At 61.7% G+C, this 113,994-nt stretch carries 105 protein-coding genes and 3 pseudogenes (2 of these 108 only partly in view); 45 read left to right on the top strand and 63 right to left on the bottom strand.

The features are described 5' to 3' along the window. From AC1RJY_RS12665 to AC1RJY_RS12615, 11 genes are all read right to left on the bottom strand, one after another. On the bottom strand, window positions 1-463 hold the 5' portion of the coding sequence (locus tag AC1RJY_RS12665) for a 3-oxoacid CoA-transferase subunit B (RefSeq protein ID WP_011776630.1). The gene continues 206 nt to the left of window position 1, outside the view; the window shows 463 of its 669 coding nt (coding positions 1-463); the start codon lies at window positions 461-463; its stop codon lies off the left edge, out of view. Between the two features lie 2 nt (window positions 464-465). Continuing rightward, window positions 466-1,152, bottom strand: coding sequence for a 3-oxoacid CoA-transferase subunit A (locus AC1RJY_RS12660; RefSeq protein WP_498602416.1), 687 nt, complete (start codon window positions 1,150-1,152; stop codon window positions 466-468). A 14-nt stretch (window positions 1,153-1,166) separates the two neighbouring features. Continuing rightward, window positions 1,167-2,381: a thiolase family protein gene (locus AC1RJY_RS12655; RefSeq protein ID WP_011776632.1), complete on the bottom strand. Its 1,215-nt coding sequence runs from the start codon at window positions 2,379-2,381 to the stop codon at window positions 1,167-1,169. A gap of 36 nt (window positions 2,382-2,417) precedes the next feature. Continuing rightward, the gene (pcaC, locus tag AC1RJY_RS12650) at window positions 2,418-2,861 is read right to left on the bottom strand and encodes a 4-carboxymuconolactone decarboxylase (protein WP_011776633.1); all 444 of its coding nucleotides are present in this window, start codon (window positions 2,859-2,861) and stop codon (window positions 2,418-2,420) included. Beyond that, window positions 2,858-3,661 carry an alpha/beta fold hydrolase gene (locus AC1RJY_RS12645; RefSeq protein ID WP_498602415.1) on the bottom strand — a complete coding sequence of 268 codons (804 nt, stop codon included), beginning with the start codon at window positions 3,659-3,661 and terminating at the stop codon, window positions 2,858-2,860. The genes pcaC and AC1RJY_RS12645 overlap by 4 nt, the downstream gene beginning before the upstream one ends. Further along, window positions 3,654-5,075: a lyase family protein gene (locus tag AC1RJY_RS12640; protein WP_498602414.1), complete on the bottom strand. Its 1,422-nt coding sequence runs from the start codon at window positions 5,073-5,075 to the stop codon at window positions 3,654-3,656. The genes AC1RJY_RS12645 and AC1RJY_RS12640 overlap by 8 nt, the downstream gene beginning before the upstream one ends. After that, window positions 5,072-5,671, bottom strand: coding sequence for a protocatechuate 3,4-dioxygenase subunit alpha (gene pcaG / locus AC1RJY_RS12635; protein WP_011776635.1), 600 nt, complete (start codon window positions 5,669-5,671; stop codon window positions 5,072-5,074). The genes AC1RJY_RS12640 and pcaG overlap by 4 nt, the downstream gene beginning before the upstream one ends. Before the next feature lie 4 nt (window positions 5,672-5,675). Then, the gene (gene pcaH / locus AC1RJY_RS12630) at window positions 5,676-6,548 is read right to left on the bottom strand and encodes a protocatechuate 3,4-dioxygenase subunit beta (protein ID WP_043470866.1); all 873 of its coding nucleotides are present in this window, start codon (window positions 6,546-6,548) and stop codon (window positions 5,676-5,678) included. A 41-nt stretch (window positions 6,549-6,589) separates the two neighbouring features. After that, window positions 6,590-8,476: a bifunctional sugar phosphate isomerase/epimerase/4-hydroxyphenylpyruvate dioxygenase family protein gene (locus AC1RJY_RS12625; RefSeq protein WP_498602413.1), complete on the bottom strand. Its 1,887-nt coding sequence runs from the start codon at window positions 8,474-8,476 to the stop codon at window positions 6,590-6,592. Then, window positions 8,476-9,390 (bottom strand): shikimate dehydrogenase, encoded by a 915-nt coding sequence (locus tag AC1RJY_RS12620; protein ID WP_014923232.1) that lies wholly within the window; start codon window positions 9,388-9,390, stop codon window positions 8,476-8,478. The genes AC1RJY_RS12625 and AC1RJY_RS12620 overlap by 1 nt, the downstream gene beginning before the upstream one ends. 204 nt (window positions 9,391-9,594) lie before the next feature. Further along, window positions 9,595-10,365, bottom strand: coding sequence for an IclR family transcriptional regulator (locus AC1RJY_RS12615; RefSeq protein WP_043470868.1), 771 nt, complete (start codon window positions 10,363-10,365; stop codon window positions 9,595-9,597). A 203-nt stretch (window positions 10,366-10,568) separates the two neighbouring features. Here AC1RJY_RS12615 and AC1RJY_RS12610 point away from each other — a divergent pair, with 203 nt between their 5' ends. Further along, on the top strand, window positions 10,569-11,891 hold the full coding sequence (locus AC1RJY_RS12610) for an MFS transporter (RefSeq protein ID WP_043470869.1): 1,323 nt from the start codon (window positions 10,569-10,571) through the stop codon (window positions 11,889-11,891). A 133-nt stretch (window positions 11,892-12,024) separates the two neighbouring features. Here AC1RJY_RS12610 and AC1RJY_RS12605 read toward each other — a convergent pair whose 3' ends face one another. After that, window positions 12,025-14,745, bottom strand: a complete 2,721-nt coding sequence (locus AC1RJY_RS12605) for an FG-GAP-like repeat-containing protein (RefSeq protein ID WP_498602412.1) — start codon at window positions 14,743-14,745, stop codon at window positions 12,025-12,027. 227 nt (window positions 14,746-14,972) lie between these two features. Between AC1RJY_RS12605 and AC1RJY_RS12600 the strand changes: the two genes are divergently transcribed. Next, the gene (locus AC1RJY_RS12600) at window positions 14,973-15,209 is read left to right on the top strand and encodes a hypothetical protein (protein ID WP_011776642.1); all 237 of its coding nucleotides are present in this window, start codon (window positions 14,973-14,975) and stop codon (window positions 15,207-15,209) included. Between the two features lie 23 nt (window positions 15,210-15,232). On the opposite strand, the gene AC1RJY_RS12595 is transcribed toward AC1RJY_RS12600, so the two are convergent. Further along, entirely contained in the window at window positions 15,233-15,520 is a 288-nt protein-coding gene (locus tag AC1RJY_RS12595) for a MoaD/ThiS family protein (RefSeq protein ID WP_011776643.1), read from the bottom strand. 7 nt (window positions 15,521-15,527) lie between these two features. Further along, complete coding sequence (locus AC1RJY_RS12590) at window positions 15,528-16,676, bottom strand: WD40/YVTN/BNR-like repeat-containing protein (RefSeq protein ID WP_014923236.1); 1,149 nt, start codon at window positions 16,674-16,676, stop codon at window positions 15,528-15,530. A 351-nt stretch (window positions 16,677-17,027) separates the two neighbouring features. Here AC1RJY_RS12590 and AC1RJY_RS12585 point away from each other — a divergent pair, with 351 nt between their 5' ends. Next, window positions 17,028-18,230 (top strand): GGDEF domain-containing protein, encoded by a 1,203-nt coding sequence (locus tag AC1RJY_RS12585; protein WP_011776645.1) that lies wholly within the window; start codon window positions 17,028-17,030, stop codon window positions 18,228-18,230. 136 nt (window positions 18,231-18,366) lie between these two features. Further along, window positions 18,367-19,146 (top strand): isocitrate lyase/PEP mutase family protein, encoded by a 780-nt coding sequence (locus AC1RJY_RS12580; protein ID WP_498602411.1) that lies wholly within the window; start codon window positions 18,367-18,369, stop codon window positions 19,144-19,146. Window positions 19,147-19,224: 78 nt separating this feature from the next. Here the strand turns inward: AC1RJY_RS12580 and AC1RJY_RS12575 are convergent, their stop codons facing one another. After that, window positions 19,225-20,148, bottom strand: a complete 924-nt coding sequence (locus AC1RJY_RS12575; RefSeq protein ID WP_014923239.1) for a LysR family transcriptional regulator — start codon at window positions 20,146-20,148, stop codon at window positions 19,225-19,227. A 182-nt stretch (window positions 20,149-20,330) separates the two neighbouring features. On the opposite strand from AC1RJY_RS12575, the gene AC1RJY_RS12570 reads away from it, so the two are divergent. Further along, window positions 20,331-20,675 (top strand): CBU_0592 family membrane protein, encoded by a 345-nt coding sequence (locus tag AC1RJY_RS12570; protein ID WP_238324422.1) that lies wholly within the window; start codon window positions 20,331-20,333, stop codon window positions 20,673-20,675. 59 nt (window positions 20,676-20,734) lie between these two features. Here the strand turns inward: AC1RJY_RS12570 and AC1RJY_RS12565 are convergent, their stop codons facing one another. Beyond that, on the bottom strand, window positions 20,735-20,935 hold the full coding sequence (locus tag AC1RJY_RS12565; RefSeq protein WP_011776649.1) for a hypothetical protein: 201 nt from the start codon (window positions 20,933-20,935) through the stop codon (window positions 20,735-20,737). Window positions 20,936-21,069: 134 nt separating this feature from the next. Between AC1RJY_RS12565 and AC1RJY_RS12560 the strand changes: the two genes are divergently transcribed. After that, a complete protein-coding gene (locus AC1RJY_RS12560) occupies window positions 21,070-21,576 on the top strand; it encodes a universal stress protein (RefSeq protein WP_498602410.1) in 507 nt (168 codons plus the stop codon). A 304-nt stretch (window positions 21,577-21,880) separates the two neighbouring features. Here AC1RJY_RS12560 and AC1RJY_RS12555 read toward each other — a convergent pair whose 3' ends face one another. The 4 genes from AC1RJY_RS12555 to AC1RJY_RS12540 are packed head-to-tail and all read right to left on the bottom strand — an operon-like array spanning window position 21,881 to window position 26,912. Beyond that, complete coding sequence (locus tag AC1RJY_RS12555; protein WP_014923241.1) at window positions 21,881-23,272, bottom strand: GntP family permease; 1,392 nt, start codon at window positions 23,270-23,272, stop codon at window positions 21,881-21,883. A 22-nt stretch (window positions 23,273-23,294) separates the two neighbouring features. Next, entirely contained in the window at window positions 23,295-23,930 is a 636-nt protein-coding gene (locus tag AC1RJY_RS12550) for a bifunctional 4-hydroxy-2-oxoglutarate aldolase/2-dehydro-3-deoxy-phosphogluconate aldolase (protein WP_011776652.1), read from the bottom strand. Further along, window positions 23,927-25,585: an N-acyl-D-amino-acid deacylase family protein gene (locus AC1RJY_RS12545; RefSeq protein ID WP_498602409.1), complete on the bottom strand. Its 1,659-nt coding sequence runs from the start codon at window positions 25,583-25,585 to the stop codon at window positions 23,927-23,929. Before AC1RJY_RS12545 ends, AC1RJY_RS12550 begins: the two co-directional genes overlap by 4 nt. Window positions 25,586-25,595: 10 nt before the next feature. After that, entirely contained in the window at window positions 25,596-26,912 is a 1,317-nt protein-coding gene (locus tag AC1RJY_RS12540; RefSeq protein ID WP_043471586.1) for an alanine racemase, read from the bottom strand. A gap of 178 nt (window positions 26,913-27,090) precedes the next feature. Between AC1RJY_RS12540 and AC1RJY_RS12535 the strand changes: the two genes are divergently transcribed. Genes AC1RJY_RS12535 through AC1RJY_RS12525 form a run of 3 tightly spaced genes read left to right on the top strand, consistent with a single transcriptional unit; the run spans window position 27,091 to window position 29,265 of the window. After that, window positions 27,091-28,098, top strand: a complete 1,008-nt coding sequence (locus AC1RJY_RS12535) for a sugar kinase (RefSeq protein WP_498602408.1) — start codon at window positions 27,091-27,093, stop codon at window positions 28,096-28,098. Beyond that, on the top strand, window positions 28,058-28,864 hold the full coding sequence (locus AC1RJY_RS12530) for an IclR family transcriptional regulator (RefSeq protein ID WP_498602407.1): 807 nt from the start codon (window positions 28,058-28,060) through the stop codon (window positions 28,862-28,864). The genes AC1RJY_RS12535 and AC1RJY_RS12530 overlap by 41 nt, the downstream gene beginning before the upstream one ends. Beyond that, the gene (locus tag AC1RJY_RS12525) at window positions 28,861-29,265 is read left to right on the top strand and encodes a RidA family protein (protein WP_011776657.1); all 405 of its coding nucleotides are present in this window, start codon (window positions 28,861-28,863) and stop codon (window positions 29,263-29,265) included. Before AC1RJY_RS12530 ends, AC1RJY_RS12525 begins: the two co-directional genes overlap by 4 nt. A gap of 281 nt (window positions 29,266-29,546) precedes the next feature. Here the strand turns inward: AC1RJY_RS12525 and AC1RJY_RS12520 are convergent, their stop codons facing one another. From AC1RJY_RS12520 to AC1RJY_RS12505, 4 genes are all read right to left on the bottom strand, one after another. Then, complete coding sequence (locus AC1RJY_RS12520; RefSeq protein WP_498602435.1) at window positions 29,547-30,317, bottom strand: polyprenol monophosphomannose synthase; 771 nt, start codon at window positions 30,315-30,317, stop codon at window positions 29,547-29,549. A 76-nt stretch (window positions 30,318-30,393) separates the two neighbouring features. Then, a complete protein-coding gene (locus AC1RJY_RS12515) occupies window positions 30,394-31,290 on the bottom strand; it encodes an AEC family transporter (RefSeq protein ID WP_238324424.1) in 897 nt (298 codons plus the stop codon). A 158-nt stretch (window positions 31,291-31,448) separates the two neighbouring features. Next, the gene (locus AC1RJY_RS12510) at window positions 31,449-32,762 is read right to left on the bottom strand and encodes an LssY C-terminal domain-containing protein (protein WP_011776659.1); all 1,314 of its coding nucleotides are present in this window, start codon (window positions 32,760-32,762) and stop codon (window positions 31,449-31,451) included. 62 nt (window positions 32,763-32,824) lie between these two features. Next, entirely contained in the window at window positions 32,825-33,799 is a 975-nt protein-coding gene (locus AC1RJY_RS12505; protein ID WP_498602434.1) for an NAD-dependent epimerase/dehydratase family protein, read from the bottom strand. A 251-nt stretch (window positions 33,800-34,050) separates the two neighbouring features. Between AC1RJY_RS12505 and treS the strand changes: the two genes are divergently transcribed. Beyond that, window positions 34,051-36,342: a maltose alpha-D-glucosyltransferase gene (gene treS / locus AC1RJY_RS12500; protein WP_043806441.1), complete on the top strand. Its 2,292-nt coding sequence runs from the start codon at window positions 34,051-34,053 to the stop codon at window positions 36,340-36,342. Between the two features lie 81 nt (window positions 36,343-36,423). Here the strand turns inward: treS and AC1RJY_RS12495 are convergent, their stop codons facing one another. Beyond that, the gene (locus tag AC1RJY_RS12495) at window positions 36,424-37,230 is read right to left on the bottom strand and encodes a C40 family peptidase (RefSeq protein ID WP_498602406.1); all 807 of its coding nucleotides are present in this window, start codon (window positions 37,228-37,230) and stop codon (window positions 36,424-36,426) included. Window positions 37,231-37,665: 435 nt separating this feature from the next. Here AC1RJY_RS12495 and AC1RJY_RS12490 point away from each other — a divergent pair. Next, a pseudogene (locus tag AC1RJY_RS12490) lies at window positions 37,666-37,875 on the top strand (DNA-directed RNA polymerase subunit alpha C-terminal domain-containing protein); the annotation flags it as partial. A gap of 78 nt (window positions 37,876-37,953) precedes the next feature. Beyond that, window positions 37,954-38,085 (top strand): annotated as a pseudogene (locus AC1RJY_RS12485) (recombinase family protein); the annotation flags it as partial. Window positions 38,086-38,203: 118 nt separating this feature from the next. Here the strand turns inward: AC1RJY_RS12485 and ppk2 are convergent. From ppk2 to AC1RJY_RS12470, 3 genes are all read right to left on the bottom strand, one after another. Further along, a complete protein-coding gene (gene ppk2 / locus AC1RJY_RS12480; protein WP_014923250.1) occupies window positions 38,204-39,148 on the bottom strand; it encodes a polyphosphate kinase 2 in 945 nt (314 codons plus the stop codon). An 86-nt stretch (window positions 39,149-39,234) separates the two neighbouring features. Further along, window positions 39,235-39,783 (bottom strand): GNAT family N-acetyltransferase, encoded by a 549-nt coding sequence (locus tag AC1RJY_RS12475; protein WP_498602405.1) that lies wholly within the window; start codon window positions 39,781-39,783, stop codon window positions 39,235-39,237. 56 nt (window positions 39,784-39,839) lie between these two features. After that, entirely contained in the window at window positions 39,840-40,745 is a 906-nt protein-coding gene (locus tag AC1RJY_RS12470; protein WP_498602404.1) for a MurR/RpiR family transcriptional regulator, read from the bottom strand. Window positions 40,746-40,939: 194 nt separating this feature from the next. On the opposite strand from AC1RJY_RS12470, the gene AC1RJY_RS12465 reads away from it, so the two are divergent. Further along, a complete protein-coding gene (locus AC1RJY_RS12465; RefSeq protein ID WP_498602403.1) occupies window positions 40,940-42,241 on the top strand; it encodes an exo-beta-N-acetylmuramidase NamZ family protein in 1,302 nt (433 codons plus the stop codon). A 46-nt stretch (window positions 42,242-42,287) separates the two neighbouring features. Then, window positions 42,288-44,333 carry a glycoside hydrolase family 3 protein gene (locus tag AC1RJY_RS12460; RefSeq protein WP_498602402.1) on the top strand — a complete coding sequence of 682 codons (2,046 nt, stop codon included), beginning with the start codon at window positions 42,288-42,290 and terminating at the stop codon, window positions 44,331-44,333. Window positions 44,334-44,339: 6 nt separating this feature from the next. Here AC1RJY_RS12460 and AC1RJY_RS12455 read toward each other — a convergent pair whose 3' ends face one another. The 6 genes from AC1RJY_RS12455 to AC1RJY_RS12430 all read right to left on the bottom strand — a co-directional run bounded on the left by AC1RJY_RS12455 (window position 44,340) and on the right by AC1RJY_RS12430 (window position 50,241). After that, window positions 44,340-45,350, bottom strand: coding sequence for a YdcF family protein (locus AC1RJY_RS12455; RefSeq protein ID WP_498602401.1), 1,011 nt, complete (start codon window positions 45,348-45,350; stop codon window positions 44,340-44,342). A gap of 22 nt (window positions 45,351-45,372) precedes the next feature. Next, entirely contained in the window at window positions 45,373-45,837 is a 465-nt protein-coding gene (locus AC1RJY_RS12450) for an SgcJ/EcaC family oxidoreductase (RefSeq protein WP_498602400.1), read from the bottom strand. Continuing rightward, complete coding sequence (locus tag AC1RJY_RS12445; protein WP_011776670.1) at window positions 45,837-46,853, bottom strand: LacI family DNA-binding transcriptional regulator; 1,017 nt, start codon at window positions 46,851-46,853, stop codon at window positions 45,837-45,839. Before AC1RJY_RS12445 ends, AC1RJY_RS12450 begins: the two co-directional genes overlap by 1 nt. 20 nt (window positions 46,854-46,873) lie before the next feature. Next, the gene (locus AC1RJY_RS12440) at window positions 46,874-47,773 is read right to left on the bottom strand and encodes a carbohydrate ABC transporter permease (RefSeq protein ID WP_210065354.1); all 900 of its coding nucleotides are present in this window, start codon (window positions 47,771-47,773) and stop codon (window positions 46,874-46,876) included. A gap of 2 nt (window positions 47,774-47,775) precedes the next feature. Continuing rightward, complete coding sequence (locus tag AC1RJY_RS12435) at window positions 47,776-48,741, bottom strand: carbohydrate ABC transporter permease (protein WP_498602433.1); 966 nt, start codon at window positions 48,739-48,741, stop codon at window positions 47,776-47,778. 174 nt (window positions 48,742-48,915) lie between these two features. Further along, window positions 48,916-50,241, bottom strand: a complete 1,326-nt coding sequence (locus AC1RJY_RS12430) for an ABC transporter substrate-binding protein (RefSeq protein ID WP_498602399.1) — start codon at window positions 50,239-50,241, stop codon at window positions 48,916-48,918. 193 nt (window positions 50,242-50,434) lie between these two features. Between AC1RJY_RS12430 and AC1RJY_RS12425 the strand changes: the two genes are divergently transcribed. After that, window positions 50,435-52,477, top strand: a complete 2,043-nt coding sequence (locus tag AC1RJY_RS12425; RefSeq protein ID WP_498602398.1) for a beta-galactosidase — start codon at window positions 50,435-50,437, stop codon at window positions 52,475-52,477. A 169-nt stretch (window positions 52,478-52,646) separates the two neighbouring features. After that, window positions 52,647-53,324 (top strand): hypothetical protein, encoded by a 678-nt coding sequence (locus AC1RJY_RS12420; RefSeq protein ID WP_011776675.1) that lies wholly within the window; start codon window positions 52,647-52,649, stop codon window positions 53,322-53,324. Window positions 53,325-53,343: 19 nt separating this feature from the next. Here AC1RJY_RS12420 and AC1RJY_RS12415 read toward each other — a convergent pair whose 3' ends face one another. The 10 genes from AC1RJY_RS12415 to AC1RJY_RS12370 all read right to left on the bottom strand — a co-directional run bounded on the left by AC1RJY_RS12415 (window position 53,344) and on the right by AC1RJY_RS12370 (window position 63,157). Further along, window positions 53,344-53,634, bottom strand: coding sequence for an SOS response-associated peptidase family protein (locus tag AC1RJY_RS12415; RefSeq protein ID WP_498602397.1), 291 nt, complete (start codon window positions 53,632-53,634; stop codon window positions 53,344-53,346). After that, window positions 53,627-54,949, bottom strand: coding sequence for an AraC family transcriptional regulator (locus tag AC1RJY_RS12410; protein WP_498602396.1), 1,323 nt, complete (start codon window positions 54,947-54,949; stop codon window positions 53,627-53,629). The genes AC1RJY_RS12415 and AC1RJY_RS12410 overlap by 8 nt, the downstream gene beginning before the upstream one ends. Window positions 54,950-55,217: 268 nt before the next feature. Continuing rightward, window positions 55,218-55,937, bottom strand: a complete 720-nt coding sequence (locus AC1RJY_RS12405) for a hypothetical protein (protein WP_498602395.1) — start codon at window positions 55,935-55,937, stop codon at window positions 55,218-55,220. A 476-nt stretch (window positions 55,938-56,413) separates the two neighbouring features. Next, window positions 56,414-57,067: an alpha/beta fold hydrolase gene (locus tag AC1RJY_RS12400; RefSeq protein WP_498602394.1), complete on the bottom strand. Its 654-nt coding sequence runs from the start codon at window positions 57,065-57,067 to the stop codon at window positions 56,414-56,416. A 17-nt stretch (window positions 57,068-57,084) separates the two neighbouring features. Then, complete coding sequence (locus tag AC1RJY_RS12395; protein WP_210065341.1) at window positions 57,085-57,489, bottom strand: rhodanese-like domain-containing protein; 405 nt, start codon at window positions 57,487-57,489, stop codon at window positions 57,085-57,087. Next, window positions 57,486-58,301 carry an IclR family transcriptional regulator gene (locus tag AC1RJY_RS12390; RefSeq protein WP_011776680.1) on the bottom strand — a complete coding sequence of 272 codons (816 nt, stop codon included), beginning with the start codon at window positions 58,299-58,301 and terminating at the stop codon, window positions 57,486-57,488. Before AC1RJY_RS12390 ends, AC1RJY_RS12395 begins: the two co-directional genes overlap by 4 nt. After that, complete coding sequence (locus AC1RJY_RS12385; protein WP_011776681.1) at window positions 58,302-59,924, bottom strand: beta-N-acetylhexosaminidase; 1,623 nt, start codon at window positions 59,922-59,924, stop codon at window positions 58,302-58,304. Beyond that, on the bottom strand, window positions 59,921-60,832 hold the full coding sequence (locus tag AC1RJY_RS12380; RefSeq protein ID WP_011776682.1) for a carbohydrate ABC transporter permease: 912 nt from the start codon (window positions 60,830-60,832) through the stop codon (window positions 59,921-59,923). Before AC1RJY_RS12380 ends, AC1RJY_RS12385 begins: the two co-directional genes overlap by 4 nt. Beyond that, complete coding sequence (locus AC1RJY_RS12375) at window positions 60,829-61,821, bottom strand: carbohydrate ABC transporter permease (protein WP_498602393.1); 993 nt, start codon at window positions 61,819-61,821, stop codon at window positions 60,829-60,831. Before AC1RJY_RS12375 ends, AC1RJY_RS12380 begins: the two co-directional genes overlap by 4 nt. A 43-nt stretch (window positions 61,822-61,864) precedes the next feature. Beyond that, entirely contained in the window at window positions 61,865-63,157 is a 1,293-nt protein-coding gene (locus tag AC1RJY_RS12370) for an extracellular solute-binding protein (protein WP_011776684.1), read from the bottom strand. Between the two features lie 280 nt (window positions 63,158-63,437). Here AC1RJY_RS12370 and AC1RJY_RS12365 point away from each other — a divergent pair, with 280 nt between their 5' ends. From AC1RJY_RS12365 to AC1RJY_RS12355, 3 genes are read left to right on the top strand one after another with little or no spacing between them, the layout of a single operon-like run. Continuing rightward, window positions 63,438-63,803 carry a metal-sensitive transcriptional regulator gene (locus tag AC1RJY_RS12365; protein WP_014923270.1) on the top strand — a complete coding sequence of 122 codons (366 nt, stop codon included), beginning with the start codon at window positions 63,438-63,440 and terminating at the stop codon, window positions 63,801-63,803. Between the two features lie 49 nt (window positions 63,804-63,852). Further along, window positions 63,853-64,086 (top strand): heavy-metal-associated domain-containing protein, encoded by a 234-nt coding sequence (locus AC1RJY_RS12360; protein WP_043471595.1) that lies wholly within the window; start codon window positions 63,853-63,855, stop codon window positions 64,084-64,086. An 8-nt stretch (window positions 64,087-64,094) separates the two neighbouring features. Further along, window positions 64,095-66,524, top strand: a complete 2,430-nt coding sequence (locus AC1RJY_RS12355; RefSeq protein WP_498602392.1) for a heavy metal translocating P-type ATPase — start codon at window positions 64,095-64,097, stop codon at window positions 66,522-66,524. 78 nt (window positions 66,525-66,602) lie between these two features. Here the strand turns inward: AC1RJY_RS12355 and AC1RJY_RS12350 are convergent, their stop codons facing one another. After that, a complete protein-coding gene (locus tag AC1RJY_RS12350) occupies window positions 66,603-66,875 on the bottom strand; it encodes a DUF2277 domain-containing protein (protein ID WP_011776687.1) in 273 nt (90 codons plus the stop codon). A gap of 158 nt (window positions 66,876-67,033) precedes the next feature. Here AC1RJY_RS12350 and AC1RJY_RS12345 point away from each other — a divergent pair, with 158 nt between their 5' ends. Beyond that, window positions 67,034-67,297 carry a WXG100 family type VII secretion target gene (locus AC1RJY_RS12345; RefSeq protein ID WP_011776688.1) on the top strand — a complete coding sequence of 88 codons (264 nt, stop codon included), beginning with the start codon at window positions 67,034-67,036 and terminating at the stop codon, window positions 67,295-67,297. Between the two features lie 160 nt (window positions 67,298-67,457). Here the strand turns inward: AC1RJY_RS12345 and AC1RJY_RS12340 are convergent, their stop codons facing one another. Next, on the bottom strand, window positions 67,458-68,498 hold the full coding sequence (locus AC1RJY_RS12340; protein WP_014923274.1) for an EamA family transporter: 1,041 nt from the start codon (window positions 68,496-68,498) through the stop codon (window positions 67,458-67,460). Between the two features lie 71 nt (window positions 68,499-68,569). Between AC1RJY_RS12340 and AC1RJY_RS12335 the strand changes: the two genes are divergently transcribed. Further along, window positions 68,570-69,118: a CGNR zinc finger domain-containing protein gene (locus AC1RJY_RS12335; RefSeq protein WP_498602391.1), complete on the top strand. Its 549-nt coding sequence runs from the start codon at window positions 68,570-68,572 to the stop codon at window positions 69,116-69,118. Window positions 69,119-69,214: 96 nt separating this feature from the next. On the opposite strand, the gene AC1RJY_RS12330 is transcribed toward AC1RJY_RS12335, so the two are convergent. From AC1RJY_RS12330 to AC1RJY_RS12320, 3 genes are all read right to left on the bottom strand, one after another. Next, the gene (locus tag AC1RJY_RS12330; protein WP_014923275.1) at window positions 69,215-69,559 is read right to left on the bottom strand and encodes a hypothetical protein; all 345 of its coding nucleotides are present in this window, start codon (window positions 69,557-69,559) and stop codon (window positions 69,215-69,217) included. Window positions 69,560-69,627: 68 nt separating this feature from the next. Beyond that, on the bottom strand, window positions 69,628-70,212 hold the full coding sequence (locus tag AC1RJY_RS12325) for a hypothetical protein (RefSeq protein ID WP_011776692.1): 585 nt from the start codon (window positions 70,210-70,212) through the stop codon (window positions 69,628-69,630). Window positions 70,213-70,221: 9 nt separating this feature from the next. Next, complete coding sequence (locus AC1RJY_RS12320) at window positions 70,222-71,562, bottom strand: MATE family efflux transporter (RefSeq protein WP_210065331.1); 1,341 nt, start codon at window positions 71,560-71,562, stop codon at window positions 70,222-70,224. A gap of 41 nt (window positions 71,563-71,603) precedes the next feature. Here AC1RJY_RS12320 and AC1RJY_RS12315 point away from each other — a divergent pair, with 41 nt between their 5' ends. The 7 genes from AC1RJY_RS12315 to AC1RJY_RS12285 all read left to right on the top strand — a co-directional run bounded on the left by AC1RJY_RS12315 (window position 71,604) and on the right by AC1RJY_RS12285 (window position 78,463). Next, the gene (locus AC1RJY_RS12315; protein ID WP_014923278.1) at window positions 71,604-72,179 is read left to right on the top strand and encodes a putative antibiotic biosynthesis monooxygenase; all 576 of its coding nucleotides are present in this window, start codon (window positions 71,604-71,606) and stop codon (window positions 72,177-72,179) included. A gap of 68 nt (window positions 72,180-72,247) precedes the next feature. Next, entirely contained in the window at window positions 72,248-72,682 is a 435-nt protein-coding gene (locus tag AC1RJY_RS12310) for a DoxX family protein (protein WP_014923279.1), read from the top strand. Window positions 72,683-72,890: 208 nt separating this feature from the next. Then, entirely contained in the window at window positions 72,891-73,223 is a 333-nt protein-coding gene (locus AC1RJY_RS12305; protein ID WP_051025041.1) for a PEP-utilizing enzyme, read from the top strand. Beyond that, complete coding sequence (locus AC1RJY_RS12300; protein WP_498602389.1) at window positions 73,220-73,783, top strand: hypothetical protein; 564 nt, start codon at window positions 73,220-73,222, stop codon at window positions 73,781-73,783. Before AC1RJY_RS12305 ends, AC1RJY_RS12300 begins: the two co-directional genes overlap by 4 nt. 47 nt (window positions 73,784-73,830) lie before the next feature. Beyond that, a complete protein-coding gene (locus AC1RJY_RS12295) occupies window positions 73,831-74,805 on the top strand; it encodes an acyl-CoA thioesterase (RefSeq protein ID WP_011776698.1) in 975 nt (324 codons plus the stop codon). A gap of 418 nt (window positions 74,806-75,223) precedes the next feature. Continuing rightward, a complete protein-coding gene (locus tag AC1RJY_RS12290) occupies window positions 75,224-77,800 on the top strand; it encodes a LuxR C-terminal-related transcriptional regulator (RefSeq protein ID WP_498602388.1) in 2,577 nt (858 codons plus the stop codon). 168 nt (window positions 77,801-77,968) lie between these two features. Beyond that, window positions 77,969-78,463, top strand: coding sequence for a response regulator transcription factor (locus tag AC1RJY_RS12285; RefSeq protein ID WP_210065327.1), 495 nt, complete (start codon window positions 77,969-77,971; stop codon window positions 78,461-78,463). A 5-nt stretch (window positions 78,464-78,468) separates the two neighbouring features. On the opposite strand, the gene AC1RJY_RS12280 is transcribed toward AC1RJY_RS12285, so the two are convergent. The 5 genes from AC1RJY_RS12280 to AC1RJY_RS12260 form a co-directional block, all read right to left on the bottom strand. Continuing rightward, window positions 78,469-79,848 carry a UDP-glucose dehydrogenase family protein gene (locus tag AC1RJY_RS12280; protein ID WP_498602387.1) on the bottom strand — a complete coding sequence of 460 codons (1,380 nt, stop codon included), beginning with the start codon at window positions 79,846-79,848 and terminating at the stop codon, window positions 78,469-78,471. Window positions 79,849-79,918: 70 nt separating this feature from the next. Continuing rightward, window positions 79,919-80,839, bottom strand: coding sequence for a nucleotidyltransferase family protein (locus AC1RJY_RS12275; RefSeq protein WP_210065324.1), 921 nt, complete (start codon window positions 80,837-80,839; stop codon window positions 79,919-79,921). A gap of 33 nt (window positions 80,840-80,872) precedes the next feature. Continuing rightward, a complete protein-coding gene (locus AC1RJY_RS12270) occupies window positions 80,873-81,838 on the bottom strand; it encodes a GDP-L-fucose synthase family protein (RefSeq protein WP_498602386.1) in 966 nt (321 codons plus the stop codon). Then, on the bottom strand, window positions 81,835-82,872 hold the full coding sequence (gene gmd, locus AC1RJY_RS12265; RefSeq protein WP_210065321.1) for a GDP-mannose 4,6-dehydratase: 1,038 nt from the start codon (window positions 82,870-82,872) through the stop codon (window positions 81,835-81,837). The genes AC1RJY_RS12270 and gmd overlap by 4 nt, the downstream gene beginning before the upstream one ends. Window positions 82,873-82,917: 45 nt before the next feature. Further along, entirely contained in the window at window positions 82,918-84,144 is a 1,227-nt protein-coding gene (locus tag AC1RJY_RS12260) for a glycosyltransferase family 4 protein (protein ID WP_011776705.1), read from the bottom strand. A 1,390-nt stretch (window positions 84,145-85,534) separates the two neighbouring features. Between AC1RJY_RS12260 and AC1RJY_RS12255 the strand changes: the two genes are divergently transcribed. The 9 genes from AC1RJY_RS12255 (at window position 85,535) to AC1RJY_RS12215 (ending at window position 95,428) form a co-directional block, all read left to right on the top strand. After that, the gene (locus AC1RJY_RS12255; RefSeq protein ID WP_498602385.1) at window positions 85,535-85,969 is read left to right on the top strand and encodes a DapH/DapD/GlmU-related protein; all 435 of its coding nucleotides are present in this window, start codon (window positions 85,535-85,537) and stop codon (window positions 85,967-85,969) included. After that, window positions 85,966-87,300: an O-antigen ligase family protein gene (locus AC1RJY_RS12250; RefSeq protein ID WP_498602384.1), complete on the top strand. Its 1,335-nt coding sequence runs from the start codon at window positions 85,966-85,968 to the stop codon at window positions 87,298-87,300. The genes AC1RJY_RS12255 and AC1RJY_RS12250 overlap by 4 nt, the downstream gene beginning before the upstream one ends. Before the next feature lie 8 nt (window positions 87,301-87,308). Further along, window positions 87,309-88,661, top strand: a complete 1,353-nt coding sequence (locus tag AC1RJY_RS12245; RefSeq protein ID WP_498602383.1) for a lipopolysaccharide biosynthesis protein — start codon at window positions 87,309-87,311, stop codon at window positions 88,659-88,661. Between the two features lie 136 nt (window positions 88,662-88,797). Next, window positions 88,798-89,544: a hypothetical protein gene (locus tag AC1RJY_RS12240; protein ID WP_143711680.1), complete on the top strand. Its 747-nt coding sequence runs from the start codon at window positions 88,798-88,800 to the stop codon at window positions 89,542-89,544. Window positions 89,545-89,576: 32 nt separating this feature from the next. Further along, window positions 89,577-90,824, top strand: a complete 1,248-nt coding sequence (locus AC1RJY_RS12235; RefSeq protein ID WP_498602382.1) for a glycosyltransferase family 4 protein — start codon at window positions 89,577-89,579, stop codon at window positions 90,822-90,824. Beyond that, window positions 90,793-91,902, top strand: coding sequence for a glycosyltransferase family 4 protein (locus tag AC1RJY_RS12230; RefSeq protein ID WP_498602380.1), 1,110 nt, complete (start codon window positions 90,793-90,795; stop codon window positions 91,900-91,902). Before AC1RJY_RS12235 ends, AC1RJY_RS12230 begins: the two co-directional genes overlap by 32 nt. A 7-nt stretch (window positions 91,903-91,909) precedes the next feature. Continuing rightward, window positions 91,910-93,094: a glycosyltransferase gene (locus tag AC1RJY_RS12225; protein ID WP_498602379.1), complete on the top strand. Its 1,185-nt coding sequence runs from the start codon at window positions 91,910-91,912 to the stop codon at window positions 93,092-93,094. A 229-nt stretch (window positions 93,095-93,323) separates the two neighbouring features. Further along, window positions 93,324-93,605, top strand: coding sequence for a PqqD family protein (locus tag AC1RJY_RS12220; protein WP_498602378.1), 282 nt, complete (start codon window positions 93,324-93,326; stop codon window positions 93,603-93,605). Window positions 93,606-93,745: 140 nt separating this feature from the next. Further along, complete coding sequence (locus AC1RJY_RS12215; protein WP_011776715.1) at window positions 93,746-95,428, top strand: tyrosine-protein kinase domain-containing protein; 1,683 nt, start codon at window positions 93,746-93,748, stop codon at window positions 95,426-95,428. A 680-nt stretch (window positions 95,429-96,108) separates the two neighbouring features. On the opposite strand, the gene AC1RJY_RS12210 is transcribed toward AC1RJY_RS12215, so the two are convergent. Then, window positions 96,109-97,587, bottom strand: a complete 1,479-nt coding sequence (locus AC1RJY_RS12210; RefSeq protein ID WP_498602377.1) for a sugar transferase — start codon at window positions 97,585-97,587, stop codon at window positions 96,109-96,111. A gap of 458 nt (window positions 97,588-98,045) precedes the next feature. Here AC1RJY_RS12210 and AC1RJY_RS12205 point away from each other — a divergent pair, with 458 nt between their 5' ends. After that, window positions 98,046-98,705, top strand: coding sequence for a hypothetical protein (locus AC1RJY_RS12205; RefSeq protein ID WP_238324428.1), 660 nt, complete (start codon window positions 98,046-98,048; stop codon window positions 98,703-98,705). Between the two features lie 1,075 nt (window positions 98,706-99,780). On the opposite strand, the gene AC1RJY_RS12200 is transcribed toward AC1RJY_RS12205, so the two are convergent. The 6 genes from AC1RJY_RS12200 to AC1RJY_RS12175 all read right to left on the bottom strand — a co-directional run bounded on the left by AC1RJY_RS12200 (window position 99,781) and on the right by AC1RJY_RS12175 (window position 106,238). Continuing rightward, complete coding sequence (locus AC1RJY_RS12200; RefSeq protein WP_498602376.1) at window positions 99,781-100,332, bottom strand: transcriptional initiation protein Tat; 552 nt, start codon at window positions 100,330-100,332, stop codon at window positions 99,781-99,783. A gap of 234 nt (window positions 100,333-100,566) precedes the next feature. Beyond that, window positions 100,567-101,820 (bottom strand): ATP-binding protein, encoded by a 1,254-nt coding sequence (locus AC1RJY_RS12195; RefSeq protein ID WP_498602375.1) that lies wholly within the window; start codon window positions 101,818-101,820, stop codon window positions 100,567-100,569. Between the two features lie 358 nt (window positions 101,821-102,178). Continuing rightward, on the bottom strand, window positions 102,179-102,832 hold the full coding sequence (locus AC1RJY_RS12190; RefSeq protein WP_014923285.1) for a GntR family transcriptional regulator: 654 nt from the start codon (window positions 102,830-102,832) through the stop codon (window positions 102,179-102,181). A gap of 120 nt (window positions 102,833-102,952) precedes the next feature. Then, window positions 102,953-103,948 carry a transketolase family protein gene (locus AC1RJY_RS12185; RefSeq protein ID WP_498602374.1) on the bottom strand — a complete coding sequence of 332 codons (996 nt, stop codon included), beginning with the start codon at window positions 103,946-103,948 and terminating at the stop codon, window positions 102,953-102,955. Further along, window positions 103,945-104,838 carry a transketolase gene (locus AC1RJY_RS12180; RefSeq protein WP_210065294.1) on the bottom strand — a complete coding sequence of 298 codons (894 nt, stop codon included), beginning with the start codon at window positions 104,836-104,838 and terminating at the stop codon, window positions 103,945-103,947. Before AC1RJY_RS12180 ends, AC1RJY_RS12185 begins: the two co-directional genes overlap by 4 nt. A gap of 62 nt (window positions 104,839-104,900) precedes the next feature. Continuing rightward, entirely contained in the window at window positions 104,901-106,238 is a 1,338-nt protein-coding gene (locus AC1RJY_RS12175) for an MFS transporter (RefSeq protein ID WP_043806452.1), read from the bottom strand. 203 nt (window positions 106,239-106,441) lie between these two features. Between AC1RJY_RS12175 and AC1RJY_RS12170 the strand changes: the two genes are divergently transcribed. The 6 genes and pseudogenes from AC1RJY_RS12170 (at window position 106,442) to AC1RJY_RS12145 (ending at window position 111,041) form a co-directional block, all read left to right on the top strand. Then, window positions 106,442-107,284 (top strand): sugar phosphate isomerase/epimerase family protein, encoded by an 843-nt coding sequence (locus AC1RJY_RS12170; protein WP_210065293.1) that lies wholly within the window; start codon window positions 106,442-106,444, stop codon window positions 107,282-107,284. Between the two features lie 29 nt (window positions 107,285-107,313). Next, window positions 107,314-108,087: an SDR family NAD(P)-dependent oxidoreductase gene (locus AC1RJY_RS12165; RefSeq protein WP_011776725.1), complete on the top strand. Its 774-nt coding sequence runs from the start codon at window positions 107,314-107,316 to the stop codon at window positions 108,085-108,087. Between the two features lie 34 nt (window positions 108,088-108,121). Then, window positions 108,122-109,859: pseudogene (locus tag AC1RJY_RS12160) on the top strand (dihydroxyacetone kinase family protein). A 10-nt stretch (window positions 109,860-109,869) separates the two neighbouring features. Beyond that, on the top strand, window positions 109,870-110,328 hold the full coding sequence (locus AC1RJY_RS12155; RefSeq protein WP_011776727.1) for a ribose-5-phosphate isomerase: 459 nt from the start codon (window positions 109,870-109,872) through the stop codon (window positions 110,326-110,328). Between the two features lie 85 nt (window positions 110,329-110,413). Further along, window positions 110,414-110,797: a DUF1304 family protein gene (locus tag AC1RJY_RS12150; RefSeq protein ID WP_011776728.1), complete on the top strand. Its 384-nt coding sequence runs from the start codon at window positions 110,414-110,416 to the stop codon at window positions 110,795-110,797. Window positions 110,798-110,870: 73 nt separating this feature from the next. Then, on the top strand, window positions 110,871-111,041 hold the full coding sequence (locus AC1RJY_RS12145; protein WP_014923294.1) for a hypothetical protein: 171 nt from the start codon (window positions 110,871-110,873) through the stop codon (window positions 111,039-111,041). Window positions 111,042-111,057: 16 nt separating this feature from the next. Here AC1RJY_RS12145 and AC1RJY_RS12140 read toward each other — a convergent pair whose 3' ends face one another. Continuing rightward, on the bottom strand, window positions 111,058-111,780 hold the full coding sequence (locus AC1RJY_RS12140) for a hypothetical protein (protein ID WP_011776729.1): 723 nt from the start codon (window positions 111,778-111,780) through the stop codon (window positions 111,058-111,060). A gap of 99 nt (window positions 111,781-111,879) precedes the next feature. Next, window positions 111,880-113,268, bottom strand: coding sequence for a replicative DNA helicase (gene dnaB, locus AC1RJY_RS12135; RefSeq protein ID WP_011776730.1), 1,389 nt, complete (start codon window positions 113,266-113,268; stop codon window positions 111,880-111,882). A gap of 592 nt (window positions 113,269-113,860) precedes the next feature. Here dnaB and AC1RJY_RS12130 point away from each other — a divergent pair. Further along, window positions 113,861-113,994, top strand: the 5' portion of a protein-coding gene (locus AC1RJY_RS12130; protein ID WP_210066246.1) for a hypothetical protein. It continues 340 nt past the right edge of the window; only the first 134 of its 474 coding nucleotides appear in the window; its start codon is at window positions 113,861-113,863; its stop codon lies beyond the right edge, outside the window.

The following is a 113,994-nucleotide window of genomic DNA, read 5'->3' as shown; positions in this document are numbered from 1 at the left end:
TCATCACGAAGACGTCCTTGGCGCCGGTGGCCAGGTCCATCGCACCACCGACGGCGGGAATCGCATCCGGGGCGCCGGTATGCCAGTTGGCGAGGTCACCGGTGGCGGAGACCTGGAAGGCGCCGAGCACGCAGATGTCCAGGTGCCCGCCGCGCATGATCGCGAATGAGTCTGCGTGGTGGAAGTACGAGGCGCCGGGCAGTTCGGTGACGGGGATCTTGCCGGCGTTGATGAGGTCGCCGTCGATCTCGTCTCCCTCCGCGGCCGGGCCCATGCCGAGCATCCCGTTCTCCGTGTGGAGGGTGATGTTCTGTTCCTCGGTGAGGTAGTTGGACACGAGCGTCGGCTGGCCGATGCCCAGGTTCACGAATGAGCCGGGAACGATGTCGCGGGCCACCAACTGGGCGAGCTCGTCGCGGCCCAGCGGCTTCTCGGACGTCTGGATGCTTGTCTGGGTGCTCATGCTCAGGCCACCTTTTCTTTTGTTCCGGCAGAATCGACGCGGACCACACTGTTGACGTAAATCCCCGGGGTCACCACGTTCTCCGGGTCCAGGGAACCGGTGGGCACGATCTCCGAGACCTGCACGATAGTGTGCTTGGCCGCCGTAGCCATGATGGGCCCGAAGTTCCGGGCGGTCTTGCGGTACACGAGGTTGCCCTTGCCGTCGGCCTTGAGTGCCTTGATGAGCGCGACGTCGGCGTGGATCGGCGTTTCGAACACCTGCCACTTTCCATCCAGCAAACGGGTTTCCTTGCCCTCCGCCAGCGTGGTGCCGTAGCCGGTGGGCGTGAAGAACCCGCCAATTCCGGCGCCGGCTGCGCGGATGCGCTCGGCCAGGTTGCCCTGCGGGACCAGTTCCAGCTCGATCTTGCCGGCGTGGAACTTGGCATCGAAGTGCCAGGAGTCGGACTGCCGCGGGAAGGAACAGATCATCTTCCGGACCCGGCCTTCCTTGATCAGCAGCGCGAGGCCCTGATCGCCCTGGCCGGCGTTGTTGTTGACCACGGTCAGGTCCTTGGCGCCGCAATCCATCAGGGCATCGATGAGTTCGAACGGCTGCCCGGCGTTGCCGAAGCCGCCGATCATCACCGTGGACCCGTCCTTGATGCTGGCGACTGCCTCGCCCACAGTGTCAATAAAATTCAGCATGATCCTTAATCCTCCTATGCCGATGCGCCGGCAGTAACGTTTTCGAGCACCACGGCCAGGCCTTGGCCCACGCCGATGCAGATCGCTGCGACGCCCCAGCGCTGCCCGGAAACCTGCAAGGAACGGGCCAGCGTGCCAAGGATGCGAGTACCGGAGGCACCGAGCGGGTGGCCCATGGCGATCGCACCACCGTGGCGGTTCACGATTGCGGGATCAATCCCCCACGCGTCAACGCACGCCAGCGACTGCGCGGCGAACGCCTCGTTAAGTTCGACGGCGCCAACCTGGTCCCAGCCGATGCCCGCCTTCGCAAGGGCCTTGTTAGCCGCTTCCACCGGCGCGAATCCGAAGAACTGGGGATCGTTGCCATGCGCACCACGGCCGGCGATGCGGGCCAGGGGCTCCATGCCCAGCATCCCTGCAGCCGCTTCCGAACCGATCCACGCAGCCGAAGCACCATCAGACAAAGGCGAGGCATTCCCGGCGGTGACCGTACCGCCGTCGGGCCCTGAGGACTCAGGCCGGAAAACGGTCTTCAGACCGGCCAGCTTCTCCGCCGATGATCCGGCACGGATGCCCTCATCACGGACCAGATCGGTGCCCGGAACCTGTGACACCAAAGAATCGTAGAAGCCTTCGTTCCACGCAGCGTCGGCCAGATTGTGGGAATCTGCCGCAAAAGCATCCTGCCGCTCACGGGTGATCCCGTACTTCTCGCGGAGGCGTTCGGTGGCTTCGCCCAGGGAAATGGTCCAGTCCTTGTTCATGGCCGGGTTCACCAAACGCCAACCCAGCGTGGTGGACGCCAGGGTCATATCCCCGGCCGGGTAGGGCTTGGAGGTCTTCGGCAGCACCCACGGCGCACGGCTCATGGATTCCGCGCCACCCACCAGCATCAACTCAGCGTCGCCGGCGTTGATCTGCCGCGAAGCGATGATGGCAGCATCCAGGGAAGAGCCGCAGAGCCGGTTGACCGTGGTGCCCGGAATGGAGACGGGCAGGCCGGCCAGGAGGGTGGCCATACGGGCGACGTTGCGGTTTTCCTCGCCGGCGCCGTTGGCGTTGCCGAACACCACCTCGTCGATCCGCTCCACGTCCAACCCCGGCGCCCGGCGAACGGACTCGCGGACCACGTGTGCGGCAAGGTCATCGGGACGGACAGCGGCAAGGCCGGAGCCGAACTTGCCAAAGGGCGTGCGTACGGCGTCGTACACGAAAGCCTGGTTCATGGGTTTCTCTTTCGTTCTTCCCACCTGAAGTGCGACTCAGTTGGGTTCGGATGCGTCGATCTCAGCGAATACTGTCTGTGCCGTCTTGAAGGCCGAGTTGGCCGACGGCACACTGCAATAAATGGCGGTCTGCAGCAGGATTTCCTTGATTTCGTCCCTGCTCAGGCCGTTGTTGAGGGCCGCCCGGACGTGCATGGCAAGCTCCTCCCAGTGACCGTGCGCCACCAGCGCCGTGAGGGTGACAGCGGATCGCATGTGCCGGCTCAGGCCGGGCCGCGTCCAGATGCCACCCCAGGCGATCCTGGTGATCATGTCCTGGTAGTCCTCGGTAAAGGAATCCTTGTTCGCGTTGGCACGGTCCACGTGCGCGTCGCCCAGCACTTCGCGGCGAACCACCATGCCGGCGTCGTAAATGTCTTGCGCGGTGGCGTCCGCCTGCACGGCACCGTTGCGTTCGGCATCGCCGGAAACAGTACTCATTGTCCGTTCTCCTTCATGAAGTTGCTCATCAGTTCAGCCACCACTGCCGGTGCCTCTGCCGGGGCAAGGTGACCGACGCCGTCGAGCGCTACAGCCTCAGCGGTACCGCCGCCGGCCGTGATACCCGAAACAACAGATTCAGCCACAGACGGCGGCGCTACGGAATCCTCGACGCCGGCGATCACCTGGGTGGGGACGGTGATGCTGCCGAGCTGCTCGCGGACATCGAACGCGGCGAGGGCTTCGCAGCAGAACGAGTAGCCGAAGCGGTCGGCGTCGCGCAGGGCGTGCAGGAGGCGGCTGCTGATGTCCGGCTGGCGCTCCATGAAACCGGGACCGAACCACCGCTCAGCGGAGCCCTGGATCATCACCGGGGTGCCCAGCTTGCGTACGGTTTCGGCACGCTCGAGCCAGCCTTCGGGTGTGCCGAGCTTGGCGCCGCTGCACTGGACGGACAGGCTGCGGAGCCGGTCGCCGTGCTTGATGCCGAGCTGCAGGCCCGTGGCTCCGCCCAGCGAAACACCGGCGTAGTGGAAGTTGGCGCCCGGGGTTACCGAATCGACAAGATCGACGACGGCGTCCGCAAGTTCCGCGACATCGAACCCTTCAGTGACTGTCGGCGAGATGCCGTGGCCGGGGAGGTCCCAGCCGATGACGTCGTACTCGTCGCCCAGGAGCGCGGCGGTCTCCGTCCAGAGGATCGTGGAGGTGCCCAGTGACGGACCTACCACCAGGAGCGGTTTGGCTCCGAGTTCGCGCTGCGGGGAGAGCAGCACGGCCTTGACAGTTGGCTTAGCCACGAGTGGCTCCTTTCGGGGAGAATCCTGCATAGTCCGGGTACGCGGCAAAGATCCTACGGCTGATCTGTGCGGCTTCGCCGAGGTAGCTTGCGGGATTCAGGAGTGCTTCGAGTTCGGCATCGGACAGCTTGTCCGCGGGGACGGTTTCGCGCAGCAGCTTGGTGTAAATGCGGGACTGCTCGGCGGCGGGTGCTTTCAGGGTTTCGTCGACGACGGCCTGCAGCTTCTGCTTTCCGTCCTCGCCCAGCAGAGGAGCGACGGCGGCAGCCACACCTTCGCTGAGCAGCAGCGGCCCTGTTAGTTCGAGGTTCCGGCGCATGGCATCCGGGAAGACGCGAAGACCTTCCGTGAGTTCGCGGAGGTGTCCGGCTGCGCCCAGGGCCAACGCGAGCAGCTGACGCAAAGCAGGCCATTCGCTGTGCCAGGCGCCGTCGGGTCGCTCATCGTTGAAGGTGGCCGCAGCCAGGTGCAGTTGCGACGCGAGGCCGGGAGCCTGCAACGCCGCACTGCGGATGAGCACGGACAGGACTGGGTTCTGCTTCTGCGGCATGGCGGAAGAAACACCGCGCCCGGCCGCCAAAGGTTCGCCGAGTTCCGCAACTTCAGGTCGGCTCAGGAAGAGCAGGTCCGCCGCGATCTTGCCGAAGGAATCGATGAGTGCAGCGAGGCCGTCCCCCAACGCCGTAATGGCCAGGCGGTTGGTGTGCCAGGGAGCGGCAGCCGGGGCGAGGCCAAGTGCGGCAGCCAACGAGTCGGCCAGCGTGAAAGGCGTGGAAGCTGAACCGGCAGTCAGCTTGGTCCCGGAGGCCGACGTGCCGCCGGCTCCGCCGAACTGGACCGGCAGCTCCAAGGACTCCAAGCGTGAAGCCGCAGCCGCAGCACCCTGGAACCACTGAGCAGACCTGAGTCCGAACGTGTACGGAAGTGCGTGCTGCGTCAGGCTCCTGCCCACGCACAGCGTTTCCGCATGCTGTTCCGCCAAGGCGGCGAGCGCCGTCGTCGTGCCTTTGACGTCCAGCAGCAGCGCCGAAACGGTGCGGCTGGCGAGCAGCATGAGCGCGGAGTCGAGGATGTCCTGGCTGGTCAGCGAGGTGTGGACGGCTTTGCCGGCGCCGATCCCGGCCGAGTCCACGGACTTGACCCGGGCACGGAGGTCACCGAGCAGCGGGATCACCGGGTTTCCGCCACCTTGGGCCCGTTCCGCCACCGAAGCGGCGTCGTAGGAGTCCATATGGGCGGCTTCGGCCACCACAGCGGCAGACCCGGCAGGGACGAGCCCCGCGTCCTCGAGGACGGCAGCCCAGGAGGCTTCGACGTCGAGAATTGCCGCGATCACGGCACGGTCGCCCGTCAGCGCAGCCACAGCGGGCGACGCCGAGACGGGGCTAAGGAGGCCGAAGTCGCCGTCGGTCATGCCGGTGTGTCCGCGTTGACGCTGGTTTCCAGCGAGCCGTCCTGCTGGAAGTCCAGGAACACGGTCTCGTCGCCACCCTGCAGGCGGATATCCCAAGTGAGGCCGCCGTCGGGATCGCGGCGTGCGATCAGCGTCTTGCGGCGCTCCGGATCCAAGGAGCTCAGCAGGGGATCGTTAGCCAATGCTTCTTCGTTTTCCGGCAGGTACACGCGGGTGAAGAGGCGGTTCATGAGGCCTCGGGCGAAGACCGCAACGGAGATGAACGCCGCAGCGCCGGGCTTGGTGGGGCCGGGGTTGACCGTGGTAAAGGTGTATACGCCGGAGTTGCCAACAGAGCCGCGACCCCAGCCGGTAAACGTGTAGCCGTCGCGAACCAGCGAACCGGTGCGCTGCACGATGTTGCCCTCGGAATCCGGCTGCCAGATCTCCAGGATGGCGTCCGGGATGGTGCTGCCGGATCCGTCGTAGACCGTGCCTTGCAGGCGGATGCTGCCGGGGCTGCCCGGAGCCAGGAGCTCGTTGTCCTTGTTGAAAGGGAGTGCGTAGCCGTAGAACGGGCCTACGGTCTGGCCCGGTGTGGGTGTCAGCTTGCTCATGTGCCTACTCCTCGTCCCCGGCGTCGCCGTATGCTTCGTTTTCCGTCCAGGTCCGCTTGGAACCGGTCAGGATGATGTCCCATTTGTAGCCAAGCGCCCACTCGGGGCTGGTGAGCTCATGGTCGTACTCCGCCACGAGACGGTCGCGGGCATCTTGGTCCACGATCGACTGGTAGATGGGGTCCAGCGGGAACAGCTGGTCGCCCGGAAAGTACATCTGGGTGACGATGCGCTGCGTAAACTCCGAGCCGAACATGGAGAAGTGGATGTGCGCCGGACGCCAGGCGTTCAGGTGGTTCTTCCACGGATACGCACCGGGCTTGATGGTGGTGAAGCTGTACGAGCCGTCATCACCGGTGATGCAGCGGCCGACGCCGGTGAAGTTGGGATCCAGAGGCGCGGGGTGCTGATCGCGCTTGTGGATGTAGCGACCGGCGGCGTTGGCCTGCCAGATCTCCACAAGCTGACCGGCCACCGGGCGGCCGTCACCGTCAAGGACACGGCCGGCGACGATGATGCGCTCCCCTTGGGGCTCGCCGTTGTGCTGGATGGTCAGGTCCGACTCCAGCGCGTGAACGTCCTGGTGACCGAAAGCGGGCGAGTAGAGTTCGATGGTCTCCGGGTCCGCGTGGTGCAGGTTCTTGGTGGGGTGACGCAGGATGCTGCTGCGGTACGGTGCGTAGTCCAGGCGCGGCATGGTCTCCGGGCCCCGGCCGTTCTTCAGTGCCTCGGCGTAGCGGTCACTGATGCCCTTCATCTCAGCACTGAGATCGGCTTGGGTTTCCACCTTCTTGGGGGAAACGTGCGCGGCATGCGCCTCTGCGGGCGGCACGAGTTCCTCGGATTCGAGCGCTTGTGCTGACTGTTCTTGCGGCACGGCCGGCTCCTTTCGGTTGATGGTTCTCTTTGGTTTCGGGTCTAAACCCGGTGAAGCGAGTCGTATTGGACAGCGTGGCGCACAGGAGCGTTGGGCGCCCCGTAGCCGTCGTAGTTGCCGCGGCGCTCCACCATTTCGAAGAACACACTGCCCACGGTGGCGGTGTAGAAGTGGAGGAATTCGCCGTTGGCGTCCCGGTCATACAGGAGGTTGAGCTCCATGAGAGTGGCCAGGAAGTCGGGTTCAAGATCGAACCGTGCGTCCAGGTCCTCGTAGTAGTTGGCGGGAATCTGCAGGAACTCGAGGCCACGATCGCGGGCGGACCGGGCCGTAGCCACGAGGTCGTCCACCGCGAAGGCGATGTGTTCCTGGTACGTTTTGCGTGCCGTTTCCTGGGATTGCTGGGCGGGTGCCAGGTTCAGGACCAGCCTGACCGCGCCGTTGCTGGTCTCCATGACCTGCGAGCGGACAAGCCCGCTGGGACTCGGGACCTCGGCGAACGGCTGCGGTTCCAGGGCCAGCGCGCTGGTGTAGAAGAGCACAGCTTCGTCGAAGTGCTGCCAGGGCTGGGCCAGGTTCACGTGGTCGATCACGGCGTTTCGCTGCGCTGCGGAGTGCTCCAGCCCTTCGCCGAATTCATGCGTCCACGCAGCGGTGCCATCGGGGCTGCCCTGGCACAGGAAAATCTCGGTGGAGTCCGGGGCGGAGATGCCTTGGAAGACTTCCTCGTCGGCTTGGACCTTGCGAGCAACCACTGGCGCCTTGAGTTGCTGGGCCCGAGCGGAGGCAATCACCGGAGAGTCGACGTCGAACCCCAAAGCGGCGATAGCCGGTTCCGAGTGCGAGGCTGCTTGCTCGTTGATGATCACGCGGGCCTGGCCCATGGTCCAGAGCTGGACGTCCTTGGTGCGGTGGCGGCCTTCGAACTCGAAGCCGAGCTGGCCCAGGAGCTTCTCCAGCTGCGCGGTGTCGTCCGCTTTGACCTCGGCGAAGTTGAAGCCGGCGGGCTCGTTCACCTTGGGCAGCGTGGCCAGTTCCATGGGATAACGACGGCGGGACGCACTGCCGTTGCCCCCGGCGGTCTCAGTTCCTGTTTCCGCAGCGGTGCTGGCGAGCCACTTGGCGCTCTGCTCCTCCAACCAGATCAGGGAGCGCATGGCATCCACGGCGGTCCGTTCGGTGTCCGACTGGCGGAAGACGTCGTTGAAGACCTCAAGGGAGACCGGGCCCGTGTATCCGGCACGGACAACGTGTCCCATGAACTTGGCGAGCTCGAACTGTCCCTCACCCGGGAAAACCCGGTAGTGGCGGCTCCAGGACAGCACGTCCATGGAGAGCTTCGGGGCGTCGGCAACCTGGACGAAGAAGATTTTCTCAGCGTTGATTTGCTCGATCGGCGCGGTGTCCCAGTCGCGGGAAAGGATGTGGAACGAGTCCAGGCAGGTGCCGAGGTTGGGGTGGTCCACCATCTCCACCAGGCGGTACGCATGCTCGTAGTCGTTGACGTACTTGCCCCAAGCCAAGGCCTCGTAGGCAACCTTGACGCCGTGATCCCCGGCCAGTTCTGCAAGTTCTGCCAGCTGGGAGGCGCGGAGTTCGTCGTCGTCGATGGTTGCGGTGGCCACGTTGGAGCAGACCAGGATGGTGTCCATGCCCAGACGTTCCATGAGGTTGAACTTGGCCTCGGCCCGGCGGAGGTTAGCCTTGAGCAGCTCCGGGGTCACGCCGTCGAAATCGCGGAACGGCTGGTAGAGATCAAGGCCCAGGCCAAGGTCGGCAGCCATTTTCCGGACTTCTTCCGGGCTGTGCGGTGAAGTGACGAGGTCCTGTTCAAAGATCTCGATGCCATCGAAACCCGCGATGGCGCAGGCCTGCATCTTCTCCTTCAGCGTGCCGGACAGGCAGACTGTGGCGATTCCGGTGCGCATCAGTGGCCTGCCTTCGTCAGCTCGGGGGTCAGCGAAGCCGCGGCGTCCTCCACTGCGATGAGTTCCAGGAAGTGTGCCCGCATCCGCTCGCGGTCGGCCTCGCGGCCTGTGATGAGGTGGAAAGCGTCAGCCGCCTGACCGACTGCCATCCGGCCGCCGTCGAGGACGTCGCAGCCCTTTGCCCGCGCTTCGCGGACGAGTTGCGTCTCAATCGGGCGGTAGACAATGTCAGCCACCCACTGGCGTGGCTCCAGAAGTTCGATGTCGAGGGGCAGTCCCGGGTGGGCGGCCATGCCGATCGGGGTGCAGTGCACCAGACCGTCGGCAAGGGGCATGATGTCGCCGAGTTCTGCGGGGGCGTGCGCGGTGACTGTGGCCTGCGGGAAGAGGCCGCCAAGTTCAGCGGCCCGTTCCGCAGCCCGTGCCGGGTCCATGTCCACGAGGTTCAACGTGCTGACGCCGGCTTTGAGGAGGGCATAGGCGACGGCGGAACCTGCACCGCCCGCACCGAGCTGGACAACGCGGTCCAGCTTGGCATTCGGGAGACCGTCGGCGAGCGCGGAGCCGAAGCCCGAGAAATCCGTGTTGTGGCCGGTAAACCGACCGTCCTGAATCAGGACCGTATTGACGGCACCCAGGCGACGGGCGTCGTCGGAAATTTCGTCAAGGTGTTCAAGCACCAGCTGCTTGCAAGGATGCGTGATGTTCAGGCCGTTGAAGCCCATGCGGTGGGCCGCTGTGAGGAGGTCTCCGACGGCGGTGGCCGGCAATGCGAGTTCCAGCAGGTCGAGGGGGCGGTACAGCAAGCGAAGGCCCTGCACATCGGCTTCGCGTTCGTGCATGGGCGGCGTGAGCGAGGGCATGACCCCTTCGCCTATGAGGCCCACCAGAACGGACTCGGCTCGGTTGCTCATCCTAAAGCTCCTTTGACTTCAGCACCCGGGGCGTTTGGCGCTTTTCTGGGGCGCCGCCTGACCGGGTGTTATTTAGATTACTACAAGTGTTCATATTCCGCACGCTTGTTCTTATCGCGAACATCAAGGCGATCCACACCCAACTAGCTGGCATTTATGGTTGTTCTGAGCGCTGAAAACAACCACTCATGCCAGTCAGTTGAGTTAGCGCTGGGGCAGGCGGGCCGCGAGCTCAGCCGCGGCTTCCTGCAGGGTGGGGACGTGCGCGATGAGTTCCTCCATGGTGAGGCGGAAGACCGGCACTGCGACGGCGAGTGAGGCGAAGGCGTGACCCTGGGAGTTGAGGACCGGGACGGCAACAGCGCGCATGCCGATCTCGTTTTCTTCATCCATCACGGCGTATCCCTGGCGGCGCACCTGTTCGATTTCGGCCCGGAACTTGTCCCGGTCGGTGATCGAGTGCTCGGTCAACGGATCCAGAGGAAGCTCTTCCAGGAGTCGCTTCCGCTCGACCTCTTCTTCGAACGCGACGAGTGCCTTGCCCACGGAAGTGGTGTGCAAGGCGCCCAAGTGCCCGGGGTCGCTGGTGACGCGGAAGGTCTTGGGGCCATCCACCTTGTTCACGGTGAGGTGGTGGTTGCCGTCGCGGACGGACAGGATGGTGGCCTCATGGGTGCGCTCGGTGACTCGCTGGAGGACCGGCAGCGCTGTCGCGGCAAAACCGTGGTGGTTGGAAACGCGCTGACCCAGCTGGAAGACACGCAATCCCAGATGATAACGGCGCCCATCGGGCTCGTAGTCCACGAACCCGTCACGGGTGAGCGAACCCAGCAGGCGATAGGTGGTGCTGAACGGAAGGCTGGCACTCCTGGCCAGATCGGCCGCACTTGCGCCACGCGGCTCATTGCCCAGAAGTACCAGCAGGCTCAGGGCCTTGCCGACCATGTCGGTCTTTGTGTCCTCTTTCACACTCATACCTCGATGCTCTCACATAGTGAGAGCTATTTCTAGATGGTGGGGACTTCTCTTGACAAGTGACCCCACTCACAGCCACTATTGCTGTATTGCACAAGTAGCTCTCACCATGTGGTTACTTTCGGGATGATCCGGCCGCACCTCGCTCTGGTCTTCCCACCGAAGCAAGATCCGCGACATCGTCGTCACAGAAGGAACCCCTCATGAGTCAAACAATGCCGTCAGCGACGCCAGGCACTGAAACCACCGCAGGAACTCCCAAGAAAGCCGCGCTTGCCAGCTTCCTTGGCAGCGCCGTTGAGTACTACGACTTCTTCATCTTCGGCTCGGCCGCAGCCCTGATCTTCCCGCATGTGTTCTTCCCGTCTGCCGATGCCAACGCAGCCATCATGTCGTTCGCGACCTTCGGCTTCGCTTACGTTGCCCGCCCCGTGGGCGCTGTGATCCTGGGCCACTTCGGTGACCGCATTGGCCGACAAAAAGTCCTCATGTTCACGCTGGTCCTCATGGGTGCCGCCACGTTCGTGATCGGCTGCCTCCCGGACTTCAAGACCATCGGCTGGTGGGCACCCGTCCTGCTGGTATTCGCCCGTCTCTGCCAGGGACTTTCTGCCGCTGGTGAGCAGGCCGGCGCCTCCTCAATGACGTTGGAGCACGCCCCGGACAACCGCCGCTCCTTCTTCACTTCCTGGACCCTTACCGGCACCCAGGGCGGCCAGATCCTGGCTGCGTTGGTGTTCATCCCGGTGGTGGCACTGCCCGACGACATCAAGTACGGCATCGGTTGGCGCATCCCGTTCTGGCTCAGCGCAGTGGTGGTATTGGTTGCCTTCTTCATACGCCGCACCCTCCACGAGCCGCCTGCCTTCGCGGAGGCCAAGAAGAACAATGAAATCTCCAAGCTCCCCGTTGCCGATCTCCTGAGGCTGCACTGGCGCGATGTTCTCCGCGTAGTCTGCTGTGCCTTCATCGCCGCCGTGAGCACGGTCTTTGGAACGTTGGCCATCAAGTACGCCCAAGATGTTGCAGGCGTCAACAGCACCATCACGCTGTGGCTGGTGGTGGCGGCCAACGTCGTAGCCCTGGGAACCCAGCCGCTGTTCGGCATGCTCTCGGACAAGATCGGCCGCAAGCCCGTCTTCATCTACGGAGCTTTGTCCAGCGCCATCATGACGCCGGTGTTCCTGCTGACCCTCGAAGGCGGCAACGTGCCGCTGATGTTCCTGGTCTCCGTGGTGTTCTTCTCGTTCGGATACGCCGCAGCAAACGCAGTGTGGCCCTCCTTCTACGGCGAAATGTTCAGCACCAAGGTCCGCTTCTCCGGCCTGGCCATCGGCACGCAGTTGGGCTTCCTCATGGCAGGTTTCGCCCCGGCAATCGTCACTGCCCTGGGTGGCACCAAGCCCGGCGGATGGGTCCAGATCTCCATCTTCACCGCGGTGATCTGCGTGATCGCAGCTGTCTCGGCCATGACCGCCCGCGAATCGGCCAAGACCCCCACCACCCAACTCGGCCTGCACAAGTAGCCGCAGCGTTCCTGCCCACTTAGTGGGCGCCAGCAACAGGAAAGCCCGGAATGTCCCCTGACATTCCGGGCTTTCCGATGTCCGAACCATGGCGCGGAGGGAGGTAAGCGGGAAGGAGCGCAATCCCCGGAAGCTACCGCGGGTCCAGCACCACCGTTTGGAACGCCCCCTGACCAGTGCCGGTGTAAAGGAACAGGGTCCCGTCGCCGGCCACGCCAACTACGGAAGGATTGCCCGTCCCAGTAAAACCATTGCCCAGGGCGGCGAAGGTAGTGAACATGTTCCATCCAGCCCCCAAAGCCACCCGCGCCAGGAAGCCGCCGCTGCCGTTGCCCGGGTAGAGCCAGAGTGAGCCATCGCTTCCGCGGGCCAGGATGTCCTCCCGGCCATCACCGTTGAAGTCACCGCCCTGCATCACTGAATTGAAGATGTTCCAACCGGTGCCGATCTGCCGCCACGGCTGGAATCCACCCGCGCCGTTGCCCGGGTAAAGCCACAAGCTTCCATCGGCAGCACGCGCCACAAGATCGGCTTTGCCGTCACCGGAGAAATCACCCGGCGCGAGCAGCTGCGTGAACCCTTGCCACCCCGTGCCGATCTGCTTGCGGGCCAAGAACTGGCCGCGGCCATCCGTTGGATACAGCCACAACACTCCATCGGAACTGCGCGCCACAAGGTCCGGGTGACTATCGCCGTCGAAATCTCCCGCACTGAGTACCGAAGTGAACGTGCCCCAACCCGATCCCAGCTGGACTCGCGGCAGGAAACCACCTGAACCATTGCCGGGGTAAAGCCACAACACGCCGTCGGTGCCGCGCGCCAGAATGTCCGCGACAGCATCGCCGTCGAAATCCCCTGCCTCCCACACCTGGCTGAACTGGTTCCACCCGGCGCCAATAGCCAGGCGTTCGGCAAACCCAGAACCGTCGCCCGGGTAGAGGCGCATGGTTCCCGACGACGTCGCCGTCACGACATCCGACTTCGCGTCACCTGTGAAGTCTTGCCCGCTCACGATGTCGCCCACGGCGTTCCAACCAGTTCCGACGGCGACACGCGGCACGAAGCCACCCCAGCCATTGCCGGGGTACAGGTAGAGAGTGCCGTCGCTTGCCCGTGCGAGCAGTCCGGCTCCGGCGCCGGCGAAAGAGCCGTCGGAAGTGATGCTGGTGAAACCATTCCAGCCCGAGCCGATCTGCGACCATGTACGGAAACCGCCTTGGCCGTCACTCGGGTAGAGCCACAGGCTGCCGTCCGGTTTGGTGGCCATGAGGTCGGGCCGTGCATCGCCGTCAAAATCCCCCACCCCAATGAGGTTGGAGAAGCCTTGCCAGCCGGATCCGATCTGCCGCTTGGCGAGGAAACCCCCGTTTCCGTCGCCCGGATACAGCCACAGGACGCCATCGCTGGTGCGTGCCAGGATGTCGCTGCGGCCGTCACCATTGAAGTCCGCCATGCCGGTAATGGCGTCAAAAATGTTCCACCCCGAGCCGATCTTGCGGGGGTTATCAAGTCTGTGGCCGGGCAGGCCCGCGTAGAGCATCAGTGAGCCGTCAGCCTCGCGGGAGAAGACATCGGCGAGCCTGTCGCCATCGAAGTCGCCCACCGAAAAGCGGATCTTCATTGTGAGCTTGGGATCGGCAAAAATAGTGACCGACGCTTGCGTTGCGGACACCGAATTGATGGTCACCTGCGTGCCGGTATAAGTAGTGAAAGTGCTGCCGGCCTGCCATGCGTGGTTGGTGGCGTACCAAGGTTCCGGGAATGGCTTGGTGGACGGCATGAGGATCAGGGACGAAGCGATGGTGGCTCCGCCGCGCTGGACGATCTTGACGCCCCTGTTTCCTGCTGGCTTGCCGGAGTCGTCGAGGTAGCTGTCGTAACCGGCAGCCTGCCGCAGCTCCAGGTAGTAGACCTCTTTGCTGATGGGATCCGTGAACTTAATGGCACGCTGGGCTTCGGTTCCGCCCCAAGGTTTCAGTGTGTAGGTCTTGGCGCCCGTGGCAACGCCAACATCACGGATCTCATCTCCCCGGCCGAGCCCGGCATAGTCCCAGAGCGAGCTGCTCACCACGGGCGATTCGAATTGGGCAGCACCCATGATGTCCGTGGTGTCGCCGTACTCCCGGATGTAGCACGAGGGATCCGTGAACCGGCCGTTGCCGTCAACCCCGACGTCGGACGCTCCGCTGCCGCACTGCAACGCGTCCGCGTGCATCAGGCCAATGACGTGGCCGAACTCGTGACTCATCACGTTGTTAGTGAACCCGCTGATCTGCGGCAGGAGGACGCGGCCACTGTAGCTTCCGCTGCTGTAGCCGGCTCCCAGGGCGTTACCGGACAGCGTGGACGTGGGAATGAAAATCACCAGTGCTGTGTACGGGCTGGCCGTCCAATTCAGCTCGCTGGTGATAGTGGACATGATGGTGCTGTAGCTATCCGTGGACTTGGCCTTGGACTGGTGGCCGGCAACCTTGGTATTCACCGTCATGGACAGTTTGTTGGCCGTCATCGCTTTCCAGTAGTTGCTGGACGCAGCCACAGCCTGCTCGGCACCGGCCATGGACACCGTGTTGCTGTTGTCCGCCAACTTGGCCGTGACCAGCCGTACCCGGATGTCGCCGCTGGGCCCGGCCGCTGCCGCGCCGGCGTCGGGAGCGGTATTGAACGGCGTGGCACGCTCGGGCGGATTCTCGAACGTATGCTCCGAGTGCGGCGTCCCCTCCACGAACTGGACGTTCGGGTTGTCCGGTCCGGGCAACGGCACAGCCGTTGCGGGGGTCTGTACGAAAAACAGGCCGGTAGCAAACACCACCAAGCCTGTAGACAACGCAATTGTTCGCCGTAGCGCACCCATTCGATCTCCCCGGGGACGGAGCCTGCGGTTGCTGTGAGACTCAACAACCGGGATCAGGCTACAGCCGGGTAGGTGCCAAGCCCGGCAGGCGTGGCGGGCCATGTGGAAACCCAACCATCCCGGAATGCTAACGGGACCCTAACCGGGCCGAAATACCGTGGCAACATTGCCGCGCCACACTGGAATAGCCGGCAAGTGCAGGCACCAGCTCCAGCCAGGAGGACACCATGCTGAAGGAAGCCACCACTCACACAACACGAATACGCGCTATCAGCCAGCTCCACCGCGGGGACGAAATCGAAGCCCGGCTGTCCGTAGGGCCCGCTTACGATGACGTAGTGATCCGCCGCGGGCGCGTCCAGGAAACGGCGCCGGGAATTGGCGTGGTGTGGATCATGGACCACGCCACCGGAATGCGGAAAGCCATCAATACCGATGAATGCAGTGTTTGGCGCGTCGCCTGATCCGGCTCGACCCCAAACTCCACTCAGCCGCCGGCCACGGATTGGATGATCAAGACCTCCTGGCCTGCCGCAACTTCCGTTTCAAGACCTTTCACACGCCGGATCTCGTCACCGTTCACGTAAATATTCACGTAGCGGCGGAGCGCCCCGGTTTCATCACGCAAGCGCCTGGCCAGCACCGGATAATCTCCGGTCACCGAGTCCAGCAGCTGTCCAACGGTCACAGCCCCGTCGGCGGACGCAGTCAGATAGGACTGTCCGCCGACGAGCGGCTGCAGGACGCCGGGCAACAGGACCGTAAAGTCAGCCACGACCCACCTACCCGGGCACCGGGGCGCTGGCTTTTGTTTCGTTGTCGGCCGGGACACCAACCACGACGGCGGCACGCACGCAGAGCACGTCCGGCAAGTGCGATGCCACTTCAGTAAAAGTCTCGCCCTCGTCAGCGCTGGCATACACAGCGCCTCCGCGGGTTCCGAAGTACACGCCGGTGGGTTCGGCGGTGTCCACGGCAGCGGCGTCCCTGAGCACGGCGTTGTATTCGTGGTCCGGGAGGCCCGTGTGCAGTTCCTTCCACGTTCCGCCGGCATCGTCTGTGCGGTGGACGCTGAGCTTGCTGTCCGGCGGGATGCGTTCACCGTCCGCCTTCAACGGGATCACCCATGCTGTGCCTTCCCGGCGCGGATGAGTCAGCATGACGAACCCAAAGTCTGCCGGCAACCCCTCCGCGATTGAGTCCCAGTTCTCGCCGCCGTCGTCCGTGCGGTACACGCCGTGGTGGTTCTGCGCGTACAAACGGTTCTCGACGGCGGCATCCGCTGCGATCTTGTGAACGCACTGGCCGAACTCGGGATTCGGATCGGGCATGAAGTAGGCCGAAATTCCCTTGTTGCGGGGCTCCCAGGAGGTGCCGCCGTCGAGCGATCTGTAAACACCGCCCGTGCTCATGGCGATGTGGACCTTCTCGCCTGACGGATCAACCACGATGGAGTGTGCCGCCGCTCCGCCGTAGCCGGCGCCCCACTCGCCGCGGTGGGGGTGGTCCCAGAGCCCGCGGTTCAGTTCAAAGTGCTCGCCGCCGTCGGTTGATTTCCATACTGAGATGGGCTCGCAACCGGCCCAGACAACGCCGGGGCGTGAGTCGGAGTCCGGGTATATCTGCCAGATGCGCTCCAGGGCAGCATCAGTGCCGTCCGGGAATTTGATGGCGCCCTGCTCGGGTTCGGTCCATGTTGCGCCGAGGTCGTCGGAGTGGGCAACGGTGGGACCCCAATGCTCGGATCGCACGCCCACCATGATCCGTGTTTTGCCGTCTCGTGTGTCTATTCCGATGCTGGGAATCTCACTCATCAGGAAGTGCGGGCCGGAGAGGGACCATTCTTTCCGGTCCGGGCTGCTTGCGAGCCAGAGGCCTTTCTTTGTCCCGATCGCGATGAGGTAACTCTCTGCGGTAGCCATGATCCCCATCGAACCATCAGGGCGTGTAGGTGGCAACGGTTTTTTGAGCTATGTGGATAGACCGGTGCCCGGGTTTCGGCGACCGAGCCGGCCCCGCTTCCACACGAATGGACTCCGGGCAAGAATCACCCTTACGGGTACAGTGCACTGAAATCCCCAATCGTGACGCGAAAATCAAAAAAACTTTTCGCGGGTTGGTGTGACAGTTGGCTACTGACTGAAGAAAACGTGCTTGACTGTGGTTTTGCGGTCATACGGCCGCAGCAACTTATTGGGGGATAAAATGTTTTGCGAGGTCAAAGAGGCATGAGAGCACCAAAAACGAGTTCCACGGTGGCCGGCCGGTAGCAGGACCGAGCCATGATTGCAGTCTCTTTGCAAGAAGTAGCCATAGTCCTGGACCCGTTCTCCGTGAGGATGGTCCTCGGGGTAGTCACCCTGACCCTGATAGTCCTCTCCTGGGTCTCCTCCCGGCGTCTCCGGTCTCCGAGCACCGATTGGTGGCGGGCAGCCTTGTGTCTCTTCTTTGCCGGAAATTCCGCCTTCCTGCTGAACGGAAGCTCCTTCCTGGCGTGGGCCAATCCGCCGGGCAAGGCATTGGTTGTGGCCGGAGCTTTCAGCGTCTGGGCAGGAGCGCGAACTCTTCGCGGCCGTAAAGTCAGAGCCTGGCAGTTGGCACCGGCACCACTGATCACCTGCCTTGTGTCGGTGATGGACGATGCTGAATCCAGCCTGTGGTCCGGAGGCTTGGTCTACCTGGGTATGACGGCGGCGGCCCTTGGTATGGCTGCGGCTGAACTGTGGTTCGCGAAGTCCGCCCAGTTCCGGGTGACGAAGTTCCTGGCCCTGGCCGCCGCACTGACCTCCCTCTACTATCTGGGCAGGGCGATCACGTTTGTGCTGGAAGGCCCGGACGGGAGTTCATTCCGGACATACTTTGGGTACGCGCCAGCGGCGCTCATGCACATAGTCCTCCTGGTGTCGCTGACCTACACCCTGAACGCGCTCAGCAATTGCCAGCTGATCACAAAACTCAAGGAGCGCGCCGAGCGGGACCATCTGACAGGGCTGCTGAACCGGGGCGCCTTCCTGGGTCTGGCTGCAAAGGAACTGGCTGGCCCGGCTTCCCGGCAAGGCGGAGCCTTGATCCTGGCCGACCTCGACTATTTCAAAGCCATCAATGATGAACACGGGCATGCGGCCGGGGACGCTGCCTTGTGTGCTTTCGCCGAGGCCTGCACCGCTTCGGTGAGATCAACCGACCTTGTTGGACGGTACGGCGGTGAAGAATTCATCCTGTTCCTGCCGGGGGCGACTCAGCAGCGGGCCGAAGCCATCGCCTCAGAGATCAGCCGCCGCCTGTCCTCCATGGCAGGTCCGGATGGCTTGCCCTTTCCGACGGTCAGTTACGGTGTCACGTCCACTGGTACCGGGACTCCGGACCTGGCCTTCATGATCAACGTGGCAGACGCCGCGCTGTACACCGCAAAGGGGCAGGGAAGAAACAGGGTTGTGGGCGCAGATTCAGTGGACCCGCTGCCCACGTTCCTTGGACGTCCGTAGTCACGAGTCGAGGGGTAGGGCGTTCAGTGTCTGCGGGCCCCTGGTATCGCGTTGTGTGACGTTATGCCTAGGCTGTGGGTGGCAAATGAGCCCGGTTCCACCCGTGAATGACGGACAACGATGACGGAGAACAACAATGACTGAAGCAAACACCATCGCCCGTGCACAACAGCTGAAAGCCCTGCACGAGGCACCGGAAATCCTGAGTGTTGTGAATGTGTGGGACGCCATCAGCGCCCGCACGGTTGCAGCGCTTCCTGAAACGAAGGCCATTGCCACTGCAGGGCATTCCATTGCTGCAGCCTTTGGTTACGCCGACGGGACCATGCCTTTGGACGTCGCTCTTGATGGGGTAAAGCGAATTGTCGACGCCGTCGATCAGCCGGTCACTGCGGACCTGGACGATGGCTACGACAACCCGGGTGAGACCATCCGCCGGGCGATCGGGATCGGGGTAGTCGGTGCAAATGTTGAAGACCGTTTGCGGCCCTTCGACGAGGCCGTTGCCCGCGTTCAGTCGATCATTGCGGCCGCCGCGGACGAAGGCATCGCGTTCCAGCTGAACGCGCGCACGGACGCTATCGCCCGGGGCGGGGACCGGCCGATCAAAGACAGCATCGAAGACGCCATCGCGAGGGGACGCGCCTTCCTTGATGCCGGCGCTTCGCTGGTCTTCGTGCCAGGTGCCATGGCCCGTGAGGTCATCGAACCGCTGGTTGAAGGCCTCGGACATGGGAAGCTCTCCGTCATCGGTGCTCCCGGAGCCCTCCCGGCAGCCGAGCTTCAGGAACTTGGTGTTGCCCGCGTGTCCTATGGTCCGTTCACCCAGAGGGTGGCTCTTCGCGCACTTCGGGAACTGGCCACCGACCTCTATGGCTCGGGCGTAGTGCCGGTGGACACTCCCGCGCTGAACTAGCTGAACCTGTCCCCGCCTGACCAGTCCCCAACTGACCAGCCCCGGCCTGACCAGTCCTGTCTGGGAAGGCGGGACTGCTCAGGACCCTGAGCGGGTGTCGAACGCGGCCGCAGATTCCCGGAGCAGGCGGGCCACTGTGTCCACGGGCAGGCTCGCTGCCCTTCTCCGGTCGAACCTTCGTAACGCGATGTGCCGGGTCCCCAACCCGGGAACATCAAGGATGTCCACTTGGTCATGGACCACACCCGTCAGGGCCAGGGTGGGCACGATCGCGACCCCCTCACCGGCAGCCACCAGTGCCAGCGCGGTGAGCGTGTCGTGGTACTGGTGAACAGTCTCAATCCGGGCGCCCGTCGAGTGGCGGAGGCGCCCAAGCACGGCAGTGTTGGCTGCTGACGGCTCGACTCCCAGCCACGGCAACGGCAAGCGGCTCAGGTCGATGTTGTCCGTGCCGAGCAAGGTTCCTGCGGGGACCACGAGCTTCCACGGTTCATCCAGCAAGGGTTCCTGGATCATTCCGGTCGCCATCGGGTGCTGCTCTGCCGCCGTCGAATCCTGTTCGATCACCACAGCGTCGAGCTGGCGTTGCCGGAGCAGCCGCATCAGCGCAGGAAAGCTGTCCTCAACAATCTGAATCTGCAGCTGTGGGTATTGGCTCCGCCAATCGGGGAGGCGCGGGATCACCACTGTGCGCATGAAACTGGTGAAGCCGCCCACCCGCACCACTCCCGCGATATTGACTTCGCTTTGCATCCGGGCCCGGGCTACGTTGAGTGCCCGTTCTATCTCTTCCCCTGCCTCTGCCATGGCCAGGCCTGCGGGTGTGAGCACTGAACCTTTTGGGGTACGCAGGAGTAACGCCTGCCCTGCTTCGCTCTCGAGTTTGCTGAGTTGCTGCGACACTGCGGAGGGCGTAATCCGCAATTCATCTGCTGCCGCGAGAACGCCTCCGGTCCGTGCAACCGCGAGAAGCACCAGCAGCCGGCGCGGGTCCATATCCATGTTAAGCGCTCCTAAACATGGGCTTCAGAATAATGCAATTGAACTAAATGACTTCCTCGCTCAATATTGACTCAAAAGCACGATTCTGTCTCGCAACACCGACTATCGAATCAAGCCCCCAACCCGGTCCTGACGCCACCCGTCGGCTTTATCCGGGTGCCAAAAAACGTGAAAGGACTCCCATGGAACTGCTGTTCGAAATTGCCGGTTGGGCCGGTGCAGTGGCGATGCTCGGCGGCTACATGGCAGTGTCCATGGGCTGGTTGCAGGCGGGCAGTACCTTCCAGACAGTCAATCTGTTTGGTTCGTGCGCCTTCATCATTAATGGCACGCTCCACGGAGCCTGGCCATCCGTAGTAACGAACGTAGCGTGGTTCCTGATCTCAGCCGTGGCACTTCTGCGGATGAGGGCAAAGCAGAGGCCTGTGCAGGTGGTGGCTCAGGCTCACGAGAGCCCCTCACTTGGTCCGGACACTGCCGCCCAGGTCATCGTCACGGCCACTCGACCAGCCACCAGCTGCGCATAGCGGCGAACCCGGGAACAGCCACGCCGCTGGCGCCGGCCCCGGCTGGCTGACGGGCCCCGTCAGTCCACGAACTCCGACTGTGTCTCGATGAAGTCCCAGTCCGCAACGGTCAGGACGCCACTGACCTTGTCCGGATGGGGCCCGCCGGCTTCGGCAATATGCTGCAGTACCTGCAGCGGCAGCTCTTCGGCGCGCAGGTTTTCCCGCAGCCATTCCTTGCTGTCCAAGTGCAGATCGAGCCACCACATGTAGATTTCCATCGCGGACCGCCTTCCTTCGGATGAGCCGTGGACCCGGATTAACCGTAGGCCCGGTCAGGAACGTCTACAAGGGTCCGCCCATGGCTGGGCCTAAGTAGCTGTTCAAGCGCACGCCGCAGCGCAACAATAAGGGTATGGCAGCGGAAGGTTTCAGCGGACGTATTCCCCTTGTTGTCGGAGTGCTGCCGGACCAGCATGTGGAGGTCCTGCAAACTGCCAGGACCCTCGCCGAACAACTCGGCGTTCCGCTGGTTTGCGCGTACGTGGATGAGGCCAGCTACCTTGTGGAGTGGGACCCCTCGCGCGAGACGCACCGGATGTCGCTGCATCCCAAAAAGGATGACGAGGACGTCGCTGCCGTCCGCGGTGATCTGGGTAAGGCAATCGCGGAGGCCATGGACGGCGGGACAGCCGATTGGACTCTGCGCTTGCTAGCGGGTGATCCCGCCAGGGCCTTGGGCCGCTTGGCGGCGGATATCGATGCCTCAATGATTATCGTCGGGACCCCGGAGCCCGGGCTGGGGCACCGAATTTCCGAAGCCTTGAACGGCTCGGTGGCGGCCTGGCTAAGTCATCACCAGCGGCGTCCGGTGCTGATTGTGCCCCAAAAGAAGAGGCAGAACGCCGCCCATAAAAACTAAAGCGAAAGTACTTATTCGAGGTGGTGGCAAAGGCGTCTCTCGGCACGTAGAGTAATTACTGCAGGAAGGCGAAAGCCCCTGCTCAAAGGCTGCTCCGGAGTGCGTATCCCCCAATAACGCACTCCGGAGCTCTTTGTTTTAAGCGGGCTCACCCGCGTGCCGCCACCACCTTCTTTGACGCGAAAACGGCCCCGACACGCCTGGTTGCAGGCGTGTCGGGGCCGTTGTGATTTCAATGTGGGTGGTGACGGTACAGGCTCACGCTACAAGCACGACGTCGCCACCCGGATTGGGTGCCAAGAGGTCACCTGACGAACGTGTACAGCAGCGCCGCCATACCGAAGCCCACAATGGAAAGCACTGTTTCCAGCACGGTCCAGGTCTTCAGGGTGTCCTTGACTGACATGTTGAAGTACTTGGAGATGATCCAGAATCCGCCGTCGTTCACGTGGCTGGCGATGATGGAGCCCGAGGAGATAGCCACCACGATCAGCGCGAGCTGCGGTTGCGAGTAGCCGGAGGCGAGGCTGGGGGCCAGGATGCCGCCGGTGGTCACGATTGCAACGGTGGCCGAGCCCTGGGCGATGCGCATGCCGGCGCTGATCACGAAGGCGGACAGGATGATGGGAAGCCCGGCTTGGGACAGTGAATCGGCCACGGCCTTGCCGACACCGGTGGCTGAGAGGACTGCGCCGAAGAAGGCGCCGGCACCCACAACCAGCAGGATCATGCCCACGGGACGCAACGAGGATCCAGTGATTTCGCTGAGTTCGGCGGAGGTCATGCCGCGGCGGATTCCCAGGAGCCACATGGCCAGGAGCACGGCGACGGTCAGCGCGATGGCCGGGTTGCCGAAGAACTGGAGCACATCACGGAAGGTGCCTGCGGGAGCAAAGATGTTTCCGAAGGTACCGCCGAGGATGAGGATCATGGGCAAACCGATGGCCAGAAGCACCAGTCCGATGGACGGTTCGTGGCCCTTGGCTTCCTCGGCTTCGGGAACAATGCGATCCTCCGGAACGGAAACCATGACTCGCTTGCCGATCCAGGTGCCCCACAAAATACCGGATGCGAACCATGCAGGAATACCGCAGATGAGGCCCATGAGGATGATCCAGCCGAGATCCACGCCGAACAGTCCGGCCGCAGCAACGGGGCCGGGGTGCGGAGGAAGGAAGGCGTGCGTCACGGAGAGTCCAGCGAGCAACGGCAGGGCGTAAAGGGCCAGCGACTTGCCGCCACGGATTGCGGCGACGTACACCAGCGGGGCAAGGACAAAGATGCCGATGTCGAAGAACACGGGGATACCCAGCACGAAGCCGGTGATACCCATGGCGAGCGGGGTGCCCTTTTCGCCGAAGATCTTCACGAGGCGGCCCAAAAGCACTTCCGCACCACCGGACCGTTCCAAGATGGCGCCGAGGACGGTACCGAGGCCAATGATTACCGTGATGTGGCCGAGGATGCCGGCGAAGCCCTTCTCAATGAGGGCGTCGCTGCTCTTGGTGGCCGAGCCGACAAGGGCCTCCACGGAGATCCCACCCACCAGGGCCACGATCACACCGGTTCCCACCAGGGCGATGAACGGTTCGAGCTTGACCTTGATGATCAGGAACAGCAGAAGGGCAATGCCGGCGCCTGCCAGGAGGAGCAGGCCGGCGGTGTCGTGCCGCAGCCATTCGAGGAATTCAGTCATGACGAGTCTTTCTGGGTAAGTCCTACTTGAGGGTGCCGGTGAAGGCTGCGGCACGTGCCGCGATGTCTGCCCAGTCACCTGCAGCAACTGCCGCGGGCGGGACTACGCTGGTGCCGCAGCAGACTGCGGCAGCACCGGCGTCGAGGTAGCTCTTGGCGTTGGAGGCGTCGATGCCTCCTGAAGGCAGCAATCGGATGCCCGGGTACGGGCCCTGCAGGTCCTTCAGATACGCCGGGCCGAGCTGGCGGGCGGGGAAAATCTTGACGGCGGCCGAGCCCAGGTCCAGGGCCTGTGCCACCTCGGTGGGGGTCATGGCGCCGAGGCTGAACGGGATCCCCGCAGCCACGGCGACGGCGGCGACCTCCGGCCTGAGGCCGGGCGTCACCAGGAACTGCGCACCGGCGTCGATCGCTGCGCGGGCTTGATCAGCGGTCATCACGGTGCCGATTCCGACGGCGGCGCCGTGCTCCGCTGCGGTCTCCGCCGCGCGCTTGACGTGCGTGAGCACATCCGGTGTGGTGAAGGTCAGTTCGACGCTGCGGATGCCGCCGTCGGCCAGCGCCCGGCAGAGATCGGCGGCGTCGGTGATGGACGGTGCGCGGACCACGGCCAGGGTGCGGTCGGCTTCAAGCTGCTGGAGGAATTGTTCAGGGGTCATTGTTGTCCTTCTCTGGTGAGGCCGTCGCTGCTGCGACGAAGGGCACGGCCCGCGCGGGCGCCGGTGGGCTTGCCGCCGTCGATCGCTGCCGTGCCGTTGACGAAGACGTACTGGAGGCCGCTGGCGGCTTGGCGGGGGTTCTCAAAAGTGGCTTCGTCGCGGACGGTTTCCGGATCGAAGAGCACGACGTCGGCCGCGTAGCCTTCGCGGACCAGTCCCCTGTTGTGGAGCTTGAGTCGTGCGGCGGGCCGGCCGGTGAGGTGGTGGACCATTTCCTCGAGGCTCAAGAGTCCGAGGTCCCGGGAGTAGTGGCCGAGGTAGCGCGGGAAGGTTCCCCAAGCGCGGGGGTGTGGCTTGGCGCCGACCAAGAGTCCGTCGCTGCCGCCGGTGTGGGTGCGGTGTTTCATGATGGCCTGCACGTTTTCCTCGTGACCCACGTGCTGCAGGATTCCGGTGCCGAGGCGGTCTTCCGTGAGGATCTGCGCGAAAACGTCGAAAGGCTCTTGCTTGGTCTCGGAAGCGATGTCCCGAACGGTCTTGCCCACGTAGCCTGAGAGCGCGGGATTCTGGACGCCGCTGATCTCCAGGGTGTCCCATTCGGCCACCACTCCGTGGCAGCCGTCGGAGCCGTAGATCTCCACGGCTTCTTGGATGCGTGCGCGGGTTTCCGGATCTGCCAAGCGGGCCAGCGTGGCCTCGGTTCCGCCCGACGACGCCCAGCTGGGGAGGATCGCGGACAGTGTGGTGGCGCCCGGGAGGTACGGGTACGTGTCCAGGGTGATGTCCACACCCTGGTCAAGGGCTTGGTCGATCAGCTCCAGGAGCTCCCCCGCCCGGCCCTTGTTTTCCGCGAAATTCATGGTGGCGTGGGACAAGTGCAGGGCACATCCAGTCTCGCGGCTCAGCCCGATCATCTCGGCGTAGGCACCCAGCGCACCCTTGCCGTAGGAGCGGTGGTGCGGCGCATAGAAGCCACCCAGTTCACCCACCGTCCGGCAGAGCCCGGCGAGTTCCTCGGTCTGCGCGTACATGCCCGGCGTGTAGGTGAGGCCCGAGGACATTCCCACGGCCCCTTCCTCCATCGCCGTGCGGATGATGTCCTGCATCTGCTGCTGTTGCTCCGGCGTGGGGTCACCTTCGGCGAAGCCCATCACCATGGCGCGGACGGTTCCTTGGGGAACAAGGTAGGCGGCGTTGGTGGCGATTCGGCCACCGTCCTGTTCCGTGTCCAGTCGGTCGAGGTACTCGCCAACTGTCCGCCAGTTCCAGTCGAACTCGGCAGGATTGTCGTTCCAGCCGGCGATTTTCTCGCGGACACCCGCCAGCGTGGCATCATCAACCGGCGCATAGGACAGTCCGTCCTGACCCAACAATTCCGTGGTGACGCCTTGGCTGAGCTTGGCGTAGTGATCCCTGTTGACCAGCAGTTGCAGGTCCGAGTGCGCGTGCATGTCGATGAACCCGGGGCTCAGGACCAGACCGGTGGCATCGATGACGCGCTCCGCGCCGGTTTCCACTGCGGTGAGGGACCCGGCGTCGAGGGTTCCGGCGTCGACGACGGCGGCAATCACCGCGCCGTCCAGCAGGACGTCCGCGCGGCGGCGGGCCGCTCCCGTTCCGTCCACCAGGGTGGCATTGTTGATGAGGGTCTTCATGGCATGGGTCCTAGAAGAAGGTATGGATGAGGTCGACGACGGTTTGGTCGCCGGCACTTTCGGCGGACGCGCTGTCCGCGAGCACCGGGATGACGGTCCACTTGTCGAACGCTGTGCACGGATGGGACAGGCCCAGCCGGACGACGTCGCCGGGGTTTACCGTGGTGGTGTTGGCGTCGTAGCTCATGAAGCTGTGTTGGTCGTTGACCGAGGTGATCTGGGCACCAAGCAGCGGTTGCATAGCTTCACCAAGGACCGGGCCGATGAACTGCGGCTCGGGCAGGCCTTCGTCGAACGGGAGGTCGCGCTTGCCGGCGTCGAGGATGGCCAGGCCCGGTTCAGTCTGCGAAACAACGCGTGCCCAGCCGTGCATCCCCGCTGTGAACGGTTGGTTGCCTTCGCGGGAAAACGGCGAGATTCCGCGGTAGAAGCCGTCGTCGTGGATGATGTAGGCGCCGCTGCGGATCATGAGGTCCACATTGGGACCGTCCTCCGGGTCTGCCCTGATGTACGGCGACAGAACCGTCACAACGTCGTCAAAGTAGGCGCTTCCCCCGGCTGTGAGGAACACGGAATCCGTGCCATACAGGCCTTCGGCGAGAAGCTGCTCGTGGAGCAGTCCTATCCGGGCGAGGTAGCCGCGAACGGCGGCCAGGCCGGCGTCGTCCGCTGTGTGCGCGAGCGAGCCTTCGTAACCGCTGACGCCCACCAGGCGAAGGTTCGGTGAGGCGGAGATTGCCCGGGCTATCTCCACGGCAGCCTCCACGGATCGGGCACCGGTCCGGCCGCCGTGGGCGCCGAGCTCCACCAGGACGTCCAGCACGGCATCGCTGCCGGCAAGCGTCCGGTTGATGACGTCCACGGTTCCCGGCGAGTCGATCCACGACAGGATGGTGGTGTCCGCGGGCTGACTTGCGACCCACTGGATCGCGTGCGGATCCGTGAGGCTGTTGGCGAGCTGCAGGTTCCGCACGCCGAATTCGCGGGCTACGCGGAGCTGGGCGAAGTTGGCCAGGGTGATGCCCCAAGCGCCCCGGTTGAGCTGCTCGGTCCACAGCTGGGGCGACATGGTGGTCTTGCCGTGCGGGGCGAGCAGCACACCGTGTTCGGCGCACCAATGGGCCAGGCGGTCGGCGTTGGCCCGCAGTGCGCCGGCGTCGAGCGTGAGCAGCGGCGTTTGAAGGTCGGCCAGCGTGTGCTTGGCGGCGAGGAAGTCCGCATGGGTGGTTCCGTTCGCGGATGCGGGCACTGCTTTGTGGCGCCAGTCCAGACGGCGTTCAGCCAGGCCTGACACGGCGGATGCCGAGATGGCTTCGGAAGTGTTCACGCGTTTGGTTCCCTTCGCGGTGCTGCGTTCTTGAAGCTGCGTTGTGGGGTTGTTGGGTGAGTTCTGCTTGCGTTGCGTATTTTGCAACGCTGGTTGCAAACCTGCTGGTGATATGTCTAACATGGTGGCGGATCGAGAGTCAAGGCCGCTGCGAAGCGCACGAACTAGTGGGAGAACGATGCTTTCAGCCGTATGCGTGGGCGAAACCATGGCCATGCTTACCCCTGTCCACGCCGTCCCCCTGCACCTGGCAACCGAACTTCACTTCGGGGTCGGCGGCGCGGAATCCAACGTCGCCATGGGCTTGGCGGCCATGGGCCTGGACACGCACTGGGTCAGCCGGGTGGGCCACGACGGCTTCGGCACCCGCATCCTGCGCGAGCTTCAGGATCACGGCGTGGGCGTCTCCGGCGTGGAAGTGGACCAATCCCTCCCCACCGGCCTGTACGTCAAAGTCCCGGCCCAGGAGTCAGACCCCGACGGCGGCAGCTCGGTTCTGTACTACCGGCAAGGATCTGCGGCCTCGGCTATGGGACGGGACACACTGTCCAATCCAGCCGTTTCGTCGTTGCTTGAGAACGCTGCGCTGATCCATCTGAGTGGGATCACCGCTGCTCTCTCCCCCGAGTGTCTTTCGCTGTTGGAAGCAATCCTGACCTCTCCCCGCAACGGGCGGACCATCAGCTTCGACGTCAACTGGCGCGAAGCCCTCTGGGCAGGCCAGGACCGTTCCGTCCTGCAGCGCCTGGCGAACCTGGCCGACGTCGTGCTTGTTGGAAAAGACGAAGCCGAGCACGCCTTCGGCACCACCGACGAAGCCGAACTCCGCCACATGATGCCCGACCCGAAGGTACTGGTCATCAAGAACGAGGCCATCAGCGCCATCTCTTTGGACCGGAGCGGCACCCGGGAAGAGGTGCCCGCACTGTCCGTCGCCGTCGTCGAGCCTGTTGGTGCGGGTGACTCGTTCGCCGCCGGTTACCTCAGCGGCATGCTGTTCGGGCTCGGCCAAAAGGAACGCCTCCGCCGCGGCCACGTTGCTGCTGCATGCACCCTCACCGTCCACGGCGACCGCGGTCCGCTGCCCGACGCCGCCGAACTCGCAGCCATCCTCGATTCTTCGGATGACGCGTGGGCTGCTATCCATGTTGAAGACGGACAATTCAACACCAGAACCGGAGCGTGACACCGTGAGCCAGAGTCTCCTGCGAGCAATCGACCTGCTCGGCGAACTCGCCGCCAAACCAGCAACCCTGGACGAGCTCGCGTCCAAGGCCGCCGTGCACAAGACCACGGTGATGCGGCTCCTGCACGCCATGGAAGAAAAACGGTTTGTGGTGAGGGACGAAGACCAGCGGTTCATGCTCGGTTCCAAGCTTTTTGAACTGTCCTCGCTGGCCTTGGAACAGCGGGACATCCGCAAAGTGGCGCACCCGCACCTGGCCGAACTCAACGGCCGCACCGGGCACACCGTGCACCTCGCCGCCTTCGAAGGAAATGAAGTGGTGTACATCGACAAGTTCGAGTCGCACCACCCCGTGCGCATGTACTCGCGCATCGGCCTGACTGCATCACTGCACTCGGCCGCTGTGTCCAAAGTCCTCCTCTCCGACATGCCGCGCAGCCGGCAGGAAAAGATCGCCGCGGGGCTGGACTACGTAAAAGTTACCGAGAACACCCTGACCTCGCCGGAGGCCTTGCTGGCCGAACTCGAGCAGGTCAAGGAACAGGGCTGGGCCCACGACAACGCCGAGCACGAAGCGTTCGTGCACTGCATCGCGGCCCCCATCCGGGACGCCAGCGGCGCCGTTGTTGCCGCAGCCTCTTGTTCGGTACCGGTAGTGATGCTCAGCTATGAAGGCTTGCTTGAGCTGCTGCCCGACCTCAAAGCCAGCACCGAGGCCATCTCCAACGACCTCGGCTGGATCAGCCACGAAAGGAACTCAGCATGAGTGAAAAAACCGTAGTACTGACCGAAAACGCCCCCGCCCCGGCGCACGTATTCTCCCAGGGCATCAAAAAAGGCGGAATGTTCCAGGTCTCCGGCCAGGGACCCATGGATCCCGCCACCAACCAGTACATCGGCGAGGGCGACGTCAAAGTCCAGACCCGTCGCACGCTGGAGAACGTGAAGGCCATCCTCGAAGCCGGTGGATCCTCCGTTGAAGACGTCCTCATGTTCCGCGTCTACCTCACCACCCGCGACCACTTCGCTGCCATGAACGAGGTCTACGGCGAGTTCATCCGCGAGAACGTGCCCAGTGGTTTGCTGCCGAGCCGCACCACCGTGTTCGTGGACCTGCCGCACGAGGTCATGCTGGTGGAGATCGACGCCCTGGCCGTCACAGCGTAACCCTCTCTCACATCCCTAGGGCTTCCACCGGACGCTCTCTCACATCCCTAGGGCTTCCACCGGACGCTCTCTCACATCCCTAGGGTTTCCACTGGACGCTCTCTCACATTCGCTTAAGGCTCGACGGCGGCACTCATCTTGAGTGCCGCCGTCGAGCCTTAAACGGTGGCTGGGACGCGTTCGGTCACCACCCACATTGATTGTTTGGGCGGGCCAACACGCCGCGAAAGCCGGCGCGTCTCAGCTTCCTTGGGCTCAAAGTGGGTGGTGGCGGCACGCGCCTACTTTTGAAACCGGAGCTTCCACGGCGTGAGCGCGGACTCCAACTGTTCGCGGAGATTCATCTTTGAAGCGCCCTCGACGCGTTCTTCAAAGTGGATGGGTACTTCAGCGATCTTAAGGCCTTGCCGGGCCGCCCGGTAGTTCATCTCAACCTGGAATGAGTAGCCGTCACTGCGAACAGACCCGACATCAATCTGCGTCAGCGCCGAGGCCTTCCACGCCTTGAAACCCGCTGTTGCATCTTTAACCTTCAACCCCAGGATGGCGCCTACGTAAAAGTTGGCCCAAGCTGAGAGCGCCTTGCGATGCCACGGCCATTCCGCGGCCGTGGACCCACCGGCGACATAGCGCGAGCCGATCACCAGCGCAGCACCGGAATTACGAATCCGGTCAAGCATTGTAGGAATTGCCGACGTGGGGTGGGATAGATCTGCATCCATTTGGATGACAACGTCGGAGTCTTCCGTCAGAGCACGGGTCATTCCGGCCACATAGGCACGCCCCAGCCCATCCTTTTCTTTCCTATGCAGGACGGACACCGTTCCCGTGGATTCCGCTGCCAGTTGGTCAGCCACCGTTCCTGTGCCATCGGGGGAGTTGTCATCCACTACGAGGACATTTAGGTTCACGATCCCAAGTGCATCGAGCTGGGCAACGAGAACGGGCAAGTTTTCCCGCTCATTGTAAGTAGGCACAACAACGGTGATTTTCGGATATTCAGTAGTCAAAACGTAGGTCCCCAATTCGGATTTCGGATCTGGTCCGACCATGGTGCCGAAGCGCGCACGACGGGCCAAGCCAGTCTATTGATTCAACTCCGACACCCTAAACGGCCACACGACCGCCCTAGCCGAACAACCAGGCCGCACCCAGCAGCAACGGAACAGCCAAGATGCTGGTGAACACAGCCGTTGACTGGGCGATGCCTTGGCCCACGCCGTAGCGGACTGAGTAGAGGACCACGTTCTGGCCGGTGGGGAGGATCGCGCAGGCAGTGACCACAAAGGTGCTGAAGGGGTCCAACTGGAAGACGAAAGCGGCCAAAACCCACGCGAGCACGGGCTGGATGGCCGACTTGAGGATGACGGCGATGGTGGTGGGGACGCGGTCGTCGATGCCGGGACGGACCGACAATCCATGCAGGGACATTCCGAAGATGATCAACATCAGCGGGACAGCCAGTTGGGCAACCAACGCCAACGGATCCAGGACAAGGCTGGGCAATTGAATTCCCAGGGCGCTGACCAGCACGCCCAGGATCGCCGCAACAGTGACAGGGTTGCGGAACGGGATGGAGAGCGTGCGCCACACTGACACTTTCTTCCCCGCAGGGTCGGTGAGGTCCAAGATCGTCAGCGCAATGGGCGTCACGATAGCCAGCTGGAACAGCATGATCGGCGTGACGTAGGTGGCACTTCCCAGGATATAGAGCGACAACGGAACACCCAGGTTGGTGGAGTTCACGATGCCCACGGACAGCGCACCAATAGTTGTGCGCCGGACACCCCATCGAGCAATCGTGCCAGCCACCGTGAACACGAGCATGACAGCCACAGCCGTCACCACGGAGATCAGGCCAGTGGCGCTCAGGACGTCGTTGATGTGCCTGGATGCGATAGCCGAGAACATCAAGCAAGGCAGACCCACCATGAAGGTCAGAGTGGAGAGGACTTTGCTTCCCTCAGGCCCCAACGCCTTGGTTTTGCCGAGGATGTAGCCGATGAGCAGCACAATACTGACCACGAAGAAACCCTTGAGGACACCGTCCAAACCGTCTTACTCAATCCACTCTTCGGGGGGCCCGCCGACAGCGCAGGCTCTGGAAACAGATTTCAGACTATCCGGCAGGCGCGCGTTACCCGTTCTGCGTTACGTAAGGGCTAATCCAAGCCCAAAGAGGGTCAGGAAGACACGCGCCGACTGACCACCGACGCCGGGACAGCTGGAACGCGCTGCCGTTTGGCGTACACCCGGGCCCTTTGGCTGGACAACGCCAGGAGCACCAGGATGTCAGTGGCCAGGCCGGAGAGGCCGGCTTCAAGGGTGATATTCGCGCTGCCCGTAGAGTAGTCGATCGCCTGGACCAGGATGGACAGCGAACTCAGGCCCATCGCAATGACGCGGGCACCGTTGCTGCCAAGGAATATGCGCCAGGCCAGGAAAACTTCACCCAGCCCGAACACCAGGACGACTCCTGCTACCAAGGCGATTGCCGCCGTCGTGCTTTGCGGGTCTGATGAGTCGTCGTCGAAGGTGAGCCCGGATATTTCACCACCGGAGGTGAACAAGGTGATCGCCAAGGCCAGCGCCGCCACCGCCCTGGCCACCACCAGGGCGGCGCCCATCATGATGGGCGCCGGCCGTCTGTCCCTGCTATCGGTCCGGTTGGGTGGTTGATCCGAAGGAACGGGGACGCGGCGGGCGTCGACGATCGGCAAATCGCCGTCGGTGGAAATGGAGTCACCGCCGCCGTTGCGCGTGTGATAACCGGTGGAGAAGTCCTCGATGACCTGCACCATCACGGCTGGCTCAGCGGCCGAAACTGTAGAAACGATATGGTCTCGCTCCACATCGGTGTTCTGTTCAATCTTGTGCGTGATCTGGAGCGTAAACAGGGAGAAGCCGACGCTGCGATCGTACGTACCCGCGGCGAGCCAATCCACTTTGTGGCCTCCCGGCAGGAGCCAGCCTTCAGGGCAACGCCAGAAGCGGACGTGGTGGCGTTTGCCGGGGGTGTTGTTGACCTCTTGCTGGTAGGCGAAGTCCTGCTGCCGGTCGAAGAGATACAGGGGGCTGACGGGCGCCTCCGTGTAGCTCTGCCGGAAAATGGTGGAGCTGATGATGCGTCGGCTGCTGGCGAAGGTCACGTCGTCGGCCATGGTCCAGCCGGCGGCCCTCATGACCGCATGGATCTGCGGTTCCGCCCCTAGTAAGGCAACGTTGACGGGGTCACCGAGCAGGCCATCACTGGTCCGGGCGCGGCCAATGAAGTACCCAGGAACGTAAATGGTGGTCAGAATCCTGTGGAGTCGGGGCAACAGCAGGTATGCCAGGAATGCCCAGAACACCACCGAAAACCACAGCTGACCCCACCCCAGGTGGAAGCTCTCCCCCACCAGCAGAAAAGCCAGCCACACTGCAGCCGCGCCGCCAAGGATGAAAAATCCGTGGTCGAGCCGGCTGTCTGTAGCTTCTTTGTTCGGCACCTTGTACATATAGCTCCCCCCTTGCGCTCCTTAAGCTTCGGGCCTTGGGTGGCAGTTGTACATGGGTCCACTTAAGCCAGCAGGCTTGGCACCGGGAGTTGTTTGTTGTCTATGAGCCATTGCACGGATTCGCGCACCGCCTGCTCGGGTTCATATCCAGGTGCGTACCCGATCAGGGATGCGGCCTTGTGGATGCTCATGCAGTGGTTGCGGGAGAGGTGGGCCCAGCTGGAATCGGCAAATTCCGGGGTGGTGGTCCGGCGGAACTCCTCCCAGCTCACGGTTTCCATGCGGGGCTCCTGCCCGAACCAGGACGAGGCAATGCTCACGTAACCCCGAACCGTCAGGGCAGTGGGCGCAACAATGTTGAAGTCCTCCCCGGCTGCAGCGTCCCGTTTCAGGATGGCTTTCTCGAAGGCCTGCGCAACATCGTCGGCATGGACGTGGTGCATCAATTCGGTCCCGCTGCCGGGAACCTGAAGCGGCTGACCGGATGCAATCGTCTTCCACACTGCGGGATCCAAATTGCCGAGAGGTCCGATCGGTTGCCACCCGGGCCCCACAATGTGTCCAGGGTGAATGGATGTTGTGGCCAGGCCTCCGGCAGCAGTCTCTTCCTTGAGCATGTCCGCGATGTCACGTTTCCGGATCCCGTACTGGTCCAATGGTTCAGCGGCGGACTCCGCTCCCTCGGCAATGGGCAACTTCAAGCTGACCCCGTGCCGCCATATGGAGCCGCAGTGCAGCAGATGCTCCGTCTGGTTCCGCAGACTTTCAACCAGCGCGGTGGCCGATTCGAGCGTGAAGCAAATGAGGTCAACCACGACGTCGGCACCCAGTGCCGCTACCCTGTCACCGAAGCTGCCCTCGCGTTCCTCGTGGTCGCGGTCCGCGGTGACCTGCCGAACCTGCTGCCATTCGGGGACGTCAGCGTACGGCGGGCTGCTTCCGCGGCTGACGTTGATGACCTCGTGCCCGGCGCGCACAAGCCGGGGAACGAGGAAGGACCCGATGTGGCCACTGCCGCCGATGACAACGATCTTCATGAGTGCTCCGATCTTCATGAGTGCTCCGATCTTCACGAGTCACGGTACTGAATGTTCGGTACGTACCGGTAGGCCCCGACGCCCAACGTCAACCCCGCACATAATAACGAGACTTACTTGTTCCCGGGTTAGACAAACGGCCTGCTCCCCCGACTAGCATGAATAGTCCGGGTAAGCCCGGGTACGTGACCTCTTGAACGACCCCCTCGGACGGTCGGCGTTGACGCGGCGACCACGTAAAGGAGAAAACTGTGCGGGAGCCTGCAGTCAACGAGAGCGTGTCAGAAATCAGCGAAACTCCAGAGGAAAATCCGGAGGAGACGCCACAGGAAACGCCCGATGAAACCGCAAGCGAACCGGCGGAAATCACGTTTGATGAACAGTTCTACCCGGCCCGGCCCAAGGCTTTGCGGCCGATCGCCCGGAGGCGGCAGTTCTTCGCAGCCCGGCCCTCACTGGAATTCGATGGCCTGAACTCCACCTATGTGGACTGGCTCAGGAACCAATCCATGCTGGGTGACGCCAACACCATGGCCCGGCAATTGTCCGGGCAGGCCAGCATGTGGCAGAACTCTTACGCCAGGCCCAACCCGCGCTCAGCTGTGGAGCGCGCACCCGTCTGGTTCACCGCCTACCCGCTGTCCTTCATCACCAAGGACGGCCAGTCCTTCCTTTCAGCGTTGGGCGATCCTGCACTCTGGGATGCGTTCAGCCAGATTGGCATCCGCGGGCTCCACACCGGGCCGGTCAAGCTCGCCGGTGGCATCCGTGGCTGGTCGCAGACACCCAGTGTGGACGGCCACTTTGATCGGATCAGCATGGCGATCGACCCTGCCTTCGGCACCGAGGAAGAGTTCCGCCAGATGTGCGAGGTGGCCAATGAGCATGGCGGCACCGTCATTGATGACATCGTCCCGGGGCACACCGGCAAGGGAGCGGACTTCCGTCTTGCTGAAATGAACTTCCGGGACTACCCCGGCATTTATCACATGGTGGACATCCCCGAAGAGGACTGGCACCTGCTGCCTGATGTCCCGGAGGGCGAAGACTCGGTGAACATCAGCCCGGCGGCTGAAGAGGCCCTGCAAAAGGCCGGGTACATCATCGGACGCCTGCAACGGGTCATCTTCTACGAACCCGGCGTCAAGGAAACCAACTGGAGCGCCACCAAGCCCATCATTGACACCACGGGCAAAACCCGGCGTTGGGTTTATCTGCACTACTTCAAGGCCGGCCAGCCTTCCATCAACTGGCTGGACCCAACCTTCGCCGGCATGCGCCTGGTGGTGGGCGACGCCCTGCACTCATTGCTGGACCTCGGGACCGGAGCGCTCCGGTTGGATGCCAATGGCTTCCTGGGGGTCGAGAAGAGTGCTGAGGAAGAACCCGGCTGGTCCGAGGGCCACCCGTTGTCCGAGGCCGCCAACCAGCTGATTGGTTCCATGATCCGCAAGGTGGGCGGATTCTCCTTTCAAGAGCTCAACCTCACCATCGATGACATCAAGACCCAGTCCGAGTCCGGCCCGGACCTCTCCTACGACTTCATCACCAGGCCCGCCTACCACTACGCCCTGGTTATAGGAGACACAGAGTTCCTGCGCCTTACCTTGCGGCTTTCCATGGAGATCGGCGTGGATCAGGCGTCGTTGGTGCATGCCCTCCAGAATCACGATGAACTGACCTATGAGCTGCTCCACTTCGCTGCGGGCCACAGGGACGATGTCTTTGAACTTGCCGGCGAGGAACTCACGGGCGCAGAGGTGGCCGAGAAGGTCCAGAACACCATGCGGGAACGGCTCACAGGTGAGAACGGGCCCTATAACGCGGTCTTCACCACCAACGGCATTGCCTGCACCACGGTCAGTTTCATCATGGCGGCCCTGGGCATCAACGATCAGGATGCCATCACCGAGGAGCAGGAAGCCCAGGTGCTTGACGCCCACGTGCTGTTGTCCATGTACAACGCATTGCAGCCCGGCGTCTTCGCGCTTTCCGGTTGGGACCTCACGGGCATCACAGCACTGGATCGGGAGACGGTCCGGGAGCTCACGTCGCAGGGTGACACCCGTTGGATCAACCGTGGCGCACACGATCTCATGGGGACCAGCCCGGACGCGAAGTTCTCTTTGGCGGGAATGCCCCGTGCCCGGAGCCTCTACGGTCCGCTGCCCGATCAGCTGAAGGACCCAAACTCCTATGCCCGGCGCCTCCAGCAGATCCTCACGGTACGGGAAGAGTCGGGGATCGCCACCAGCACGCTTCTGGATGTGCCCGACGTTTCCCACCGCGGGCTGTTGGTGCTGGTGAACCAACTCGCCGACGGAGCACTGCAGGTCACTGTCCTGAACTTCTCGGACCAGGACATTGCCGGCAGCATCCAGTCCTCACACCTTGTCCCGGGCGCCACCGTCCATGATCTATTCTCCGGCGAGGACGTCAGCCAAGTGGATGACCTCCACAGCTTCTTCCTCGAGTTGCCCGCTTTCCAAGGCACGGCGCTTCTCTTGAAGGACCCGGTAGTGGAGGACGAGGTCACCGAATAGAAAGCACGACGTCGGCACTCACGGTGAGTGCCGACGTCGGGCTAATTCGCGGCTCGCAGGCGCAATGGCCAGACTGCAGACCTACGCGACGCGCACGAAGGACGCACCTGGAAGCCAGCTGAGGGAGTGGACTGCGGTGGTGTAACCATTCACACCGCCACTTACTACCTGGCCGTTGCCAGCGTAGATGCCTACGTGTCCGGCTGTGATGACCAGGTCACCGGGTGCTGGTGTGCTCACGACCGTTCCGTACTGGAAGAACTGCGTCGGGGCGAGGTCACCAACTCTCTTACCAGCCGAGCGCAGTGCTTTCTCCACCATCGCGGTGCAGTCCTGCTGCAGGCCCAGCTGAGAGTTGGCCGAGGCCAGCAGATTCGTGCCGACGGAACCGGCAGTCACGGGGGCGGAGTCCGAGGTCAGAGAGATTTCCTGGCTCGGAGCGGCTGCAGAGGTGGCTGATGTGGTGGCTGACTCTGCTGCAGCCGCGTATCCCGCTGCGGGGATCCGTAGCTGGTCACCGGGAAAGATGATCGACGAAACGGATAACCCGTTTGTAGAGAGGACATCGTTCAAGCTCACGCCGTACGCTGCAGCAATCATCCCGAGCGTGTCACCGGAAGCCACGGTGTGGATATTCTCGGCGGGCAGCGCCGCTGCCGCGCTGGTGTACGCCTGCCCTGTGATGGTTGTCTCCTGATTATCAGCACCATAAACACCTGCCTGGGCCGGTGCCCCGACCCCAGTGACAAGGCCCGAAACAGCGACCGCTACGAGTGCCGGACGTCCCAGCACCCGTGCTTGGGATATCGCCGTGACGGCCAATCCCTCCAGCACAATTGAGCGTCCAGGGGTAGCCCGATGGCGGGCATTAACCGAATTCTTCGACATGTCTCTAGCCTCTCCAGTGCCTGCGGGGGTGAGCGTGATACCAACTACCAAGGCCGTCAAAGAGGGCCGTGGGAATGTGGTTCCCCCGTCCCTGCCAGCTGAAAAGCGATTGGATTCCGGTCAGCGGCAGGGCTCGGCAATCTGACCAGAGCGCCCCGGTTGAAACCAAGGCACTCTTAGTAAGAGGACGATCGCGGCCTTTTATGACGCGGCTCCCGGTAACTCACACGATTAGGTGGGGAATGAGAGAAGCGCGGAGCCCGGCTTTGGCCCACAGGAGCTCCTGACCGCTGAGGTTCGTGTCTTTCGTGACAAATGTCACTCCGAAAGTCCGGCATATTTTGGGCTTGCACGGCACTTAATCCGTGCCTTCCATGCCGTCAGCCGTGCTCGACAGGAACGGCGAAATGTCCGTCCCTTGCCAGAAAGTCATAAATGCAGTCGCCGAACAACAACCCAATTCCCGATCACAACGGAGAACTGGGCAGCACCGAGGTCTTGACCGAGCTTGGGCTGCCCGCAAGGCCCATGACCAGCCTTCGTCGGCGCGGTATCTCAACCATTGAAGAGTTGATTACTTGGTCCGCCGAAGACCTTCGGTTTGAGGTGCAAGGACTCGGAAGGGGTGGGCTCAAGGAGATAGAGGCCGCACTGGCTCGCCTGGGTCTACAGCTGTCAGCAACCACACGGCGGTCAGAAGTGGCTGCGGCAGCGACCACTGGCAAGCTGGCGACCGCAAACGCGGCCAGGGCGGAAGGCCGAACAGCCATGGAAGCGGCCCGTCTAGTGGGGTGGAGTCGCGCCACTTTGTACAGGCACCACCAAGCCGCCTCACGTCGTAGCGTGGATATTTAGTAAGCGCCCGGCATAGTCAGTTAATGTCCGGCTGGCCAACGAATGTAACAAGGTTTCGAAGAAACGCGGAAAGCACGACGTCGGCACTTTAGGTGAGTGCCGACGTCGAGCTTTGGTGTTAGTCGCCTACGGCGTCGCGGCCGCGGCGGAGGATGAGCGGATCGGCGTCGTAGACAACCGAGGTGTCCTTGTCCTCATAGTCGAACTGGTTGAGGAAGTAGCGCATGGCATTGATGCGCGCGCGCTTCTTGTCGTTGGACTTGATGGTGATCCACGGCGCGTGGTCGGAGTCCGTGTGCAGGAACGTCCGTTCCTTGGCGTCCGTGTACTCGTCCCAGCGATCCAGCGACGCCAGGTCCATGGGCGAGAGCTTCCAGCGGCGGACGGGGTCGATCTGGCGGATGGCGAAGCGTGTGCGCTGCTCCTGCCGTGTCACGGAGAACCAGAACTTGGTGACGTGGATGCCGGCGTCCACCAGCATCTTTTCGAAGACCGGGGCCTGACCCATGAAGGTGTCATATTCGTCGTCAGTGCAGAACCCCATGACGCGTTCCACGTTGGCGCGGTTGTACCAGGAGCGGTCGAACATGACGATCTCACCTGCGGTGGGAAGGTGCTGGATGTAGCGCTGGAAGTACCACTGGCCTTGCTCGCGGTCAGAAGGCTTGGCGAGCGCAACGGTCCGGGCGGAGCGTGGATCCAGATGCTCAGTGAAACGCTTGATGGTGCCGCCTTTGCCGGCGGCGTCACGTCCCTCGAAAACGATGACGTGCTTGAGCCCAAGGTCCTGGCCCCAGTACTGGAACTTCAACAGTTCGATCTGCAGGCGGTACTTCTCGATCTCGTACTCATCGCGGGTCATCCGCTGCTGGTAGGGATAGTCCTCGTTCCACGTCTCCACCGCTGATCCACCGGGGTCGATGAGGTCCGGGTCTTCGCCCTGGCCGCCGCTGATGGTGTAACCCAATTCAACAAGGTGGTCGATGGTTTCCCGCAGGTTGTCCCTGACCCACCAATCGTCCAGTGATGTGCCTGTTGGGCTCGATGGGGTTGCCTCCGTCATGCGGTCCTCCTGGTCTGTGAGCCTGCCCGGTCTGCGGGTAGTGCGCGGCAGCCTAACAAGGCTTGGTGACGGGAACGTGAACGGGCCTAGGCGGGCGCTCCCAGGTCAATCCAATAGCGTCGAAAAAGCTGCCCATCCTCGTCCGTCCGCACATCCTCGAGCACCCCTCCACACCGCTCGATGGTCCTTGCGGACGCTGCGTTGCTGTCATCGCACGTCAGCAGAACGCGATCCGGCAGAATGCCATTCGGCTGTGCCCGGGCGGACAAGCGGGCACAGAGTTCCCGGAGAGCCCAAGTAGCCGCTCCCCTTCCACGGTCGGACGGTCGTACCCCGTAGCCGATATGGCCACCCGAGTTAAGGAGGGCCGGGGTCAGGTGGTGACGAAATGCGATGGAGCCTACATAGCGCGAGTGCTCAGTGATCCAGCGAAAAGTACACGGAACCATGCCGTCCTTCTCCGGGGTGTTTTCAGCGTCCAGCAGCCTGGCAACCCATTCCTCAAACCCCTCCGGGGTGGTGACGTCGTCAGCCATGAAGACGGCGGCACCGTCCTGATGGGCGCCTGCCCACTCTTGGTGGGACTCGAGGAACGAGTGGTAAAAGGACTTATCAGGGGCAACAAACGTGAACATGGACCGACCCTATCCCGGACGCGCTTTCCCGGGTTGTCATACCGGGCTGCTAGGGCCTACGGGTTTGCTCGCGGCAGCTTCCTGCCCCGCACAGCTGCGTGCGTCTTCTGGAGTGCAGCAATTGATGAGTCGTATGAATGCTGGGCGACTCCCACAAAGAGGCAGTCAACGATCATCATCTGCGCTATCCGGCTACCCATTGCCCCCGGCCGGAAAGGAGTCTCGCGGGCGGCCGTACTCAACACAATGTCGGCCGCCCTGCCCAATGGCGAGTCAACATGGTTGGTGATGGCGATGGTGACGGCTCCGGCCGCTTTGCCCGCCTTCAGGAAATCGATGGTGTCCAGGGTGGCTCCCGAGTGAGAGATGGCGATAGCAACGCCGTCGGCATCGAGGAGGGCCGCGGAAGCCAGGGCGGCATGCGGGTCCCCCCAACTGAACGAGGTTAGGCCTATCCGGTGCAATTTCTGCTGCATGTCCTGGCCCACCAACCCGCCCGCTCCCACGCCGAAGATGTCGGTCTTCCGGGAACTGGACACCGCGCTTACCGCCCGGGCCAGCTGTTCCACGTCCAGCACTTGGGCGGTATCGGCGATGGACATGGTTTCGTTGAAGGCAATTTTGGAGACGATGTCCTGCAGCGAGTCTGCAGTGTTGATGTCTTCATAGACCGCGGCAGGCACGCCATGGGCCACACTCTCCCGCGCAGTTTCGCGGGCTAAGTCCAGGCGCAGAGCGGAGTAGCCGCCGTAGCCCACCTTCTTGTAGAACCGGACCACAGAAGTAGTGGATGTTCCACACTCCTCAGCCAGGTCACCGATGGACATGGCTGCTGCCCTGGACGGGTCAGCCAGGACCAGCTCAGCCACGGCCCGTTCCGAGGGGCGCAGTGCCGGCAGGACAGAGCGAATCCGCACCAGAACTGTGCGGGACAACTGTGCATTGTCCGGCGCTTCCACCATGGTTTCCTTTCGATGGGTCGAACCCAGGCCGGGGCACTGCCCCGACCCAAGTCACCGCCCGAGTCTTGTCATTAAGTTACACAAGCGGCGCTGAGAAGGTAAGTCATTGACGCAATGCAGGCAAGCGAATACGGTCGATGTAAGGAAAATCACAAATTTTGTCATGTCACTCGCTCCCCTCGAAAGGCTTCTTCATGGCACTGGACCGTAGAAAACTGCTCCATGCATCCGGGCTGGCGGCAGCTGCCGCCGTCGTCGCGCCTTTTGCTCCCGGCGCAGCTGCCAGCACCAACCCCAGCGCGCAGAATCGGCCGGGGAAACCGGGCGCTCCAGTCAGTGGCGCCGACGTTGCCGCCGCGACAAACTGGAGCATTTTCGCGGGACGCAAGGTGGGAGTCATCACCAACCCCACCGGCGTGTTGGCGAACTTCCGCTCGATCGTGGATGACATGGCGGACAAAGGCGTGGACGTCGGAGCAGTCTTCGGTCCCGAGCACGGTTTCCGAGGGACCGCGCAGGACGGCGCCAGCGAAGGAACCTCCGTGGACCCGCGGACCGGCATCACGGTTTACGACTCCTACGGCGCCAACGTTGCCGATTATGTGGGCTTCTTCGAAGCGTCGGGGGTGGACACCATCTGCTTCGACATCCAGGACGTCGGGGCACGCTTCTACACCTACATCTGGACCATGTGGGGTGCCATGCAGGCGGCGTCGAAGACAGGAGCCACGTTTGTTGTCCTCGACCGTCCGAACCCCATCGGCGGCCAAGCCCGCGGACCGGTCCTGCAAAAGGGGTTCGAATCCGGCGTTGGCCAGTTGGGCATTGCGCTCCAGCATGGGATGACGGTGGGCGAGCTCGCCAAATACTTCAATGCGGTTCATCTTCCGGCCGCCGGACTCACACCCATCCAGGACCTTCACGTGGTGGAGGTCCAGGGATGGCGCCGCGACATGACCGGACCGGACAACCGGGCGGCCTGGATCCTGCCGAGCCCCAACATGCCAACACCGGAAACGGCCACCCTGTACCCCGGCACGGCCCTCTTCGAGGCCACCAACATGTCGGAAGGGCGCGGCACAACCCGGCCCTTCGAACTCATCGGCGCGCCCTACGTGGACTACCGCTGGGCCGAGGCACTGAACAGCAAGGGCTTGGCAGGCGTCACGTTCCGGGAGGCATACTTCCAGCCGACTCTTTCCAAGAACCAAGGCATCATCTGTGGTGGCGTGCAGGTTCACATCACCGATCCCACCCGCGTCGAAGCCCTGGAAGTGGGCACCCACATGTTGGTCGAAGCCAAGCGCCTATACCCCGGCTTCGGTTGGCGCGGCGACGGCGGCCGCTGGATGGGCCTGCTAAGCGGCTCGGCCAGGTTTGCTGAACAGCTCGACGCCGGTGCTGACGCCAAGACCATCATGGACAGCTGGCGCTCCGAACTGGACCAGTTCGTGCGCGAGACCCGCGCGTATCTCCTCTACAACGGCAAGCGCTAGTCGCGCAGACCTCAACCACAACAAGGACGATGGGATTGGGATTCACATGCAAAGACAACGAACATCACTCATGACGGCGGCCGCCACGGCGCTGCTCATGACGGGCGCGGGGGTCATCACCGCGGCGGGCACGGCAGTCGCAGCCCCACCCACCACCGCGGGAACTACGACGACGGTCTCCGCCTCGCCTGACATCGAGGCGATGATTGCCGGCATGACGCTGGACGAAAAGATCGGCCAGATGACGTGGACTCACGTTTACGGTTCATCGGCGGACGACGCCTCCATGGCAGCAAAGAATCAAGAACGGTACGGCGTCAATACACCCGCCGAGGTGGTGGAAAAGTACAACCTTGGCGGCGTTCTCTACTTTGCATGGTCCGGCAACACCAACAACCCGCAGCAGGTTGCGGGCCTTTCCAACGGCTTGCAGCAAACGGCCTTGCGAGAGGACGGGAACGGCATTCCACTGGCAGTCACCATCGACCAGGAAGGCGGTTTGGTTGCCCGCATTGGGCCGCCCGCCACAGTCCTCCCGGGCAACATGGCCCTCGGCGCCACCGCGGATGCGAATCTTGCCAAAGCACAAGGTGAAATCCTTGGCTCCGAAATGCGCGCCATGGGTATCAACGTTGATTTCGCGCCGGTCCTTGACCTGAACTCCAACCCTGACAACCCGGTCATCGGAATCCGATCCATGGGCGAGGACCCGGCCCTGGTCAGTGCCCTCGGTGTTGCCCAGATCGAAGGCATTCAAGCGCACAACGTAGGCGCGGCCGCCAAGCACTTCCCCGGCCACGGCGACACCTCAGTGGATTCCCACTACGGACTGCCCACCGTCACCTACGATCGCGCAACACTCAATGAGCACCTGAAACCCTTCAAAGCTGCCATTGACGGCGGGGTGGACATGGTCATGACGGCCCACATCATTGTTGAGGCCATCGACGCGGAAATGCCCGGCACCCTGTCCCACAAGGTACTCACCGGTTTGCTTCGCGATGAGATGGGCTTCAAGGGGTTGGTGACAACTGATGCCTTGGATATGGCCGCAATGGCCGCCGAGTGGCCCCAGGAAGAAATCGCCGTCAAAGCGATCCAGGCCGGATCTGACATCCTCCTCAACTCCCCGGACGTGGACGCGTCGTTCGCCGGGGTTCGCGCCGCCGTCGAATCCGGCGAGATCACCGAGACCCGCCTGGATGAGTCCGTCCGACGGATCATTGAATGGAAGGTCAAGCGTGGGGTCTTCGAGCAGCCTATGGCAGACCCCGCCGCGGTGGACACCCTGGTGGGAAGCGCAGAGAACCTGGCCACGGCAAAGCTGATCTCCGACCGCGCCGTCACCTTGGTACGCAATGAGAACGGAGTCTTGCCGCTCGCTTCGGGCAGCTCGGTGCTCATGGTGGGTGCCGGTTCAGCGTGGCCCGAGCTCGCGGGACCAATGCTCAAGGATCAGGGATTCACGGTCACCGAAGACTACGAGGATGGGGCCTCGCCCTCCGCGGCCTACCGCGCACGTGCGGTGGCTGCCGCCGGCAACGTCGATGCCGTGGTCTTCGCTTCCTACAACGCAACCAGCAATGCTGCGCAGCAACAGATGGTCGCGGAACTCGCCGCCACCGGCACACCGGTGATCGTTGTGGCAACCCGCAATCCCTACGACATCAACGTCTTCCCCGGCGCCGACGCCGTACTTAACAGTTATGGAGTCAAAGAGGTCAATTTCCACGGTGCTGTCCGTGCCATCTCAGGTGCGGTCAACCCCAGCGGCAAGCTGCCGGTCAACGTGCCGAAGGCCGACGCCAGCGGTGTCCTCCTGCCGTTGGGCTTCGGGCTGAGCTACGAAATTACGACGCCGGCCCCCGTCACCTTCACGGACCGCCCGGGTCATGGGCAGGACGGTTACACCATCCCCTCCGTCCCGGGTGTTGCGTACCTGATTGACGGCAAGGAAGTCGCCGCCGGAAGCTACAGGAAGCCTTCAGGCACTGTGACCGTCACAGCGGAACGGCTGCCCGGGTATGTCTTCACCGACGGTTCCGTCACCGAGTGGACGCACACCTTCACCACAGGGATCCCCAAATCCTAGGAGAAGCTAAACCACCGTTGAGTTCATCAGTGCGACCGTGATGAGCAGGGCAATCCCGAACATCGGCAGGCAAAGAATGATGTTGGTCAGGCGGTTGTCCCTCATCACGGCCACGAACTCCCGGAGGAAGGCGCTGGGCACAAAGTATCTGGCCGTGGGAGCACCCACAACCTCGGCATTGATCTTCTGGCGCCGGGATAGGAGCGCGGCGCGGAGCACGTGGTAATTGTTGGTGCACACAAGCAGCGGACCCTGAATGCCTTTGTCTGCCAGCAGGGCAACGGAATACGCGAGGTTCTCTCGGGTGGTGGTGGCCTGGTTCTCTTCCAAAACATCCTTGGCCGCCGCCCCCTTTGCCACCAGGTAGTCCTTCATCGCGGTGGACTCCGGCCGGGGTTCGTCCGGGCCTTGGCCCCCGGAAGGCACCAAGATGGGCTTGGCCGGGGTGCCGCCGTCGTAAATTTCCAAAGCCTTGTTCAAGCGGGCGGCGAGCAACGGCGGGACCTTGCCATCAATCAGCCCGGAACCGAGGACGATGACGGCCGCCGGGTTAGGGCTGAAACGCATCTTGGAATACACCACTGCGTAGCCCAAAAAAACCACGAATGCGCAGCCGAGGTAGGAACAGAGGAAGAAAGCGAGAGCGGCTATGCCCGCCAGCACCGGCTGCCCGCTCAGCACGAAAAGGAACGCGATGACGGGGGCCAGGAACACCGCGAGTCCCACCGCAAACGGCAAGAAACTGGTGATCCCAGGCCCTTCCCTGCGGACCATCGTGACGCCGTTGGCGATCAGGAAGCCCGCAAACACAAAGATGCTCACCACCGGTACCACCAAGACCACCAGGTTCAACCATTCGAACCACGGGTTCAGGTCGATGAGCAAGTCCAGCACGGCCTGCAGGAGGAACCACGCAGCCACAAGCAGGAGCACCCCGTTGCGGAGCCGGCGCCGGTCCGACTGGAACGAGGCAAGGAAGAGCCCCGCAAAGAGAAGTCCGAGGACCAGATTCAGCATGATCCAAGCCTATGCGCTGGGGCTATTGCCCTTGCCCGGGCGTCTCGTACGGCTCCGGGGTTAGACGGCCATCTGCGGCAACATTGGTCTGCTTCCCGGGGACGATGTCCGTGTTCTGGGCGCTGACCGCGAGCCATCGGCCGTCACTTTGACGCACGGCCGTGAAGCTGATGACTCCCCGTCTGGGCCCTGATCTCTCGCCGGTGGGCGTGATCTGGCCGGTCATGGACCACCTCGCGTGGACAACGGCCACCTCGGTGCCGAGCTCCCGGACTTTGACCTTTTCCAACACCATCTCCGTGTCCGGAAACATGTGCCGGAAACCATAGTCGTGGTTGAACCGGATCTGCCTGCGGTTGTTCCACCACATGCCCACGACGTTCACAAAGTCGGCGTCCTCCACGAACAGCTCCGCCAGCGCCGCGGGATCAGCCACATTCCACGCTCTGGCGAAACCGTCGGCTACGTCGCGGGGGCTCGGTTTCATCACGCCGATTCGCGGATAACCAGTTCGGTGGGGATGGTGACGGCGGCGGGGCGTTTGCCGCTGATGACGTCCAAGAGCAGCCGCACCATTTCCTCGCTGATGCGGTCGAACGGCTGCCGGACGGTGGTGAGCGGGGGCGCCGCCTCTTGCGAGGTACTGATGTCATCAAAGCCGACGACGGCGACATCACCCGGGATTGTCAGACCGGCTTCGCGCAAAACATCCATTGCGCCGAGTGCCATGAGGTCGTTCGCAGCGAAAACGGCATCGATGTTCTTGGTGCGACCGAGAAGTTCACGCATCGCTTTGGCCCCGCTGTCGCGGCTGTAGTCACCCTGGGCAATGAGCTCTTCATCGATATCCGCACCTTGATCGTCCCGGTACGCTTCGAGTCGCCGCGTACCGCCGGAGGTGTCCGCAGGGCCGGCGATGGTGGCAATCCGCTGCCGGCCGCCGTCGCGAAGGTACCGCAAAACGTCGCGAGCGCCCTCGTAATCGTCGGCAGCGACGTAACCCATTTTCTTCTCGAAGCCCAAGGGGGCGCCACAAGCGATCGCCGGGACACCCGCGGAAATGATGTCCGCGATGATGCCCTTCCTGCTGCCATGGGAGGAGATGAGGAGGACACCATCAACGTGGCCTGCTGTGAGGAAGTCGGTGGCTCGCCGTTGTTCATCATCGGTGCCGGCCATGATCAGGACCAGCGGGATGTCATGCACAGCCAGAGCGTCCGCTGCGCCGCGCATGAGGACAGCGAAGTTGGGGTCCTCGAAGAGACGTTCTTGGGTCTCAGTGAGCAGGAAAGCCACGGAATTGGCGCGGTTGGTGGCGAGATTCCTTGCGTGCGGGTTGACTCGGTAGCCCGTCTTCTTGATCGCGGCGTTGACAGCGGCCAGAGCCGACGGGCTGACCCAGTGGCCACCGTTGAGAACCCGGGAAACCGTACCTCGCGATACGCCGGCTTCTGCGGCCACATCGTCGATTTTGGGCCGTGGCCTGGGGGCGGATTGCGTCATGACCCAAAGCCTACCTACCGCTAGGCCTTCACGGCGCCAGCGGCAAGATCCACCTTCCAATAGCGCTGCAGGAGAAGGAACATGATCACCAACGGCACGATTGACAGCAGCGCGCCGGCGAGCACCAGCGTGTACAGGGCGGGTGCTGAAGCGCCTTGGTTCAACAGACCGTTAAGTCCCACAGTGACCGGGAACAATTGGTCGTCGCCGAGCATGATGTACGGCAGCATGAAGTTGTTCCAAATGGCCACGAACTGGAACAGGAAAATGGTCACCAGGCCAGGCAACATCATGGGTGCAGCAATGCGGTTGAAGATATACATTTCCCTGGCCCCCTCGGTTCGGGCGGCCTCAATGACATCACCGGGAACGGAGGCCGCGGCGTAGATCCGCGCCAAGTAAATGCCGTACGGGCTGATGATCTGCGGCAAGAGCACCGACCAGTAGGTGTTGGTGAGGCCGGCTTGGGCCAGCATCAGGTATTGCGGGATGGCGAGGATGACGCCGGGAACCAGCACCCCCATGAGCAGGACCTTGAAGACACCGGACTTGCCCGGGAAATCAAACTTCGCCAAGACGTAGCCGGAAAGCGCAGAGACCCACGTGGACACGACGGCTCCGACGCCCGCGTACAGGGCCGTGTTGAGCATCCAGCGCCAGAACAGGCCATCGCGATATTCGGTGAGCTCCACGATGTTGTCCCAGAGGTGAGTGCTGGGAGCCAAGGTAAACGTGGAGAACAGCTCAGTGCCGTCCTTGCTCGCGGCAGCCACTACCCAGATCACGGGGAACAGGCAGTACAGCGCACCAAGGATCAGGATTCCGGTGGAAAGGTAACTGGGCTTTTCCTTGACGTACTCCGCCTTGGTTGCCTTGGGATTGGTTCTGTTGGATTTTCGGGAAGTGGCGAGGGCAGTCACGGTCAGTTCTCCTGTCCGAAGGCCCGCTTCTGCACGATGCGCAGGAACAGGAACGAAATGATGAAGGTTGCCAGGGCAATCACGATGCTGGTGGCAGCCGCGGAAAAGACATCGTTGCGCGTGAAGGCATCGCGATACACCAGCATCAGCGGGGACCAGCTCGTGGAAAGGCTGTTGGCCAGAGGGCGCAGCGTGGTGGGTTCAGCGAAGACCTGCAGCGTGGCGATCATCGAGAACAGGGCGGTCATCACCAGCGATGGCGCGATGATGGGGATCTTGATGCGCAGGGCCGTCTGGATTTCAGAGCAGCCGTCCAGCTTGGCGGCCTCGTAGATTTCGCTGGGAACGGCCTTCAGCGAGGTGTACATAACGATCATGTTGAAGCCGACGCCACCCCAGAGGGCGATATTGCAGATGGCGAACGTCACCAGGTTGGGATCCAGCAGCGAAGGCAGTTCCATTCCGAACTGCCTGGCCAGGAAGTGGAACGGGCTGACGCCGGGGAGGTAAAGGAAGCCCCACAAGAGCGAGCTGATCACAGCCGGTACTGCATACGGCAGGAAGATGGCCGTGCGGGAGAAACTACCGGCACGTGTGCGCCGGGAGTCCAGCAGGAGTGCAAACAGCAGGGCAAAGCCGAGCATCAGGGGGATGAGGATGAGCCCGTAAGTGAGGACCCGCAGGACGCTGCCAAGGAATTCCGGGTCCGTCAGGGAGCTGACGTAGTTGTCCAAACCGGCGAAGGCCGTGCTCTGTGAGCCTTTGCCGAGGCCCAGTCCGCTGACCTTCTTCTTCTGGAAGCTGAGCACCAAGGTGTAGATGATGGGCGCTGCCATGAAGACGAGGAAAAGGATGATGCCCGGCGCGAGCATTGCGTAGGGGATGAGCACCCGGGATTTGAAGTTCTTCGACTTCCTCGGGGTTCCGGCTGCAGTATCGGCCGCCGGACCGGGCCTGGTTACGGTCATTGCCACGGGTGCACTTCCTTGTGGTGGATCGACGTGTGGTGATTCTGGTTCGAACTGTGGTGATTCGATGTGGGACAGCGTGCGCGGGAGGGTGCCAGGCGTCTCGCCGGCGGACACCCTCCCACGCTGAATCGGCTACTCTGAACCGCTGCTTGGAACTGCTGCTTGGCGCGGTTACTTGACCGTGAAGCCGGTCTTCTTCAGGTCATCTACGGTGACCTGCTGCATGTTGCTGACTGCATCCAGGAAGGCACTCTTCTGCTTGGACTGTGCAGCCTTGGCGAACTGATCGTTGTAGGCGTTGTAGGCCACGTTGACGTTAGGACCGTAGGTGAAGGAGCCCACGTTCTGCGCCGCCTCACCAACAACATCGTAGAAATCGGGCTGGTTGGAGAAGAATGCGGGAGCCTTGGTCAGGGCAGACTTCGCGCCTTCGTTGTCTGCCGGGTAGATGCCGGCCACCTCAACCAGGGCCTTTACGGCTTCGGGATCGGTGTTCAGCCACGTGGCGAATTTGGCCGCGGCGTCGAGGTTCTTGGACTGCGAGGTCACAGCAGTGGAAGATCCACCCCAGTTGCCGGTGGACGGCTTGGATGCGTCCCACTGCGGCATGGGCGCCACTTTCCACGTGCCGGCTGTGGATCCGGCGTTGCCCTCCAGAACGCCCGGGCCCCAGGCCGCGCTGAGCCAGCCAACCTGCTTGCCGGTGTTGAGTGCCGTGTTCCACTCCGGGGTGTACATGGGCTTGTTGTCGATGACACCCTCTTCCACGAGGCCGCCCCAGTATTCAGCCACCTTTTCTGTGGGCTCTTCGGCGATCTTCACGTTCCAGGCGTCGCCATCGACACCCCACCAGGAGGCTCCGGCCTGCTGGGCCATGCCGGTAAACCATCCGGCGTCGTTGGAAGAGAACGTTCCCAGGTAGGCCTCGGGGTCAGCTGCATGAACGGTCTTTGCTGCCGCCGCGTACTCGTCCCAGGTTTTAGGAACAGCGATGCCCAGCTTCTCGAAGATGTCCGCGCGGTAGTAGAACACCATGGGGCCGGTATCCTGCGGCACGGAGTACAGGGCATCGCCGCCCAGCGTCACATCGTTCCAGACGCCATCGGGGAAGTGGCTCTTGGTGTCGTTTGCCACGGTGCCGGAAAGATCGGCGAGCGCATCGGCTGCTACCAGGGTGGGGATCTTCTGGTATTCGGCCTGGATCAGGTCCGGGGCGCCGCTGCCGGCCTTGATTGCGGTGAGCAGCTTGGTGACGGCCGGGTCTCCGCCGTCCTGCTTGTTCACGGTGACGTGGATGTTGGGGTTTTTCTCATTCCAGAGTTCCACCACCTTGTCCAGGTTGGGGGCCCAAGCCCAGTAGGTCAGTTCCACTTTCTGGTTGGGATCGCTGGTGGCCGCGCTTTGGCTGCCTGCCGTGGAACCTCCTGAACAACCTGCGGCGAGCATTGTGGCCGCTGCGAGCATGGCTACGGCGCCTGCACGAAATGACTTGCGCATTTCGTCCTCCTTGTCGAAAAGCTGAATTGTGCTGTCTGGGATTCACCGCTCATCCGAACTGGGGTCGCATGACTGTGAGCGGTTCCAGTTAGACACAGCCGTGTGATCCATGTCAACACCAAATAGCATCTAGTCAGGGCGACTAGGGCTGTGATAATACTGGGAGCGCACACAGTTCTAAGGAGATCATTCGATGACAGACGTCCTGCAGGCCCCCGCCACCCAACGCGCACCCGCGCCTTGGGTACAGCGACCGGCCGGCCTTTGCTACGGCGGGGATTACAACCCCGAGCAATGGCCCCGCGAGGTCTGGGTGGAAGACATCGCGCTGATGAAAGACGCCGGGATCAACTTGGTCAGCATCGGCATCTTCTCCTGGGTGTTGCTCGAACCACGCGAAGGTGAATACCACTTCGAATGGCTTGATGACTTGATGGACCTGCTGGCCGATGCCGGCATCAGCGTGGACCTCGGAACACCTACGGCGGCACCGCCCGCATGGTTCTGGAAGAAGTACCCCCAGTCGCGTCCCGTGACCCGCGAGGGCGTCACCTTGGGCAACGGATCGCGTGGCATGGCCAGCCCCAGCTCGCCGGAATACCGCCGGGCGGCCACCAACATCACCGAACAGCTCGCACGCCGCTACGCTTCCCACCCCGCGCTGGTTCTTTGGCACGTCCACAATGAATTCGGCGCACCGGTCAGTGAGTCCTACGACGCGCAGTCCGTGCTGGCGTTCCGCGATTGGCTCCGCCACCGTTATGGCACCTTGGACGCCCTGAACCAGGCCTGGGGCACCCTTTTCTGGGGGCAGAAGTACGGCGAGTGGGATGAGATCGACGCACCCAGGCTTTCAGCCAGCGTCAGCAACCAGGCACAGCGGCTCGACTTCCGCCGGTTCACCTCGGACGCCATGCTGCAGTGCTTCATTGCCGAGCGCGATGTCATCAAAAAGTACACGCCCCACCTTCCGGTGACCACCAACTTCATGGCCACCAACTGCCTTTCAGCTGACTACTGGGCCTGGGCCAAGGAAGTGGACATCGTTGCGAACGACCACTACCTGGTTGCGCAGCGCACGGACAACCACGTTCTTCTCTCCATGGATGCCGACCTCACGCGATCCCTGGCGGGCAACCGGCCCTGGATGCTGATGGAACACTCCACCGGGGCCGTGAACTGGCAGGGACGGAACATCGCCAAACGGCCGGGCGAATTAGCCCGCAACAGCCTGTCCCACCTGGCCCGCGGGGCGGACGCCATCATGTTCTTCCAGTTCCGCGCATCCCGCTATGGCGCGGAAAAGTTTCACTCCGCCATGCTCCCGCACGCCGGCACCGGTACCCGGATCTGGCGCGAGGTCATGGACTTGGGCGAAGACCTCGGGAAACTCTCCCCTGTGAAGGGCTCCGTCGTGAAGTCTCGCGTGGCCATCCTCTGGGACGTGGAATCATTCTGGGCGCAAGATCTTGAATGGCGGCCCAGCAGCGATCTTGACCACCGCGAACGGATCGAATCCTTCTACTCCGTCCTGTGGAACCGCGGGATCAGTGTGGACTTCGCCCACCCCGAAGCCGACCTCTCCGGTTACGACCTGGTCCTCGCCCCGGCCCTCTACCTGGTGGGTGACAAGGCAGCCGCAAACATCAGCCGCTACGTCCACGACGGCGGACATCTGATGGTGTCCTATTTCTCCGGCATCGTCGATGCCAACGACACCGTCCCAGCAGGCGCCTCCCCCGGTGGCCTCCGCGACGTCCTCGGTTTGGAGATCCACGAATTCCTGCCCTTGCGTGAGAACGAAACCGTCACCATGGGCAACGGCGCCACCGGAACCGTTTGGTCGGAGGAAATTCACCCCGACACCGCCAACGTGCTGAGCCGCTATGTTGACGGCCCTGCGGCCGCCGGCCCGGCCATTACGCGGAACGAATTCGGCGACGGCACCGCTTGGTACATTTCCACAAAGCTCGACGGCGGCCACCTCGCCGACGTCGTACTGGACGCCGTGAGGGCGGCAGGAATTGAGCCTGGCGTCCAACCACCGGCGGGGCTGGAGGTTGCTTCACGCGATTCAGAGGATGGCATTTTCACCTTCCTGATCAACCACACGGATGCCGACGCTGAATACCCGGCGAGTGGACGCAACCTGATCTCCGGCGAGGACGTCAGCGGAACAGCACACATTCCCGCCGGCACCATCTGCGTGGTCCACACCCCAGCGGAACAGCGCTGACCCTGCTGGAACCAGACGGCCGGCCCGGACCGATTACGGTTCGGGCCGGCATTCCACCCCCGCGGATTGCCACCCGCCGTCGAGCTGCCACCCGCCGTCGTGCTGGTCCTCCCTCTGAGGGGCCCGTGGTAGATTCGATAGGCGCAAAAACGCAAACAAGGGGTTGATCATGAGCGATGCACGGACATCCCGGCCGCGGCATTTCCAAGCTGTCGCTGCGTCGCTGCTGCTGGTCACCGTAGCTGGCGGCCTATCAGCGTGCCGCGAGGAAAAGCGACCCGCGCCCCCTTACCCGGCGGTTGAATGGCAAGGAACTCCGCCCAGTGCGCCCATAGAAGCCGACCCCTGGGTCATTGCAGCCCGCAAATCCCTCGAGGCCCAGGCTGTGGCACAAAACATTACGGACTTCACCTTGCCCGAACTGGTGGAGACCACTGCCCTGGACCTCCGCGTTCGCCTTTCCAGGCATCCCGTGAATGACGTCACACAGAAACGACGCCCGGACATCCGCCCGGGACCCGATCCTTTCCTCCCTATGGAGGTCAAGCCAGGTCCGGCTGCAGGCACTGCCGAGGTTCGCGGTTGCGTGGTGCGTTGGGCGTCCGAAACAGGCGACGTGCCGGATGAGATGAGTGCCTCCGGCGTGATGTTCCGGATGGAACACCTCGAGGCAGGGCAACTGCGGATCAGCAGCGTGGTTACTCTTCCCGATCTGGACTGCAGTACCGCTACACCACCCATTGCATTGTTCGTGCCTGCTCCCGAGCCGTCCGATGTCACTGACGTCCAGGATGTTGTACGGGCAAAGCCAGCCGAAATCGACCCTGAGTACGTCGACCCTGAGTAAATAGGCCCTGAGTACTGCCTTAATGAGGACTTGGTGAGGTCCACCAGTCGGTCAGGTCAGGGTCAAGCCATTCCGCGAAGCGGTCTTTCGGAATGATGACCGGCGACCGGTTGTGGACGCGGCCTAACGCGTCCTGGGCGGTTGTGGTCAGGACCGTGCAGGTCCGCAGCCACCGTTCGGGGCCGTACTCGGGCAGCGCGGGGGCGGGCCAGAAATCGTGCAGGCCGGCGAAGCCCAGCAGCGGTACTTTCTCTGAGAACAGATAGTTCGGGATCCTTTTGCCGTCTTTGCTGAATTCGGGTTCATTCATTGAAAGCCCTGGACCGGGCCTCTCCCATGGATATGCCGTAGTGCTTCTTGAACGCGATTGATGCGGAATTGTAGGTGGAGAATCCTGTTTGCAGGGCGGCGTCTGCAAGGGAGATTGATCTGCTCCGGCGTATGAGCCTGGAGAGCTCATTCAGACGCCTCAAACGGAGGGCCCGACCAGGGGGCAGCCCATTGGCCGCGAAGACCCGATGAAGGGTTCTTTCACTCACGCCGAGCTCCTTAGCCAACGTCTCTGTTGTGAAGGCCGGATCCCGGTAACGTCGCGCTATATGTTCAAGTGCGTGCGTGAAGAGTTCGGAGACCTCGGAGCTGGCCTGCATGCGCCTAAGAAGCAATCCGGCGGTATGCCGAGCCACCTCGAGCCCATCTGCGAGATCGCGCGTTGAAGACGATCGGGCCAGCGAAATCAAAACATTCACTACTGCGACGAGCATCTTCACAGGAGCATTAGGTGGGAGAACCTGCGATCGGGATGCCTGACCGTGAGCGCGGCTTCCCGTCAACGAAACGCGCACCACTCGTGACATCGCAAGCGTCGAGTACGAGAACCTGCCGCTGTGAATCAAAACGACGTCACCATCCGTAACGGTGATCACACGCCCCTGCAGCGCCAGCTTGATGCTGCCTGTCACAATCACAAGGAGCACAGGACCGTTCGGCGCATTCCCGGCAAGAGTATATGAGGTTCCCCTAATCTCATCGATCAAGATCCCAGCAGCAGTCAGATGGAATGTCCTAAATTCGGGAGCAGGCTCGCGAAAACTAACATTGCCACCCAGACGGCGTGAAAGCTCGCCTACTGACATCGTCCCCGTGCTGCCTAGCCCTAGCCGGACGGCGGCCTCCGCGCCCGCTTCTTCGACCATCGACCGCCCCCCGTGGCGGTGAGGTTCGAGTCGTTCATTTTCGGCGGCCCACCCCTCCACGATAGCGAGCATGATGAGGTAATCAGGGACCATTTTGGCGGCATTACAGAAGGCTCTGAGGTCGAGCATCGTTTCTCGGATTCCCACCCCGTGGTAAGCACGGGATCCTCCGAGTCGTGAAACGGCAGCGTGCAGATCGCCGCCCCTGATCTTTATATTGGTGAGCGCCTGGACTTCCGGAACGAGCCAATCAGAGGCGCGCATCCATCCGGTTCGCAGACTCACATGATTCCAGTACTTTTGGAGCTCCAGGGATCTTCCTTCGAGCCCTTTCGGGGAAATTTTGGGGACGTCTTCCATGAAAACGTAGTACAAACGGATTGGTATTCGTGTCGCAATCCTGGGCAGCTTTTGCGAAACTTTGCTCATTCGGGATAATAGGTCGCCTGCGACCGGGCCACAGGGAACCCTCCGCAAACGTGCATGGATTCCTGCAGGGTGCACACTTGCTGCCGTCGAGTAGTATCAGGCTGCCTCAAGGCCATCTAGCCGCAGTGGAACCGTCGAGTAGTTCTCATGCACGGATAAACCGCAATCCGGCCCGCTCCAGCGCTGCGAGGTTCCCTTCGCGGTTCCCGCCCCTGCGGAAAAATGGGGACCACAACACGTCGGAAGCAGGCCGGACAATCACTGAACATCACGGGTAGTAAATGACGAACTGGTTATTCTTCCAATTCACATCCTGGATATCCTCATTGTTGGAAAGATCGGTTTCTTCGTAGAACCCCGCGTTGGCACCCAGGTCAATTCGGGACCGGAATGAGGTGTAGTACCAGTATTTACCGTTCGGGTTCACCACAGAGTCTGAGACCGGTTGAGTGTAGACCCTGAACGTCACGGTAAATGACTCGCTCGGAAGGAAGGGCCGGAGAAGGGTGTAGTTTTCAACGATTCTGATGACATCTGACCCTCCTGTCGATGAAACGACTTCGGCCGTGCTTCCTGTATAGGTGTACTCGCTGGCGAGAAGCGAAGAAGCGACAACCTCGTATCCAGCCAGCGGCGTGTACTCTCTATTCGTTCTCGTTGAAACATTCTGGCCAATGTAAGTCACCGCAAAATGGGTACCGGCGGGCAATATCACCGCTGAGCTGTTGGTAAATGTTGCAGTAGCTGTGAGTGGTTGGGTGAACTCCGAGAAGGCCCGCACCTCCTCATTTGACTCTGTATCGAAAGTTGTGATTGGCGGAACCTCTTGGATATCCCCAATCGTTGTCGCGAGATCAATCTCAGGAAGCTGAGAAGCGCTTGCCGCTGGTGCGGCCACGGCTGCGACGACGACCGGAACACTCCAGGCGGACATTTTCGTGATAGTTCTGCGAGATACGCCAGAATTCATGTGGTCATTAATAGTCATTTTCTCTTTCATCACTTCTCAGGACAAACTCTCAGCTACCGCGTTCAACAATGGCTCATCGATCGGCGCAATCATCCTCAGATGGCGCTTTTTTAACTACGAAGTGTGAATCTGGCCCGCAGAGGTCCTAGAACTACCCAGACTTTGCCGTTCACCTAGGTAACATGTGAGTGATTTTTCGGACTTTGGATGCGAAAGAGTTTTTACGGCAGGGCAGCGACCTGGGTGCCGACCCCTGCAAGGGCTAGCGCTGGCCGCCAGGGGGATAACCCACTCCTCTGGATTCCCGGCATCTTCCTGGGCGCCACCAACGCGAGCGCATGCGATGAGGCCGCGAGGATCCGCGAGAGTGTGGCGGTTGGCTTTGACGTCCCGCGTCGAGCTGGCTGCGTTGGAGACGGTCGGGTAGGGGCCGTTGGGGATTTCGCCAACGAACTCTGGGTGCGTCGGCATCGATCCACACGTTGGCAGGTTCGCTAGGACCGCTCCCGCGCCGTCCGCTGGGCAAAATCGTTGAGGGCCGCCGCAACAGCGTCCGGGTGGCTCAGGGTGGCGTAGTGGCCCCCGGGGATTTCCACGGGCTCGATCCCAAGCCGCTGTTGTACCTGCCGCCTCATGAACGGCGCTGGAAAAAACTGGTCGTCACGGCACAGGATGGCCAGGGTGGGCACGTCCGGATGACGGCCAGGCCAGGGTCCTGACATCCAGGCGCCTTGCTGGTCCCGCTCCCGGTCAGTGGCCTGCTGTGCCAAATCTTCAGGGACCAGGTTGAAGTACGCCTCTTCGGGGATGGCCTCTCGATCATGCCCCGTGTTGGTCCACCAGTCGCCGAAGGTCTCGCCCGGCATCGGAATCATGGCCGAGAGGTACACCAGGCCGTCGGAGTGGAGTTCGTCGCAGACCAACGGCGCCGTGAAGCCACCCAGCGAATGCCCCACCACGATGGTGTGCTCGGCATCGCCAACCGCGTCCGTCACAGCGCGGGTATAGTCCTCAAGCCCGGCGTTCTTGTCTTCGATGGGCAGGTCGACGGCAACCACGCCATGCCCGGACGCTTCGAGCAGCGGGCTCACCAGATGCCAGTCCCATGCCGTGGAACCACCGCCGTGAATCAGTACGAAAACAGCCATCATTCCCCCGTTTCAGCTCAGGCCGTGTGTGCTGTCACCAGCGCATCCGGTGCACCTTGTACGGGCCCCGCGGCTGTCTCAACGGGGAGCCCGTTTCGGATCCAATACTCGATTCCGCCGATCATTTCCTTCACCGAATACCCCAGTTCCGCGAAGGCCAGCGCAGCGAACGTGCTGCCGTTGCACCCTGGGCCCCAGGAATAGACCACCACTCGGGAGCCGGCTGGGACAAGTTGCTCCGCGAGGGCCGGTATCTGTGCGGTCGGAATATGTACGGCGCCTGGAATATGTCCGTGGTCCCATGAGGATTGGCGGCGGGTATCCACCACAATCCAGGTGCCGGGCGCTGACTCTGCCACTTCCATGACGTCGATCTCGCACTCCAGCTTCGCGCGAAAGTATTCAGATGCAGTAATACTCATGCGAGTTTCGCCAACTTCGCAGACGCCCGCCGGGAGCCCAGCTTGGCGGAAATCCGGAGGCTTGTCTCTGCGGCCATCGGCCCGACTTCACGGACACGCTTGGCGGTCATCCGGGAGGACAAGGAAGAGACAGACAGCGCTGCCACCACGTGATCGTCATGCCCGAAGATCGGGGCGGCAACGCAGCGAACCTCCGGTTCATTCTCCCGGTCATCAATGGAATACCCGCGCCGCCGGATGGCTTCAAAATCAGCTCGGAGCAGTGTCGGGTCCGTGATGGTTTTGTCCGTGAGGGGTTCCAAGTTTCCTGCCAGGATCGGTCCCACCACTTCCTCCGGACTGAACGCGAGCATGGCCTTCCCAACTGCAGTGCAATAGGCCGGCATGGTGGCGCCCACCCGCGACGCCATGCGCACCGTGGCTTCGTCCTCCACTTTGTCCAGGTAGACAACGTCGTGCCCGGAAAGAACCACCAAATGGCAAGTGCTTTCCGTGGCACGCATGAGAGTCCGGAGTTCGCCGTTGGCCACGCTGCGTAGATCCACGCGATCCAGGTAGGACTGTCCCAGCCGCAAACAGCCATGGCCCAGGCGGAACTTGCCTGTCTCGTGGTCACGCTCCAGCAGGTTTTCTTCAAGCAGAGGCGCAGCCAAACGCAACAACGTGCTCTTGTTGAGACCGGAGAGCCGGGTGAGCTCCACGAGTGCAAGCCCATCACCATTGCCTGGTTCCTCGGCCACCACAGTCAGCAAAGCCAGTGCCTTGCGCAGCGATGCCGAGGAATTGCGGGCATCCTTGCCTTCAGTAGTCACTCAGTTCCTCACGAGCTGCTCGGCGTCGTAATCGCGTTTCCAACCCTCCACACCCGGCCGCTGCTGCCATGGCGCGGGACCGGACAAAGGCCGATACTCCACGCCCATGGCCTCGAGCCGCGCCAAGTGTGCACCTGTGAGTCGGGTCAGGAACTCATCGTAGTCCCGGCCCGCGGGGTTGGACCAGAACACTTCGGAGATGGCGCTGAGGCGCGGGAACGCTGCGAACTGCACGCGGCGCGGTGAATCCAAGTGCTCGCTCCAGATGTTGGCTTGGGCTCCTAGGAGCCTGCCCGGGAAGTCCGTGCCTTCAACTCCTGGCAACGGCTCAAACTCGTAGACAGCCTGCAAGGTGGTCACGAAACCAACGGGGACGGGTTCGTCGTCACCGTCGGCCTGGCGGTGGTCCAGGTAGAGCTTGTGCTCAGGGCACATCACAACGTCGTAGCCCTTGCGCAGGGCGTCAATCCCGCCTTCGTACCCGCGCCAGGACGCCACAAGCGCACCGTCCGGAAGGCCGCCGTCGCCGATCTCGTCCCACACGGACGTGGCGCGGCCGTGGTGCTTCAGATGCAACGCCAGCTGCCCGACGAACCAACTGTGCAAGCCGGAAACGTCGTCCAAGCCCAACTCTGCAGCCTTTGCCTGTGCTTGGGCACTCGCCTGCCATTGCGTGAGTGGCACTTCGTCGCCGCCCAGGCTTATCCACGGGGAGGGGAAGATCTCCACCACCTCGTCCAGGACATTCCGGTAGAACTCCAGCGAGGTTTCGGAGACTTCCAAGACGGTCTCATTGATGCCCCACCGCGTCCATACCTCCACAGGAGATGAACCATCAGCCGGGCCCGCACCGAGCTCCGGATACGCCGCGATGGCAGCTTGGCTGTGGCCCGGAACATCGATCTCCGGGATGACAGTGATATGCCGGTCCGCGGCGAACGCCACGATCTCCCGGAGATCGTCCTGCGTATAGAAACCACCGTGTGGGCGGCCGTCGAATACTCCTGCGCGCCAGGAACCAAGCGACGACTCCCGGCGCCACGCACCAGTTTCGGTCAGCTTGGGGTAGCGGTTAATTTGCATCCGCCAGCCCTGATCGTCCGTGAGGTGCAGGTGAAGAACGTTGAGTTTGTGCATGGCCATCACCTCGATGAACCGGAGCACGTTGTCCTTGGGCATGAAGTGCCGCGCGACATCCAGCATGGTCCCGCGGTAGCCGAATCGCGGCTTGTCCTCCACAGACACACGGGGAACCGACCATCCCTCAACAGCAACAACAGGAGCCTGCCTCAACGCCGCTGGTCCCAACAACTGCAATAGCGTCTGCGCGCCGTAGAAAGCGCCAGCGGCGCCACCCGCAGAAATCACGACGGCGTCACTCACCTCCAAGCGGTAGGCCTCGGCGTCCAGCGAAGGGTCCAGCAGGAGGCGGATGCCCGCCTCACGAGCAGGCGCGGGAGCCAGGTCCCAACCCGTAGCTCCGCCCAAAGCCCGGGTGAGCCAGCGGCGAGGACCGCGCAGTTCAGGGTCGGCACCCACGGAAGTGCCGGCGTCGAGCTCCAACTCGCCCGTGCCTGCGGAGAAGGACCACGGGGCTGGGATCAACTGGTGAAACGCGCTCATCCCTTCACCGCCCCGGCCAGTCCGGACACGAGCTTGCGCTGGACTGATACGAAGAAGATCAGCACTGGAATGGTCATGATGACCGAGCCGGCCATGATGGCTCCCCAATCGTTTTGGTCGGGCTTGAAGAACGTCAGCAAAGCCATGGGCAGCGTCTGATTCTCCTGGGCGGAAATGATGAAGGTCTTGGCGAACAGGAAGTCGTTCCACGTGGAAATGAACGAGAAAACGGAACATGCCACCACACCCGGCGCCACCAAAGGGAACAGGATGGAGCGGACAAAGCGGAAGCTGCTGGCGCCGTCCAAACGGGCAGCCTCCTCGACTTCCAGCGGAACAGCGGCCACGAAACCACGCAGCATCCAGATGGCGAACGGAATACTGAAGCCGACATGGACCAACACCAGCGAGCCCAGTTGGTTCAGGCCTACCAACGGGATGGCCTCACCGGCATTGCGCAGCAGGAAAAAGAGCGGAATGGTCAGGGCTTCCACAGGCACCATCTGCGAAACCAGGATGATGATCAGCAGCTTGGTGCGCATCTTGAAGTTGTAGCGGGTCAACGCCACAGCCGCGAGGAACGCCAAGATGGTGGAAAGCACCACAACCACCAGCGCCACGATCACGCTGTTCAGGAAATACTGGCCAAAATTGTTCACACCCAGGACGCGCCCGAACGAGTCCAGCGACGGTTCCAGTGTGTACGGCGCCGCATCACCGGCGTCGAGCGCTGTTTTGGGCTTCAGCGCGGACAGCACCATCCAGAACAGCGGAAAGGCAACGATCAGCGCGATGACAATCGCGGCGGCATCCGCCCCGAAGCGACGCTTGCCCTGCTTGCGCAGCTTCTGCGGAGCCTCGGCTTTAGTGGTTCGGCGCGGGACTGATGAAACGTCGACGGCGGTCATAGGGCTTCGCCTGTTCTCTTGAGGATCCGGAGGTACACCAGCGTGATGACCATGAGCAGCGCGGTCATGATCACACCGAGCGCGGAACCGAGGCCATAGAGGCTCGCGGCGAACGCCTGCTGGTAGCCGTAGACGTTGAGCACCAGGTTCTGGCCGGCGATCCCGCCACCGTTGGTCATGATGTAGATCTGCGAGAAGATCTTGAAGTTCCAAATAATGGATTGGATGGTCACCACGATCACGATAGGCCTGAGCATCGGGAGCATGATGCTGCGGGCAATGCGGGGCATGGAAGCGCCATCAATTCTGGCGGCTTCAATGACCTCCATGGGGATGGCCTGGATGCCTGCGTAGACCGTGACCAGCACGAACGGGAACGAGCACCACACCACTTCGCTGGCTACAAGTCCGAAGGCCGACCATTTGTCGTAGGTCCATGAGTAGCCCTCGAACTGCGTCAGCCCGATGGCCACCAGCGTCTTATTGACCAGGCCCAGGGTGGGCTCGAACAGGAACAACCACACCGCGCTGCCCGTGACGGCCGGGGTAGCCCATGCACCGAGCGACACCACGAACAGCATCGAACGGACCCACGGGCGCAGCCTGGTGGCCAGCACCGCCAACGAACTGCCCACCAGCAAGGTGAAGACCACGCAGGCAGTGGCGAAGACCACCGTGTTGCCTAGAACAGTCCAGAACTGCGGATCAGCGAAGAGCTTCTGGTAGTTCTCCAGACCCACAAAATTCAGGGGTGCCTTGCCGCTGACTTGCGCCTGGCGGTAGTCATACAGGGAGACGTTGATCAGCTGGAAGATCGGGTAGCCGAGCAGTGCGATCAGGACGATGAAGGCCGGGGCAAGATAGAGCCAGGGCTCCAGACCGCGCTTTCCGTTGGTGAAACGCCGGGACTTGCGGGTCGCCGTCGTCGGGCCTTTGCCTGGCGTACCGCCCTGCGGTGTCTCAGGCAGAACCGGGGTGAGCGCTGTCATGATGCGCCTTTGGTTGTTGGACTTTGTGATGGGCCGCAGCGCATTACTTGGACCCGAATGCCGTGTTCATTGCCGTTGCGGCCTCAGTGGTTGCGGCGTTGACGTCAGCCTTGCCCGTGACCACCTTCTGGTACATGCCGGTGAAGACACCCTGGGCATCGATGGTGGACCAGCTCTCAGTTACCGGGACAAACTTGGTTCCGGCGGCCAGGGTGTTGATGAACGGTTCAACCTGCTTGTTGTTCTCCGCCACGGACTTCTGGACATCGCTGAACGTGGGGAGGTTGCCCATGGAATCGAACATCTTCTGCTGATACTTCTTGCTGGCCAGGAGCTTCACGAAGTCAGCTGCCAAGGTGCGGCGTTCGCTGCTGTTGAAGACACCCAGATTGTTGCCGCCGGCGAAGGCCGGCGCGATGGAGCCTGCAGTCTTCCCTGGAACCGGAACCACTGCGAACTTGTCCTTAATGGCGCTGGCCGCAACGGCCTTGTAGTTGAAGTCGCCGCCAATGGTCATGGCCGACTTGCCTGCAATGAACTGCTGGACGCTGGCGTTGCCGCCGAACTCCGCGCAGGTCTGGGCCGGGCAGATGTCGTCCTTGAGGAGGCGAGAGTAGGCTGCGACGCCTTCGCGGGACTCAGCGGAGTCCAGGCCGGCAACGAACGTATCGCCTTCCTTCGTAGCGATCTCGCCGCCGTTGGCCCACAGATACGGCATGGCAGAGAACTGCGCCGCGCCGCCGACGGAGATGCCCAGCAGCTCCGGGTTTGCTGCGCGAACGGCGCGGGCAACGGTTTCTATCTCATCCAAGGTCTTGGGTACCTCAAGACCGAGCTGCTGCAGGAGGTCAGTGCGGTAGTAGAGGGCACGAACGCCGACGAACCATGGCACACCGTAGTTCTTGCCATCGATCTCGGTGGTGTCCAGGATCTTCTGGTCCAGGTCCTTCGCCTCATCCCAGGACGTGATGTCCTCGGTGACGTCGGCCAAGCCGCCGGACGCAACGTAGCTGGCGAGGTCGGTGTTGCCGAACTCGGCCACGTCCGGGGCGCTGGAAGGATCGTTGAACGCGGCCTTGAAGCGTTCGGCGCGGCTGTCTACTGGAATGTACTGGACGTCGATCTTGGCACCACTGTGTGCCGCTTCGAATTCAGTAACGGCTTCCTTGACCACTGCGGACTTGGGATCCTGGTTGACCTCGGAGAAGAGCCAAACGCGGACAGTGCCCGTCTGCTCGTCCGAGCTGGAGGCTGCATTGTTTGACGTGGGCGGAGCGCAAGCGGTCAATGCGAGCGCTGCGATGGCTATTGCCGCGGCGGAGCGTGCGAGTTTCAAGTGTCCTCCATGGAGAAATGTTGGGTTCCGCGGGATTTCCCCCTCCGCGGCTATGAGACCAAACACTATGAACGCGCAGGTGTGGGCGGAAGCACATTTACCAAAAGGTTTGCATTGCAAAACAAGAATCCAATTTTAAGGTGTTTTGGTCTATACCTAGATCGCGTTTTGGTCTAGTCCTTTGGCTTCCTGCGACTCGACGGGTGCGCAGCCGAGGTTCGGGCTATATACCCCCAGGGGGTACTTGACGCGATACCCCCTATGGGTATAGCTTCGAGTTATGAGCACGCCAGACCTGAGCATGAGCCATCCGGATGCACCCATCATCGAGGTGGATCTGGAGCACGCCGCACCCCACGGGTACACCAGCAACAAGGACGCGTACCTCAAACGCTTGAAGCGGATTGAGGGGCAGGTCCGAGGTATTGCGCGCATGGTGGAGGACGACAAATACTGCATCGACATCCTCACCCAAGTAGCAGCCGCAACCAAGGCACTCCATGCGGTCAGCCTGGGACTCGTTGAAGAGCACATCGGCCACTGTGTGGTGGGTGCAGCCTCCGAGCCCAATCCCGAAGCCCGCGCCGAACAGATCGACGCCAAAGTGAAGGAGGCCACCGATGCCATCGGGCGCCTGCTGCGGTAACTCCGCCACCAACCACCACACCATTCAACTCATCACCAAGGAGCACGCCATGAGCCAGACCATCCAGACCAACGTCAACGTTTCGGGTATGACCTGCGGCCACTGTGTCTCCAGCGTCAGCGAAGAAATCGAATCGCTCAGCGGCGTCGAAAACGTGGCAGTGGATCTCAACCCCGGTGGCCTGTCCACTGTGACCATCACCTCAACCAAGGAGCTCTCGCCGTCGGAAATTGGCGAGGCCGTGGCAGAAGCCGGCTACCTGGTGGTAGCCAACGAAGCTTAGGAGTCCTCTTGAGTAGCCAGGAGACTTTCAACCAACCCGCACACAGGGTCATCGAGCTGGACATCGAGGGCATGACCTGCGCCTCGTGTGTCAATCGAGTGGAACGAAAACTGGGAAAACTCGAGGGTGTAGAGGCCAGCGTCAACCTGCCCCTCGAATCAGCCCACGTCACAGTCCCAGCATCAGTGACGGATCAGCAGATCGTGGACACCGTCAACGCCACCGGCTACAAAGCCACCGTCCGCCAAGCCCCGGCGGCCCACGGACACACCTCCACCAAACAAACCCACGAACGTGGCGCCGCTGTAACGATGCCACGCGGCGAAGCCGGCGGCGTGCGGCAGCATGCGTCTAAGGGAGGCACGACCGAGCATGCAGAGCACGGCGCCGACTTCGCCGCCCAAGCCAACCACGGCGAGCACGGCGAGCACGCTACACACGAAGACCACATGGCCCACGGCCCAGCAGCCTCTACACTGCGCCCCCGCCTGATCGTCGCGGCCCTCCTGACCATCCCCGTGTTCGCAATCTCCATGATCCCCGCGTTGCAGTTCGCCAACTGGGGATGGGTTGTAGGTGCGCTTGCCCTACCAGTGGTGAGCTGGGCGGCCTGGCCCTTCCACCGGGCAGCGGCCATCAACGCACGGCACTTCGCTTCCACCATGGACACGCTCGTTTCCATTGGCGTCATCGCCGCCTACCTCTATTCGGCGTGGCAACTCTTTGTGGATCCCCGGATGACCGAACACCCCGGCATGGAAAACATGTCCGGTGGTGGCCTCTACTTTGAGGTCGCTGCGGTGGTCACAACGTTCCTGCTTCTGGGTCGCTACCTTGAAGCCAACGCCAAGGCCAAAGCGGGCAATGCCCTCAAGGCACTGCTGAATCTGGGCGCCAAGGATGCAACCATCCTGGTGGATGGCGTCGAGCAGAAGATTCCCGCGGATCAGCTCCTCGTGGACGACGTCATCGTTGTCCGCCCGGGCGAAAAGATCGCTACCGACGGCGTGGTCACGGACGGTGCATCCGCCGTCGACGCCTCACTTGTCACGGGCGAATCGGTGCCGGTGGAGGTTGGACCGGGCAGCTTGGTGACGGGCGCTACCATCAACACTTCCGGCCGGCTGCTGGTCCGGGCCACCCGCGTGGGCTCCGACACTACGCTCGCCCAGATGGGGCGTCTGGTCAGTCAGGCGCAGACGGGCAAGGCGCCCATTGCGCGGCTCGCTGACAGGATCAGCTCTGTCTTCGTCCCGATTGTCCTGGTTATCGCCTTGGCCACGTTCCTTCTGTGGCTGTTCTTCTCGGGCGACCTCAACGCAGCCTTCACCGCCGCCGTCGCCGTCCTGGTCATCGCTTGCCCCTGCGCCCTGGGCCTGGCAACTCCCGTCGGGCTACTGACGGGGACGGGCCGCGGAGCTCAGCTGGGCATCCTCATCAAGGGCCCTCAGGTTCTTGAGGACACTCGCCACGTGGACACCATCCTGCTGGACAAGACGGGCACCGTGACCAGTGGCAAGCTCGCTGTGGACCACACAACGGGCCTCAACGGCTACTCGCCGGCCACCGTCTTGACGTTGGCCGGAGCGGTTGAGTCGGCATCAGAGCATCCGATCGCGCACGCAATTGCGGCCGCGGCGAAGGACGCCATGCGCGACGCCGGCACTCTCCCTGGTGTTGACGGCTTCAGTTCCGCTCCCGGCGGCGGCGTCAGGGGGTCCGTTGCAGTTGACGGGGTCTCCAAGATGGTGGTCGTCGGACGCTCGGGCTGGCTGGAGGAGAACGGCATCCCGCTCGATTCAAGCCAACGGGAAGCCCTCACGGCCGAAGAAAACGGCGGCGCCACTGCTATCTGGGTTGCGGTGGACGGCAAGGCCGCCGGAATCGTGAGCCTGAGCGACACCATCAAACCTGGCTCGGCAGCTGCGATACAGAAGCTTAAGGGAATGGGAATTCGGCCCATCCTGCTGACCGGCGACAATGCTGCAGTTGCCGCCCAGGTGGCTGCCGCCGTCGGGATCTCACCGGACGACGTGTTCGCCGGCGTACTGCCGGAGGGGAAAGTTGAGGCGGTCAGGAAGCTGCAGGCATCCGGTGCGACGGTTGCCATGGCCGGTGACGGCGTGAACGACGCCGCGGCCTTGGCACAGTCGGACCTTGGAATCGCGATGGGATCCGGCACGGATGTGGCGATAGAAGCCTCGGATTTGACGGTGATGGGCAGTGACCTGGGTCAGCTGGTGCAGGCGATTGAGCTGTCCCGCAAGACCCTGTCCACCATCAAGACCAACCTGTTCTGGGCGTTCTTCTACAACGCAATCGGCATCCCGGTGGCAGCACTCGGGTTCCTGAACCCGATGATCGCCGGCGCAGCAATGGCAGCCAGCTCGGTGCTGGTAGTAGCGAACTCGCTGAGGCTGCGCTCGTTCGGTAAGTAGACCCAACTGACTGGCAGTAGTGGTTGTTCTGACCCTTTAGAACAACCACTACTGCCAGCTACATTTGCGGCCGGGGCTCTAAGCAGTCCCGAACCGAACCGCAGCCCGGGCCTTGGCTTTGGCGGCTTCCTCGTCACGATTCTTAGCCGGGCCGTGGCTCACCAAGGAGTCCAGGAGATGCTGCGTAATATGGGCGATCTCGTGGACAGCCTCCGCGAAAGCTTCCTCATTGGCTTTGGAGGGCTTGGTGGATCCGCTGATTTTGCGCACGTATTGCAGGGCAGCGGCCTCCACTTCGGCGCTCGTAGCGTGCGGTTCGAAGTTATGCAGGGTCCTGATATTGCGGCACATAACCCCATGCTAACTATGGGCAGTGCTCCATGGGGAGGGGTGCCCATCGACGGTTTTTGGATTCCCGGGATAGGTTTTAGCTATTGGATCTTCCGGATGAGCCGGAGGCCGCTGGGGATGCCGAAGAGCTCGGGTCCGAAATAATGAAGGAGAATCTCATGGCTATTTGGGGTGCAGATGTTGATCAGCTTCGTCAGCTCGGTAACAAGCTGAAGGCCGGTGCTGAGAACATCGAGCAGCAGCGTTCACAGCTCAAGGGCGCACTTGACGGCACCGACTGGAAGGGCCCGGACGCTGACAAGTTCCGCGGCGAGTGGGACAGCCAGCACGCTTCCAACCTGAAGAAGGTTGCCGACGCACTTCGCGAAGCCGGCGATCGCGCTCAGAAGAACGCTGAGCAGCAGCAGCAGGCCTCCAACTAAGACAGTTGGAAGAACCCCGGACGCAGCAGCGTCCGGGGTTCTCGCTGTTAAGGGCGCCGAAACCCGGCCTTGTTCGTCCATGTTGCCGTTGTACGGCGAGGAGCTCGAACAACTCCGGGAATCCCGCGGCCCGGTTGCCCGGAAGCATTGTTTGTGGCGCTTAGTTGTGGGGCGCCTTCGCGGCCCGCCCGGTGGGGACGGGCTCGACGTCGTTCGGGTGATCCAGAACCCGGGTAACTTCCTGAGATGCCCGGTCTGCCTTTCGATCTCCGCGCAGCTCATCGACGCGTACCAGGACCACGCCGCCCACAATGAGCAGGCCGCCCAGCAGCTGAATTGGCCCGGGGAGTTCACCCAAAAGCAGCCAGGCCCAGATCACGGCGAAGAGCACTTCGGTCAGGGATACGAACGACGCCACCTTCGAACCCAGGCTGCGGGCAGCCATGATTCCGGAAACGTACGCCAGCACTGTGGCCAGGATGATAAGCCCGACGGCGGAGACCCACCAGGGAGTGGTCCACGGCCCAAGCGTCGTGTCGGCGGTGCTGAAACTCATGGGAAGCAGTCCCAACAGGCCCACGAGCCATATGACCAGCGCTCCCACAAACAGACCCCCGGAGGCGAGCACCAGTGGAGGCAGAGAGTCGTTCTCCTTCGCGGTAATGAAGAAGTAGATCACCAGGCAGACGGCGGCGGCCATACCCCAAAGAACTCCGATGAAGTCGACCTTCACGGCGCCGGTCAGGTCAAGCACCAGAACCAGGCCGCCCAGGGACAACAGGGCACCGGCAGCGGTGAGTGCGCGGGGTCGCCGTCGGCTGGCAATCCAGAGCCACAGCACAATCATCACGGGAGCCAGGTACTCCAGCAGTAGTGCTACGCCCACGGACAAGCGGGCCACAGCATTGAAGTAGAAAAGCTGGCAGCCGGCCACTCCGATGAGCCCGAACAGCAGGATGGTGAGCCAGTTGTCCTTGAGTTGGTGCCAGCGGCCGCGAAGAACCACGACGGCGGGAATCGCCAGGATCAGTGCGGCACCAGTGAGGCGCACGGCAACCGCGGCGCCGGGTGACCAACCGGTCTCCAGCATCGACTTGGCAAACGAGCCGGACGTGCCGAAAACGGCGGAAGAAAAGAGTGCGATGCCGAGTCCCGATGCCAGGAAACTCTTTGCATCAGCCTTCGTCGTTGGAGCTGACACAGCAGCCTCCTGTCAGGAGTAAAGTGGGCTTATGGTCATGACAGTACTCCCGAAACATGTAAGGAGTCAAAGTGCTTTTTGCGCCTGACACCGAGGTTGCCCTTCGTAGCGTCGTCAATCTCATCAACACTGCCGCCAACGGTGAGGAATTCCTGGCCACGGTGGAGGACCTCGACTCATTCCTGGACGCCGAAGAGTTCACTGGCTCACGGGTAAATACTCCTGCGGAACTGAACAGCATTAAGCGTCTGCGCAGCGAACTGGCTGCACTTTGGAGCGCCGACGAAGACACTGCGGCCAAGTCCGTCAACAAGCTGCTCACCGACGCCAAGGCGCTCCCCCAGCTCGTGAAACATGATCACTGGGATTGGCATCTCCACGCCACCACGCCGGAAGCGCCCCTGGCAGACCGGATGGGCACTGAAGCTGCCATGGCCATCATCGACGTCATCCGCAGCAAAGAGATGGAGCGCATGCGCGTATGCGCCGCGGACGACTGTGACGCCGTGGTTCTGGACCTCAGCCGCAACCGCTCAAAGCTCTACTGCGACACCGGCAACTGCGCCAACCGCGCCCACGTCGCGGCATATCGGGCAAGAAAGGCCGCCGAGGGCGAGTAATACCGGAGGGCTCCACCAAGCTCAGCACGTCACGCAGAAAATCCGACACCCCACAAAAAAGGCGCTCCCCCACTAAGGTGAGGAAGCGCCGGAAAGTCAGCGGCCGTCGTCGGGCGTTTCAGTCCCGTCATCCGGACCACCAGGACCGCCGTGGCCGGGACGCTTGGAGCTGAGGTTGACGCCGGAACCCTTGCCGAGGTGGTCGGCGTTCTCCTTGTGGCTCATGGACAGCATGGCGGCCACAACGAGGCTCACGATGAACGCGATGCCGGCGCCAGTGAAGGCGAGGTCGAAGCGCGGGGCACGTGCGCTTCCGCCGGACGCGAAAATGAGCACGGCAACAAAGGCCAGTACTGCAAAGAACGCGGAGAACATGAGGGGTCCCTTGACCGAGGTCCGCATCTTGCGCGGTTCTCCTGGTGTCTGGTCTGCCACGGTCATTCCTCCAATGATGGCGGTTCGTGTCCGCCGGTCAGTAAAAGTTCTACAACGAGTAGAACGTCCAACTCCTAGTTTACGGCCTCAGGCGAAGCGCCGGGCGCAGCAGCTTGGGCCGGGCCTCCGGCAGCGGTCCGTGCGTCGTGCCGCAGCGTCAGGCCGGACAGGATCCACAGCACACCGGAAATGATGGCCCCGCCACCGGCAACGCCCAACAGTGCATGCGCGCCCAGCGACGTGAAGAACGGCAGCATCACCGCAGTGCCCACAGCAATAACGCCCGAGATGAGCCAGTCACGCGCCAACGAGTCCCGCTTCCGGAGGCCATGGACGAACTCAAGGAGGCCCAGCACCAGCAATGCAAACATGGCCGAAAGGGCAACCCCGTCGTCAGACTGTGTGACCAACGCGCCGATGCCTCCGAGCGCAACAACCACCGGCACGGCAACGGGCAATGCGCGGGACATCCACACAGCCGCTGCAGTCGCCAGCAGGTACAGCCCCACAGCCCACGCCATGACGTGAACGGATGGCGAAGCCCAAAAGATGGTGACCGCACCGAACAACAGTGCAACCGTCGCGCGGATCAGCACGGGTTTCCAGAGTTCAGCCGCGGAGGCAGAAGGAGACTGGGCAGGAGTCGCTGGGAGAGTCACCCGTCCAGTTTAGTGCGAACCGAGCACCATCCACCGATCGGTCCTCGCGCGCAGCCCCAAAGTCACGCCGCGGGCCAGCATGTAGCCCAGCGCAAACGCCGCCCACAACCAAAGGAGCCCCGCCTCGCCGTCGGGCTTTGTTTGGTGGATGACCACCAGCAACGGCAAGTAGACCACCAAATTTACGACGCCGGCAATCGCCAGGTAGCGTGCATCGCCGGCGCCTATGAGAACTCCGTCCAGGACGAACACGTAGCCAGCCAGGGGCTGCCCCACGGCGAGGACCCAGAGGGCGACGGTGAGGGCTGACCGGACACCGGCGTCGGAGGTGAAGAGGTATCCGGCCCAGGGCGCCGCAATGGCCAGAAGCACGCCGGTGATCACACCGAACCCGAGTCCCCAGCGGATCATGGTGCGGGTCAGTTCACGCACGCGTTCTGCGTTCCTGGCGCCGAGTTCCTTGCCGATCAGGGCCTGCGCCGCAATGGCCAGCGCATCCAAGGCAAAGGCGAGGAAGGAGAAAATCGTCATGGCCAACTGGTGTGCCGCAAGGTTCACGGCGCCTTGGGCGGTCACCACGAGGACAGTTGCGAGGATTGCCAGGCGAAGGCTCAGCGTGCGGAGCATGAGCCACGAACCCACCTTGGTCATGGCCCGGACGCCGTGCCAGTCGGGCTTGAGGGACACTCCGTGGTGCCGCGCATTCCGGCCGACCATCACCAAGTAGACGGCGGCCATGGCCCATTGTGCAATGCTCGTGCCAATCGCGGAGCCAGCCACGGACATATTCAACCCGTACACGAAGAACACGTTGAGGGCGATGTTGACGGCGAAGCCCGCAGTTGCCACCACCAGCGGCGTCCGGGTGTCCTGCAACCCCCTCAGGACGCCCGTGCCAGCAAAGATAAGGAGCATCGCGGCCAAGCCAGGCATGGACCAGCGAAGGTAATCGACGGCGAATTGCTGCACGTCGCCAGTAGCTCCCATGAACCCCACCAACGGCTCGGCCGCAACGAAACCGGCCACGGCGAGCGCCAGCCCGAGCAGCAGTGCCAGCCAGACGCCGTCGCGCCCTGCTGCCAAAGCCTTCCCCAGCTTGCCGTCGCCGATCGCCCGGGCGACTGCCGGCGTCGTCGAGTATGCCAGGAAGACCATGAGCCCCACGGCGGTGTGCAGGATGGTGGATGCAAGGCCAACACCTGCCAGTTGGTCGACGCCCAGGTGCCCCACGATTGCGGAGTCAGCCAGCAAGAACAGCGGCTCGGCAATGAGCGCGCCGAAGGCAGGGACGGCCAGGCGCAGGATCTCGCGGGCGTTGGAGCGGGGTGTGGTGGTTGTGGTTTGAGGCACTAAACAAGCCTAGTCGGGCGCGGGCCGGGTACATTTGGGCGGTGTCTCACGAGCAACCCGTCACCGTTTCCGTAGCCCGCACCATTCTTCCCGGCTATACCCGGCAGGCCAATGCTTGGGCCCATGCAGGCCAGGAGCTCGCCCGCGAATGGCCTGGATATCTGGGATCCGGCTGGGTGCGCAATGGGGTGGACTCCGCTGAATGGCACATGCTTTACCGCTTCGCGGACGCCGATTCACTGCAGGAGTGGGAGGACTCCGAGGAGCGTCGCTGGTGGATCGATAGCGCCAGGGACATGATGGAGACCACGCGGGTGGAGCGGCACACGGGCATCGAAGGATGGTTTTCGCGGCCCGGGGACGTCTCGGTGGTTGTGCCCGAAACAGTGGTGCCGCCGCGCTGGAAGCAGGCCATCAGCATCTTCCTGCCCTTCTTCCCGCTCAGTCTGCTGGCAAATTTCCTACTGCACCCCCTGACCCAGGACTGGCCACTGGTGTTGTCGGTGCTGCTCAACATCGTCATCCTGACGCCTTTGATGACGTATATCTTCCTGCCGATCACCACCAGGCTCCTCCAGCCGTGGCTTCAAGCAAAGCCGCGCAAGCGGCCTCGGTAGCTGAGGCTTTGGTCATAAAAAGCCATGATTAGTTGACACTTCAACTTAATTTCGGAAGGGTTGTAGACATGAACAAGTCCAGCTTGACCACCACAGCCCTGACCATCCTGCGTGTTATCGCAGGATTTCTCTTCGCCGCGCACGGTTGGCAGAAGTTCAACGAATTCACCATCGCCGGCACGCAAGCCTCTTTCACGCAGATGGGAGTGCCCGGCGCTTCCGCTGTGGCCCCGATCGTCGCCACGCTCGAGCTTGTGGGTGGCATCGCCCTGATCATCGGCCTTCTGACCCGCGTCTTTGCTGCCCTTTTGGCCGTCAACATGCTCGGCGCGCTCTTCCTGGTGCACGCCCCAGCCGGCGTATTCGTCGGTAATGGCGGGTACGAGCTTGTGCTGCTCTTTGCAGGCGCCGCATTGGCTCTCGCACTGGCCGGCGCGGGCAGGATCTCCGCTGACGCCGCACTGTTCGGCCGTCAAAGCTCCAAGCTGCGCGTCCTCGCGTAACCCCCCCACCCCCGGACGCTCTCTCAGATAACACGCCCTTCAGCCCGATGCTCTTTCACTCTCTTCAGGAAAGTGAGAGAGCATCCGGCTTTAAGGGCCAGGATGTGAGAGAGCGATCCAGGTCACGGCGCCGTTCCAGCGGGCGCTGTCAGGCAGATGTTGGTGCCGGGGCCGTGCTTCTGCAGCTTTCGGTGGTACAAATAGCCTGATGATGACCCTCCTCACCGGCGTGGGCGCCAGCACTGGTACAGCCCGAGGCACTGCCCGGCTCATCCACGGCCCCGACGAATTCACGCGCTTCCAGTCCGGCGACGTACTGGTTTGCCGCACTACCGACCCCGCGTGGACGCCCCTCTTCGGCATGGCATCAGCGGTGGTCACGGAGACCGGAGGAATGTTGTCGCACGCTGCGATCGTCGCACGCGAGTTCGGGATCCCGGCCGTGCTGGGTATTCGTGATGCGCTGAACCTGCTCGCTGACGGGGAAACGTTGGCCGTTGATGGATCACTGGGAACCGTCACCCTGATGGATACCAAATGACGCTCCTCACTTTGCATGCCGTCCGCCTGCTTGGTTTCGCAGATACCCCAACGGTTGCGGCCCGCTTCTCGCAAGACCCCGGTTTGGTGGAGTCCCAACTCATCGACGCCGGTGTGAAAGGCTTGGTTTCGCACAGCACCTTCGCGGGGACCAGCGGTTGGTCCCTGTCGAGCCTCGGGAGGGCTGAGAACCAGAGATTACTGGCCGAAGAACTGGACCGCACCGGTGCGCGCATCGCAGTCTTGGCCGTTCATGAGGACTTCGCGGACATCAACACCGGAGTTGTGGCTGCCTGCAGCGCCATCCAGCTGCAGACATCGCCCAGTGAAGACGCCATGGATGTCCTGATAGGCGCCTTGGCGTCGTGGCGTCCCATCGATGCGCAGCTGACCGGTTTGCTGCCTCGCTTCGGCGGCTACTCCGAGCGCCTGCTGCTCGCGCTGAAGCACGCGGTCCAGGACACGGCATGGCTCACCGCCACCGATCGCGATTCCTTCCATCGGGCATGGTTCGAACTTCATGAGGACCTCATTGCGACCCTCGGCATCCAGCGCCAGTAGTCAGTCTTAGTCACGTAACAGAAACCTGCCGCCAGTAAACTGCCACCATGAGCGATGATGCCGCCAACTCAGTGACCCTCCGCTTCCTGGCGGCTCCCATGGACATCGGACACAGCGGGTCCGTCGACGCCGGGACAGTCCTTGAGTGGGTGGACAAAGCAGCGTATGCCGCGGCGGTTGGTTGGGCCAAGGCGTATTGCGTCACGGCGTACGTGGGAAACATCCACTTCACAGACCCCGTGAACAGCGGCGACATGGTGGAAGTGACCTCCACCATCGTCTACACCGGCCGGTCCTCCATGCACATCCACACAGTGGTCAGTTCCCGCGATCCCAAAGGCGGGCCGGAAACAATGCACAGCCAGTGCATGGTGATCTTCGTGGCCGTCGGACCCGACGGGAAGCCGATTCCTGTCCCCCAGTTTGAGCCGTCCACACCCGAGGAAATAGAGCAGCGCGACCATGCGCTGGCTCGCATCGAGGTCCGCGAGCAGATCGTCAACGCGATGAACGCCCAGGAATATACCGACGCCGGAACAGCCGAGCGCGTCGTCCTGCGGTTTATGGCGTCCCCCACTGATGTGAACTGGGGCGGCAAGGTCCACGGCGGCATCGTGATGAAGTGGATCGACGAAGCCGCATACGTATGCGCCTCCCGATACTGCGGCAAAGACACTGTGGCCGTGTTCTCCGGGGGTGTCCGCTTCTACCGGCCCCTGCTGATAGGCCACGTCGTGGAGGTAGAAGCGCGGCTCGTGTACACCGGTGCCAAGGGCATGCATATCGCGGTCCACGTGCGCTCCGGTGATCCTAAAACCCGCGAAATGAACCTGACCACGTATTGCCTCACGGTGATGGTGGCGCGCGACGAAACAGGGACGGCAGTCCCCATCCCGCCCTGGGTACCCGTGTCTGACGAGGACAGGAAGTTGCATGCCCATGCCCGCGAACTCCTGGAAATCCGCGGCCGGGCACCAGGAAACCGGCTGCCGGATCATCTGAAGAAGCTCGCCGAGAGTTAGTGCGGGCTCCTACGTCTACTTAAGTGCCTCAGCAGCTTCAACAAGCTGCTGAGGCATCGTCATTTTCCGCGCCGTCTTCCCGGCGTTCGCCGTGTCGTTCCGGCGTTGGTCGTGCTCCAAACGCGTGCCGGCTTCCACGGCAGGCCTTCCCGGGCTTCCCCGCGCCTCCCGTGACCGACAACGGCGACTCCAGCGACCCCACATTCGTTATCAGTCCGGATGTGCGGGCCCCTCACAGAAGGAATCTCGGCGATTCCACGACACGAATCCAGCCATCGCGACACTTGAGGGTTGAGTGATTACGGCAAAAGAGGCGGAGGTGTTTCGGGGCTCGGACGAACCAGGCAGATCGAACAGCACAAAGGCTTTTTGGCACCGCCAAGTGGTCGAACAGCCTTTTCCATAAGGGGTCAGCAGTTTGCATAAGCAGAAGATAAATATCGTCTTGGACTACGTCTCCAAGGGTCTGGGCGTGAGAATCGTCGGCGCACCCGGTAGCGGCCGAACCAGTCTCCTCAAGAGCGTCGTTGCGAAACTGGAAGAAGACGGGGCCACGGTCTACACCATGTTCGCTGCACCAGCTCTTGCGGCAGTGCCTTTTGCAGGCGTTCTCTCTCTGGGCTTGGATCTTCGTTCCAGGACAATCGGAATTCTCGGCATCGTGGACCTCCTTTCGGTCCAGATGGCCAGGTCCGGGGTGCATCTGATTGCCATCGACGATCTGGAGAACCTGGATCGGGAGTCATTGGCAGTGGTTGATGTCCTGCGGAGAAGGAACAATGTTCCGCTGATCACCACCATGAACGATCGGCCGTTCCAGTCCAGAACTTCCGGCTACTTGGGGAGCATTCCCGAAGCAACTGTCTCCCTGCCGCCACTCGAATACGAACAAACCAGCAAACTCATTCTGAACACCCTTGGTCACCCCGCCGAAGTGGACGTGGTAGCGCGTGTTCTGAGTAAGTCCGGCGGCAATCTACGGTTGGCAGTCCGGATCATCCAAACATCGGTCCTCAGTGAACGCTTGATTCTCAAGAACGGCCGATGGTGTCTGAACGGCACAAAGTTGATGAACGAACACCTTCACGGCACAGTGGAAGCCCTGCTTCAGGGGTTGCGGCCGGAAGAAGTCCGGGCACTCAACAAGATGTCACTTCTTGGACCCAGCCCGGTTGACCGCTTGGTGGCAGAAGTAGGCGAGGACGTCCTCGATAACCTTGAATACAACGGTTTGCTTTCGGTAATAGAAGGCCCGGACGAGACCCTCCTTGCGGCTGTCTTTCCACCAATAGTGGACGATTACCTTCGCGCCCACACGCTCAGCTCCAGGAGAATACTCCAGAGCGCAGTATCAGATCATGTCGCTGCAGAAGCGGGCGATCATCCTGCGCCAGCGCCCACAGATGACATGTTGTCTGCCTCGGTATCCGTGCTTCGCACGGAAATGGGCAGCAACCACGCGGCTGCCACCCGGTACTTCCAGCAGCGGCGCGACTCCTTTGAAGAAAACCGCTACCAAACATGGGTACGCGATCGCAGCCTGTCCAATGCTGTCGCGGTACTTAGTGTCTATTGGGGGGCGCCCGCCAACCCTCACCGAATCCAAGAGGTTCTCCGGCGAACTGACACCGAAAGTGGTGAATCAGAAGACCTCTTCTTCTTCACCATGTCCTTGGCTTGGTGGCAGTTCTCACACGAAAAAGACTTGGCCGGCGCTATTGCAACAATGCAGGCTCTATCCTCCAAAGAACCACGCCTACTGCACGAAGCCAAAGCGTTCGCAGCATTCCTGACCGCAAACCATAGCGGCATGCCCAGCGACCATCATGTTTTCGCCGATGCCACGGGCCTTGGGCTGCAGGGCGGCATCATCCCCACCATGATGGGGATGCTGGAGCTATACCGGCTCAACCCCCAAGGAGCATTAAGCGCACTTGACTCAGCAAACGAGGCCTGCAGTTTTCCTAACTTCGAGTCTTTCATTCGCGGAATGGCAATGCTCTCGAGTGGCCGTGAAGAGGAGGCGCTGGTCATGGCACTCGACTGCCGGGAAAAGGCCTTACAGGACTTCGATCAGTTTGCTTTCGTAAGTCAGAGTTACATAGCAGCCCTCGCCCTCCTTCACCATGGTTTGTTCGATGAAGCCGAATATCTCATGGGTCGCGCCTTTTCATTGGGTAAACCGGGATTTCTTGTGGATTCGTTGCACGTGGCCATGCTGCGTCTTTCATCCCTGCGAAACGCTGTTCCGGCAACCTCCCATGGAGTGGCAGCGGGGTCTCAGGGCCGCGACATTGGACCGTTCCCTGGTTTAGGAACCGGGTTGCACGACCTCGCTGCCAGCCGTCCCGCCAGCGCCAAAGCCTTTGACGAAAGAGCCAGCCGAATCATCGAGAAGTCGCTGGCGCGCGGTTTTACTTTCGAAGCGATGCATACGGGGCTTTTCGCTCTGGGGCTCCTCCCGGGCCCCCGTGTCCGGAGGCTTCTCCAGAAGATCCTGGAGGACCGCGGGATCACGGTCCACGATCAGCTCCTCACCATTGCCGGCGCAGCCATAGAGATGGACCTTCCCCGCCTACGGCATTTGCTTGACACCTATGTGCTGGATGGAGACACGTTCCAAGTCGCGATGGTTCTTCGCGGAGCGGAGCAGCGGTGCCAGCTCAGCGGCGAGCCTGCTGCTGCGAGCGAGATGAGAAGGGCAGCCAAGGAGTTCACCGCCCGCTTCCGCATGGTGGGGACATTGTTCAATTTCAGATCAGAGCCTCCCGGCTCTTCCTTGACCATGAGGGAGATAGAGGTTGCCCTCGTCGCCGGGCAGCAAAGCAACCATGACATCGCCGAGCACTTCGGCATCAGCATCCGGACTGTGGAGAGCCACATATCCAACGCACTGCGGAAAACCGATACAACCACTAGAAAACAACTTGCTGATCTCATTCGAGCTGCGCCGAAGCCCCTAACGTCAGGCGCCACGGAGCAAGCCACTTCGTAGGGCCGCTTACACCAGATACCGGAGTGCCGGGCCGATGTTTGCACACCGCCAGTCCTGAACAGTTGCTCCCCAAGACAGAAAGTCACAGAGTTGCCCCAAATACTAGTCCTCAGCCGGCATCGGCAATTCACTGCGCTTATCCAATGGGCTACAAAGTCGCTGCCCACCGTGACCCCAGGTCAGGTGGCCGTGGTGGACGGGACGTTGCCAGAGCTTGAAGAGAACGTAGTTGACCTGGTCCGTGATAGCTATAAAGTGCTTGTCTACGGCGGGGTTCTCCACAGCTCCCGCGTCCTGCGCCTGATGGATCTCGGCGTGCGAGGCTATGTACCTGAAACAGCCACCCTTCCCGTTCTGCTATCCGCGATCAGGAACATTGCCGCGGACAGAACACACTTGCCGTTCGATCCTGCTTCCGGTCGAGATTACGTCCCCCTCACCACTGCTGAGGAAGTAGCGGCCAATGCCTATTTCCTGGATGACGAGGAACTGCCTCGGATTGAAGTGGCGAGCCGCCTGGGCATTGCTGACTCGACTCTACGGAACCAGCTGGCGTCGGTCCGCCGCAAGCTCGGAATTCCCCCACAGGCCAGTCGTACAGCGGTGAGCCGACGGTACCGCGCTACCGTGAGGCACGCGGCACCGTCGAGGCAATCGGTGTAGCCGCCCTAAGCGGAAGGGCCGGAACTCAACTGAAGTTGCTCCCTGTGCGGCCCCTCGGTCACCTGAGTTGCAGAGTAGCGCCGGCCGATCGAGCCAAGGGACCATCCTGAGTCTTCCCACACGCGGGCCTCCAGTATGTTCCGCCCATCGATGATCTTCCGTGTTCCCGTTTGCGCTGCAAGACCTTCCGGCGTCAGGGTTTTGAACTCATCCCACTCGGTGAGAAGAAGAATAAGGTCTGCATTCTTTACGGCATCCCCCATGGATGTCACGTAGTGATGTTGTGGCGATCGTCTGGAGGCGTTAACGTTGCCAGCCGGGTCGTAGACCGTTACCTCGGCCCCTTCGTCAAACAGCTTGTTGGCGATGTCGAGCGCCGGTGAGTCACGGACGTCGTCACTGTTGGGCTTGAACGTAACACCAAGAATAGCGATCCTGCTTTGCGAAAGTGAACCAAGCATCACGCGGGCCAAGTCGACGGCGCGCTCTCGACGCCTCAGATTGATCTGGTCCATCTCGTCGAGGAATCGCATGCTGCGATCCAAGCCAAGCTCAGCCGCGCGTGCCTGGAGGGCCCGGATGTCCTTGGGCAGACACCCACCACCGAACCCGATGCCCGCATTCAGGAAGCGGCGTCCAATTCGCACATCGAGGCCGATGGCATCCGCCAGCGTGCGGATGTCTCCCCCAACGGCCTCCGTTACCTCTGAGAAGGCGTTGATGAACGAGATTTTTGTGGCAAGGAAGGCATTTGCGGCGACCTTGACCAGTTCCGCGGTCTCGAAGTCCGTAGTAATCAGGGGCACGCCATCTGCGAGTGCCGTCGCATAGACCTTTCGCAGGATTGCCTCGTCCTCAGGCGACTCCACACCAACAACCAGACGGTCGGGAGTCAAGGTGTCCACTACGGCGAACCCTTCCCTAAGGAACTCAGGGTTCCAAGCCAGGTTCACTGAGACGCAGGGCCGTTTGTTGTCACGAACAAGGGTTTTCAGACGCCTGGTGGTTCCCACCGGAACCGTCGACTTCCCGACAATGAGGGAATCCTTGGTGATGTTGCGGGCCAAAGAAATGGTGGCTGCATCTACAAACGACATATCGGCAGCACCTTCTCCGGCCCGCTGGGGAGTTCCCACGCCGATGAAGTGCACATCCCCCCAAGCTCCAACTTCTTGGTAAGAGGTGGTGAAGCGAAGGCGACCGCTCTTCACATGCTTTCGAAGGAGTTCGGGCAGGCCGGGCTCGTGGAACGGCAGCAGTCCTTCTGAGAGCGATGCAACCCTCACAGGGTCTATATCTAGTCCCAGCACCTCAAAGCCGAGTTCGGCCATGCAGGCGGCGTGGGTGGCACCTAAATAACCGGTGCCGATGACTGTAATACGCATGAGTCCTCGCTTTTCGGAGTGACAACGATGATCAGAACTGTGAAGGCCGCTAAGGACCGGACGTGTCCGTCTATTTGTGGATGCGGGCACGGATTTCTCGTACTTCCTTCAGGGTTTGGACGCTTTCGGTCAAACTCCGCCATAGTCGACGGAACCTGAACGAGGTTTGCTGCCAGTGGTTCGTGTCGCGAAGTTCCAGGTCATGCCAACTGATCGACTCCCTCGAGGGAACCAAGGCTTGCCACAGCGCTGCCGGCTTCCTGGACCATGGGATCTCGATGAGATGGAAGAGGCGGAGCGTGGCGGACCTTTGCGCCGTCGTCCGCAGAACCCAATCAAGGGGCGGCTCACCGAGATCAAGTGACCGCGTCTCCGGCAACATCGCAAACACCGGCCCCAATGGGCCTAACGCCCCCAGCTCGAACGCCCTGTCATAGTGCTCCCGCGGGGATGCCGTTATCTCCCGAAGGCAGAATGAGACATCTTCATGGAGGACACCCTTGGCCGGACTTCGCAATGCATGCAAGAGCGTGACGAGAAGGCCGTCGTTGCGCGAAAGAGTCCATGCGGTGCGGCCGCCGAGCTCGATGCTTTGCCTGGCTGACCATAGGCGTTCGAAGACCTCGGACTCATCCTCGTAAAATCCCGGAAACCTCCAGTGAACGTCGATGTCGGAGGGCCACCCAGGGTTGATAAGAGTCGTCGAGTGATCCGGGAACGCTTCCGAGACTTCACGGATTCTCGCCTCCCACCCCCGTAGCTCAAGTGCATCCAGCAGAGTGTTCAAGTCCGAGCGCTGGAGGAGGACGTCAAGGTCGAGCGATGGTCGTTCGGGACGGGCACCGACGAGGGTCGCCGCTGGACCTTTGATGAGCAGCACCCGGATGTTGCACTCCGCCGCGACATGGGAGATCAGCGCAGCAGATAGTGGGATCGATTCGTTGATCCTGAAAACTTCACCCGCGGATGTTGCCTGAACCGGCGAGCTCATGGCCGCCAGGAGAAAGTGAAGCGGCGCCACACGCTAGTCCCTGACGCCGTTCCGGTTGTCCTCGAACCAGGCGTACGTGGACTCGATCCCTTCCTTCAAGGAAATGCGGGCGGTCCATCCGAGAGACTCAAGCTTTCGCACATCCATGAGCTTGCGGGGTGTACCATCAGGTTTTGTCGCGTCCCACTCGATTGCACCCTTATAGCCGACGGTGGCGGCAACCAGACCAGCGAGCTCTTTGATGGTCATGTCCTCACCCACGCCAACGTTCACGTGTTCCGGGCCATCGTAGTTTTCCAACAGATGCAGGCAAGCATCTGCCAAGTCGTCCACGTGAAGGAATTCGCGGCGGGGTGCACCCGTTCCCCAGTTGGTTACCGAGGCTTCCTCCCGAATCCGGGCTTCATCAAAGCGGCGGATGAGGGCCGGCAAAACATGGGAGCCTTGTGCCGAGAAGTTATCGCCGGGGCCATACAGGTTGGTCGGCATAGCTGAAATCCAAGGTAAGCCGTACTGCTGGCGGACGGCTTGCACCTGCATGATTCCCGAGATTTTGGCAATTGCGTAGGCCTCGTTAGTCTCCTCCAACGGCCCTGTTAGAAGGTACTCCTCCTTGAGGGGCTGGGGTGCCAGCTTGGGGTAGATGCAGGATGAGCCCAAGAACAGCAGCCGTTCCACCCCATATCTATGGGCAGCATCCATGACATTCACTTGGATTTGAACATTGTCGCTAAGGAAATCCACCGGGTACGTCTTGTTCGCAAGGATGCCACCAACCTTGGCTGCGGCCAGCGCCACGTACCGAGGCCTCTCCCTTTCGAAGAAGGCGAACACAGCGGCGCGGTTCCTGAGATCCAGTTCCTTGGATGTTCGCCCCACCATCTTCGTAAAACCTTCCGCCGTGAGTTTCCGCCAAAGGGCGGAACCCACCAAACCGCCATGCCCTGCAACATAGAACGGGGAAGATCGATCAAGCCGTCCGGGGGTGAAGGCCGTCATCGAGCAAGAACCTTCCAAGTCTGCAGATCAACGGTGTCGATCCAAGGGTTCCCCCCATGCTGCAAGGCTTTGATATCAGCATCCACCATGAGGCGAGCCAGTTCCGGTGTCTTGACCGTCGGTTCCCAGTCCAGCTTTTCCTTGGCCTTCGAGTAATCACCGATGAGTGCTTCAACCTCCGTCGGCCGAAGGTAACGCTCGTCAAAACGGACGTAGTTTTCCCAATTCAAACCAACGTGTTCAAACGCGTTCTCAAGAAAATCCTTGACGGTGTAACCCTCGTTTGTTGCCAGAACATAATCATCAGGCTCATCCACCTGAAGCATGCGCCACATACCCTCGACGTACTCAGCCGCGTAACCCCAGTCGCGGACAGCCTGCAAGTTCCCCATGTACAACTCGGACTGTTTACCCGCCTTTATGGCCGCGACAGCACGCGTGATTTTGCGAGTCACGAACGTCTCGCCACGGCGGGGCGATTCGTGGTTGAACAGGATACCGTTGACGGCAAACATGCCGTAGGCCTCCCGATAGTTCTTGGTCATCCAGTAGCTGTAGACCTTGGCCGCCCCATACGGAGAACGGGGATAGAAGGGAGTTGCCTCATCCTGTGGCGGCGGGGTAGCGCCGAACATCTCGGACGAGGATGCTTGGTAGAAACGGGTCTCAATACCGGCCATGCGCACAGCTTCCAGAAGCCGGGTAGTGCCAATTCCAGTCGTGTTGCCGGTATGCTCCGGTTCGTCAAAAGAAACCCGGACGTGCGACTGGGCCCCCAGGTTATAGACTTCGTCCGGGCGGATTTCAGCCAACAAGGTCACCAGCCGGGCGCCGTCGGAAAGGTCCCCATAGTGGAGGAAAAGGCGCGCTTCGCTGTTATGCGGGTCCACATAGAGGTGATCGATGCGGGACGTATTAAAGGTCGAGGAACGACGGATCAGACCGTGAACCTCATAGCCTTTTGAGAGCAAAAGTTCGGCGAGGTACGAGCCGTCCTGCCCCGTGATTCCTGTGATTAGCGCTTTCTTGGCCAAAGTTTCTTCCTTCTTGTCGTACAGATAAATGTGGCAAATCTCGTATCAGCGCGAGTGCTTCCGTGACGCCAGACCGCCCAACCAGTCGAGGTAGCTCTCGACTGCCACCTCTTCGGTAAGAACTCGCTCGCTGTACTGCTGGCCGGCTACTCCGAAGTCCTTGGCAGAATCAGGGTCCTCGCGGAGACGCTCAATGGCGGCCACCAGGTCCCCTGGCGATCCGGAGTCTGCACGGATCCCGGCCCCTGCTGCAGACAATTCGTGTGCTGTCGCACTGTCTTCCTCCGTGGCGGCAATGATCGGAAGACCTGTCACGAAGTAACTTGTCAGCTTGCTCGGCACCGACATTTCTCTTACACCTGGACGCTCGTTGACGAGCAGAACATCGGCCGATCGGAGCGCCTCTGAGTAGTCTCGGTCCGGAAGCGGCTCCAGGAACTGCAGCCTGTCGATACCCGCCCCCTTGGATTCGAGGATGCGCCGCTGGTTGCCATTGCCCAGCAGGACGACACGAACATCGCTTCCGCTACGCCCTGCCAGGTGCGCGGTATCAATCAGGTTCTCCAGCCCCTGTTTGACCCCCATATTGCCCGCATGGAGCGCAACGAAATCAGTGGGGGCCCAGCCAAGCCGTTTGCGAGCCGCCGATCTGTCGAAAGAGTGGTGGTGTTGAACGTGGGTCCAATTTCGAATCACACGTACACGGTGTGCGGGCACCCCGAGGTCATTGACAACGTGGTCGCGGAAACGTTCGTGAATCACGCTTACTCCGTCCGCGGCACTTAGGATCGCGGATTCCATGCGCTTCATGACTGAAGCTAGCGGGGAACGTGCATGGCCCGTTTCCTCGATTCCTTTGCTGTACAGGTCCTGAACCCAGATTCCTACCGGGATGCGGAAAATACGTGCTCGCAGAATGGCGAACGCCGCCGAGAACAGGGCTGGACTAACAACGAGAACCACATCGGGTCGTTCCCAACGCTCAAGCATTGAGCGGACCCCGAAGGTGATCTCCATGATGAAACGACCGAGTCCGTTGGGCCGTCGTGGGACCGTCGAGCGTAGTCGTTTGACGGGCACGCCGCCAAGACTCTCCTCCATGGAAAAGCCCTTGTAGCCGTCCGCGATCTTCCATTCCGGATAGTGGGGGTATCCGGTCAGAACTTTGACAACGACCCCGCGGCCCGCCAGCCCTTGCGAGAGTTTGCTCGTGTACGGAGCGTTTCCGCTGGGTTCCGGGGCATAATTCAGGCCAACAATCAGTGCTTTCATGCGTCGTCACCGATCAGACGGAAGCTCACTGCCCGTGCGCACTTTTGGTTCGGCAAATAGTTAAACGTCACGGATCTATTCGTCACAGGGGGACCACTGGCCATCGGCCAAGCAGCAACGGCCCAAACAGGGTGACAACGTGTCCCAAGACGATGCCCGCAATCAGTGCGATCCGTCGTCCCTTTTCGTTGACCCTGAGATGTGGCTCAACCGGAATTTCTCGTCCAGTGTGATGAACCAAGCGTTGAGCCACCTGTTGGTGTTCCAAGGCTTGGGCATGGCCTGTACGTGATGGTGAACATGCCAGCGCCCTCGTCGTGGTCTCCATTTGTCCTCAGCATTCTGTCATTCGGGTACCAGTCGATTGTGGTTGGGGGCTTACACCCCCTAGGGCCGAAAGGCTGCGCTTCCTAAGTGGTGGGGGGTGGCAGAAGGACGGTCAGAATGGGACGGCTGTCATTGCGAGCCGAGGAACTCCGAGACCGCTTCTGCCCAGAGAGCGAAACCGGTCACCGCGCCTGATCGAAGCAGGTCAAAACGTTCGAAGGAAACTACCCGCTTTGCGCCGTCGTCGCCCGCCAATGGTCTCCAAAGGCATCCGACAAGCAGGCGACTCTGCTTTGTCGGCGGCTCCGCTGAGCCTCGTCCGAAATTCCCTCTTATTCCCGTTCCTCCGTGGAGGTTCACTCGGTATTACGTGTGACAGCCGAGGCCATCTGCGTATGGGGGCAGAGAAAAGACAAACCACTCAGGCAACTCATGGCCTATGGCAAACGGGGTCGGTCGAGGCAAGCTCGGCGGAGTCCAGGCCCAAGGCGCTGATCAGGGAGGGGGCTGCCGACCGTGCGCAGCAGTGCGTCAGCACCCGTCAGTTGAAGCGCCCCAAGGGCATCCTTTTCCTGATACGCAGGTGGTCCGAGCATCCATACGTAATACCGGGTGGACCTCCACGGAGGATCCGTAAAGCAACAGTCCTTCGGTCTGCCCTCTGTGAGAAGTGCTGAGCAGCTTCCCTGTTCGAAGGGAGTGCTCGTGGAGGCGCCGGATGCCGCCGCGAATTGTCATTCTTTGTTAGCACAGCGGCTGGTCTCACCACTGAGAAAGCGGGACCTTTCGGATCTAGGGGGTGTGAGCCCCAACCACAATCGAGAGGTATCCGAATGACAGAATGCTGAGGACAAATGAACACCACGATGCGGGCGCTGGCATGTTCAGCATCAATTGCGGGCCTCGTCTATGCCCTGGAACACCACCTAGGATGAGTCGGCTGGATCTTGCTGGGTTTACTGGCGCCGGCTACGACAAAGGACGAGGACTACTCTGGCAAGCCGCCTGGTTCACCGCTCAGAATCTGGTTTTCCGCGCCTGGTGGTGCCCATCATCACTGCGTGTGCGCATTCTCAGGGCCTTTGGTGCATCCGTCGGACAAGGCGTAAAGATCCGCCATGGAGTCAATATTCATTGGCCGTGGAAGCTAACCCTGGGTGACAACGTGTGGATCGGCGTCGATGCTTGGATCCTTAATCTTGAGCCGGTCACCATAGGTTCCGATTGCTGCATCTCGCAAGGCGTCCTTCTTTGCACGGGTAGCCACTCATTCGACTCCCCCACTTTCGAGTTCGATAACGCGCCAATTGTGATTGGTGACGGTAGTTGGATTGGTGCTCGCGCAACGGTGCTGCGGGGCGTGAACGTCGGCGATGCTTGCCTGGTGGGAGCTTCGGCTTTAGTGGTTAAGGACGTACCACCTGGGGCGCGTCTCCTGGCGTCCATAGGAACCAGCAGGCCTGCGCAGACGGCCAAGGCAGGCGGGGAGCCGCTTTGAGCACGCTGATCATCTGGATAGGACTCAGCCTGGTCGTCAGCGTCGTCTTTGTTCGCCGCATGCATGTGGTTTTGGCTGCCGTCATCGTGGTGAGAATCTTGGTTCCCGGTGTGGTTCAGAACGAAATCATGCCCGGGCTTCATCCGTCGACATACCTGTTTCTCTGCTTTGTCCTCGTTCAGCTGGCATTTGCTCCAAGCATCTTCGGTCGGGTGATCCGTTCTGCCGGCGTTTGGCCTCAAGCAATTCTTGGTGGGATCGCAGCAGTCATGATGACCGACGTCGGAAACCCGGGCAGCGCAGGATTGTTGGATACAACCATGTTCGTCCTTGGCATCGTGTGGGCGCCATATTACGTCTTTGTGTTTATGCGATATTCACTTCGCTCAATACCGGGAGCAGGAAGATTTTTCCTGGTGACATTTACGCTTCTGGCACTCGTGGAAGCAGCGCTATCGCAATTGCAAGTGGCTACGGGCCGGACCATCGTGTGGGAAAGCGATTTTTCGAAAATCACCTATTTGACCGGCAAGCTATCCGAGCTTGGTTCCGCCATTGGCACCTTTGGGCACGGCATCCAAGTTGGTGTCTTTTTTGCCGCCACCATACCCCTTCTTTCCCTGATCAGATCAATGCTCCTGCGCTTCACGCTGGCGGCAGTCCTCCTGGTGACTGTGCCGCTTGCCTATGGCCGCATGGGCCTCATTCTCACCGTCATCGGGTTCGTCTTCCTTGTCATCAGTGGAGGCCGCAAGGTACTTCGAACCGTTCTTTTTGCCACGGTCGTATCCATAGCACTTTTGGCCAGTATCCAAGGAATAGCCGGTGAGAAACTCCTACAAAAGTTCGAAGACGACAACGGCTCCGCGGCTCTGAGAGTGGCCGCTTTCGACTGGTTTTGGGAACACACAGGAGAGTTCCTCGTCGGTGGCTATCCGGGAAGTCGGGACCTCAAGGGAGAAGGCACCTTGGGTTCCAGCCTGGAGAACGGCTACTTCATGATGGCTCTCATGTTTGGAATTCTTGTTGTAGCAGCGTTCTTCATCTTCATGGTTTACCTCCTTCTTAGCCAGATAGACATCAAGGAAAGGGAAAGCTGGCCGGGAGTTGCTTCTGCTGCCCTCATCACTATTGCAATAAATGGTTACAGCTCCATTGGCGGCAACTCCATCGACATCCACCTCTTCTGGTTTGTACTCGCCATGGCGAGCTATCGTTCCTCCCGCCGCAATCCTCGTGTGAAGGGCGATCCCTCCGGAGACTTATTAACTCGTCATATGGCCCCGGACGATTCACCTACCTTTCCTCCACGGCGGGTACTCACTAGATGAGCGCTCGGATGAGCCCTAAGACGGGCACGAACGTTGATCAAAAGCCAAGCCACGGCAGCAGAATCTTCTATGCAGTGGCGGGCACGGCGGTGACTCCTCTCATTTCATTGGCAACGGCTCCCATCCTGGCCCAAACACTCGGTGTTGAGGGACGCGGAACTCTTGCTGCCGGCATGGCTCCAATGCTCTTCGCCGTCGCCGTCGGAGCGCTGGGCATGCCGGAGGCACTGACGTTTTATGTTGCACGGCAGGCAAGAGGCGCCCGCAGGGCTGTACGGCGGGCGTTTGGCATCTTGACGTTGCTGGGTGCCGTCGCAGCGGCACTCGTAGCGCTGAGTGCCCCGATCCTCGCTGATGGCAATACCGAAGTCGAGCAGCTCATCATGCTGACGGCGATACTGACTATTCCCACGTTCTGGGCTTCCATTCCGAACAGCATCCTGGCCGGGACGCATGCTTGGAAGCGATCAGCCCTGATGGATTTCGCTCTCTCCGCATTGCGGCTGATTCTCTTGTCCGCCCTGGCCATGTCGGGTCTTTTGGTCCCCTTGACAGCAACAGTTGTGATGCTGGGGATTCCCTTGCTGAAGGGTCTCCTCACTGTGCCGTACCTCATCGAATACCGGCGAGGATACCGGAATGCCACGGCCAAGAGAGTCCGCCTTTTGAACTACGGCAGTCGGCTATGGGTCGGTTCATTGGCCGGAGTTGTCCTGTTGCGACTCGATCAGCTTTTGATGATTCCGCTTGCAGGTCCACTGCAGTTGGGACTTTATGCCGTTGCAGTCAGCTTGGGAGAGGTCCCCGCTGTGCTGGCCGGGGCGGTTCGCAACGTCGTATTTTCCTCGGACGCGGGAAGCTCCCAGGATCGCGAGCACACGGACCGTCTCCAACAGACGGCTCGTCTGACCTCAGCGGCGGCAGGCTTGGCGAGTATCGGCATCGGTGTCCTTCTGCCTTGGGCAATTCCGGTGCTTTTTGGCGCATCGTTTGGTGCCGCCGTCGCCGTCACTTGGGTAATCCTTGCGGGAGTCACCCTTGGTACCGCCGGTTCAGTAGCAGGCGCCGGATTGAGCGCTCGGGGGCGCCCGGGCCTCCGGAGCTGGGGAATGGTCATCGGGGCTATAGCCAACACGGCGGTCCTCTTGATGGCGGTACCCACGCTGGGTGCCATGGGAGCCGCCCTGTCCACTCTGGTGGGAAATGTTGTGGCCGGAACCATGAACGTCGTATGGCTGCGCGCACACTTCGGAATGGGAATTCGAGGCTTCTACGGGCTTAGATCCAGGGACATTCAGCTGGTCCTGAAGACGCTAGTAAGACAGACAGGAAAGAAGAAAGTACATGCCTTTTCCAACTAGTACGGGGCGCCATCTCGCCTTGGACAGTGCACTACCCAGAGTGCCTCGGCTGGTGTACAAAACAGCGCTGATCTCCCGCCTACGACTCCGGAATCGCTTCTCCCGGCGAGTAGTGACGGGAAGCGCGGGGGTTGCCGTGAGTATGACCTCCTATGGGCGCCGATTGGGAATCGTCGCCCATGCCCTGGAATCCATCGCGGCCGGCTCAGTGCTGCCGTCCCGAATGATCCTTTGGGTGGACGAGCCGGACTTCGACGTATCCGCGTATCCCATGCTCAAGCGTCTGGAACGCCGCGGACTGGAAATCCTGCGTTGCGAGGACCTGGGGCCGCACAAGAAGTACTTCCCGTATTGCCGCGATTTCGCTGACCATGGCCTGTCGCTCGCTCTTGCCGACGATGACCTTATGTACCCACGGCGCTGGCTGGAAATCCTCCTCCGCGAGTCAGGACACGCCCATGAAATTCCTGCCTACCGCGCTCACCGCATAAAGACCGACGCCGGGCGGATAACTATCGCAAACTACAACTCGTGGACACCGGCTCCCCCAGGTTCGGCCAGCCATGCCAACTTCCTCACAGGAGGAGCCGGGGTGCTTCTGCCTCCCCGGCTGCAATCGGCGATCCGGGACGCGGGGACTTCGTTTCGAGAAGTCGCACCGCGAGCGGACGACATCTGGCTGAATGCTTTGGCCATTCGCAACGGTTTCCGACGCCGGGTGGTTGACGCTGCCGGGCAACACCTCACGGTATACCCCCGATCACAGGAGCAGGCCCTGCACAACGAGAACGTGAGCGAAGGCAAGAACGACACCCAAATGGCTGCGGTCTTCGGTCCAGATGACATCGCTGCGGTCGCCGCCGACATCACCACCACGCCATGATGGGAGCCACGCGAAGCACGTCCTCCGGTCCCATGAAAACCGTCCTAGTACACCCCTTCGGGAACGAGAATGTCCGCCAAACCCTGACCGCGCTCAGCGAACACCGCCTATTGTCGGCTTTTATCACCGCGATCGGCTGGACAGAGCCTGAGGCGTTGTCCTGGCTCCCGCCCGCAAGGTCACTGGTTGAGCGGCGGCTGTTTCCCATGATCGAAAAACACCACCTGCATGTCACACCCACGAGTGAACTGATCCGCAATCTTCTCCTGCGTGCGCAGCCGGCAGCTTTAAGACGACTTGGCTCAGCATCGGGTCCGTTCTCCGCCCACTGGGTTGCCCAGCAGGTCGAGACCAAGGCGATCCACACCCTCCGCGGCCTCAATCAACCGGATGCCGTCTACGGATACTCAACCTTCGCCTCACGAGTGTTCAGTGCAGCGCGGGAACGCAACCTGGAAACCATCTTGGAAGTACCGCACGTTCATTGGGCCACAACCCGGCACTGGGCCGAGCAACTGGAAGGCTTGGCACCCGGATGGGCAATCACGGCGCGCCAGGACCTAACCCGTAGCAAGGTCCATGGCATGGAAGACCTTGAGCTTGCCTTGGCAACCCGGTTGATCTCACCATCGGCGCAGGTCACGGAGAGCCTACGTGCGGCTGGCGTAAAGGGCCACATCAAGGAGATTCCCTACGGTTGTCCTCAGGTTAGCCCCGGGCAGGCCCCTTTAAAATGGGATGGCAACGGGCCGCTCAAGGTCTTGTTCGTGGGCCGCATTGTTGGCATGAAGGGGATCGCGGACGTGGTGTCCGCGGCCAAGGCCCTCTCTTCCGCCGTGCACGTTACTGCCATTGGCCAACTGCCTGGCGAGACTTTCCCTGCCCTTGAGGACATGCTCGGAACGGTGGATTATCGCGGGACCATGCCGAGGAGTGAAATTCTCGTGGAAATGCGAAAGCACCACGTGCTGTTGCTACCAAGCATTGTTGAAGGACGTTCCCTCGCGGCTTTGGAAGGACTGAGCCAGGGCCTACCCGCGGTGGTCACGGCCGGAAGCGGCGTTGACGACCTTGTGGCCCAAGGTGCCGGAGCTGTAGTGGATCGGTTTGCGCCAGACCAGATCGCCGCCGAACTCCAACGGTTCGTGGATGATCCTGGACTGGTTCAAGAGCGGAGCGCCAAAGCGTTGGAAATCGCCAGAGCATCGGGATGGGAGCCTTTCCGCGAGGGAGTTGCACAGTTTCTACATGAAATTGGGAGTGGTGTTCGTGGCCAATAGCCCTAAAACCCTGCAGCGTCGGCTGAAGATCGCCTTGGTTGCGCACGTGTTCTATCCGAGCGTTGGCGGAGTGGAGATTACCTCTGACATTCTTGCGCGTGGATTCATGAGGCATGGTGCTGAAGTCACAGTCGTGACCAACACACCGGAGCCCACCGAGACCCGGGCTTTCCCTTACGAAGTCATCAGGCGGCCGTCCCCACGCCACCTTTTCGCATTGATGAAAAGTGCCGACGTCGTCTTTCATAACAACCCAGCCATCTCGCTTTGGTGGCCTCTGGCGCTGATGCGCAAGCCCTGGATGGTGACTCTCAGGATGTGGGTGAGCATGCCCGGGCAGAAACTGTCCTCTTTGCAGCGGCTCAAATACGCCGCCAAGTACCGAATAATCGGGCGAGCGGATGTCATTGTGGCCAACAGCAAGGTTCTGGCGGATCATGTTGAAGGCGACGTTGAGGTCATTCCGAACAGCTATCGCGACGAATTCTTCTCAGTTCTCGACAACGAGGTACGCGATCCTTTGGGAATCGTCTATCTAGGCCGTCTCAGTCAAGACAAAGGCGTTGACCTGCTCATCGAAGCAGCAGCGGATCTGGTCGGAGACATCGACGGCGTCTCACTCACCATCGTGGGTGATGGAACTGAACGTGAGCACCTAGAAAAGCTCGCCGAATTGAGCGGCTTGGGCAACGCGGTGAAGTTCCTGGGTTCCCAAGGCCCGGAGGAGTCCAACCGGGTTCTGAACCGGAACTCCATCGTCGTTATCCCCAGCCGGATGCCCGAGCCTTTCGGAACCGTGGCCCTTGAGGCTGCAGCTGCGGGGTGCGTTGTGGTCTACGCAAATCATGGCGGGCTCCCTGATGCGGCGGGCGAGCAAGCAGTGGGCTTTACACCACTCGATCCGACGTCGTTGAACGGCCATCTACGTGCATTGCTCAGCAACCCAGAGGACGTCGCTGCACGAGGAAGAGACGCCTTGACCCATGCGGACAAGCACAAAGAGAACGTCATGGTGGACCGCTATTATGCGGCGATCGAGCGCACGCTAAAGGAGTCCGGACGTGGCAGGAAGCAATAGGAATTCAATGAAAATCGTCCAGGTAGTAACTCTGGTGAGTCCGGACGGGGCCTACGGAGGGCCCGTCCGGGTTGCGCAAAACCAGTCGACGGAACTTTCAAAGCGCGGACATCAGGTCCAGATATTCGCAGGTGCACGCGGGGCCGTGGACCCGTCGTACTTCGGTCCAGGTGTGCAGACCCGACTTTTCAAGGCTCTCCGAATCATTCCCGGTACCGGGTTTGCTGGGCTCTCCGCTCCCGCGATGTTGCCGTCACTATGGCACGCGCTCAAGGATGCAGATGTTGTTCACCTGCACCTTGCTCGTGATTTGGTGATGCTTCCGGCCGCCCTCCTTTGCCTGATCCGACGCAAGCCGTTTGTGGTCCAAACGCACGGGATGATTGACGAGTCCAACAAGAAGCTTGCGAGGATCCTGGACACGCTGGTGACACTTCGGGTTCTGCGATCCAGCAAGCGATGCTTTTGGCTGACGCCCGAGGAACGGACTTCCCTTGTAGGACTTTTAGGCGACGGTCACGGACCACTCGAACGACTCGTCAATGGTGTCCCTCCGGCTGACGCCGCAGCAGGCAAGGAGGGAACATCCTTAGAATTTCTATACCTTGCGAGGCTGCACAGACGAAAACGGCCCTCAGTGCTTGTCGAGGCCGCCACTCTACTTGCCAAGACAATCGATAAGCCAATAGAGGTGGCCTTCGTGGGGCCGGACGAAGGCGAGGAGCCTGAGGTCCGTCGCCAGATTCGAGCCTCGGGATCGTCTACGTGGATTCGGGTTGAAGGGCCGCTGAAGCCCAGTAGCACCCTTGAACGGATGAGAAGGGCGTCCGTGTACGTGTTGCCGTCAATTGACGAACCGTTCCCCATGAGCGTGCTGGAAGCAATGTCCGTCGGTGTCCCGGTAGTCGTGACGGACAGTTGCGGGCTTGCTCCGTTCATTGCGGAGTCCGGAGCGGGGATCGTCTGCGACTCAAGTGTCGAGGGCCTTTCCGCGGCCTTGCGCCGTTTTATTGAAGAACCAGGCCTACTAGCCTCCACGTCGGCAGCCGCCGTCGGACTGGCGAGGGAAAAATTCTCCATGGACGGTGTCACCAAGCAGCTCGAGGACGTCTATCGAAGCCTGAGCAGCTACACCACCGGGCGGCCTTCCTCCAGGGAGCATTCGGTCGAGGGACCTGGGGATTCCCCATAGATACTGACAATGCCGAGGACAACTACGGAGAGCCATCTGACCAAGGACACGGAACTGGCATTGATCAGCTGCCCTCAAAGCAGCCCCTGTCAAAGAGTTCTCTGTGCTCCCTGTCCGGATTGACTACAAGCGCGGGCCAGGGATCGGTTGAAGCGCGTCCCCGGGTGAGCCCCGGATTCCAAGGAACAGGTGCAACGAAGTGAATCAGTTCTGGCACAGGGCTAACGCCGTGGCTGAAGTCCCGACGTTCGGCGAAGAGCGCTTGGCCATCTTGAATCTGGAACGAGGCTCGCCCCTCGTCCTTCTGGGGTCGGCTGCTGCGATCTGGGAGCTCATCGATGGAACACGTACCGAAACCGACATTCTCAAGGAGTTGACCAGCGTCTACTTGGGAGCGAATGCACATGCCATGGCAGAGCAGGTTCGGAACTTCCTGTCCGAACTTTCCGCCCATGGCCTTGCTGCGAGCAGCGACACGCCCTCTGCCGGGAAGACCGACAGGGCGGGCTAGAGGTACTGAGGTCGACCGCAATTCAGGTTCTCAGTGCTCCGTGCCATTACCGAGACTGAAACTGTACGTCTTGGAATAGTACGCACCTGGCATGCATGGAGAGGACCACACAATTGCTGCAGGACGATAAACCTCAAGGGATGTCAGGCAATGACCTCCTTTCCGTAGTCCGCTCACATTGGCTCGGGATCCTGCTCATCACGGTGTTGATGGTAGGAGGCTCGTTGGGGTGGTATGTCCTTCAGCCCAAGGTCTACGCAGCTGAATCAAGCGGCATAGTGGTCACAGCCGGAGCCGAAAACCTCGGCATGTCCCTTGCAGGTGACAGCCTCGCCAAGTCCAAAGCCAAGGGCTACCAGTCCGTTGGAGAGTCCATTTTGGTTGCTGAAAGCGTCATCAAGACCTTGGCGTTGCAGCAGTCGGCCTCTGACATCACAAGATCAATCAGCGTGAGTGTTCCTCTCGATTCAGTTGAGATCCGGATCACCGCACGATCATCTGATCCCCAGACCGCCCAGAATGTAGCTGATGCGTGGGTCGCTGCATTGGCGGCGCAGGTCTACGAACTGGACAAAGAAAATGCGAGTCCCGGGACAGAGCCTGTCACCAAGATCGTCCCGTTGGCCAAGGCCACCCTGCCTTCGGCCCCAATTTCGCCGCTTCTTACAGCCACCCTGGGAATTGGACTGGCTGCAGGGTTGCTCATTGGCCTGGGCTACGCCCTCGCCCGAAACCACTTCGACCGCAGGATTCGCGCTTCCGGCGAAATCGAGCGGCTCTTCGGCCTGGCCGTTGTGGGTACCTTGCCGCTGGACAAACGGCTCAGTCAAAAATCGAGCGTACTCGAAAACACGTCGGGAATTCACCGCGTTCCTGGCGGCCATGCCATGGCGGAAGCGCTGAGGGAACTGCGCACCAATTTGACCTTCATTGATGTGGACAACCCTCCCCGCATCCTGCTGATTACCAGTTCCCTGCCTTCCGAGGGCAAGAGCACAGTGACCAGCAATCTTGCTGCGACCATCGCCGCCGCCGGCAATGACGTCATTGTTATCGATGCAGACCTTCGCCGCCCCACGGTTCATCAAGTTTTCGGTGTTCTGCCGGACGTTGGTGTGACGGATGTTCTCTCAGGCCGGGCGTCCATCGATGACGTACTTCAGGAGTGGGGTCCCAATCCGCGCCTCCGGATCCTCACTGCGGGTCGTATCCCCCCGAATCCGTCCGAGCTACTTGGTTCGCGGGCCATGGAACACCTGCTCAAGGATCTGTCCCAACGAGCCATCGTTCTCATCGACGCGCCGCCGCTGCTCCCTGTCACAGACGCAGCCGTACTTTCCCGCGTCGCAGACGGCACGCTTGTGGTTGCCAGGGCGCGCAAGACAACCCGGGACACCCTGTACAGGGCACTCGGCAACCTCACGCGTGTTCGCGGACGCGTGCTGGGGGTCATTCTCAACTGCGTGGCGACCAATGGACCAGGCGATCTCAACTACGGCTACTACGGAGCATATGGGAGCGCCGACGACGCACAGGCTCCAAGTCCACGAAGCTTGGGTACTAGCCGAATGTCAGGTCCCGGACCGGCACAGCCCGCCCTGGGAGGGCAAGGTTTCGAGGCAAGTTCAACGTGGCCTGACCCCGTGGAATCTGCTGAAGTTACCTCGCAAGCGACGCTGTCCGGTCTTGACGGGACTTTGACCGCCGACCACGCAAGCTCCTTGATTGAAAGTCCGGACGCTTCAGCATTTTTGGACCCCGTGAGCCAATGGCGTTCCCCAGCGGACGGAGCGCGAGGCCGGCGTTCGGCCCCTCCCCGCTAAGAGGGACCTCCCCGCTAAGAGGGACTAGCCGGACCGGAACATCGGCTGATTCACAACTGAGTCGGTTCCAGCGTCGTGCGGCTGTAGCGCACTGTCAGGATTCGACGCTGACCTGACCCATGAATGCTTAGGGCGATCCAAGGTGCTGCGCTGAGCTCGGAGCCACAGCCGCAAGGCCCCGGTGAATCTGGTCGACGCGACCCTTCACGGCACTGGGCGAGCAGACCCTCTCCGGTATCGTTTCCCGCACGACGCCGCTCTCCTCGGCCTCGCCCGGTGCCGCTGCGACGTCATCTACTCAACGCTCAAACACGGCACCTTCTGCGGGGAAGCACCTCCCACGCCGCTGACCAAAGCATTGGGGCACTCCCCGAGCCTTACACCTACTTAGGCACTAACTAGTTAGGTGCTACTAGACAGGTACAACGGGTAGATAGGTACAACGGGCTCGCCGCCCTCGCGTCCGGTCGACAGCATCGGTTGCCGGACTACGCGGATGGAGTGAGAGGGATCCTGGCGTCTTCCACCAGATGACCTGTCAATGCCCACAGGCTGTGACTCTCCGCTTTTGTATCACCAGTATCTAGGGCCGGCGGGTCTCCAACACGGGTGCCACACCCTCCGCAGCAGGGCTTCAGTGAATGCCCTCGCCGCGGCTCCCAGTGAGGGGGAGCGACGACTCAGTAGGCACCGTCTTTGGCAAAGACTGCTCTAACGGTTCGCAGGAGATAGATCAGGTCTTGAAACATCGACCAGTTCTCCACGTAGTAGAGGTCCAAGCGAATTGAATCATCCCAGGAGAGATCGCTGCGCCCGCTGACCTGCCATGGGCCCGTGAGACCGGGTTTGACCAAGAGTCGGCGGTGGGCAAACTCGTCGTAGCTTTCCACTTCCACTGGAAGTGGCGGACGGGGACCCACCAAACTCATGTCGCCCATGAGCACGTTGAAGAGTTGGGGCAGCTCATCAATGGAGTACCTACGGATGAATCGGCCCACTTTGGTGACCCGAGGATCATCCTTCATCTTGAAGAGGACGCCGTTTCCCTGATTCAGTTCGGTGAGCCGGGCCAGTTGCTGCTCGGCATCGACCACCATGGATCGAAACTTCAACATACTGAAGACTTCACCGGAACGACCTATGCGCGTCTGGCGGAACATTGCCGCCCCTGAGCTATCGAGCTTGACCAACATTGCAACGACGCACATCGGAATCGCCAAGATAATGAGTAGAGCCAACGACGCGCAGATATCGAATCCGCGTTTGGCTACTGCCTTCAGGCCTTCCAGGTTGGGCGTGGTCACGTGGATCAGGGGCAGTCCGGCCAACTGCTGCATATGGATGCGGGGGCCGGCAACGTCGGTAAGGGCAGGTGCCATAAACATGCCGATGTCGCGGGCGGTAAGCGTCCACCCGAGTTGCCGCAGCGTGGGAGGGTCGACGTCGGCGCCGGATATGGCCACAGAGTCCGCGGCAGCAGTTTCCACCGCTGCCAGGATTCCCTCCAAGTCCTTGCCCTTCCCGATGACAGGCAGCTGGAGGTCTTCTGGCCAGGACTCAGTAGCATCGGAGGTGGTCAGATACGCTGCAACAGGCTGATAACCCGCAGCTGGATAGGCCCCGAGTTGCCGAGCAAGATGGGCTGCACTTTGGGCCCCTCCAACCACAAGGACACGGCGCAGATGCTGGCCGGACTTCCGCCGATGAATCAAGTCTTTCCGCAAGGCCCAACGGCCGATGAGCAGGCTTACGATGCCCAACGGCAGGGCCACCGCCACGTAGCCTCTGGCTGTATCAAGCTGGAACACGTACGAGACGAGGGCTATGCCTCCGAACAACCATAGTGAGGCTGTGGTCACCCTCCGGTACTCCTCAGTGCCGAAGCCCTGTATTCGAGGTTGTCGGGTCCCTAGGGCGCCCAGGCCAACCCACCATAAGACGTCAAGAACCACACTGACCAGAGGATAAGGCGTCGCCACCGACCCAATGTCCAAAGATTGGCCATCCAGTCCGAAGCGAAGGAGCTCGGCGATAGCAACAGCCCAGGTGATGCAAAGAAAATCAACGAGCAGCACCCTCACCCGTCCGTCATGCTCAAGCACGTCCAGCTTGTCATTGGCCTGCCTTGAAGGGCTCACACTGTGGGTGGGTTTATTCATCAATGTCAACACCAAAGAATCTCATGAGGCTAGCTGATAGTTCCGGTAGAAGTGAGGTCCCGGGTTCCGTTTGAACCACCACTGCAGGAGCCCAAACGGGCATGTACACGCTGCACCATTGCCAACGGAAAGACGCCTGAAGACGCAAGGGAGGTTGCCATAGTGGCCTCTCGTACTCGGTGATTCCGTACTTCTGACAACAGCGGGGTTGCTCCGCCTGTCTGATTATGGAAGGGCCCGCGACACGAGGCGATCTGACTGCTCCCAAAGTACTAGGGGTGGGGAACCAAGGTCAGTGTGGTCACGGCGCGCTCTTGCCCCTCGCTCCAACACTGAGCCCGCGCATTAGGGGCCACTGATAGGGCGCCGGAGCGGGCTAGTTTACTCATGTGTCAGATCAACATCACCTTACGGCTGGCGCGGGAGAAACCTGGGCTTGTGCATCGAACGGGGGCAAATTGGGAGCTGTTGCATACACCTTTGATGTCGATTTCGTCCACAGAAATCCGATCCTCTCCACGGCAATAATGTCCGAGTGGAAGACCAGTACCGAAGCCGCAACGCTGGGGAAGTTCTATAGCTCGTGGTCAGCCTTTTCGCTTGATCACCCAAGAGCTGCTCACTGGATAGCCCTGGATGCTTTTTTTGATGATGAGGTGCCCCTTCCACTTAAGGTTCGCACCATCGCGGCAACCGGCCGACGCTGCATTGTGTTGGGAAGGGTTAGCCCGGTTCAACGATCTGCGCTATCCGCAGAGGGTGCCGTTGCAATTCTGGATGATGACTGGACAGCTGCTGAGATTCCCGGGCAGATTGAAGCCATTGTGGTTGGGGCAGTACCCGTCCTTCCAGCACAGTCAAGCATCGGAAGTAGGCTCACCGACCGTGAAATCCAAGTACTGGAGCTCTTCGCGCAACGCAGGGCTTTGACAGCTTCGTCTTTGGCCGCAGCACTTGGACTCCGTACCACCACCGTGCGAGGTCATCTCTTCCGCGGCCGTAGGAAGCTCACTGCGGCCGGCCTCAAGTGTGCCACGCGTGGAGAACTTGCCAACGCACTTCAGGAAATTGGGTACAGCCACACGGACGCTCAGTGGCATGCCGCTGGGAGATGGTGAACCAGCAAGGGACGCTGGTGAGCCATGACAATGGCGAACAATCGACATGGTTCCCTGGTGGAGCTCAAGGTCGGCTTCCAGATGTGCGCACTGATCGCAACAGGCGGTAACAACCTGCCACTTAGATGTCTGGCCATCTACCCTTAGACCGTCGCAGCAGCCTAACCGATCTCAGGATTCCTTTGACGCGCTTTCCGTCGTTTCCGTCGGAAGGTGTGACCGATATGTTGTTCTCAGTGGAGCCATCCGCAAAGTCAACCCCGAGGCATAGCCCTGTAGGTTCTGCTTGCCAGCACCGTATTTTCGCCCCTCCGAATTGCGGCCGTCTACTCGTCAGTGGGACGGAGGCGCCGATCGCGGCGCCGGCATTCGCAACTCGACCCACTTGCCATTCAAATGCCGGGGCTGGGTTGGGGGCCCTGTCAGGCATCCACTCGAGCCGGTCTCTGCGGCCGGAAACCTGTTAGGACGGCCTCGTCTGCGGCCTCGTCGGATGCTTCAGGCAGCTGCGGGTCACAGCGGAGGCTATCGCCAACTACGAGCAATCAGATGTGCGGTGACACGCTGATGGTGCAGCAGCTTCATCGGATCAGTGCTGGATGTCAGCGCAAAGCCGCTGAGAGGAATGCGCTTGGAAGGGCGTCGCGTAGACAATCCCGCGGCAGGGGTCTTCAGGAATCGCGGATCTACGGCAATAGCAGCGAGTAGCGGCATCGGCTCTTGGGCGGCGGAGTCCTTAATGCATTTCAGCTATGCCCTGGCGGAATCCAGGCTGAGGGGAACTTATGGGCTGATGTGGGCGGCTGATTAAGAATGCGCGCAGTAACATCCACATGGCTTGATGGTGCGGAATAGCGGACTGCACATGGCCCGCGTTCGCGGGGTCGAACTTCCCATCCGGCGCGAATACCGAGACTCGGACCTGTGGGTGGAGAACGCGACCCACGGGTTCGACACGTGGGGGGAACCCGTAGGTACGCTCTCTTCCAATTCAGGGGCAATAACTATCCCCTTGACCCGGCATGGTCAGTTGAAAGCGTCCACTGACCAAACCGGGGGACTATCGTTTCAACTTCTAGTCGCTTGAGCTCAGAACTACCTTGATGACAGACACCGTGGTGGTGCCGTTGTAGGTCACCGTCACGGTCATGGTAGCGGTAGATGGCACTTCATCAGAGCTCAGGTTCTGTGTACTCACTGCAAAGAGTGCAACACCATCAGCGCCCGTGACACTCGAGGCATTCCGGCTCTGATCTTCCTCGGGGCCGTCATTATCCGGCGCCGGGTACTCGTAGATACCCAGGACGTCGCCGTCCTCATTCTGACCTGAGACCTGAACGGTGACGCTGGCCCCGACAATGGGGTTGCCGTTTGCGTCCGTTACCGTGACGGGGAAGTCGTACGCCCTTTGATCCGCATCTTCTTCATTGCTCCCATAGTGGTGGTCACCCTTCCAATCAGTGATGACGGTTCCGGGTCCAGGCGTCACTACGACAGGAGCGAGTGAGGCGGCGACCGCCGGAGTTGCGGCAGCTACTGCAATCAGTGGAATGCTCCAAGCCGTGCCGATAACAACCTTACGTCGGTTGATATCCGGATTTTTTATCTTGCCTTTATCCAAGGTCATCGTTTGCTCCTTCAAGCCAGTCAGCGCGCTAGCCGACTGAAGTAAATTTGAGGTGGAAATATTGGTGCAAACGGAACTTATCATTGTGCTCATTTGGCACAGTTTTCACTGCTTGGAATGTACTACACGATGTTCTGCTGGATAACGCACAACTGCTCCCGGCGTCGTTCCGGCTTAGCGGCCGCCCTCGGCACCGCCACAACATGCGAGGGTTACCCGCTTCGGGCCCAACCACTAGGCGGCTATCAGAAGGCCATGGGCCTGAAGTTCCTCCACACTACTCAGCAAATGGGACTCGTAACCGGTTGGGAGTCCTATCCGGGGCGCGATCCGCATGGCAAGGCCGTCGATGTCGCAGGGAGTTGCGAGTGCGTGCCAGATCGCCGGCCCTACACCGGATAGCCGGACTACCCCTTCGCCGGTCATGACAATCAGTTCTGACCCATCTCCATCTGCCAGCGGAATCTCAACGGCGTCTATCAGCTCGGCTCTCTTGAGAAGCACGGGGCGATCACCGTCGTCGCACCCATGTCGTTCGGGCGGCTGCGTCCCCTCCCCCAGGACTGACGTCCACGTCTTGGAGATGGCTGGCCGCTCAAGGAGCGCGGGCAAAAGGACTGCCAAGTCTCCCGCCTCGCGGTAAGTCACCCTGACAGCGCCACCCGTGGCGTCCAGGATCTCGCAAAGACGTCTCAGCGGCTGGTGGACGTCACCCAACGATGAGGTGTGCGGTGCCAATTCGATAATCGCTTCCGCATGACCCAGCGCGGTGACCGTGGGCACGCTGGCGTCCGGATTTCGGTCCAACAGGACCACTGACGCCAGCGTCGGCTTGGCCGGCGCCACGAGTAACCCAAGTTCGTCGGGGCCGATCTGATGCTTGGGAGCGGCCAGATCTTCGACTATCACGGAGAGTGGCTTCGCGTACGGAACGATCACGTCCGAGCCATCAACAGCAACGGTCTCATCTGTGACGTAGCCCAGAGCAGCGCCGAGGCGTCTTGTCGCGGTGGTCTTTCCCATGCCCGAACGGCCTACGAGGGCAACGGAACGGCCGGTTTTCCGATCAGCCAGTGCCGCGGCATGCAACATGACCAAGTCACCCCGGCCGGCGGTGATGCCCGCTAAGGTAACGGCGCTTGTCAGTTCCGATGCGAATTCCTTGAATGTACGGCCGGTTACGATGGCGGCGCCAACAGCCGAGGAGACCGTTGCCCGAAATGGACGTTCTCCCGAGTGGGCCAAAACTGCCGTCGGGATTTTCTCGGGACGCGGCATCGACTCGCCCGGAAGATCGAGGCAGCGGGACCAGGCACGCCGCAGCTCCGTTTGAAGGTCCTCGGTCACTCCCGCATGCAGCACCACGGAGACCTCTGCCCCCAGGACACGGAGACTTAATTCCCCCTGTATCGCATCCTTGGCTTGTTTTCCTGCCAACTCGACCCCTGCAATTATTTCGTGATTGCTCTCCGCCGACCCTGTAGTCATCGTGGTCCTCCTCTTCCTGGAAGTGGCCCTTTACTGAGGGCTTCAGCCCAGAGACCACTTACGGCGCACGCGCGGCGCAGTCAAACAGTACATCGGCCTCTTTGATTGCTTGCAATCAATATCACCAAATGATGCTGGCTGCATGGAAATCACTCAGCAAGGGCATTAGTCGGGACCACGTAGAAGCGAAAGGAACCTTCCACTGATAGACGGTATGGGCCGCATATAGTCAGGTTCTGGATTCAATCAAACGGCTTGCTACTTCAATTTCCAAAAGGGCACACATTTTTCCAGTGCAGCTTTTAGTCCACATAGATCAAATCAAGACAAGCATGTCTTTCAGCGAACCAGGGTAAATCTAGCCGACCAGGTTTTCGGCCGCGACGTCCATGTGGGCGATGATCGTCTCCCGCGCTTTCGCAGCGTTCCCGGTCTCAATGGCGGCCACAATGTCGTGATGCCGCCCGACGCTCATGTTCCGGGTGGCGCGTTCCAACCCTGCGAACATGATGGACATCCGGATGGAGCCCTCCAGTGATTCCCACGAGTGCAGGAGGGTTTCGTTTCCGGACAGGCGGCAGAGCGTGCGGTGGAACTCCAGGTCGGATTCGATCCGCTCCTCCAGCGAGGACTTGGCAGCCTTTTCCATAGTGTCGACGGCGGCACGCAACTCTGCGAGCGCGGCGTCCTTGTCCGGCATGTCACTGAGGGTCCTGGCGGCCAACGATTCCAGAACCCCGCGGACTGCGAAGATGTCCCGGATTTCCTTGACGTCCAGATGCCGGACGGACATACGGCCCCGTGCTCCCGCGGAGATCAGACCTTCTTGTTCCAGCTGGCGCAGGGCTTCACGGAGGGTGCCGCGGCTGATTTGCAGCATGTCCGAGAGCTCGGTTTCCACGAGGTGCCGCCCGGGTTCGAGTTCACCGCTGGTGATCGCGGTCCGCAGCGCTGCGAGTGCTTGTTCACGCAGGCTCTTCTTCTCAAGTCCCAGCAGGGATGCGGTGGCCATGATGTGTCCTCGGTTCTATGGGCAACTGCTGACAGTCCGGTGTTAACAGTTGATACTACGGGCAGGAGTGCGGGAGGAGCATTACATCCCCTTCCGCACTCCGGCCGGAAAATATGAAGCTCAGCCGAGTTCCGCCAGCACCTTGGCCACTATCCGGTCCACGGACAGTCCGTAGCGCTCGTGCAGCGTCGGCAGCGCACCGGCGTCGAGGAATTGGTCCGGAAGCGCGATGGGAACCACGCGCTTGCCGAGACCGGCGGTGACGACGGCGGACGCAACAGTTTCGAACAGACCGCCGACAACGGTGTGGTTCTCCAGCGTGACAGCAAGCCGGTCGGTGTTCAGCTCCGCGAGTACGGTGGCCGAGTCGAAGGGTTTGATGGTGGGCGTGTGCACCACGGCCACATCCACGTTATGGGCAGCCAACGCATCCGCGGCCTGCAGCGCACGCATGGTCATCAGGCCGGAGGAAACGAACACCACATCGTTGCCGCCACGGAGGACTTTGGCTTTGCCGAGCTCGAATGTGTAGTCGTACTCATCCAGGACCGTGGGCACGTTGCCGCGCAGCAAGCGCAGGTACGTGGGCCCATCGGAGGCCGCAAGCTGGGGAACAGCCTGCTCGATGTCCACGGAGTCACAGGGGTCCACGATGGTGAGGTTAGGCATGCCGCGGAAGATCGCCATGTCCTCGGTGGCCTGGTGGCTGGGTCCGTAGCCGGTGGTCAGGCCTGGGAGCCCGCCGATGATATTGACGTTCAGATTGGGCTCGGCGATGTCGAGGCACAGGAAGTCATACGCACGCCGGGCCGCGAACACCGAGTACGTGGAAGCGAACGGGATCAGCCCGGTCTCGGCCATGCCTGCGGCCGCACCGAACAGGAGCTGCTCGGCCATTCCCATCTGGAAGAACCGTTCCGGGAAGGCCTTGGCGAAGATGTGCATGTCCGTGTACTTGCCGAGGTCCGCGGTCAGGCCCACGATCCGGGAATCAGCCTCGGCGGCTTTGACCAGCGCATGCCCAAAGGGAGCGGAGGTGGTTTTTTGGCCAGGATCAGCGAAGGACGCGATCATGGCAGAGGTCTTGAGCTTTGCTTTGGTGGTAACTGTGCTCATGCTGAAGCCGTCCCTTCGTATCCTGCGGTCAGCTGTTCGCGGCAAATCTGCCACTCGTGTTCTTCGATGCGCATGAAGTGCGCCTTTTCACGGGTTTCCAGCAACGGCACGCCGCGCCCAACCTTGGTGTCGCAGAGGATCACGGACGGCTGTCCGGAAGCAGCCGAGCGCGCCGCGATGTTGTCGAATGCTGCCAGCAACGCACCGACGTCGTTCCCGTCCACGCGCTGGGTGTACCAGCCGAACGATTCCCACTTCTCGGTGACCGGTTCGGTACGGAGCACGGTGTCCGTGGCGCCGTCGGCCTGGAGGGCATTGATGTCCACCATGGCCGTCAGGTTGCCGAGCTGGTGGTGGTGCGCACCCATTGCGGCCTCCCATGTTGAACCCTCGTCGAGTTCGCCGTCGGAAAGGAAGTTGATCACGCGGGACGCAGAGCCCTGAAGACGCAGGCCAAGAGCCATGCCGACGGCGATGGTCAGGCCGTGGCCCAGCGAGCCGCCGGAGATTTCCATTCCGGGGGTGTACGTGGACATGCCTGACATCGGCAGGCGGGAATCGTCGGAACCGTAGGTTTCCAGCTCGGCTACCGGAACGATTCCGGCTTCGGCCAGTGCCGCGTAGTGCCCGATTGCGTAGTGCCCGGTGGAGAGCAAGAAGCGGTCGCGGCCCTCCCAGTGCGGGTCTTCGGCACGATATGTGAGCTGGTCGGCGTAGACGGCGGCCAGCATGTCTGCGGCGCCGAGCGCCTGGCCAACGTAACCCTGGCCTTGGACCTCGCCCATGGTCAGGGCGTAGTGGCGGATTCGGTAAGCGGCGGCGCGGATGCGGTCGACGCGCTCGGGCGTGGGAGCGGCCACGGGTGCCGCTTCAACTGATGAGAGAGTCACTGGTTTCCTTCCGGAGTCCGGCGCGTACCGATGGGGAGAACGCGCCGACGTCGAGGGGTGCTTTAGGCGTTTATGGTCTGGGGAGTTTTGCTGGCGGCCTCTTCGGCAAGCTCACGCTCACGCTTGCCCCAGGTTTCCCGGGTGATGAGTGCTGCCCACAGGCCGATGGCTGCGTAGATGCTGAACAGCAGGGCCGGTCCCATCCAACCCATGCTGACGAACAGCAGGGTGGTGATGAAGGGGGTGAAGCCGGAGACCATGGCGGAGATCTGGTAGGACAGCGAGGCGCCGGAGGAGCGGGTCTTAGCTTGGAAGAGCTCAGGGAACCATGCCCCTTGGGCGCCGGCCAGGGAATTCTGGCAGACAGCGTAGGCGATGACGATGGTGGCGATGATCAGGAGGAACATTCCGGTGTTGACCAGCATGAACATTGGGATGCCGAACACCACCGCGAAGGCCGTGGACCAGATGTAAACAGGGCGGCGACCCACGCGGTCCGTCAGTTTGCCCCAGTAGTAGGTGGCGAAGATTCCGATGCCCGCGGCGATGCAGAGTGCCACCAGTGTTTCGGTCTTGTCGGCCAAATTGTTGGTGTGCAGGTAAGAGATCATGTAGGTCACGGACACGGCGTAGCCGGCAGTTTCAGCGATGCGGAGGCCGATGCCCCGGACGATGTTGCGCCAGTCAGTCTTGATGACCTCAACGATGGGGGACTTCACGATGTCGCCCTTGGCCTTGACGTCCTCAAACACAGGGGACTCGGGAACCTTGGAACGGATGATGAGGCCGACTGCCACCAACACGATGCTGGCGAGGAACGGTACACGCCAGGCCCATTCGCTGCCGAGCCCCACGCTGCTGAGGAAGACGAGGTTGGCGAGCAGGAGGCCAACGGGGAAGCCGGCCTGCACGATGCCCGTGAACTGCCCCTTCTTCCGCCATGGTGCGTGCTCGTAGCTCATCAGGATGGCACCGCCCCATTCAGCACCGAAGGCCAGGCCTTGGATGATGCGGACCAGGACTAGGAGTGCTGGAGCGAGCAGCCCCACTTGGGAGTAGGTGGGGAGGAGGCCGATGGCGAAGGTTGCCAGCCCCATGAGGATGAGCGATGCCACGAGGACGGGTTTGCGGCCGAGCTTGTCGCCGAGGTGGCCACCGATGATGCCACCCAGTGGACGGGCAGCGAAGCCGACGCCGAGGGTCGCGAAGGAGGCCAGGGTGCCAGTCACCGGGTCAGCACCCGGGAAGAACGCTGTACCGAAGTACAGAGCGGCGGCGGTGCCGAAACCGATGAAGTCGTAGGTTTCAATGACTGCGCCAACGCCGGAACCGACGGCGACGCGCTTTGCTTCCTTGGTTCCATGAACCGGACCACGCATGGTCAGAGCTTCATTGCTCATAGTGTCTTTCCCTTTCAAAAGTGCGGCGCATCTTCGGCCACCCCACTGTCGACAGTCAACATAATACGTCAACTGTGACCGAGGACACCAGCAATGTCAACAGTCAACTTCGAAGGTTGACTGTTGACAGTCAACCCCGATAACGTGGTGTCCATCACTAAGGTCCCTCTCTGGCGAGGGCCCCAACTTGAGGATCAACGACGATGTTTCATCAACGACTGGGCTGCTCGTCCATCAGCTTCCGCCACCAGGATCTACCCACCGCCCTGCACACCATGCGCGGCCTCGGCTTCGAGGAAATCGATCTCGGCGCGCTCCCGGGCGTCTGCGACCATGTGCCGTACGTACTGGACGCCGAGGCAGTGAAGGCGGTCGCCGCCGTCGTCAATAACTCAGGACTGCGCGTTCGTTCGGTCAACGGCGACATCGGGAACCTGAACGCAACGCTCGACGCCGGTGCGCAGGAAGCGCGCGAACGGCACCTAGAGATGCTGCTCACCTTGGCGGCCAAGACTGGCGCTGACGCGCTGGTACTCCCGTGCGGCGCTATCGACCACGATCCCTTGCAGAGCCTGGAAGAAGACATCGACGTTGTAGCAGCCCAACTGATTCATGCCTCTGTTCGCGCCAAAGAGTTCGGCGTCGAGCTGTGGACCGAATCCCTGCACTACTACCGGCTGTGCTGGAACACCGAACGCGCGCAGCTGCTCGCCGACCGGCTTGCCGGCTCCGACGTGGGAATCGTCATGGACTTCAGCCACATCGTCGCCTCCGGCGGCGACCCCGTGGACTTCGTGGACCGCTTCGCCGCGCGCGTAAAGCACGTCCACCTGCGGGACGCCGTGCCAGCCACTGACAACGAGCCGGGAAACATCAACCTCAGCATCGGCAACGGCAAGGCCGATTTCACTGCCGGACTCGCAGCGCTGAGGGACATGGGCTACACCGGCCACTTCTCCCTGGAACTCGAAACCCGGGACGTCACCCACGAAGAGCGCCCCGCGGCCGCGGCAAAAGCCGCCAGCTTCATCACAGACCTCATCTAAACCGCGTCATCTCAAATTCAAGGAGCACCATGACTACCATCCAGCGCACCGCCGTCCTCACCGGAGCTACCTCCGATCGCGGCATTGGCCTGACCACCGCCCGCCGCTACGCCAACCAGGGCTGGGGCATCGTGATCCTGGACCTCGACGGCGAGAAGTCCGCCAAGGTTGCCGCCGAGATCGCCAACGAATTCAACGTTCCGGCCTTCGGCTACGAGATCGATGTTGCCAGCGAAGCGTCCGTCACCACAGCCCAGGCCGCGGTCGCAGCAGAAGTTGCCGCCGGAAACCTCCCGCCCGTTGGGGCCCTGGCAAACATCGCCGGCATCACCTCTCCCGTTCCGTTCCTGGAGACCACGCTCGAGCTCTGGCACAAGGTCATGGATGTCAACGCCACGGGCACCTACCTGGTTACCAAGGCCTTCCTGCCGGACATGATCGCTAACGGCTGGGGCCGGATCGTGAACATGTCCTCAGTCTCCGCCCAGCGAGGCGGCGGCGTGTTCGGCAAAGTTCCCTACTCCGCAGCCAAGGCCGCCATCCTCGGCTTCACCAAGGCACTCGCCCGGGAAATCGGCGAGACCGGCGTGACCGTCAACGCCATCACTCCCGGCGCCGTGGACACCAACATCCGCGTCGGCAGCACCGACGAGCAGGAAGCCGCCATCAACGCCGGCATCCCGCTGGGTCGCAACGCCACCACGGAGGAAGTAGCCGCCGTCATCACATTCCTCTCCTCCGAGGACTCCGCTTACCTCACCGGCACCACCATCGACATCAACGGCGGCAGCCACATCCACTAATTCGAGCTGCTCGAAGGAAAAACCAGGACCCACCATGACCAGAATCTTCAACGATCCCGCCGACTTCGCTGACGAAGCCCTCGCCGGTTTCTGTGACGCCCACTCGGACCTCGTCCGCCACGTGGAAGGCGGTGCAGTCCGCCGCGGCCGCACAGCGACTCCGAAGGTCGCCGTCATCACCGGCGGCGGCTCGGGACACTACCCGGCATTTGCCGGCATCATCGGACCGGGCTTCGCCGACGGTGCCGTGGTGGGCAACATCTTCACCTCACCCTCGGCCCAGCAGGCCTACTCTGTGGCCAAGGCCGCCAACTCCGGAGCCGGCGTCGTGTTCAGCTACGGCAACTACGCCGGGGATGTCATGAACTTCGGCATGGCCAGCGAACGCCTGAATGCTGAGGGCATCCCGACGGAGAACGTGCTGGTCACAGACGACATCGCCAGCGCCTCCCCCGAGGAGATCGAGAAGCGCCCGCGGCATTGCCGGGGACTTCGTGGTTTTCAAAGTCATGGGTGCTGCTGCCGAAGCCGGGCTGGACCTCCACTCCGTGGTTCGTTTGGGGCGCAAGGCGAATGAGTTCACGCGAACCATCGGCACGGCATTCAGCGGCTGCACCTTCCCCGGCGCCGAGCAGCCCTTGTTCCGCCTTCCCGAAGGACAGATGGGCCTGGGCCTGGGTATCCACGGCGAGCCTGGACTGTTCGATACCGAGCTGCCGTCCGCCGTCGAGCTCGGCCAGGAACTGGTCCGACGGGTGCTGGCGGAACCTCCTGCGAGCGATTCAACGCGGCTGGCCGTGATCCTCAACGGGTTGGGTTCCACCAAGCACGAGGAACTGTTTGTCCTCTGGCGTACCGTGGCCCCGCTGCTTCGCGAGGCCGGCTACACGCTAGTGATGCCGGAAGTGGGAGAGCTGGTGACCAGCCTGGACATGGCCGGGGCCTCGCTGACGCTGACGTGGTTGGACGAGGAACTGGAGCAGTACTGGACCGCTCCCGCCCTGACACCGGCATACCGCAGGGGTGCGGTTGGTTTTGACGTTGCATCCGCTGACGCGGATGAAGCTGACGTGGACGCCCTCACCGCTGCCGACTACTCCTCAACAGAGGCCTCGCGTGCCTACGCCGCACAGTGCCTGCGAGCCGTGGACACCACGACGGCCTTGTTGCGTGACTCCGAATCGCTGCTGGGCGACATGGATGCGATCGCCGGAGACGGCGACCACGGCCGAGGCATGGTCCGCGGATCCGCGGCAGCACTCGAGGCCGCGGCTGTTGCTTTTGAACGCGGCGCCGGCGCTGGTTCGCTACTGGCCGCTGCCGGCGATGCGTGGGCAGATAAGGCCGGCGGCACGTCGGGCGTCCTTTGGGGTGCCGGACTGCGCGCCTTTGGCGAACGGTTGGGAGACGCAGAAACCCCGACGCCGGACGTCCTCGCCCAGGCTGTTCGAGCCTTCGCGGACCGCATCGCGAGCCTCGGGAAAGCCGAAATCGGCGACAAGACCATGATGGATGCACTGCTTCCCTTCGCGTCCTCACTGGAGGACCGCATCTCCTCCGGCACTGTTGCGGAGGACGCTTGGGCAGCTGCCGCAGCCGAAGCCACAACGGCTGCTGCGTCCACCGCGGAACTTCGCCCGCTCAAGGGCCGTGCCCGGCCGCTGGCCGAAAAGAGCATCGGCACGCCGGATCCCGGGGCGACGTCGCTCGCCATGGTGTTCGCCGCCGTCGGGCCCCATTTCACAGCCGTTCCTGTCCCCGCTACCAACTAGGAGAATTTTCATGCGCATCATTGTGGGCGCCGACGAAGCCGGCGTTGATTACAAAGACCGGATCATGGCCGATCTTGAGGCCGACTCCAGGATCACCGAAGTGATCGACATCGGAGTGAACCGCGCGGATGAGGACTTCACCAGGCCCTACCCCTATGTGGGCATCGCCGCCGGTGAAATGATCCGGGACGGCAAGGCTGACCGGGCCATCCTTTTCTGCGGCACGGGAATCGGCGTGGCAATCGCGGCCAACAAGGTTCCGGGCATCAGGGCCACGGCAGCCCATGATTCGTTCTCCGTGGAGAGGTCCATCCGGTCCAACGACTGCCAGGTCCTCACCATGGGCCAACGCGTTGTGGGCGTGGAACTGGCCCGTCGCTTGGCCAAGGAGTGGATCGGCTACGCCTTCGATCCCTCCTCGGGGTCGGCCGCCAAGGTGAAGGTGCTCAGCGACTTCGAGGGCTGCTAGAGCCTCTTGAACGGCGCTGCCTCGTCGGCGTATTCTCCACAAACAGGCATTGGGGTTTACTGGCTCCGATCTGGAGGGCGCGCTCATGAATCTACTGAGCCAGATTTTCGCCGGGGGCACTGCCCTGGCCCTGATCAGCGTGGGCTTGTTGGAGATATTCCGGCACGGCGATCAGCGACTCCACCGGATTTTCCTGATCGAACCTGATGATGTTCTGGCCGTACGCATGTGGGCAATGAACGTTGGCGCCTACAACATGGCCTTCGGACTGGGGATCGCCACCGGACTGTGGATGGTGAACGTCGGTGGGCAAACGGCCGGCGGCTCGGCGATTGTGATCTTCTGCTGCGCCAGCCATATCTTTCTAGGTTTCTGGCTGTGGGTCACGGAGAAACGCCTGCTCATCAGCGCCGTTGGACAGGCGCTCTTTCCAGGCCTGGCAGTGATCTTCTATATGTTGTTCGGCTAACCGAACCCCTAGCCTCGGTTGGGAGGAAGATTTCCAGGCCACAGGAAACTTGGTTCGCCCGATTGCGCTCGGCATGGCTGCCACGCATCTGGCGGCCGGAGATTCTGTGATCATGCCGCAGTTTCTCGACGCCGAGGACGAAGCCTTGTTGTTTCGGCGTGCTGCTACAGAGGCAGGCGCCGGCTTTAGCCACTTCGTCGGGCACCAAAAAGGGCTCTACCGGCGGATGAATTTACGCCGGTAGAGCCGTCTTGGGTGTACTACTTGATGAGCGCGGCTGCCTGGTCCAGGAGTGCGCCGGCTGCTTCCGGCCCACCGACTGCACCTTCTGTACCGGATGAGGTTGCAGAGATCAGGACACCGTCTTTGATCACGTGCGCGGTGTAGATTGCTCCTGTTTTTCCATCAGGAGTGACCATGAGGGTCTTGAAAGCAGCCGTGCCTGGCACGCTTCCCACGCCATCTACCTTCTCGGTGGAAGTGGTGACTGACTGACCTTCCGCGGTGAATGTCACTTTCTTGCATGCCTCTGCCTGAGATTTGCGTGTGTCCACGTTCTCCTGCAGGAGCGCGACGTCCACGCCTGAGGTAAGCGACACGTTGCTGAAGAAATCGTTGGTTTTGGTCCGTGCCGTGCCGACAGTGGTCGATCCTGCTACAGGCTGGGGCACTCCTAGGTTGCCGAGGTCCTTGCACCCGGCCGGTTCGACCGCCACTTTGCCAAAGGTGTCCGTGATCGGGTCGAACTGATCCAGAAGCTCCTCACCGGAAAGGACAGCAGGGCTGCTGCCGTCGGAAGCCTTGATCTGCTTGACCAACGCCACGAGCTCTTCATTGGTGTACTGCTTAGCAGGCGTGGGCGTAGCTGTGGCAGTTTCGCTTGCCGGGGCCGACGCTGGTGCTGCCGCGGTACCCCCACCACATGCGGTCAACGCCACGACCATCAGTGTCGATGCCCCAAGTCCGATCAGCGAATACTTCATGTGTGTTCCCCCAAATTAGTTTCATTGATGCGCCCGCAGACACGGACTAAACAACACTACTGGCCTGACTCCTCCCATGAGGGCAGGCCACGCAGCCTGCTAGAAGCCGCCGCCACCAGCACTCGTTTCGCCCGCCATGTTGGCAAAGCGCGAGTAGTGGCCCTGGAACGCCACAACGATGTCCTTGGTTGGACCGTTACGGTGCTTGGCGATAAGGATGTCGGCCTCGCCGGCGCGGGGTGATTCTTTGTCGTACACGTCTTCGCGGTGCAACAGGATCACCATGTCGGCGTCCTGCTCGATGGAGCCGGATTCACGGAGGTCAGAAACCATCGGGCGCTTGTCCTGGCGCTGCTCGGAACCACGGTTCAGCTGTGACAGGGCGATGACGGGAACCTGCAACTCCTTGGCCAGTAGCTTGAGGGCACGCGAGAACTCGGAGACTTCCTGCTGGCGGGATTCCACCTTTTTGCCGGAGCTCATGAGCTGGAGGTAGTCGAGGATGACGAGTTTGAGGTCGTGCTGCTGCTTCAGGCGGCGGCACTTGGCCCGGATCTCCATGAGGGACATGTTGGGGCTGTCATCGATGAACAGCGGAGCGTCGTTCATGCGGCCCATGGTGGTGGCGATCTTGGACCATTGCTCGTCCTTGATGGTGCCCTTACGGAGGTCCTGCAGACCGATCGTGGCTTCTGCGGAAAGAAGGCGCATGGCGATCTCGTTCCGGCCCATTTCCAAAGAGAACATGACGGTGGCCAGGTTGTTCTTGATGGCGGCCGAACGCGCGAAGTCCAATGCGAAGGTGGACTTACCAACGGCCGGGCGTGCCGCGATGACAATCATCTGGCCCGGGTGCAGGCCGTGCGTCAGCTCGTCCAGCTCGTAGAAACCGGTGGGAACGCCGGTCATGCCCTCGCCGCGGTGGCCGGAGGCCTCGATCTCATCCACGGTGGATTCCATGACGTCCTTCAACGCCACGTAGTCTTCCGCCGTACGCTTTTCAGCCACCGCGTACACCTCGGCCTGGGCCTGGTTGACGAGGTCTTCCACTTCGCCGTCTTGGCCGTAGCCCATCTGGACAATTTTGGTTCCGGCGTTGACAAGGCGGCGCAGCACTGCGCGTTCCGCAACAATCTCGGCGTAGTAACCGGCGTTGGCAGCAGTAGGGACTGTTTGGATGAGCTCGTGGAGGTAGGCAGGGCCTCCGATCCGGTTGATCTCGCCACGCTTGGTCAGTTCATCCGAAACGGTAACGGCGTCGGCGGGTTCGCCACGGCCGTAGAGATCGATGATGGACTCATAGATGGTCTCGTGTGCGGGCCGGTAGAAGTCGTGCCCGCGAACGATCTCAACCACATCGGCGATCGCGTCCTTGGAGAGCATCATGCCGCCGAGTACTGACTGTTCAGCAGGGATGTCCTGGGGAGGTTTCCGGCTCGAGTCCGAAGCGCGTGAGCCCTCGATTGAGTCCAAGTGCGTAACTGACAAAGCCGTCCTCCATTTGTGTACCGCTGCAGAGATGTGTTCCCTGGCGGCCCGTAAAGCGCAGTGCGTGGGCTACGGGTCCGTCTGGTGCATCTGACGATGGCAGGCAGGTCCGACAGAATAAGCCGTATCCACAAGTTATCCACAGTCGAATCCGTGGACCCGCTATAAGCACTGACTTTTTTGGAGTCCAAGAAACTCATCGCGGGCTATTCGTGCCCAAAATGGACACTTCAGACACGTTACAGCAGGCGGCTGACACCCCCTGTGGAAAAGCTGTGGAATACCAGTCCCACGTTGTGCACAGACTGTGCGTTACCCTGTGGATAGAGAAATTCTTTTCGAGGAAAATAGGCTCTGACCTGCGCAAACGTTCTTCACACGCTGTGGACTGGAGAAAGTTTTGGAGGGAATTAATCCACAGAGGCCACAGCTGATGGGGTCATTCCAGTGGGCGAAATCATGTTAAACATGCCGCAGATGTGATGCACCTTACATGGAGCGCCTTAATTTGACACAGGCCTCTCAGAAGCCTATGCCGGAAGTGGAATGTGCTGTGGATAACCAACTTCTGGCATAAGCTCTAATCATGGGGATGAACTTTGGTGACGTACTGACGATTGTCCTTCCGCTCCTTGTCTTAGTGGGCTTGCTGTGGGCGCTCACGGCGGCCTTCAAACCGCGCGACACAGGCGTCTCGGACGCTGAGAGGTATCAGCGCGAGCTGGC

The organism is Arthrobacter sp. GW822-FHT05G07, assembly GCF_058799755.1.
This window is presented reverse-complemented; position numbering and strand designations above follow the sequence as displayed.

What these genes read in the sequence shown, in the direction of transcription:
- AC1RJY_RS12660 (WP_498602416.1), bottom strand. Translation starts at nt 1,152, where the DNA reads ATGCTGAATTTTATTGACACTGTGGGCGAGGCAGTCGCCAGCATCAAG.
- AC1RJY_RS12655 (WP_011776632.1), bottom strand. Translation starts at nt 2,381, where the DNA reads ATGAACCAGGCTTTCGTGTACGACGCCGTACGCACGCCCTTTGGCAAG.
- pcaC (WP_011776633.1), bottom strand. Translation starts at nt 2,861, where the DNA reads ATGAGTACTGTTTCCGGCGATGCCGAACGCAACGGTGCCGTGCAGGCG.
- AC1RJY_RS12640 (WP_498602414.1), bottom strand. Translation starts at nt 5,075, where the DNA reads ATGACCGACGGCGACTTCGGCCTCCTTAGCCCCGTCTCGGCGTCGCCC.
- pcaG (WP_011776635.1), bottom strand. Translation starts at nt 5,671, where the DNA reads ATGAGCAAGCTGACACCCACACCGGGCCAGACCGTAGGCCCGTTCTAC.
- AC1RJY_RS12625 (WP_498602413.1), bottom strand. Translation starts at nt 8,476, where the DNA reads ATGCGCACCGGAATCGCCACAGTCTGCCTGTCCGGCACGCTGAAGGAG.
- AC1RJY_RS12620 (WP_014923232.1), bottom strand. Translation starts at nt 9,390, where the DNA reads ATGAGCAACCGAGCCGAGTCCGTTCTGGTGGGCCTCATAGGCGAAGGG.
- AC1RJY_RS12615 (WP_043470868.1), bottom strand. Translation starts at nt 10,365, where the DNA reads ATGAGTGTGAAAGAGGACACAAAGACCGACATGGTCGGCAAGGCCCTG.
- AC1RJY_RS12610 (WP_043470869.1), top strand. Translation starts at nt 10,569, where the DNA reads ATGAGTCAAACAATGCCGTCAGCGACGCCAGGCACTGAAACCACCGCA.
- AC1RJY_RS12605 (WP_498602412.1), bottom strand. Translation starts at nt 14,745, where the DNA reads ATGGGTGCGCTACGGCGAACAATTGCGTTGTCTACAGGCTTGGTGGTG.
- AC1RJY_RS12600 (WP_011776642.1), top strand. Translation starts at nt 14,973, where the DNA reads ATGCTGAAGGAAGCCACCACTCACACAACACGAATACGCGCTATCAGC.
- AC1RJY_RS12590 (WP_014923236.1), bottom strand. Translation starts at nt 16,676, where the DNA reads ATGGGGATCATGGCTACCGCAGAGAGTTACCTCATCGCGATCGGGACA.
- AC1RJY_RS12585 (WP_011776645.1), top strand. Translation starts at nt 17,028, where the DNA reads ATGATTGCAGTCTCTTTGCAAGAAGTAGCCATAGTCCTGGACCCGTTC.
- AC1RJY_RS12580 (WP_498602411.1), top strand. Translation starts at nt 18,367, where the DNA reads ATGACTGAAGCAAACACCATCGCCCGTGCACAACAGCTGAAAGCCCTG.
- AC1RJY_RS12575 (WP_014923239.1), bottom strand. Translation starts at nt 20,148, where the DNA reads ATGGATATGGACCCGCGCCGGCTGCTGGTGCTTCTCGCGGTTGCACGG.
- AC1RJY_RS12570 (WP_238324422.1), top strand. Translation starts at nt 20,331, where the DNA reads ATGGAACTGCTGTTCGAAATTGCCGGTTGGGCCGGTGCAGTGGCGATG.
- AC1RJY_RS12565 (WP_011776649.1), bottom strand. Translation starts at nt 20,935, where the DNA reads ATGGAAATCTACATGTGGTGGCTCGATCTGCACTTGGACAGCAAGGAA.
- AC1RJY_RS12560 (WP_498602410.1), top strand. Translation starts at nt 21,070, where the DNA reads ATGGCAGCGGAAGGTTTCAGCGGACGTATTCCCCTTGTTGTCGGAGTG.
- AC1RJY_RS12555 (WP_014923241.1), bottom strand. Translation starts at nt 23,272, where the DNA reads ATGACTGAATTCCTCGAATGGCTGCGGCACGACACCGCCGGCCTGCTC.
- AC1RJY_RS12550 (WP_011776652.1), bottom strand. Translation starts at nt 23,930, where the DNA reads ATGACCCCTGAACAATTCCTCCAGCAGCTTGAAGCCGACCGCACCCTG.
- AC1RJY_RS12545 (WP_498602409.1), bottom strand. Translation starts at nt 25,585, where the DNA reads ATGAAGACCCTCATCAACAATGCCACCCTGGTGGACGGAACGGGAGCG.
- AC1RJY_RS12535 (WP_498602408.1), top strand. Translation starts at nt 27,091, where the DNA reads ATGCTTTCAGCCGTATGCGTGGGCGAAACCATGGCCATGCTTACCCCT.
- AC1RJY_RS12530 (WP_498602407.1), top strand. Translation starts at nt 28,058, where the DNA reads ATGTTGAAGACGGACAATTCAACACCAGAACCGGAGCGTGACACCGTG.
- AC1RJY_RS12525 (WP_011776657.1), top strand. Translation starts at nt 28,861, where the DNA reads ATGAGTGAAAAAACCGTAGTACTGACCGAAAACGCCCCCGCCCCGGCG.
- AC1RJY_RS12520 (WP_498602435.1), bottom strand. Translation starts at nt 30,317, where the DNA reads ATGGTCGGACCAGATCCGAAATCCGAATTGGGGACCTACGTTTTGACT.
- AC1RJY_RS12510 (WP_011776659.1), bottom strand. Translation starts at nt 32,762, where the DNA reads ATGTACAAGGTGCCGAACAAAGAAGCTACAGACAGCCGGCTCGACCAC.
- AC1RJY_RS12505 (WP_498602434.1), bottom strand. Translation starts at nt 33,799, where the DNA reads ATGAAGATCGTTGTCATCGGCGGCAGTGGCCACATCGGGTCCTTCCTC.
- AC1RJY_RS12495 (WP_498602406.1), bottom strand. Translation starts at nt 37,230, where the DNA reads ATGTCGAAGAATTCGGTTAATGCCCGCCATCGGGCTACCCCTGGACGC.
- ppk2 (WP_014923250.1), bottom strand. Translation starts at nt 39,148, where the DNA reads ATGACGGAGGCAACCCCATCGAGCCCAACAGGCACATCACTGGACGAT.
- AC1RJY_RS12475 (WP_498602405.1), bottom strand. Translation starts at nt 39,783, where the DNA reads ATGTTCACGTTTGTTGCCCCTGATAAGTCCTTTTACCACTCGTTCCTC.
- AC1RJY_RS12470 (WP_498602404.1), bottom strand. Translation starts at nt 40,745, where the DNA reads ATGGTGGAAGCGCCGGACAATGCACAGTTGTCCCGCACAGTTCTGGTG.
- AC1RJY_RS12465 (WP_498602403.1), top strand. Translation starts at nt 40,940, where the DNA reads ATGGCACTGGACCGTAGAAAACTGCTCCATGCATCCGGGCTGGCGGCA.
- AC1RJY_RS12460 (WP_498602402.1), top strand. Translation starts at nt 42,288, where the DNA reads ATGCAAAGACAACGAACATCACTCATGACGGCGGCCGCCACGGCGCTG.
- AC1RJY_RS12455 (WP_498602401.1), bottom strand. Translation starts at nt 45,350, where the DNA reads ATGCTGAATCTGGTCCTCGGACTTCTCTTTGCGGGGCTCTTCCTTGCC.
- AC1RJY_RS12450 (WP_498602400.1), bottom strand. Translation starts at nt 45,837, where the DNA reads ATGAAACCGAGCCCCCGCGACGTAGCCGACGGTTTCGCCAGAGCGTGG.
- AC1RJY_RS12445 (WP_011776670.1), bottom strand. Translation starts at nt 46,853, where the DNA reads ATGACGCAATCCGCCCCCAGGCCACGGCCCAAAATCGACGATGTGGCC.
- AC1RJY_RS12435 (WP_498602433.1), bottom strand. Translation starts at nt 48,741, where the DNA reads ATGACCGTAACCAGGCCCGGTCCGGCGGCCGATACTGCAGCCGGAACC.
- AC1RJY_RS12430 (WP_498602399.1), bottom strand. Translation starts at nt 50,241, where the DNA reads ATGCGCAAGTCATTTCGTGCAGGCGCCGTAGCCATGCTCGCAGCGGCC.
- AC1RJY_RS12425 (WP_498602398.1), top strand. Translation starts at nt 50,435, where the DNA reads ATGACAGACGTCCTGCAGGCCCCCGCCACCCAACGCGCACCCGCGCCT.
- AC1RJY_RS12420 (WP_011776675.1), top strand. Translation starts at nt 52,647, where the DNA reads ATGAGCGATGCACGGACATCCCGGCCGCGGCATTTCCAAGCTGTCGCT.
- AC1RJY_RS12415 (WP_498602397.1), bottom strand. Translation starts at nt 53,634, where the DNA reads ATGAATGAACCCGAATTCAGCAAAGACGGCAAAAGGATCCCGAACTAT.
- AC1RJY_RS12410 (WP_498602396.1), bottom strand. Translation starts at nt 54,949, where the DNA reads ATGAGCAAAGTTTCGCAAAAGCTGCCCAGGATTGCGACACGAATACCA.
- AC1RJY_RS12405 (WP_498602395.1), bottom strand. Translation starts at nt 55,937, where the DNA reads ATGACTATTAATGACCACATGAATTCTGGCGTATCTCGCAGAACTATC.
- AC1RJY_RS12400 (WP_498602394.1), bottom strand. Translation starts at nt 57,067, where the DNA reads ATGGCTGTTTTCGTACTGATTCACGGCGGTGGTTCCACGGCATGGGAC.
- AC1RJY_RS12395 (WP_210065341.1), bottom strand. Translation starts at nt 57,489, where the DNA reads ATGAGTATTACTGCATCTGAATACTTTCGCGCGAAGCTGGAGTGCGAG.
- AC1RJY_RS12385 (WP_011776681.1), bottom strand. Translation starts at nt 59,924, where the DNA reads ATGAGCGCGTTTCACCAGTTGATCCCAGCCCCGTGGTCCTTCTCCGCA.
- AC1RJY_RS12380 (WP_011776682.1), bottom strand. Translation starts at nt 60,832, where the DNA reads ATGACCGCCGTCGACGTTTCATCAGTCCCGCGCCGAACCACTAAAGCC.
- AC1RJY_RS12375 (WP_498602393.1), bottom strand. Translation starts at nt 61,821, where the DNA reads ATGACAGCGCTCACCCCGGTTCTGCCTGAGACACCGCAGGGCGGTACG.
- AC1RJY_RS12365 (WP_014923270.1), top strand. Translation starts at nt 63,438, where the DNA reads ATGAGCACGCCAGACCTGAGCATGAGCCATCCGGATGCACCCATCATC.
- AC1RJY_RS12360 (WP_043471595.1), top strand. Translation starts at nt 63,853, where the DNA reads ATGAGCCAGACCATCCAGACCAACGTCAACGTTTCGGGTATGACCTGC.
- AC1RJY_RS12350 (WP_011776687.1), bottom strand. Translation starts at nt 66,875, where the DNA reads ATGTGCCGCAATATCAGGACCCTGCATAACTTCGAACCGCACGCTACG.
- AC1RJY_RS12345 (WP_011776688.1), top strand. Translation starts at nt 67,034, where the DNA reads ATGGCTATTTGGGGTGCAGATGTTGATCAGCTTCGTCAGCTCGGTAAC.
- AC1RJY_RS12330 (WP_014923275.1), bottom strand. Translation starts at nt 69,559, where the DNA reads ATGACCGTGGCAGACCAGACACCAGGAGAACCGCGCAAGATGCGGACC.
- AC1RJY_RS12310 (WP_014923279.1), top strand. Translation starts at nt 72,248, where the DNA reads ATGAACAAGTCCAGCTTGACCACCACAGCCCTGACCATCCTGCGTGTT.
- AC1RJY_RS12305 (WP_051025041.1), top strand. Translation starts at nt 72,891, where the DNA reads ATGATGACCCTCCTCACCGGCGTGGGCGCCAGCACTGGTACAGCCCGA.
- AC1RJY_RS12300 (WP_498602389.1), top strand. Translation starts at nt 73,220, where the DNA reads ATGACGCTCCTCACTTTGCATGCCGTCCGCCTGCTTGGTTTCGCAGAT.
- AC1RJY_RS12295 (WP_011776698.1), top strand. Translation starts at nt 73,831, where the DNA reads ATGAGCGATGATGCCGCCAACTCAGTGACCCTCCGCTTCCTGGCGGCT.
- AC1RJY_RS12280 (WP_498602387.1), bottom strand. Translation starts at nt 79,848, where the DNA reads ATGCGTATTACAGTCATCGGCACCGGTTATTTAGGTGCCACCCACGCC.
- AC1RJY_RS12275 (WP_210065324.1), bottom strand. Translation starts at nt 80,839, where the DNA reads ATGAGCTCGCCGGTTCAGGCAACATCCGCGGGTGAAGTTTTCAGGATC.
- AC1RJY_RS12270 (WP_498602386.1), bottom strand. Translation starts at nt 81,838, where the DNA reads ATGACGGCCTTCACCCCCGGACGGCTTGATCGATCTTCCCCGTTCTAT.
- AC1RJY_RS12260 (WP_011776705.1), bottom strand. Translation starts at nt 84,144, where the DNA reads ATGAAAGCACTGATTGTTGGCCTGAATTATGCCCCGGAACCCAGCGGA.
- AC1RJY_RS12245 (WP_498602383.1), top strand. Translation starts at nt 87,309, where the DNA reads ATGAGCCCTAAGACGGGCACGAACGTTGATCAAAAGCCAAGCCACGGC.
- AC1RJY_RS12235 (WP_498602382.1), top strand. Translation starts at nt 89,577, where the DNA reads ATGAAAACCGTCCTAGTACACCCCTTCGGGAACGAGAATGTCCGCCAA.
- AC1RJY_RS12230 (WP_498602380.1), top strand. Translation starts at nt 90,793, where the DNA reads ATGAAATTGGGAGTGGTGTTCGTGGCCAATAGCCCTAAAACCCTGCAG.
- AC1RJY_RS12225 (WP_498602379.1), top strand. Translation starts at nt 91,910, where the DNA reads ATGAAAATCGTCCAGGTAGTAACTCTGGTGAGTCCGGACGGGGCCTAC.
- AC1RJY_RS12215 (WP_011776715.1), top strand. Translation starts at nt 93,746, where the DNA reads ATGTCAGGCAATGACCTCCTTTCCGTAGTCCGCTCACATTGGCTCGGG.
- AC1RJY_RS12210 (WP_498602377.1), bottom strand. Translation starts at nt 97,587, where the DNA reads ATGAATAAACCCACCCACAGTGTGAGCCCTTCAAGGCAGGCCAATGAC.
- AC1RJY_RS12200 (WP_498602376.1), bottom strand. Translation starts at nt 100,332, where the DNA reads ATGACCTTGGATAAAGGCAAGATAAAAAATCCGGATATCAACCGACGT.
- AC1RJY_RS12195 (WP_498602375.1), bottom strand. Translation starts at nt 101,820, where the DNA reads ATGACTACAGGGTCGGCGGAGAGCAATCACGAAATAATTGCAGGGGTC.
- AC1RJY_RS12190 (WP_014923285.1), bottom strand. Translation starts at nt 102,832, where the DNA reads ATGGCCACCGCATCCCTGCTGGGACTTGAGAAGAAGAGCCTGCGTGAA.
- AC1RJY_RS12185 (WP_498602374.1), bottom strand. Translation starts at nt 103,948, where the DNA reads ATGAGCACAGTTACCACCAAAGCAAAGCTCAAGACCTCTGCCATGATC.
- AC1RJY_RS12175 (WP_043806452.1), bottom strand. Translation starts at nt 106,238, where the DNA reads ATGAGCAATGAAGCTCTGACCATGCGTGGTCCGGTTCATGGAACCAAG.
- AC1RJY_RS12170 (WP_210065293.1), top strand. Translation starts at nt 106,442, where the DNA reads ATGTTTCATCAACGACTGGGCTGCTCGTCCATCAGCTTCCGCCACCAG.
- AC1RJY_RS12165 (WP_011776725.1), top strand. Translation starts at nt 107,314, where the DNA reads ATGACTACCATCCAGCGCACCGCCGTCCTCACCGGAGCTACCTCCGAT.
- AC1RJY_RS12155 (WP_011776727.1), top strand. Translation starts at nt 109,870, where the DNA reads ATGCGCATCATTGTGGGCGCCGACGAAGCCGGCGTTGATTACAAAGAC.
- AC1RJY_RS12150 (WP_011776728.1), top strand. Translation starts at nt 110,414, where the DNA reads ATGAATCTACTGAGCCAGATTTTCGCCGGGGGCACTGCCCTGGCCCTG.
- AC1RJY_RS12145 (WP_014923294.1), top strand. Translation starts at nt 110,871, where the DNA reads ATGGCTGCCACGCATCTGGCGGCCGGAGATTCTGTGATCATGCCGCAG.
- AC1RJY_RS12140 (WP_011776729.1), bottom strand. Translation starts at nt 111,780, where the DNA reads ATGAAGTATTCGCTGATCGGACTTGGGGCATCGACACTGATGGTCGTG.